Origin of the sequence: Leisingera aquaemixtae, assembly GCF_001458395.1 — a bacterium.
GTDB lineage: Bacteria > Pseudomonadota > Alphaproteobacteria > Rhodobacterales > Rhodobacteraceae > Leisingera > Leisingera aquaemixtae.
In genome coordinates, this window is record NZ_CYSR01000021.1 from 383694 (window position 1) to 483976 (window position 100283).

The window sequence follows — 100283 nt, forward strand, 5'->3', positions numbered from 1 at the left end:
GCCCGGCACCATGTCCATCTTGGCGCGGAACTCGGGCACGTAGAAATTGTGCAAGACGTCGATGGAGCGCAGCAGCAGTTTGACCGGCTGATCCACCGGCAGATAGACCTCGCCGCCCTCGATGATGAGGTCATCCTTGCCGAAGCGGTCATGCGGGTTGACGCCCAGGGGGTTTTCGCCGCTCACCCATTCCGCGTCCGCTGTGCCCAGCACGCCGTCGGCGCCGGGCAGCCGGTAGGCCCAGTTCCACTGCTGGCCGAAGACTTCCAGCTCGCTGGCGTTCGCGGGCACGGTGACGAACTGCTTCCACACGAACAGCCCCGGCACCAGCATCGCAGCCACGCCAACGGCGGTCACTGCTGTCAGCCACCACTCAAGCCGCTTGTTTTCCGGATCGAACTCAGCCTTGTGGCCCGGCCGGTGCCGGAATTTCCAAACGCAATAGGCCGTGAACAGCACCACCGCGGCGAACACCGCACCAGTGATCCAGAAGGTTATTACCAGCGTGTTGTCGATATAGTCCCAGTTCGACGCGATCGGCGTCCACCACCACGGGCTGTACAGATGGAACGCAACGGACCCCGCCACGATCAGCACAAGCACGACCGCAATCAGCATCCCGCCCCCTTTCCCCCGCTCCCCGGACACATCCAAGGCCGAAAAGGCAGGTTCAATCGGTAAGAGAAGGCAGTATACGCCGGTTTCACAAATTAATCCAGAAACGGAAGATTTTGCGCCCCTGACGCTAAAAACTTTCCGTTTTCACGCAATTCGCCAAACGAACCGGACGCGGCCGCCTCCGGAGGACGGCGCCGCTGCTGTCAGATGTCCGGAAACAGTAAGGGGCCGGAGGGAATGTTCCCCCCGGCCCCGGCACCGCCCGCAAGGACGGCTGGCGTGCTTATTCGGCAGGCGCGCGTTCTGCGGCCTTTTCGCGCTGACCATCGCGGAACAGCGCCTTGGCCAGTGAGATGCACATCAGGCCCATCACCATGGTGAACGGCAGCGCACCGATGATCATCGCGCTTTTCAGCGCTTCCATCGGATCCGCTCCGCCGTTCTGCTTGCCTGCAAACAGCAGGGTGCCGATCACGGCGGTCAGGATCAGGCCCCAGACGATCTTGTGCTTGTTGCCGATGTTCTGGTCGCCGCCGGACATGATGGTGTTCATCACCAGAATGCCGGAGTCCGCCGAGGTGACCAGGAAGGTCATGATCAGCACCACGCACATGATGGTGATGCCGGACAGCAGGCCGCCGTCGATCATGCTTTGCAGGGTTACGAACAGCTTGGCGGTGTTCGAGGCGCCGATGATCGCACCTTCGGCCGCGCCGTTCAGTTCCAGGTCGATGGCGGTGCCGCCCAGGATGGTCATCCAGGCAAAGCAGACCAGCGCAGGGGCGAGCACGCAGCCGACGATGAATTCACGCACCGAGCGGCCGCGGGAAATGCGCGCCAGGAACAGGCCCACGAAGGGCGAGAACGCGATCCACCAGGCCCAGTAGAAGGTGGTCCAGCCGGCCTGCCAGCCGAACTGGCGCTGCGGCTCGCCCGCGGCATAGGCCGCCGACAGCACGTCGTCGGACAGAGCAGCGGCTTCGCCCTCCAGACCGGACTTGAAGCCTTCGAAGGAGCCCCAGGCGTTGGTGGCACCGCCGCGCAGCGCATCGGCATAGGGGGCGGCCTCAGCCGGCAGCGCCGCCGAGAACTCAGCCGCGGATTGCGGGCCGAAAGCGCCGAAGCTCAGCGCCGTGAAGTTCAGGATGTAGTCCACAATGGCCGAGGCGTAGGTGCTCATGGCGAACACGAAGGAGCCGAAGACCACGAAGACCAGCAGCAGGATGATCGACAGGACCAGGTTCAGGTTCGACAGATACTTCACGCCGCGGCCGACGCCGGACACCGCCGAGATGATCGACAGCCCCATGATCGCGAACAGGCCGGCCAGCAGGCCAACGGTGCCCGGTGCAGGCGCGTCGCCGCTCATGTCCATCATCCATTCCATGCCGGTGATCGCGTAAAGGCCGTCCACGAACTGCGACACGCCGAAGCCGATGGTCACGGACACGCCCAGGATGGTGGCGACAACGCCCAGCACGTCAACGACGTGGCCCAGGAAGCCGTTCATCAGCTTGCCGAACAGCGGCGTCAGCGCGGTGCGGATGGTCAGCGGCATCCCGCGGGTATAGGCGTAGTAGGCCAGCGACAGGCCGGTCACCACGTAGATCGCCCAGGCATGGAAGCCGTAATGCAGGAAGGTGTAGCGGAAGCCGGACTGAATGGCCTCCTCGCTGTTCGCTGCGACCTCCTGCGACAGCACCACCGGGTTGGACCCCCACAGGCCCAGCGGCTCTGCGGTGGCGAACACCATCAGGCCGACGCCCAGACCGGCGCCGAACATCATCGAGAACCAGGAAAAGTCCGAGAACTCCTTCGGCTCGCCCGGGGCCCCCATGATCCGCTTACCGGTTTGCGGCAGCGCGGCGACCACAAACAGGAAAAAGGCGAAGAAGCCGACGATGATGATGTAAAAGGCGTTGAAGTCCTCCAGAATACGCCAGTTCAGGCTGCCGAGCACGCCGGTGGCGTTTGCCGGCCAGACCAGGGCCCAGAGCACCAGCGCGACCATGATCCCCTTGCTGAGCAAGGCAATCTCGACGCTGTGCCCCTCGTAGAAGCCGCCGTTGGAGGTCTTGATCTCCAAATCGGTAAAAGGTTGCTTAATTGACATGCGTTTCCTCCCGTTTCGCACGTGCCGCACCGGGGTGCGGAATGTCCGGCGGGGTGCGGCCCCGCCGGGGATTGGCGTCAGCCCAACAGAGCTTTGATCCTGTCCAGCGTTGCCACGCTGACCGCGACGCCTTGGTCCCGGGCCTTGATCCGCTTGCCGCGGCGCCCGTCGCCTGGCAGATGTGCGCCAGGCTGTGCCCGCACCGCGCCCACGATTCCGACCATTCCGGCACGAAATGTGTCATTCGAGGTTGCTGAGGGGTCGATTGCGATGAACATCTGGCCGGTTTTCGGCGGACCGCCTGCGGTGCCGGAGAACGGCGAGGCATTGATGCCCAGCGTGGCACCGGTCAGCGCGGCGGCCATGATCTCGGTCAGCAGCGCCACCCCGACGCCCTTGTAGCCGCCCGAAGGCGCCATCGAGCCCTTGAGGCCCGCGTCCGGGTCTGTGGTCGGGTTGCCGTCTGCATCCAGCGCCCAGCCCAGCGGAATCTCCTTGCCCTCGCGGGCGTGTTTCATCACCTCGCTCTTGGCGATGGTGCTGGCGCTTTGGTCGATCAGCAGCTCCGGCTCGCCGTCCTCGCCCGGCACCGCAACCGAGAACGGGTTGGTGCCGACCACCGGCTTCTTGCCGCCCGATGGCGCAATTGAGGCGGGCGCATTGGTGAAGCCCAAGCCCACCAGCCCGGCGCGGGCCAGGCGGGCGGTGTGGTAGCCCAGCACGCCGCAGTTGTAGCTGTTGCGGATGGCCAGAACTGCGATGCCCTGCTCGCGGGCTGCCGGGATCAGCGCTTCAAAGCCTGCGTCGATGGCCGGATGGGCGAAGCCGGTGGCGGCGTCCACCGCGACGACGCCGGGGCGCGGGCGGGACAGAACCGGCACCGCCTGCCCGTCCACCTTGCCGCATTGCACATGCTCCGCATAGATCGGGATGTAGGCGAGGCCATGGCTGGCCACCCCATCCGCCTCGGTCGCGGCGGTGGCAACTGCCAAGGGCCGCGCATTCGCCTCTGACGTGCCTGCCGCCACCAGGGCGCGGAACGACAGGTCCTCGATCTCGGCAAGGGTCAGGGTTCGGGTCTCGGTCATCTCGGTGCCTTCTCAGTCGTTGTCGGACAGCCCGGCGCCGGCGCCCAGCAGGCGCGACTCCTCGGTGGCCGGAGCGTAGGATTTATGGGCAAAGCGGTTGAGCGCGGCCCAGGCCGCCTCCGCCGGTTCGGCGCGGGTGCGGCCGGGGTTCGGGTCTGGCAGGCTGCCCGCGGCGCCGATGGTCAGGCGGGCGGCCGCGTCCGGCAGGGTGCCTTCGCAGTGCAGGGCGGCGCCGTCGGTGACAGCCTGGAAGCCCTCGCCCGCAACCGTGACGCAGGCGCCAAGCTGCCGTGCGGCCGTTGCGGCAAAGGGCAGGATCATCGCAGGCTGGGCAACTGGGCCGATGGCCATTGGCATGTCCCGCAGCCGCGCCGCGCAGTCGGACAGCGCCGCGCCGGTTGCCAGCGGACAGAGCGGCGCGTCTGCCAGCCAGTCACCCTCGATGCCTTGCGGGGCGTGAGCCTGCAGCTCAGCTGCAAAGCCGGCCTCCAGCAGCCGGGCCAGCACCGCCGCGCCGTCCAGCCCCTGCGCGCACAGCCAGCGGGTGGCCTTGGCGGCTTCCTCGGCCAGCCCCCAGTCATACCCCGCCCCGCGGGCGGCGCGTTTTGCGGTGGCTTCCACTTCGTTCAGCGCATAGCTCATTGGTCTGCCTCCGGGTATACCCACAGGTCGGCGTTGGCGGTGGTCAGGTCTTCAGGGTAAGGCGCGCCCGCATACATGCAGATCCGCACCCAGCGGTCGGAGCGCGGGTCAAAATGGGTAGCGCCGAAGAACGACAGTTTCGCCCGCAGCATGTCGACCGGCAGCACCCGGTCGCTGATGGTGTTGCTGCGGATTTCACCGTAGGGGGCGGCTTGGCTCATCTGCGCCCGGCGCACGGTGTGGCGGTGTTCCGGGTGGCGCAGCAGGAAGGCCGCGACGGGCGCCTCGGCGTCCCAACCGGCCAGCGCGGCATGGGCCAAGGCTGCGTCACGGGCCGGCGCCAGCGGCTGTTCGTAATTGGCGATGGGCTCGTCGAAGCGTTCGCCCATGCGCGGCTCCAGCTTCTCTTCCGAGACATACCAGGCGCGGGCGCAGTTTTCGCGGGCCCCCCAGTCCAGATCCAGTGCCCAGCCAAAGCTGTCTTGCAGCAGGCTGCGGACCTGCGAAACCGGCATTGCGCCATTGATGATGAAGGCGTCTTTGTTGGCGTCGGCCATGCAGTCGGACAGACCGTCCACCAGCTCCGCATAGGGTTCGAGGATCAGCGAGGCCGCCAGTTCCTGCCCTTCCAGGCTCAGCGCTGTCCCGCTCCAGCGGATCAGCCGGTCCCAGGGGCGGTCATTGCGCAGATCATCTGATGCCACCCAGGCCGCCAAGGCCTCAAGATCCTTGCGAAGGCTCGCCAGCTTTTCGATCTGCACCGGGTGCTCCGAATGCCAGCGCGCCGCCGACAATTCGCTTCGCCGCAGCATCCGGCGGAAGCAGGCGGCTTCTTCCGCGGTGGCGGTCTCGACGGAACGCACCCGGGCAATCGCCTCTTCCCGCGCCATGATCCAGTTGTTGAACAGCACCGGGTGGTTGACGATGTAGGGCGCCATGCCAAGGCCGGTGGAGTTGCCGATCCCCAGCCGCTGCGCGGTTTCGGGCGCCAGCGGCACGGCGTTCTCGCCGCCCTTGGCACGGGCCATATGCTCCACCAGATCACGGACGAAGACACGGGTCAGGTAAACCGACAGCATCTCTGCCTGGAACGGCGCGCTGAGTTCGGGGCGGTCCGCGATGGCCTCCCGGTCGGCAGCGCCCAGCTTGCCGGAGCCGTAGACGGCGGTGGTGCGCATCAGGTAGCCGACGGCATCCGCCTGCGCCGAGTCCGGCTGCCGGCCCTGCGACAGCGCATCGACGAAATGCGCCCACAGGCGCACTGAACGGTTGGCGCGGGAAACAGACAGGGATTTCTCGTTGACCCGGCCCGCCTCCTGATACGGCACGTTCTTCGACAGACGCTCAATATCCGCATCCGTTGGCACCCCGTCGAACAGGGTGAAGGTCGCATCCCAGGCGGTGGCGATCACCCGGTCGGAGCGCATTTCCGGCGGCAGGTCGTGGGCGAAGGCAATCAGGGAATAGGTCCGCGCGGGGCCGGTCGCGGTATAGACCGCCACACCGACACCCTTGGCATCAATATCAAACTTCGGGCGCGCAAAGCTCCAGTTTTCCCGGGCCATGCGCCGTGTCAGCACCCGCATGAAGCTGAGGCGGCACTGGTGCAGGGAGCCGAGACGGCTGAGGCGCATGACCTGCGCCGGGTTCCGTCGTGATATCGTTGTCTGCGCGGTTGGTTCCATGACCTATCCCTTTGGGCCAAAGTTTTCGGCGAAGAACCGGTACCAGTTCCCGCCCATGATGCCGCTGACCTCGTCGTCGTTCATGCCCGTCGCGCGAAGGCCGTCTTCGATGTTTCCAAAGTCGCGGTTGTCCTTGAACCAGCCGGGCATTGCCGGGAAGCCCGGCGCGGCGGCTGATCCTTCGCCGTAGTCGATTTCCTTCGTCCAGCGGCCGACCCGCATCCATTCAACGATGCTGTCGGGCTGGTCCTGGCAAAGATCGGTGCCGATGCCGAGGTGCTGCGCGCCGTATTTGTCGGCAGTGCGGGCAATCATTTCGCAAAAGCTTTGCAGGGTGCAGTTGGACTTGTCCTTCAGGTGGTGCGGATAGACCGAGAAGCCCAGCATGCCGCCATGGCCGGTCACCGCGCGGATCACATCGTCCTTCTTGTTGCGCAGGGCCGGCGACCATTCATGCGGGTTGGCATGGGTGATGGCGATCGGGCGGGTGGAAATTTCCGCCGCTTCGATGGTGGAGCGGTCGGCGGAGTGGCTCATGTCCACGACCAGGCCGACCCGGTTCATCTCCTTGATCACCTGACGCCCCATGCGGGTGATGCCGGTGTCCTCGGCCTCGTAACAGCCGGTCGCCAGCAGCGACTGGTTGTTGTAGGTGAGCTGCATGAAACGGGCGCCCAGCGTGTGCAGGATCTCGACCAGGCCGATGTCGTCCTCCATCGGCGAGGGGTTCTGGAAACCGAAGAACACCGCGGTGCGGCCGGTTTCGCGGGCCCTGTCAATGTCGGAGGCCCACTGCCCCTTCATGATCAGGTCCGGATACTGTTCGAACCAGCGGTTCCACTTTTCGAAGTTCAGAACCGTCTCGCGGAAGTTCTCATGATAGGCAATCGTGACATGGATCGCGTCCACGCCGCCCTCGCGCAGCTGGCGGAAGATTTTTTCCGACCAGTTGGCATATTGCAGGCAGTCGATACGGTAGCCGGTCATTCAGGCACCTCGTTTATTGATGGTCAGCGCCCGTCCCAAGTGAATGCGGGGGGCAGGACGGGCGCTGCATCCGGCGTGTCGCCGGATAAGTTCAGGCCGAGCGAATGGCGGGCATCAGACCGGCTGGCCGGCGCTGATGTAGGCGGTCTTCACCGTGGTGTAGAACTCCGCCGCTGCCTTACCCTGCTCGCGCGGGCCATAAGAACTGTCGCCGCGGCCGCCGAACGGCACGTGGTAGTCGGTGCCTGCGGTCGGCAGGTTGACGGTGACCACACCGGTGCGCGCGTTGCGGCGGAAATGGGTGGCGCGGGCCAGCGATTGGGTCACGATGCCGGAGGTCAGGCCGAAGTTGGTGTCGTTAACCACCGCCAGCGCCTCGTCATAGCTGCCCACCTTGATCACGCTGGTCAGCGGCGCGAACATCTCCTCGCGGTTGATGTGCATATCGTTTGTGGTGTTCAGGAAGACGCCCGGGGACATGTAGAAGCCCTCGTGCGGCATTTCCAAACGCTGGCCGCCGCAGGCCAGTTCGGCGCCTTCGGATGTGCCGATATCGACATAAGCCAGGTTCTCGTTCAGTTGCTGCTCGCTGACCACCGGCCCCAGCTGCACGCCCGCTTCCAGCGCGTGGCCCACTTTCATGGCCTGTGCCCCGGCGACAAGCTTGTCAACAAAGGCATCATGAACAGCCGCGTGGACCACGAGCCGGGAGGAAGCGGTGCATTTCTGGCCGGTGCCGCCAAAGGCGCCGCCCAGCGCCAGGGTGACGGCCAGATCCAGGTCGGCGTCGTCCATCACCGCCAGCGCGTTCTTGGAGCCCATCTCCATCTGCACCTTGGTCAGGTTCTGGATGGCGGCGGCGGCAATGCCCTTGCCCACCGGCACCGATCCGGTGAAGGAGATCGCGTTCACCTTGGGGCTTTCGACCAGGCGCTGGCCGATGGAGCGGCCGGAGCCCATGACCAGCGAGAACAGGCCTTTGGGAATGTCCTGGCGCGCGATGATCTCGGTCAGGGCAACCGCCGATGCCGGGGTGATGTTCGCAGGCTTCCACACCACGGCGTTGCCGTAGCACAGCGCCGGCGCGATTTTCCACGAAGCGGTGGCGGTCGGGAAGTTCCAGGGAGAGATGATGGCGACCACACCCACCGCCTCGCGGCGCACGTCCACCTCGATGTCCGGGCGCACGGAGTCGGCGTTTTCCCCGATCTGGCGCAGGCATTCGGCGGCGTAATAGGTGAAGAACTGGCCAGCCCGGTAGACTTCGCCCTTGCCCTCAGCCAGCGGCTTGCCTTCTTCGCGCGACAAGAGCGTGCCCAGTTCCTCGGCGCGGGCCATCAGCTCATTGCCGATGTTCATCAGCACCGCCTGCTTGCGCTCCAGCCCGTAGGCGGCCCATTCGCGCTGCGCGGTCTGCGCCTGATCCAGAGTGGCGTCCAGCTGATCGGCGCTGGCCTGGGCAAACATGCCGACCAGATCGCTCAGATCCGAAGGGTTGCGGTTTTCGATTTCGCTTTCGCCAGCCAGCCATTCGCCGGCAATCAGGTTCAGTTTGGTCACGGAGAAGCCCCAGATGCTGAATTTCAGGTTTGCAGCAGGATGGACTTCCGCCCTAGCATCAGTCAAACTCAATAAACTGAACGCAATTTCAAGAATTCTGAAGTCATGGCCTTGAAGATCGAAATGCTGCGCGCCTTTTGCACCGTGGCGCAGACCGGGAACCTGTCGGAGGCCGCAAACCGGCTGGGCCGGACCCAATCAGCGGTTTCCATGACCCTCAAGCAGATGGAGGACCATCTGGGCAAGAAGCTGTTTGAGGGCGAGCGCAAGAACCAGCTGTCGCCGCTGGGCGAACAAGTCTTTGAACTGGCTCAGAAACAGGTGCGCCACTTCGACCAGACGGTGCAGAGCATCGAGATGGCAGCCGAGGCGACCCACGGCCTGATCCGCATCGTGTCGGTGCCATCGGTGGCGGCGCTGGTGTTCCCGGCGGTGCTGGAGCATATGACCGCCCGCTTCCCGGGCCTGAAGGTAGAGCTGCGCGACACCGACACCCAGCAGGTTCTGGACGCATTGGCCGAGGGCAAGGCGGATATCGGCATCGCCTCCGGCTATCATCCGCTCAACGGGGTCAAGGCGGTGCCGCTGTTCGAGGATAGGTTTGGCCTGGTCTGCTCCGCCGATCACCCGCTGCTGCTGCAGGAACGGCCGCCGGCGATTGCCGACGTTACCGGACCCGGCTTTGTCCGCAACGCCCTGTGCGGCCTGATCCGCAACGAGCGCTTTGTCGAGGCCAGCAGCGCGGCCGATGTGACGATCCACAACACCCATTCGCTGATTACCATGGTGCGGACGGGCAAATGGGTGACCGTGCTGCCGCAGACCGTGGCCCGCTTCATGCCGGAAACCACCGCCTTCCGCGCCATAGCTGACTTGCCGGACAAGCGGGAGGTCTACCTCTACCAGCGCGAACGCTCGCGGTTTGCGGCCCTGACCGAGGAATGCAGCAGGTTTATCCAGTCCTGCGACCTGTCACCGGATCAGCCGGAGTAACCGCGCGCCGGCGCCCGCCGCCGTTCAGGCAAGGTGAAAGGACAGATGCGGCGCGCCGCCGCCGGCATCCCGGACCTGCCGGGCCGTGATCCCGAACACCTCCGACACCGTGTCCGGCGTCAAGGCCTGTTGCGGCGTGCCCGATGCCACCAGGCGCCCGCCCGACAGCACCGCCACCCGGTCGCAGGTCAGCGCCTGGTTCAGATCGTGCAGCGCCACCACGGCGGTCACCTTCAGGTTCCGGACGCAGTTCAGGATCGACAGCTGGTGGTGGATGTCCAGATGGTTGGTCGGCTCGTCCAGCAGCAGCAGCCCCGGCTGCTGGGCCAGCGCCCGCGCGATATGCAGCCGCTGCCGCTCGCCGCCCGACAGGGTGGCCCATTCGCGCTGGGCAAACGCCTCCATTTCGACCGTTCGCAGAGCTTTGTCCACCTGCCGGGTGTCTTCGCCGCTCCAGGGCCGCAAGGCTGACAGCCAGGGGGTGCGTCCCAGCTCTACCACCGAGCGCGCGGTGATGCGCTCCGCGGTGTCGGCCTGCTGCTCGACGATGGCGATCCGCTGGGCGATTTCCCGGCGCGACAGCCGGGCCAGCGGCTGCTCCGCCAGCAGCACGTCGCCCTGCGAGGGCCGGGCCAGCCCCGCCAGCAGCCGCATCAGCGTCGATTTGCCGGAGCCATTGGGGCCGACCAGCGCCAGCGTTTCCCCCGGTTGCGCCGACAGCGACACATCCGACAGCAACGCCTTGCCGCGCACCGAGAAGGACAGGCTGCGGGCTTCGATCCTCATCGCGCCGTCCTCTGCCCGCGCACCAGAATGATGGCAAAGGCCGGCGCTCCGATCAGTGCAGTGACGACGCCGATGGGCAGCACCTGGCCGGGGATGATGATACGGGACACGATGTCGGCGCCGATCAGGAACACCGCGCCGGTCAGGGCGGCGGCGGGCATCAGGCGGCGATGGCCGGGGCCAACCAGGAACCGCGCCGCGTGCGGGATCACCAGGCCGACAAAGCCGATGGAGCCGACGATCGACACCATCACCGCGGTCATCAGCGCGGTGGCAAAGATCAGCACCACCTGCACCCGCCGCACCGGGATGCCCAGCGCCGCAGCGGAATCGGTGCCAAAGGTGAAGGCATCGAGCGCCCGGGCGTGGAAGCGGCAGACCATCCAGCCCGCCAGCGCAAGCGGCACCGCCAGCCACACGTCCGGCCAGCGCACGCCGCTGAGGTTGCCCATCAGCCAGAACATGATGCCGCGCGCCTGATCCGCATTGGCGGACTTGGCGATGATGAAAGCTGTAAGGGCGTTGAACAGCTGCGAGCCGGCAATGCCCGCCAGCACGATCTGCGCCGCCGCCGCCCGGCTGCTGCCCGCCCCGGCGGCGCGGGCCAGAATGGCGACAAAGCCAAAGGCCAATAACGCGCCGTTGAAGGCGCCAAAGGACAGCGACAGCGCGCCGCCGCCCAGCCCCGCAATGGTGACCGCCACCGCCCCGGTCGAGGCACCGGCGGAAATGCCAAGGATGTAGGGATCCGCCAGTGCGTTGCGCAGCAGCGCCTGCAGCACCACGCCTGTCACCGCCAGCGCCGCGCCGCACGCCCCCGCCACCAGCGCCCGCGGCAGCCGGTAGCTCCAGATGATGCCCTGGTCCACCGGGTCCACCGGCAAGCCTGCCCCGGCCAGCTTGTTGACCAGAACGGACAGGACAAGGTCAGGCGCAAGCGAGGTTTCCCCGATCATTGCGCCTGCCAGAACCGCCGCAGCCAGCACCGGCAGAGCCAGGCAAGCGCCCCTGACGCCCTGCCAGGCCAGTGCGGCGGCTGCGCTCATGCGCCGTTGCCGATCGCGCTGAGTTCAGCCGCCAGATCCTCCAGCGCCGGGATCGCGCGGATGGTGGCGTCCATGGCTTGGGCATCCATCACCACGATGCGGCCGTTCTTCACAGCGTCCATCTGGCTGGCGACCGGATCGGTGCGCAGAAACTCCAGCTTCTTTTCGTAGTCATCGGCGGCAAAGCGGCGGCGGTCCATGCGGGCGATCACGATCACCGTCGGATTGGCCTTGGCGATGGTTTCCCAGCCGACGGTCGGCCATTCCTCGTCAGTTTCGATGACGTTCTCAAGGCCCAGCTGCTGCATCATGTAGCCCGGCGCGCCCTTCTGGCCGGCGACAAACGGGTCGCTTTCCATCTCAGGCGAGGAGAACCAGAACACGGCCGAGGCGTCTTCCAGCGCAACCTCTTGTGCCTTGGCAACTGCCGCGGCTTCGCGGGCCTTGTAGTCGGCGACCAGCTCTGCGCCCTTTTCGGCCTCGCCAAAGATCGCCGCAAGCTCTTCGATGCCCTGATACAGGCTCTCGGTGGTGAACATTTCTGTCCGGGTGCCGTCGCCGCCGGTAGTGTTGTCCTTGCCGGCGCAATCGGCGGGCAGCACATAGGTCGGGATGCCGAGGTCATGGAACTGCTCGCGCTTGGCGACGATGCCTTCGGGGCCGACGTGCCATTCGTACTGCGCCGCCACCAGGCCGGGGCGTTTGGCAACCACGCTTTCAAAGCTCGGGTCGTTGTCGGCCAGACGCTCGACCTTGGCGTTCACCTCGGCATATTCCGGCAGCACGTTGTTGAACCAGACTGAGGTGCCCAGCACCTTGTCCCCCAGCCCCAGCGCATAGAGCACTTCGGTGGCCGCCTGGCCGACGGTTACGGAGGACGCCGCCGGCGCCTCGAAGGTGAGGGACTGGCCGCAGTTTTCGATGGTCAGCGGAAACGTTTCATCAGCAGCCGCGGCATGTGCAGCAAGGGTGAAAGACAGGCCAATCAGGCCGGAACGCAGGAACATTATAGTCGATCTCCATGTGTCAATGACCGGAGAACGGGTGAAAGGGCATTGACCGGCGGGGCAGAAGGTCTGAGCCCTTCCTCTGCGGCGCCTGATCGCGGCGGCGCATCCTGTCGGCAACCTCCCCGGACAACCCCGCCCGGTGTGCTTCGGTTTTTACCGGCAGGTCTCCTGACTGGCGGGTCATCGTCTGGGCCGTCTTCCCGGACCGCTGGGGTCCAGTGACGCGATGGCACAGCACTCGCCGCCTACAGTTGCGGGGGCAGTTCCGGTTGGCGCCCGGCAGGCACCGCGGATTCCCTCTTAGCCCTTGCGGGACCGGTTAAGCGCGCGTAGCGCATCGCCCTGCTTGCGGCAAGAAAAAGTTGCCGCTGGCAGGGAAAACCTGCGCGGGAGGCGCCCCCCCCTGCCGGGGCGGGTTACAGGATCTCATCCTCGTCAAACATCGGATCATCCTCCAGCTGGGCGCTGATATCCTCGACCGAATCCTCTGCCTTTGTGACGGAGGGGACCCTTCCCAGATGGAACACTGCATCGCCCTCGTTCACGACGGGCATTACCGCGCGGCCGACAATCAGCCCGTCGAAGGGGGCCAGGATTTCCTCGTCCTGCTCGCCGAAAGGGTCCGATACCGATCCCATCAGCTCCCCTTGCCGGACCAGTTCCCCGTCGTTCCTGTAGACCCTCAGAAGCCCGCCCATCGGCGCCCGCAGCCATTTGCTGGAAGCGCAGAACTGCGGCTGCGATTTGGGTTTGGAAATGCCCTTGGCCGGGACCATCCCCATGTGCCGCAGCACCCGCAGGATGCCGGCCAGCCCGGCCCGGATCGACAGCTCGTCAAAGCGCAGCCCCTCGCCCGCCTCAAACAGTAGGATGTCCTTGCCGATCTCCTTGGCCGCACCGCGCAAAGAGCCGTCGCGCAGCGGCGACTGCATCACAATGGGCGCGCCGAATACCCCGGCAAGCTCCCGGGTTTTCGGGTTGTCGGGCGAGATGCGGATCTGCGGGTAATTGGTCCGGTGGACCGCCGCCGAATGCAAGTCGATCCCCAGATCCGAGCGGGCGACCACCTCTGCCATGAACAGATGCGCCAGGCGCGAGGCCAGCGAGCCGTGCTCGCTGCCGGGAAACGCCCGGTTCAGGTCGCGCCTGTCGGGCAGGTAGCGGGAGTGGTTGATGAAGCCGAAGGCATTGACGATCGGCACCGCAATCAGCGTGCCCTTGAGCGTCGTCAGGTTCGGCGCCCGCAGCAGCCGCCGGATGATCTCCACCCCGATCACCTCGTCGCCATGCACGCCGCCGCTGACAAAGACCGTCGGCCCGTCCTGGCGGCCATGCACCACATGCGCCGACATGGTGACCGGCGTGTGATCGGACAGGACGCTGACCGGCAGGTCAACCGTCAGCCGCGAGCCCGGCGCCACCCTGGCATGGCCGATGGCAAAATGCTGCCGCCCCTTCATGCCGTCATCCCTTGCCCTTGGTTTTGGTGGCACCTGCCTTGGCGTTCTTTTCCAGGAATTCGATCATCTTGCCGGCGATATCCAGGCCGGTGGCCTTTTCCACCCCTTCCAGGCCGGGGGAGGAGTTCACTTCCATCACCACCGCGCCATGGTTGGCCCGCAGCATGTCAACGCCGCAGGCGTTCAGGCCCATGGTCTTTGCAGCGCGCACGGCGGTGGCGCGTTCTTCCGGCGTCAGTTTCACAACCTGAGCCGACCCGCCGCGGTGCAGGTTGGAGCGGAAATCGCCCTCGGCCCCGGTGCGCTTCATCGCGGCCACGACCTTGCCGCCAATCACGATCGCGCGGATGTCGGTGCCGCCGGCCTCCTTGATGAACTCCTGCATCAGGATATTGACGCCGGCGCCGCGGAACGCCTCGACGACCGACTTGGCCGACCGGTCGGTGTCGGCCAGAACCACGCCGATGCCCTGGGTGCCTTCCAGCAGCTTGATCACGATCGGCGCGCCGCCGGCGAGTTTCAGCACTTCTTCAGTCTGCTTGGGGTCATGGGCAAAGGTGGTGACCGGCAGGCCGACACCGTCGCGCGCCAGCAGCTGCATCGAGCGCAGCTTGTCCCGCGACCGCCCGATGGCGACGCTTTCGTTCAGCGGGTAGACCCCCATCATTTCGAACTGCCGCAGCACTGCCGTGCCATAGAAGGTGACCGAGGCGCCGATCCGCGGGATCACGGCGTCATACCCCTTCAGCTGCTCGCCGTTGTAAAAGATTTCCGGGCGGCGGGTCGCGATATTCATGTAGCAGCGCAGCGTGTCGATGATGTCGAGCTGATGCCCGCGCTCCTCTGCTGCGGCCTTGAGGCGCTTGTGGGTGTACAGGTTGGCATTGCGGGCAAGCATGGCAATTTTCACGTGGTGTCCTTTTCAGGTTGCCGCGCAGCAGCGGCGCGGCTGGCGCAGGCGGCGGTTGAATGGGTTTCGCCCCTGCACCGCAGGGATTTTCTGACAAGTTCTGCTGACCCGTCCGCCGGTATTGGTGTCCGGCGGACGGGCCTCATCGCCAATGGGGATCGATTATCTGCTTTGAGCCTATAAGGTGCCGTATCTGTTTTCAAATGTCCTGCTGCCGGGCCGCCGGGCGCGGCTGGGTTGCCGCCCCAGTACAGCCAGGCTAGTGTCTTGCCTATAGGTAAAAAAAATCATTGGACCCTGCAGATGGTCACCTTGGCCTGCGCCGCCGTCATCCTGGCCGGGCTTCGCGGGCGTGCTTGCGGCGGCAAGACCTGCGGACGCTGCAGGCTCCCGCGCAAGCTGCGGCCGGCGCAGGCGGTGCAAGGATGCAATTAAAAATTCCTGCGCGCATTTCCAGGAAAAGAGGCAAGTTTTGATTGTTGCGGACGGTTCCTTTGTGGTTATGAATGCCAACGCCTTCGTTAGCTGCCGGCGGGCAAGGAGATACCGGCGCAGCAGGCTGCGGCAGACTGAGTGCCGCGCTGCGGCCGGCGGCTTGAACGGACAAGGATAACATGGACCCGGAACAGCTGATCGCCTGCCCTGCCTGTGACGTGCTGCACCGCGACCAGGAGGTGGCCAAGCACACCGTCGCCAGGTGCGCCCGCTGCGGCACGGTGCTGGCGGCGCCCAAATCGGGGGCGATGACCCGGATTGCGATGCTGTCCCTGACGGCGCTGATCCTGCTGGCGGCTGCGGCCGGCTTCCCGTTTCTGGAACTGCAGGCCCAGGGGCTGTCGCACCGGGCCTCGGTGCTGGATGCGGTGCTGGCGTTTTCCCGCGGACCGATGGCGCCGCTATCGCTGGCCACAGGCCTGCTGATCGTGCTGCTGCCCGCTGCCCGCTATGGCGCCCTGGTCTATACCCTGGCACCGATGGCCCTGGGCTGGCACCCTGCCCCGCATGCGGCCGCCGTCTACCGCTGGGCAGAGCGGCTGAAGCCCTGGGCGATGGCTGAGATCTTCATCATCGGCGTCGCGGTCGCCCTGGTCAAAGTGTCCGGCCTCGCCCGGGTCGGGCTGGGGCCTGCCTTCTGGGCCTTCGCGGCGCTTTTGGTGGTGACCATCCTGACCGACAGTTCCATTTGCAGGCTGACCGTATGGAAAACCCTGAAGACCCGCCGCGGTTCCTGACCGCAGCCGAGGCCGGGCTGACCGGCTGCCGCACCTGCGGCGCCGTCAACCCAGGCGGCGCGCAGACCTGTTACAGCTGCCGCAGCGCGCTGACCCCGCCCTCCGCTTACAGCCTGCAGCGGGTCTGGGCCTGGCTGGCGGCGGGGCTGATTGCCTATGTCCCCGCCAATATCTACCCGATGCTGCGCACCACCACGTTTGGCCGCGCTTCCGAGAATACGCTGGTCGGCGGCATTGCGGAGTTGTTCAGCCATGGCTCCTATGGGGTCGCCTTCATCGTATTCTTTGCCAGCATCGTGATCCCGGTCGCCAAGTTCCTGGCCATCGGCTATCTGGCAGTCTCGGTCCGCAGGCCCGCAACCCTTGGCAGCCACGACCGGCTGGTGCTTTATGAGGTTGTTGAATTTATCGGCCGCTGGTCGATGATTGATGTTTTTGTCGTGGCGATCCTGACCGCCCTGGTTCAGCTGGATTTTGCCGCTGCCGTCACCCCGGGGATTGCCGCGGTCAGTTTTGCATTGTCGGTTGCCTTCACCATGCTGGCAGCCCAAAGTTTTGATCCGCGGCTGATCTGGAACGCGGAAAAGCGAGAGTATGAATGAGCACGCCTGAACCCGCCACGATGAAAGTCTCCGCGCAGCGCCCGTCGCCGTGGCGCAACCTCTCGCTGGTCTGGCTGGTGCCGCTGGCGGCGCTGGCGGTGTCGCTGGGCGTTGCGTGGCAGGCATACTCCAGCCGGGGAGTTCTGATCCGCATCACTTTCGAGAACGCCTCCGGCGTTGTGGCCAACGAGACCGCGGTGCGCTACCGCGATGTGGCGATCGGTCAGGTGGAGGAGCTCGGCTTTACCGAAGACCTGAGCAAGGTCACCGTCTGGGCCCGCATCGACAAGAAGATTGCCCCCTACTTGGATCAGGACGCCGCCTTTTGGGTGGTCCGCCCGGAGGTCAGCACGCGCGGCATTTCCGGCCTCAGCACCGTGCTCTCCGGTGTCTATATCGAAGGCACCTGGGATCAGGAACCCGGCGTGGCCGCCACACGCTTTGAGGGCGCCGACGGGCCGCCGCTGGTGCAGCCGGGCCGGGACGGGCGGCGCATCACCCTGCGCACCCCTAGTGGCAGCATGATCTCGGAAGGCGCGCCGGTGCTGTTTCGCGGCGTCGAGGTCGGCCGGCTGGAGCAGCCGCGCCTGACGTCCAGCGGCGACAGCGTTGTTGTCGATGCTTTCATCGACGCCCCGCATGACCGCCGCATCAACTCCGCCACCCGGTTCTGGGACACCTCTGGCTTTTCAGTCTCCTTCGGTGCCAGCGGGCTGTCGCTGGACGTGGACAGCATCGCCTCGCTGGTGGCCGGCGGCATCGAATTCGACACCGTTTTCGACGGCGGCAAACCCGTGGGCAAGGACACGGTGTTCGACATTCACGAGGACGAGGCCGCCGCCCGCCGCACCGCTTTTGCGCGCTCGCAGTCGGAAGGCGTATCGGTGGCTGTCGCCTTTGACGAGTCGGTGGCCGGGCTTGCCAGCGGCGCCGCGGTCAGGCTGGGCGGCGTCAAGGTCGGCGAAGTCAGCACCCTGAACGCCGCCATCCAGAACCAGAGCGACGAACCCGAGGTGCGGCTGATTGCCAAACTGCTTCTTCAGCCTTCGCTGATGGGGCTTCCCCCCGGCGCCGGAGAAACTGAGGTCCTGGATTTCCTGGAACAGGCGGTCGAAGGCGGGTTGCGGGCCCGGCTGGCCGCGGCCGGGCTGCTGAGTTCGGAACTGATTGTTGAACTGGTCACCCTGGATGAAGCCGCTCCGGCGCGGTTCGACCGCAGCGCAGAACCCTTCCCCGAGCTGCCCAGCGCGCCCTCCGACCTGCCCGATTTCACCGCCACGGCGGAAGGCGCGATGGAGCGCATCAGCGAACTGCCCGTTGAGGAGCTGATGGCCCAGGCCATCGCCACCCTGGCCAGCATCGAAGACCTGGCCTCTGCCGACAGCACCCGCGAGGTTCCCGCCGCCGCGGTGGCGCTGCTGGAAGACACCCGCGCGCTGGTCGCGGCCCCCGGCACCCGCGCCCTGCCGGCTGAGCTGAACGCCGCCGTGGCGGAGCTGCGCGCCATCCTGACGGAGGTGCAGCAGGGCAATGCGGTCGCCAATCTGAGCGCCGCACTGGAGCAAGGCAGCCAGGCCGCCGCCAGTTTCGCTGCCGCATCGGATGAGCTTCCTGCCCTGGTCAGCGACTTCCGCGCCCTGGCGGCCAAGGCCAATTCCCTGGAAGCCGAAGAGCTGATCCGCTCCGCCAGCCGGCTGATGAACAGCGCCGATGCACTGATCGGCACCGAGGAGGCCCGCGATCTGCCCCCTGCCCTGACCGGCGCACTGGATGAGGTGCGCCGCACCCTGGAGGCGCTGCGCCAGGGCGGGCTGGTGGACAATGCCAATGCCACCATGGCCTCGGCCCGCGGCGCCGCCGATGCGGTGGCCGCTGCCGCCGAAGGCCTGCCGGCCCTGTCTGCCCGGCTGGAGCGGCTGGTCGCCCAGTCCGAGGCGCTGATCGCCTCCTACGGCGCCCGCTCCAGCTTCAACTCCGAGACGCTGGACGCCCTGCGCGAGGTCAAGACAGCCGCCCGCGCGGTCTCGCAGCTGGCCCGCAAGATTGAACGCGATCCGAATTCCCTGCTGTTTGGAAAATAAAATGTTGAAAGCCCTGACTTTGATGGCCCCCCTTGCCCTGCTTGCGGCCTGCGGCCCCTCCAACGAGGCCCGCTACCTGATCTCCGCAGCGCCGGGCGAAAAAGTGGCGAACCTGCGCTCCCGTACGATCGAGGTGCGGCTGGTCTCGCTGCCCTCCTATGCCGCGGCGTCGGAAATCGTTGCCGAGGGCGACGGCGGCGCGCTGTTTGCCCTTGGCGGGGCGCAATGGGCGGATGACCCTGCCCGCGGCATGACCGCAGCCCTGGCGCGCGGGCTGAACCAGCGCACCGGCGCCGCCGCCGCGATGGAGCCCTGGCCGCTGAACACCGGCCCGGACGTGCGGCTGGATGTGCGGGTCGATCAGGCCTATGCGCGCGCCGACGGGGTATTCGCGCTGACCGGCCAGTTTGCGGTCTCCTCGCCCGAAGGCACCGTGCGCGAATTCGTCAAACCGTTCGATATTCTGGCGCCCGTCAATGGCACCGGCCCCGCAGCCGCCGCAGACGCCCTGTCGCGCGCGCTGGCGGAGCTTGCGCGGCAGGTGTCGCAAGCGATGTAACGGACCCCGGCCGGACGAAGGCGCGCGCCGGCCAGGCAGGCGGCGCATCGGCGGTCCCGTCAGGCGGGCTGCGCGCCCGGCCCGGCCAGCGGCAGCCCCTGCAGCATGCCCGAGCGGTAGGTTTCGGTGATCAGCATGCAGGAGGTGTTTTCGATTTCCAGGACATACGTCCTGGCCGCCTCCGGATCGGGCACGCCGCAGCGCTGCCACAGCCGGGACAGCACCCCCTCCGGGCACGGCACCGGCCGTTTGCGGGTCAGCTTGATGTCAAAGATATACCCGATCGGCGACAGCCCCTGTTCCAAATGCCGCTGCACCTCCGGGTCGAGCTGCTCCAGCGCGACATAGGTCAGGTTGTCCATCATCACCTCGCCGCGGTGCGACATGCAGACCTGGCGTTCGATAAAGGACGTGCCCGGCAAATGCGCCCTGACCCCGGCGGGAACGTCCGCGGTGACCTTCTGGTGCAGAACATCCAGCTGCACCGGCCCGTCCGCAAGCGTCTCGCAAATCAGCGTGGCGGAGCCGTCCTGCACCAGCAGCATCTTTTTCCAGACCGCGGCCCATTTCGCAAACGGGCTGCCGGCGGCCAGGCCATCGTCAAACCGCCTGCGCAGCAGCGGCGCCTGTGGCCCGTTCGGGCCGGCGGGCGGCGTGCCCGCGCTCTGGTGCTGACTGCCGGTGCTCATGTGCTGTTACTTTCATTGCCGGATCCGGCGAAACCAATAGCAGCACCGTCGCCGGGGTCAAACGGCTATGCCCCGGTGCGGGCCCCGGCTGCCGCCCTGTGCCCCGCCGCCAGCGGCCGGAACCGCCGTTCAAGTGAAAAATTTCCGTCACCGCGCGTCCATTTGGAACAGTTCGGGCAGATGCAGCCGCTTGCCGTGCCCTTCTTCGCGGCACCGAGCGCTCCGCCGCTGCCCCAAGCGAGCATGCGTTGCAGTCTCACCACGCCCGCTCCCGCCCAGAACCGCCGCGTGCCGCAGCGGCTGCGGGGACCGCTGCCGGCCTTGACGGCTGTAAGGGCCGCGGCACATCAGTGCAGAAGCGACGCCGCTTCGGCCAGGTGGTCCGGTGACAAGGGTTTGCACAGGAATTTCTTGACCAGGGGAAACTTGGCCGCACGCTCCAGATCCGCCGGATTGACCGTGGTGCTGACAATCACCACCACAGGCACCGGGTCCATGGCCTGGATCTGATCGGCGTATCTTTCCAGAAACTCGAAGCCGCTGATCGGCGGCATGTTGATGTCCAGGAAAATGAGTTCCGGCGGCCGCCCGCCGTCTTGGATGAATTGCATTGCCGCCAAAGGCCCGTCGAACAGCTCCAGATTTTCGAACATCTGCGATCTGTTGATGATGCGTTCCGCAAACTTCCGGTCCATCCTGTCATCATCAATGACGTAAACGACTTTATCACGGCTACTCATCCTGTTTCTCCTCCAAATCCAGATCGACGCTGAAAGCCGCGCCTTTCCCGGCCTGCGAAACGACCTGAAGCACCGTGCCGTGGGCCTCTGCCACACGCTTGCACAGGGCCAGCCCGATTCCCGACCCGGGGCATTGCTCATAGCGGTGCAGGCGCTTGAACAGCTCAAAAATCCTGTCTTGCATGTCCTCAGGTATGCCAGGCCCGCTGTCGGACACAGACAACCGCACCTTGCCCGCCGTCTCAGCCGGCACACACACGATCCGGACCTCTGCCCGCGGCCCTTCGCTCCCGTATGTCAGGGCATTTGACAGAAGGTTGGCCAGCAAAACCCGTATCTGGAACGGGCTGCCCATTACTGCGGGCAACGCCCCCACATGGATCTCCGCCTGCGCGCTGGCGGCCAAAGCGTCCATGTCCTTGAGGATCTGCTGCACCATCTGCTGCAGGTCCACGCGCTCCGGCGTGAACTGGTGACCGACAACGTTGGAGTAATCCAGCACGTCATCGACAAGCTGCCGCATCCGCTGGGCAGTGCCGATCAGATCCGTGATCAGCTCCTGCGCCTCGGGCTTCAAATCCGCCTGAAAATCCTCCAGCAGAACGCCCAGAAAACAGTAAAGCGTGTTGATCGGTGTCTTGAGATCATGGGACAGCGCATAGGTGAAATTCGACTGGTCCTGGTTGGCCTGCACCAGCTGCCGGTTCTTGCTTTCCAGCTCTTGCGCGCGCAGGCGGATCTCATTCGTGCGCTTGCGGACTTCCCGGTCCAGCTCGTCCCGCTGGCGGGCCAGTTCGAAGGTGATGTCGCGCAATTCCTCCTCGACGCGGCGGCGCTCTGCGATTTCTTTTCTCAGGGCGGCCATGCCGCTGACATAGCCGCGCAGCGCCATGTCATAGACTGCCACGCCCTCCAGGAAAAAATCTTCTGCCCGCTCAAGGCATGCGCCGCTGCTGCCCGAGGGCAGCAGGCTGTCGCGCAGCCCCGCAAAATGCATCAGCCCGAAGTCGGGCAAGGGCACTCCCGCCTCCAAGGCAAGCCGCGCCGTCTCATACGCCTCTGCCAGAAGCTCAGCTTCTCCGCTTTGGAGATAGGCGGCCAAGGCTGTCTGGTACCGCTGCGCCACCAGCGTCAAAGTCTCTTTCGCCGGGTGCCAGTCCACACCGGTCATGGGCTCCTCCGCTGATGGGAAAGGGCCAGAACCGTGCGGTCATCATGGTCTTTGCCGTACGTGGCAAGACAGGAGGCGACCCACTCCTGCGGGGGGATGCGGGCGGTGGGGAGAGCGTCGCGGAACCGCCGCGAAACCCCATCCGAGGCAAGGACCAGGACATGGTTGGGCGGGAACGGCTGGATTTGGGGCAGCACCCCGGGGAACTGCACTCCCAGGGTTCCGCCCTTTTGCAGGATTGCCGAGCTGCCTTCACTATCCGGTGGAAGTGCGCAGATGACACCCTCGACATCCCCGACCGCGGCCCACTCGACGGCGGCGAGTTCAGGGTCTATCAGCGCCACGGCAAGCGCTGCGCCGCGGGTGCCCAGGACACGTTCATGCGCGGTTTCAAACACCTCCGCAATTGAATTGGCGGAGACGGTCGCAAGCGCCTCCAGGCAGGCGTTTGCTGCGGCCTGGGCGCCCTGTCCGCTGCCGACGCCATCCGCCAAAGCCACCATCAGCCTGCTGCCGGCACGCCGCAGCAAATAACCGTCGCCGCAAACAGAGCCCGCCATCTTCGGCGCCTGCGCCGCAGCCCAGTCAATCCGGGTGCCGCCTGTCTCAAAGGCGATGCTGCCGCTGTCTGCGCTTACCGCCATTTTATCACCGTCACGACAAGGCCCTGGCCGGGGTCCGAGCAGATATCGAACTCATCAACGATACGTCGCGTTCCCGGCAGCCCGAGGCCCAGGCTGTTGCCGGTGGAATAGCCGTCCTGCAAGGCAAGCTCCACATTGGCCAGTCCAGGCCCCCGGTCCCGGGCCGTGACCTTGATACCGGTCTTTGCACCGGCCCTGGCCGTGCAGATCTCGATTTCTCCCTCCTTGGCATAATTCACGATGTTCCGGGCCAGCTCCGATACGGCAGTTGCAATCAGGGCCTGGTCCGGCCTGCTGAACTCCAGCTCATCCGCGAGCCGGCGCGCCAGCTGTCGTGCCGCCACCACGTCGCTGTCACAGGAGACCCGCTGCAGCATCACAGCGGGATCCGCTGCGGGCGCGTTCATGAACCGTCTCGCAGAATGGCGATGCCGTGATCCAAATTCAACGCTGTGGGTATGTTTTCCAGCTTGAGGCCAAGCAGCACCATTGCCATCGCGATTTCCGGGCGGATGCCCACTATCGCAATCTTTGCGCCGCGCAGCGAGACCGACGCCGCGATATCGCTCAGCATCCTGGTGCCGAAGCTGTCGATCACATCCAGCAGGCTGACATCCAGGATGACCTTGGTTGCCGACAGGCGCGCAACCTCAAGCAGGATGTGGTTCTGCATCTCCTGGATGTCGCTATCCGACAGCTCCTCCTGCACCGCTGCTATCAGCAGGTCGCCCTGGCTTACGATGGGGACACGCCGGCCCACCCTAGCGCTCCAGAAGCTTGCGCGCGGTTTCAACACCCCGCTCAAGATCTCCCGCAGGGTTCAGCGCCTCGCCGGTCACGCCGATTTTTACCAGGGATTGCGCCACCTCGGCGCTGATGCCGGTCAGCACTGAGTGCGCGCCCATCAGGCGGGTTGCCGTCATTGTCTGTATCAGGTGATTGGCAACCATGCTGTCGACCGCAGCAACCCCGGTAATGTCAAGCACCACCGCCCGGGCATTCTGCTCCCGGATTGCATCAAGGATCTGCATTGTCAGAAGCCGCGACCGGTGGCTGTCAAGCACGCCGACCACAGGCACCAGCAGCAGCCCCGCCTGCAGGCGCAGCACCGGCGTCGGCAGCTCGCTCAGCTGGCGTTCGCGCTGTTCGATCGCATCGGTCCGGGCGGCCGAGAAGGCTTCGATCGTCATGGCCTGATGGCACGCCGCCGCCTTGCGCAGCGCTTTCTCGGTCTCCAGGGCGCCGGCTTCGTCTTCGGCCTCCTGCCGCAGCAGATCGCAGATCCGGTTGATGGCAAAGGTATAGAGGCCAAGATAGAAGCTTGGTGAGATGCCATAGTTTTCATTGAACAGCCCGGCGCGCACGCGGTCCTGGAAGGATTTCTGGTCGAGGCCTGCCTCAAAAAGCTCCAGCAGATGCCGCCGCTGCTCGTCGCGGACGTCCTGCATGCCGTGCGGAGGGCCATCGCCGCCGGGACGGTCGTACCCGCCCTCCCGGCTGTAGAATTCCTCCAAAATCGCCTCGATATTCTGTTCGGCCAAAGGCAGCAGGCCGGACACCCGGACCCGGTCGTCCTGGCTGACATCGAACCAGCCCCATACCTCCCGCAGCCCCTTGGACGGGGATTGGAGTGTGGAAGAAATGACCTCGTTCATGGCGCCCTCGCAACGATGGATATGCCCCACGAGAGTCCGGTGATATGCTTAACGAAGGCCTAAGAGGCCAAGGAGCGGCCAATAATTCGCCGTAAAACCAGTGCGTTGAAACTGGTTGCGGACGGCCCAAGGTTTGCCCCGCCCCGCGGGCCCAGCTGACGCCCGGGTTCAGAGCCCGTCAACGTCTCTAAACGCCGCGCCTGCCGCGTGCTGGGACAACACCGATCCACTCTGCGGCGTATCCCGCAAGGCCGCGCAGACGCGGATAGATTGGTGGCTGACATGATCGAACTGGCCCGGCAGTACGGCCGATATGGCTGCCGCAGGATCGCAGCGCTGCTGCGAGAGGCCGGTTGGTCTGTCAGTGACGGACGTATCGAGCGGGCGTGGCGGCGAGAGGGGCTAAAGGTTCCGGAAAAATAACCGAAGAAGGGACGGCTCTGGCTGAATGACGGATCAAGGTGACCTCAGCACTCCAGGCGGTCACGGCAGCGAAGGCTGTATTACTTAGTCCTATTGTCCGCCAGCCCGCTATTGTGATGACAATGCGATGCTCGGATTCTGAATTGTTGGTGATACTGCTTGCGGGCTATGCATCCGCGAAGACCCCCGCGAAATCACTCAGGACCTTTCACGGTTCGTGCCGCATGTGATTTCGGTGTAAATTCCGCCCGATTGAGGTCAACGCGAAAGTACTTGGGCAAGTGCTACTGTCAAAGGAAGTATGATGTGTAAAACTTCAGACTTGATCTGACGGACACCTCAGCTTTCCGTGCTGAATACGGTCTGGCGGCTGTCCGATGGTTCGGAAGCTGGAGGATTGGCAGCAGCACTGCAACGAGGACAGACCACGCAGCGCGATCGGATATAACATCCCGATCGCCAGGCATTATCCCGATGGCGTCGCCAGCCCGTCATCGTGAAACAGCCGGGAAACTCCAGCGCCCCGCGGTAAAGCACTGGGACTCAGAGCACAGCCCTCAGACTCCCGCTGAGAACGAGGGACAGGCGCGGCGCAGGTCGCGGGCAGCTCGCTCGCGGCCCTCCCTTGTCAAATTACCCAGCACTGTCCGCTCTGCACGGACGCGAGTTACTCAGACATTTCAAACCCGCCGGGAAGGTTTTTGTTACAACCCCAGCTTCGAACGGGCTCCCAAAACATTGGATTGAAATTTGTACCCCTTTTTCATCCCGGAGTACTTTTTAATTCCGGAATTCTTTCCGGCCAGCGGCCACCATTCCGGATCATTGGGCCAGCTGCGCCAAACGGTTCCCCAGCGGTCAACGACATGGGAAATACACGTCTGTTCGCCAAGGCTTTTGCCTGCCTGATCGCCGTTCGGCCAGTACCAGGACAGCTGATGGCAGACGCGGCCCTGAGGGTCGATTGTCCATTCCCCGGCGCCCAGGCTTTCACTGTTTTCGCCGCACCAGGCGCGGGCTTGCTGGTTGGGGGCATAGTAAATGCCGCCGCCGCACCCTTCGGCCCAGATGTCAGTCTTTCCGGCATAGATCCCCGCAATGCGTTGCGGAGAGGCGGGCTTGGCGCTGCGAGGTTTCGGATCCGCGAGAACAAGCGACGGAAGGGCGCCCAGAAGGACAGTTGCGGCGAGTTTCGCAGCCAATTTCATGTAAAATCTCCTACGGTTAACAGCAGGCGGTCAACAAAGGCCGCCCTGGAATTTTGCGTGTTTCGTGCCTGGCCCCTGATGGCTGGTTTGCCTGAAGCCGTTGCCTTGGAAGCCAAGGCCGCTGCCGGGACACGGTCTCTTCAGAACAGAAAGCTGGACCCGTCGTCGAGCTGTTCGACGGTCGTGTTCTGCACCGTTATTGTGACATTTCCGAAGTAGACGAACACATCCTCGCCCTGCTGGTCAAAATCCACACCATTCATGCCGGACGCTCCGCTTTTCACATGAATTTTGTCAATGCCGATTTCGAAGTCGGTAATGACGTCTGTGTGATCGTTCCGTCTGAACACAAAGACATCAGCGCCAGCCCCGCCGGTAAGCAGGTCATCGCTTTGCCCGCCTGTCAGGGTGTCTTGCCCGCCGCCGCCGCGCAGGGTGTCATTGCCGGCACCGCCAGATAACCTGTCGTTTCCCTTGTTCCCAATCAGCGTGTCGTCCCCGGAACCGCCGGCAAGTTTGTCACGCCCGCGTCCGGCGATGAGTTGATCACTGCCGTCTCCGCCTTGCAGCAGATCCCGTCCGCCGCCGCCCAGCAGCCGGTCATCGCCGCCCCCGCCTGTCAGCGTGTCGTTGCCTGCTCCGCCCCATGCGGTGTCGTTGCCAGTGCCAAGACGGAGAGCATCACTTCCGCCCAGCGACCGGATTTCGAGACCGGTGCCAAGGTTCAGGGAAATGTCGTCATCTCCGGAAAACAGTCTCCGCATCAGTTGCGGAGCGCTCATCGCCTCATACTCCGCATAAGGGAGTGCGAAACCCGAAATCGAGACGAGCGACGTGTCACCGTCGGAATAGGACAGTGAATAGATTTCCCAGTCACTTTGGAGTGTGCTGGTGAAGTTACCTGTCAGCGTCAGAACAGAGCCATCAAGGGCAGTCATCTCGATTGAGAAGCTGTCGATTTCAGTGCTCGCGGTCTCATCGAAATTCTCGAATGCCAGGAGTCTGATCAGAGTCGGCGCGCCATTTAAACCGCCGATAAATGCGTTAGCCATGGCATGTGTCTTTCTGCTGTGTAAACTTCATCGTGCTTATACCGGTAGAACAGCACCGGGGAAAAACAATCGATTTTCAATAAATCCTACCTGAAGGCCGGATTTGAATAGATTTTCGAGGCCAAAGCGGCCTGACGGGCAAAACTGTTTCCAACTTCTGAACTGTTCTGTGTGCAAACCGCAAGCGGAGACCCTGCGGCCTGAGAATCGTGCCGCGTTTTGCCTGGCGGCCGGCCTGCGTTTTGACCGTACAAAGCCCCGGATTTCCTCGGCTTCTTCGATTCTCAGCAGCCATTCAGCAGCTGCGCGCATTAGCGGGTCCGGGCGGAACGCTAAGCACGAGAGCGGCTCGTTGGATCAGGTTTTCTCAACAATTCCCCGCGGGCCGCGGGATTGTTATCCCATAAGCGGCACCCCCAAGGGAAATTCAGGAAAAATTTGAAGAAATTTTGACAAAGCCGGTTTCAAGCAGGACATTGGCCGCCATGTAGCCTGCTCTGCTTTTTTTTTCGCGCGGAACCGCTGTGGGGACAGTTTTCGCGCACATCAGACAGCAGTGCTGGCCTGCTTGGGGGTCGGGGGACCGTGGCAAACGAACGTGTTGTTTTGTGCTTAGCAGGTGTGTGCCTGCCAGCTCTCGAAATGCAGTGCCGCTGCATTCGGAGGGCGCTTGAGTGAAACGGTTTTCCTTTCATCAGGATAGGCTGGAAACAGTCGTGTCGTCCCGCAAAGTGTTCGACGACCCGAAACGAATCCGGGCGCGCCGGGCCAGGGCTGTGGTCATCGCCCTGGTAACGGCTGTCCTATGCTGGGCGATCCTGTTCCTTGACGGCTCGTTCTCCTTGCAGTCCGCGCTGCGTGAACTGAACCCCTTTCACCGGGACAACCGCAGTCATGTTCATCCAGCCGGGGACAGCAACGGTCAGCACGAGCTGACCCATCTGGTGTCGGCGTCACCGGTCCCTCAGGCTGCGCCCGCCTGCGAAACAGGACACAAACAGCCCGTGTTTTCGGCGATGGCAGACCCAGGGGACCCGCGGGTCTTCGGCCACGTGCCCGTGTCGTCTGAAGGGGCATTTTTGTCGCTGGAAGACAGCTGCGGCCAACTGGGCGTGGTTGTGCCGGAATGGATCAGCATCGTCGAAGAACAGGACCGCCCTGCAGTGTCCCTGATCAGCAAGGACACCCGGATTTCTGTTGAAGAATACATGTCCGGCGCCGCTGTGCGTCCGCAGCTTCTGCCGGCAGTCCTGCTGGGAGAGAAGAGGAAAGAAGAGGCTTTTCTGGACAGTATCGCTGATGCGGCACAAGCACCGGCCCTTGCCGAAGGCATGGCCGGCGCTGTGGCCGCCTTGAACGCCCAGGGGGCGTGCCTGGATTTCACCGGATTGGACCCCGACGCCTTCCAGCGCCTTAGGCCGCTGATGTCGCGCTTTTCTGATACCTTCCGCTCTCGCGGGCTGACAGCCTGCACCATTCTTGCAGGCAGCCAGGCTGAGTGGAAGGACGCGGAACTGACCGGTCTGTTTGATCAGGTTATCCTGAAGCTCTTCCAGGAGCCCTGGGCGGAATCCGTGCCTGGCCCGCTTGCCCCGTACAACTGGATTGAGGATGTGGCAGCTGAGGCGGTGCAAGCCATCGGTGCAAAAAAGCTGGTTGTCGCGATCGGAAATTTCGCCGTTGAGTGGACCTCCGGGTCATCGAAACCGGAGCTGCTGTCTTATTCGGAAGCGATGCAGAGAATGAGCGCCGCCGGAGCGGACCTGCGCTTCAGCGCAAAATCCTCCAACAGCTTCAGCCGCTACCGTGACGCACAGGGGCAGCAGCGCAGGATCTGGATGCTGGATGCCGCATCCGCGCACAACCAGCTGCTCCGCCTGAAAGAGCTCGGCATTGCAAATGTCGCTGTCTGGTCGCTCGGCCAGGAGGACCCCGGCATCTGGAAAGTTCTGCAGCATCAGAATGCTGCCAAGGATGTTCTGGAAGCTGAACTTGCCGTTGCCGAGCTCAACAACTTTGTCGATTACAAGGGTCAGGGCGCCTTCATCCGCATCGACCAGCGCGCATCGGCCGGTGTCCGTCAGGTGACCTTCGAGGCCGAGACCGGGCTGGTCACGGACCAGAGCTACAGCCGGCTGCCCAAGCCGTATTCGATCGAGCTTTACGGCAAGCCCGAACGGCGCAAGCTCGTGCTGACCTTCGATGACGGCCCGCACGAAAGGTTCACCAAGGAGATCCTGGACATCCTGCAGGAAGAGCAGGTGCCCGGCGCCTTCTTCGTCGTTGGCACCAGTGTCATGAATTCTCCCGACCTGGTCGCCCGGATGGTTGATGAGGGGCACGAGATTGGCGCGCACAGCTTTTCCCATCCGAGAATGGACCAGATCTCCCAGACCCGTGTCGATCTGGAATTTGCGCTTCTGGACAAGATCCTGGCTGGATCAGCCGGCCGGAAAACCATGCTCTACCGCGAGCCGTTTCAGCGCCGCGGCGGACCGATCAGCGCAGAACGTGCCGCCTCGCTGGAGGCTGCCGAAGCCCGCGGGTTCACCATTGCAGGTATGGAAATTGTCCCCAAAGACTGGGAAGGCTGGGACAGCGGGAAGATCGCGAACTATGTGATCGGCGAGGTGGAGCAGGGAAACGGCAATGTCATCCTTCTGCACGATGGCGGCCAGGACCGCACCGCGACCGTGGAAGCCGTCCGCCCGATTATCCGGTCGCTCCGGGCAAAAGGCTATGAGTTCACGACGCTCGCGGATCTTCTGGGCACCAACCGCGCGGCCTTGATGCCCGTGGCCCAGGGCGGCTCTCCGGCCTTCGACCGGGTGTCTTTCTCCTTGGTCTGGATGGCGCAACAGGCGGTCGTGGTTGTTTTCTGGGTGGTGCTAGCAATCGGCCTTCTCCGCTCGGTCGGCATTCTGATCCTGGCGCTTTTGAACCGCCGCGAACGGTTTACGCCGTTGCAGAGGCAGCCGAAGGTTGCCGTGGTTATCCCTGCCCATAACGAAGCAAAGGTGATTGCCCAATGCGTCGAAAGCGTCCGGGCGAGCGGTTACAAAAACCTGGAAATCATCGTGGTGGACGACGGCTCGACCGATGACACGCTGCTTGAGGTCCTGAAGTTCGGCCACAAAAGCGAGGTGCGCCTCATCTCGCAGCCGAACCAGGGAAAATGGAGCGCGCTGAACAGGGCCATCCAAAGCACCGACGCAGAATTTGCGGTTTGCATCGATGCGGACACGCAGGTCTGCAAAGACGCGATCACCCATCTGGTCAGGCATTTCGCAGACCCGAAAACCGGCGCGGTGGCAGGCAAGATCATCGCAGGCAACCGCGTGAACCTGCTGACCCGCCTGCAAGCTTTTGAATATGCGACCTCCCAGAACGTCGAACGGAAGGCCTTCGACCTGATCAACGGTATCCTGGTGGTCCCCGGCGCCATTGGCGCCTGGCGGGTCGAAGCTTTGAAGAAGGCGGGCTTGTTCAGTGAGGAAACCCTGACCGAAGACACCGACCTCACAATTCAGGTGAACCGGGCGGGCTATACTGTGGTGTTCGAGCCCAAAGCCAAGGCCTACACCGAGGTGCCGGAGAATGTGGGCCAGCTCCTGAAGCAGCGGCTCCGCTGGTCCCTGGGCATGTTCCAAAGCGCCTGGAAGCATAAACGGGCGATCCTCGAGGGGCGTCCGATCGGCCTGGTGTCCATTTCGGACATGTTCGTGTTCGGCTATGTCTTCCCGCTGCTGGCCCCCATCGCTGACCTGTTTGTGATCTTTATGATGTACAACCTCATGGCAGGCGGCTGGACGGGCGATGTTGGCAGCACCCAGCAAGTGCAAACGATGCAATACCTCTGGGCCTTTCTGGCGCTGCCGGCCTTGGAGCTGCTGATCGCCGCCATTGCGATCACCACCGACAAGGACGAAAGCAACTGGTCCCTGCTGCTGTTCCCGCTGCAAAGGCTGGTGTACCGCCCGCTCCTGTATTTTTCGGTCATCCGCTCGATCCTGCGTGCCGTAACCGGACGTTTAGCCAACTGGGGTAGCGTCAAACGTCACGGGCGCGATTACGGTTTGGTGGCCGGCAACACATGAAACGCAGATCATTTCTGAAATCGGCGGCGGCCGGTCTGGCGCTGCTGCCGGGCAAGGGAGCTGCGTCCACGCTGTGGCAGCTGCCGGCGCAGGCGTTTCCGGTTGTTACAAACATCACCGAAGACGTCTCGATCCCGCATCTTATTACGTTGATAGATGCGTTTCTCGACCGCAACATGCCGCTGGCCTGCCTCGTCAATCCATTTGACAAGCACGGCCAGCCCTACCCTGCGCAAAGCAAGCTGGCACAGGTGCTGAACGGGTATATGCTCGGCAGGAACGGTTTGGATGTTGTGCCCTACATTCCGGAGCTGTCCTCGCTTTCTGAGCATTTTCAGGCCCGGGCAGCCCATGAGGCCCGCTCTGCCCTGCAAACCATGCTGCTGCCGGCGGTGTCCGCCCGAAACACGCGCCGCCTCATGCAGACAATCGCTTGTGCGGATCAGGATGCCCCCGCTGCTCCGCGGGGGGTGCGTTCCGCTGGCTTCCTCAATCTCCTGTCGGTTCCGGCGCAGTCGGCTCCGGTTCGCTCGGAAACTTGGGAAAACGGTGTTGTACGGCTTTTTGGCGGCACGGTGCAGTCCCTAACGGATTTCCACGGCGATGCGGCTGCTGCCGGCATTTCGGCCAGCCAGAACATTCTCTACCTTTCAGCCCAGGACATCTCCGGGATCGATCTGAACCAGCTGGAGACAGCTGCGGAGCGGTACGCCAGCGCGCTTTCGAAACAAGAGCTGGATGGGGATGTGTCTCTGCTGCCGGTGACGGACATCCAGCTGCGCGACAGCTACGGGTTCAAGCGTGTGGTGTGCCTGCATGTGCTGCAGCCGCAGGCGGATGATCGCGATCAGGCATCCGCGTATTCGGCCTTTACGGAATTCCTGAAGGCAGCGGGCATCCCCTATTCGACCGGGGCGGGAGACGCGCAACGGGCCGGCAGCGGTTTTTGGGTTCGGACCGATTTTCAGAATGAAGACGCCAAGGCTGACGCCGGGCAGCCCGGCATGTTCCCCATTGATATCGAAGACCCGAGCGCCGCCAAGATCCGGACGGCCCGGCCGCTGGGGCCAGGCATCGGCGTGACTTTTCCCGCGAACGCGGCCGGACCGCAGGGACTGGGGCCCGCGGGTTTCCTGCAATTCCCGCGCCGCGTCATCAGCGGCAGCGGCAGCGGCGTGGTGGAGGCATTTCAATCTGCAACGTCCGGAACTGAAGATGCAGTGGTTTTCCTAAAGCCGGACGCGATTGCATTCCCGCCGGAGCGGCGCGCACTGGAAGGCCTTCTGCAAGACATGGCGGCCGATGAAGGGACGCAGTTTCTCCTGCTCGAAACGTTTGCCCGGACTGTTGCGCCCGCGGGACCGCTGCCCGCCCGCTACCGAAAGACGGCTGCCACTGCGCCAGAGCTAATAAAAACACGCCCCCGCCTGGGCGATGCCGGGCGGGAGGAGCTGCTTGAAGATGCCCGCGTGGCTTGGCGGTATTTCGAGAAATTCACTGACCCTGGCACCGGGCTGTGCCCTGCAACCGTGGATTTCGCGCCAGGCGGGCGGTATCACGAGGCCGTTACGATGTGGGATGTCGGCAGCCACATCAACGGGCTATTGGCAGCCAGGCAAATCGGCTTGATCAGCCAGGAGGGATTTGCTGCCGCAATCCGCAAGATCCTGCCGAATATCGCGGGCCGGACGTCGCAGGGCCGCCACTTGCCGCAGGGGTGGATACGGACCGACCGCCGCAAGTGGGGCAACAAGAACTTTGACGGCTCCGACGCGGGCCGGTTGCTTGCCGCCTTGGACAACCTGCGCCGCAACAGCAATTTCGGCGAACAGCTGGAGGCGCTTGTCGGCTCCTGGGATCTTCAGCAGGTGATCATTGACGGCGAAATCCACTCTGTCACAGACGGTGAATTGAAGACCTCATACGTGTCCCACAGCGCCCATTATTCGGCATTAGCCTTCCGGCGGTGGGGGGTGTCCGCAAAGTCCCCGTATGAGGTCTTTGCCAACCGGTCGGAAGCCGATGGGCAGATGGCCCTGCTTGAAGCTGCGGCCAGGATCGGGCCGATTGGGGCAGAGCCCCTGTTGCTTGAGGCGATGGAATTGGGGATGTCGCAGGAAAGCGCCTATCTGGCTGACGTTCTGTTTGCTGCGCAACTGGAGGATTTCCGCGAAACAGGCCGGCTCATCTGCGTCTCGGAAGGGCCAATCGACAAGGCGCCCTGGTTTCTCTACCAGGGTTTGCAGCTGGATGCGGCGGAGCGCACGTGGGCCTTTGACACCGTCGGGCAGGAGCCGGAGTACCGGACGCCCGAATTCCGCAATGAGAACCTGGCTCTCAGCAGCAAGGCCGCCTTTCTCTGGTCGGCCTATCAGCCGCATGACTACTCCGAAAAACTGGTCAGCTTCACCAGAAATATTGCCCGGACCAAGAATGGTTTTTCGTCGAGTATCTACTTGAAAACCGGGCGGCCGACCGAGGCCTACACGGATCTGAACACAAACGGTGTTATCCTGCAGGCAATTGCGCATCGTCTTGCCGGTTCAGGCTGACTGGCCCGAACAGGCAAGACGCGGAATGGGAACCGTCTGCACAACAGCTTTGCTTCAAAACGTGGCGCATCCGCTGGCAGCAATCTCTCCCGGCGACACCGGGTAACCTGGCCTTGGGTTCAGAATAACCGGCTGAATGCCAGTGATGCGGTTCATGCAGCCGTCAACCCAGCTTTCATTGATGCCCTTGCCGCCCACGTAGATATCCAGCCAGTCATGGCCCTGATAGCCGCTGTGGCACGGTCCTGCCTGCGGTTTTGGCCCATCACCGCACAGATCCTCGACAATTGCGTATCTTTGCAGGTTCTTGATGTAGAACTTGGTGCCTGCCGGGTAGTCCATGTAGCTGCGGCCGTTCCGTTTCACATGTCCGACTGCAAGCGTCACCGGGTCTTCGTAAGTGCCGGTCCCGCCTGCCTGCCGGTGGATCACCGGGCGGGCAATCTGTGCCGAGCCGCGCGGGGTATTGTCCCAATAGCTGTAGCCCGTTAAAAATGCGTTCATGGTTTGTTCCACCCCATACGCAGCGCTGCCGCTCACTCCTGCGGCCACACTTTCGTCAACCAGAAGCCGGGTGCTGTGCATTCCGTTCAGGCTGTCATTTGCTCTGTCCTGAACACTGCAGCCTGCTGCAGCAAGCAATGTCCCGGCGAAAAGCGCAATTCTGGAAACTTTGTAAGTCATACTGTCATCCTGTTTAACTGAGTACCCAGGAAGCTGCAGAGCAGTTTGAAATCGCAGCTGCCAACAGCTGCAATATGCACAGGATAGGGTAATAAGAGGTTAAAAACAAAGGGAAAATTTTAACAAAGCCGGAAGGTCAAGGGCGGAAGTCCCTGCTGGAGGGCATGTTCCGTTTTAAAACACCGGGTTATTGGCAGGTACGTTTTTCCCGCAAGGCGCGAAATACGGGGGGGGGGGCGACACATGCGGCTGCCGCATTTTCCGCCAGAAAGGAAAGCAGCCGCCGCATGGCCGGCGGCTGCTCCAGTCACAGCTCAGGCCCGGGAGAAATCCGTGGCCCTGTGTTTGTCAGCCCGAAGGCTTACAGAACAGCCCGCGCAATGCGGAGCATCTGCAGGAGTTCGTATTCCGACTCGTTCAGCTTCACCAGCTGCCCGTTCAGCACGGCGTAACTCTCATTGACCCCCGGCTGCGGAAGACGGTACAGGCTGATCAGTTCCTCCTGCGTCAGGGCTGCCGTCGGGGCGATCGGCACCCCGGCCTCCAGCTCTGCCACCTGTGCCATCTGGTTCACCAGAAGCAGCGAAGTGTAATCCTCCTCGTCAAGCAGGACCGGCATACCGTCGATCAGGGCATACCGCTGGCCATCAGGCGCGGGATCAAGACCGAAGAGCGTCGCAACCTGGTCCGACTGCAGCAGCAGAAGCCCGGGGTCTGGATCGCCATAGGATTCAGCGCTGAGCCATGCGTCGCGGCGCTTCACCCAAATCTCGTCATATCCATCGTGGCCGTAGGAGGCCCATTCGTCAAAGGTCACGCCTTTCTTGGCCAGGCCGGGCGGCACGCAAGGCGGATCCTTCTTTGCAAGGCCCGGCGGGCAATTGCTGTAGACGATCAGCTCATCGTCCGGGATGCCGGACGCCAGCAGCTGCGGCGTTGCCAGGGCGAGCGCTGCCGCACCCGCGACGCGCAGCATGTCGCGGCCCGCGGGGGCCGGTGCCGAGACGATGCGGCTGAAGGCGTCTTCACGCTCCGCCGCGGTGAAGGCCCGGCGGCCCTTGCCGCCATCGCCGTTCCCTTCGGGGGCGTTCTTGGCACCGGCGCCGCTCTGCTTGGGCTTGGGTCCGCCCGCATGTTTGGGCTTACCTTTGCCGGCGTGATCATTTCCCTGGCCCGGCTTGGCATGCCCATTGCCGGCATTGGCGTTCCCGTTGCCGGGGTTGCCATTGCCCTTCTCGGAGCGCTTCATGCTGCCGTGCCCGTTGCCATTGCCGTTGTTGCCCTTGGCGAGCCAGATCTGCTCGCTGTTCGCCGTGCCGAAGCCTGCGATGCCGCCATGCGCATGGACCGGGGCAGCGGACAGGGATGTCGAAGTCAGAGCGAGCGCCACGGCGCTGCCGATAAAGAACTTATTCATGCCAATCTCCTTTCGTCTCGGACCTCAACGCGGCAATCCAGCGCCGCGTTCCCCCGCTCCGGACGTCGGGTGGAGCCTGCCGCCGCATGAAGTCGCTTTTGCGAAACAGGGTGGGAAATTTTTCGCGCGTCAATTACTATGGCGGAAGCCTTTCTGGCAGGGTCGCATTGACCTTGCCAGACCCAGTGCAGACAAAGCGGGCCCCTTCATGGATGACAAAAAGATACGGAACATGGAGGAATTCGCGGCGGTCAGCGGCATTTCCCGTCCGACGCTGTCGAAATTCTTCAACGACCCGTCCAGCGTAAGGGCCTCGACCAGGCAGCGCATCGAGGCTGCGCTCGACCGCTATGACTACCGGCCCAACCTCTATGCAATCAATCAGAACCGCCGTCTGACCAAGAACATCGGCATCATCGTTCCCTATCTGGCTGACCCCTTCTTTGCGGAAATCGCCCGAAATATTGAAGAGCACATTCTGAGCACCGGGTACCGGCCGGTCCTGCTGGGCTCCCACGGCAGCCCAGATCAGGAGATCGAAAACCTCGAGAATCTGCGGCTGCTCAAACCGGCTGGTGTTCTGCTGGCTCCCTTGGGGCGGGCATCGGATCAGGCGCGCATTGCCGCCTTTTGCGAAGAAGTTCCGACGGTGTTGTTTGACGCCAATGTCGGCTCCGCGGGTCTGGCATTTGTAGGTTCAAACAACAATCAAAGCATTGACCTTATTGTAGATTACCTGTGCAGGACAGGCGAACCACCGGCATTCTTTGAGATGAAGGAGCCCTCGAACCCTAACGCCTACAAACGGCGCCACGCCTATCTCGCCGCCATGGAACGGCTGAACCATACACCGCATTTGATCCAGGCCGCCGGTGAAGGCTGGGAATTTGAAGAGATCGGCTTTCGGGAAGGAACTCGGGTGGTCCGTGACAGGAACCTGCCAACCGATACGATCCTGTGCAGCAATGACCGCCTTGCTATCGGCTTCCTGTCGGCGGCCTATGAGGCTGGGATACGGGTTGGTCTGGGCACAGACTGCACCATGCGGGTAGCCGGGCATGATGACCACCCGTTCTCCCGCTACACTTGCCCGACATTGACGACGGTCTCGCAGGATTATGAAGCAATCGCCCGGAAAAGTGCTGAGAAACTAATGAACCTTATTGAGGCGGAAAAACCGGCTGATTCGCGGGAGGAAACCCTGTTTGATGGCCGGCTGGTCATGCGGGGGTCCGCCTAAGCTGCTGATTTTTCGGGCAAGCACCACAAACTTTACGCGCGTAAAAAATAAATTGACGCCAGCACACCGACGCCGGTAATCTTGGAGGCGACATCTCAACAGGGAGGTAGAGGATGTTTGCTAAGTACGCATTGGGTGCGGCAACGGCCATTTCACTGATCGCAGCAGGCAGTGCCTCTGCCGAGACCATCACCATCGCCACCGTAAACAACGGCGACATGATCCGGATGCAGGGCCTGACAGACGATTTCACCGCCAAGACCGGCCACGACGTCGAATGGGTGACGCTGGAGGAAAACGTGCTGCGCCAGCGTGTGACCACCGACATCACCACCAAGGGCGGCCAGTTCGACATCATGACCATCGGCATGTACGAAACCCCGATCTGGGGCAAGAACGGCTGGCTGGTGCCGCTGGATGACTTGCCTGCCGAATATGACGCCGATGATATCCTGCCGGCCATGCGCGGCGGCCTGAGCGTCGATGGCACGCTTTACGCCGCGCCGTTTTATGGCGAAAGCTCCATGATCATGTACCGGACCGACCTGATGGAGAAGGCGGGCCTTGAGATGCCAGACGCCCCGACCTGGGAGTTCGTTGCCGAGGCCGCCCGCGCCATGACTGACAAGGACAACGGGATCTATGGCATCTGCCTGCGCGGCAAGGCCGGCTGGGGCGAGAACATGGCCTTTTTGACCGCCACCGCCAACGCCTTTGGTGCGCGCTGGTTCGACGAGAACTGGCAAGCCCAGTTTGATCAGCCGGAGTGGAAGGAAACACTGGAATTCTATGTGAACCTGATGAACGACGCCGGCCCTCCGGGCGCGTCGAACAACGGCTTCAACGAGAACCTGTCCCTGTTCCAGCAAGGCAAATGCGGCATGTGGATCGACGCCACCGTGGCGGCGTCCTTCGTGACCAACCCCAACGACTCGACAGTCGCCGACAAGGTCGGTTTTGCGCTGGCGCCGGACACCGGCAAGGGCAAACGCGGCAACTGGCTCTGGGCCTGGGCGTTGGGTATCCCTGCAGGCACCCAGAAAACGGATGCTGCCAAGGAGTTCATCCAGTGGGCCACTTCCAAGGAGTACATTGAGCTGGTGGCCGCGAAAGAAGGCTGGGCCAACGTGCCGCCAGGTGCGCGCACCTCTCTGTATGAAGACCCCAACTACAAGGACGTGCCATTTGCCCGGATGACGCTGGAAAGCATCCTGTCGGCCGATCCCACCAATCCGACGGTAGACCCGGTTCCCTATGTCGGCATCCAGTTCGCAGCGATCCCCGAATTCGCCGGCATCGCAGGCCAGGTCGGCCAGGAATTTGCAGCTGCGCTGGCTGGTCAGCAAAGCGTCGATGAAGCTCTGGCCAAGGCTCAGGCACTGACAACCGACGAGATGGAAGCCGCAGGCTACTGATCTCCCGCACGGACACCCGGGGGCGGCCAAGCCGCCGCCCTCTGGCCCCAGCGATCCCCCAGAGCGCATAATCGTCCAAGGCGGCACGCGTGCCGTCAACGGAGGAGGTACACCAAATGGCAACGCAACACTCCCAACCCGCGGACCGGCTGACGATGGCCCCGCCCGCGCCCAAGCCGGCAAGCCAGCCCGCTGCGGCGGACCACCAGAGCGGTACGAAACACGCCCGCACAGCCGCCCGGCTGATGATGGCGCCGGCCGTGATCCTGCTTCTGGGCTGGATGCTCGTGCCACTGACGATGACGCTCTATTTCTCGTTCAAGAAGTTCCTGCCGCTGCGGGGCGGCGATCTGGGCTGGGTCGGCTTTGACAACTACGTCCGCTTCGTTTCCTCCAGCGCCTTCTGGCCCAGCGTACAGGCGACACTGGTGATCGTAGGCGGTGTTCTGGCGATTACCGTGGTCCTGGGCGTTCTGCTGGCGATCCTGCTGAACCAGCCGATGTGGGGCCGCGGCGTCGTCCGCATCCTGGTGATCGCGCCCTTCTTCGTGATGCCCACCGTATCGGCGCTGGTCTGGAAGAACATGTTCATGGACCCGGTCAACGGTCTGCTGGCGCATGTATGGCGGGCCTTCGGCGCCGAGCCGCTGGTCTGGCTGACCGAGGCGTCGACGCAGTCGATCATCCTGATCGTCAGCTGGCAATGGCTGCCGTTCGCAATGCTGATCCTGCTGACCGCCATCCAGTCGCTGGACAGCGAACAGCTGGAGGCCGCGGAAATGGATGGTGCGCCGCCGGTGAAGCGCTTTGCCTACATCACCCTGCCGCACCTGTCGCGCGCCATCACCGTGGTGGTGCTGATCCAGACGATCTTCCTGCTTTCGATCTTCGCAGAAATCTTTGTCACCACCCAGGGCGCCTTTGGCACCAAGACCCTGACCTACCTGATCTTCCAGCGCGTGCTGGAGAGCCAGAACATCGGGCTCGGCTCGGCCGGCGGTGTCTACGCCATCATCCTCGCCAACATCGTTGCCATCTTCCTGATGCGCATCGTCGGCAAGAACCTGGACGCGTAAGGAGGCCCTCATGGCACGTGCAATCACATCGCAACGCAAAGCCCTGAATACTGCCCTGGCATGGGGTGTGGGCCTCTTGATCTTCTTCCCGATCCTGTGGACCATCCTGACCAGCTTCAAGACCGAAGCCCAGGCTATCAGCGACCCGCCGGTCTTCCTGTTCTTTGACTGGACGCTGGAAAACTATTCGGTGGTGCAGGAACGCTCCAACTACGGCCGGTTCCTGTGGAATTCGATCATCATCGCCGGCGGCTCCACCATCCTGGGTATCATCATCGCGGTGCCCGCCGCCTGGTCGATGGCCTTTGTGCCCTCGAAGCGGACCAAAGACATCCTGTTGTGGATGCTGTCCACCAAAATGCTGCCAGCAGTTGGCGTTCTCTATCCGATCTACCTGCTGTTCATCAAACTGGGCTTGCTGGACACCAAGATTGGCCTCGTGATCGTGCTGATGCTCATCAACCTGCCGATCATCGTTTGGATGCTCTACACCTACTTCAAGGAAATCCCCGGGGAGATCCTCGAAGCGGCCCGGATGGATGGTGCCACCCTGCGCGAAGAGGTGCTGTATATCCTGACGCCAATGGCCATTCCCGGCATCGCCTCGACGCTGCTGCTGAATGTGATCCTGGCCTGGAACGAAGCCTTCTGGACGCTCAACCTGACTGCGGCCAAGGCTGCACCGCTCACCGCCTTCATCGCCAGCTACTCCAGCCCTGAGGGCCTGTTCTACGCCAAGCTGAGCGCGGCCTCCACCATGGCCATTGCCCCGATCCTGATCCTCGGCTGGTTCAGCCAGAAGCAACTTGTCAGCGGCCTGACCTTCGGCGCTGTGAAATAAGGAGACGAAATCATGGGACGCATTACTCTGGACAAAGTCTCCAAAAGCTTTGGCGACGTGCAAGTCATCCCACCCCTGGACCTGACCATCGACGACGGCGAATTCACGGTCTTCGTTGGCCCTTCCGGATGCGGCAAGTCCACCCTGCTGCGGCTGATCGCCGGTTTGGAGGACGTATCCTCCGGCCAGATCCGCATCGACAAGCAGGACGCCACCCATGTTCCACCCGCCAAGCGCGGCCTGGCGATGGTGTTTCAGTCCTACGCGCTCTATCCGCATATGTCGGTGCGCAAGAACATCGCTTTCCCGATGAAGATGGCCAAAGTCCCGGTCGAGGAACAGAACCGCCGCATCGAAGCCGCCGCCACTGCGCTGAACCTCACCGATTACCTGGACCGCCGTCCCGGCCAGCTGTCTGGCGGGCAGCGCCAGCGGGTGGCCATCGGGCGCGCCATCGTGAGGGAACCTTCGGCCTTTCTCTTCGACGAGCCGCTGTCGAACCTTGATGCGGCCCTGCGCGTGGGAATGCGGCTGGAGATCTCCGAACTGCATGAACGGCTGGAAACCACGATGATCTACGTGACCCATGACCAGGTCGAAGCCATGACCATGGCCGACAAGATCGTGGTGCTGCAGGCCGGTGTGATCGAACAGGTCGGCTCGCCGCTCGAACTCTATCACACACCCCGCAACAAGTTCGTGGCCGGCTTCATCGGCTCGCCCAAGATGAACTTCATCGAGGGCGAAGAAGCTTCCAAACACGGCGCCCATACCATTGGCATCCGTCCCGAGCATATCGAGGTGTCCGGCGAGGCAGGCACCTGGTCGGGGGTGGTCAGCGTCTCAGAACATCTGGGCTCGGACACATTCTTTCACGTCCACGGCACCGGCCTGGCAGAAACCATCACCGTGCGCGCCGGCGGCGAAGTCGGGTTCCGCCACGGCGACCGCATCTTCATGACTCCGCGCGCCGATGTGATCCACAAATTCGACGCTGAAGGGCTGCGGATCACATGAAACGGCTGGCAGGCAAAACAGCGCTGATCACCGGCAGCGCCCGGGGGATCGGCCGCGCCTTCGCAGAGGCCTATGTCCGCGAAGGCGCCCGTGTGGCCATTGCTGATATTGATTTCACAGGCGCGCAGACAGCGGCTGAGGAACTGGGCGGCGGATCGATTGCCGTCCGGCTGGATGTCACCGACCAGACCAGCATCGAACAGGCCGTTGCCCAAACGGTCTTGGAACTGGGCCGGATCGACATCCTGATCAACAACGCGGCCGTCTTCACCGCTGCTCCGGTGGCGGAAATCACCCGCGGCGATTTCGATCGCGCCTTTTCGGTCAATGTCGCCGGAACTTTGTTCACTCTGCAGGCGGTGGCCCGGCACATGATTGAACGCGGCGGGGGCGGCACGATCATCAACATGGCCAGTCAGGCCGGCCGGCGCGGGGAACCGCTGGTTGCCGTCTACTGCGCCACCAAGGCTGCCGTCATCAGCCTGACTCAGTCTGCCGGGCTCAATCTGATCCGGCACGGAATCAACGTGAACGCCATCTCCCCCGGTGTGGTGGAGGGTGAGCATTGGGACGGCGTCGATGCGCTTTTTGCGAAATACGAGGGCAAGGCGCCGGGCCAGAAGAAGCAAGAGGTGGCGCAGGCGGTGCCTTATGGGCGCATGGGGCGGGCGGACGACCTGACCGGCATGGCCGTCTTTCTGGCTTCTGACGAGGCCAGCTACGTCGTCGCCCAAACCTACAATGTGGACGGCGGACAATGGATGAGCTGATGGAACGCGAAACAGCACAAAATACGCCGGTTAAACTGAGCCAGAAGGCGCTGAAGGATCTGCCCGAAGGTATTGCAGGCCCCGGATACGACCGCGCCTCACTGAAGCCGGGGATCATCCACATCGGCCTCGGCAATTTCCACCGCGCCCACCAGGCCTGGTATCTGCACCGGCTAATGCAGCAGGGCCTGGCAAAGGATTGGGCCATCATCGGCGCCGGGGTACGCCCGTATGATGCCGCGATGCGGCAGAAATTGCTGGCGCAGGATTGTCTGACCACCCTGATTGAACTGGCGCCCGGCAGCGTCTCGGCCGAGATCACTGGATCGATGATCGATTACCTGCCGATAGAAGATGGGAACGGCGCGCTGATCCGCGCCATGGCCGATCCCGCAATTCGTATCGTGTCGCTCACCGTGACCGAGGGCGGTTACTTCGTGGATCCGGCTACCGGAGGTTTGGATGCGCGGCACCCCGACATTCGTCATGACCTGGAGAATCCAACCCGTCCCTACACTGTTTTCGGAGCCATTGCAGCTGCGCTGAAAACCAGGCGCGATGCCGGAGCCGGCCCCTTTACCGTTCAAAGCTGCGACAACCTGCGCGGCAATGGCAACGCCACCCGGCAGGCGGTGGTCTCGCTGGCACGGCTCACCGACCCGAAGCTGGCGGATTGGATCGATCAGACCTGCAGTTTCCCGAATTCGATGGTCGACTGCATTGTGCCCGCAACCGGTCCCGTCGAAATTGCCCTTGCCCGTGAACTGGGCATCGAAGATGCCGCCCCCGTCACCCATGAAAACTACCGCCAATGGGTGATCGAGGATGACTTCTGCGCGGGCCGGCCCGACTGGGATAAGGCCGGGGCAGTGTTCACACCTTCCGTGCATGACTACGAGGTGATGAAAATCCGCATTTTGAATGCGGGCCACCAGGTATTGGCCAATGCCGGAGAGATGCTGTCGGTGGAGACCATCGCCGATTGCATGGATCATCCGCTGATTGCCGCGCTGTTCCAAAAGGTCCAGCAAGAGGAGATTGCCCCTTACGTTGCAGCTGTTCCGGGAATGAACCCTCAAGACTATGCCAAACTGATCGAGCGGCGGTTTTCCAACGCCGCCATCCGCGACACGGTACGGCGGGTAGCCTTTGACGGCTCCTCCCGGCACCCGGGATTTGTCCATCCCATTCTGCGGGATGCGCTGGCAGCAGGCGGCCCGATCGCAGGCCTGAGCCTCGTCGAGGCGCTTTGGGCGCGCATGTGTGCAGGCACCCGGGAGGACAGCACCGGGATTGAGGCCAACGACCCCCATTGGGACGCGCTGGCTGAGGCTGCAATGGCCGCAAGGCTGCGTCCGCAAGCCTGGCTCGAACAGCATGATATCTACGGTGATCTGGCCAGCAACCAATGGTTCGCTGTGGAGTTTTCGCGCTGGCTCAACCTGATCTGGTCGGAAGGATGCGAAGCTGCCTTGCGCGTCTATTCCGGTCATGAGCAGGCCAAGGGGGGCTTGGAAACATGATCCTTTGTAGCGGAGAAGCCCTGATTGACATGATCCCCGCGCCAACTGCGGACGGACCGGACGGGTTTGTGCCTCATCCCGGAGGGGCGGTGTTCAATACAGCAATTGCGTTGGGGCGGCTTGGGGTGCGGGCAGGGATGCTGACCGGCCTGTCTACCGACATGTTCGGGCGGCAGCTGGCCGAGTCGCTGAAGGCCAGTCATGTTGACACTTCGCTGGTGATCCAGTCCGGCCGCGCCACCACACTGGCCTTTGTACGTCTGGTGGATGGCCATGCCACCTATTGCTTCTTCGACGAGAACTCAGCCGGGCGCATGCTGATGCCTGGGGATATGCCCAAGCTTCCTGAGGAGGTCTCGGCTCTGTTTTTCGGCGGGATCAGTTTGGCCTCTGAGCCTTGCGCCGATGCCTATGCCGCGCTGCTGGACCGCGAAGCCACGGATCGCGCAGTGATGATTGACCCGAACATCCGCCCCAGGTTTATCAAGGACATCGCCAGGTACCGCGCACGGCTGGACCGCATGGTGGCGCAGTCGGATATCGTGAAGGTTTCTGACGAAGACCTGAACTGGCTGCTGCCGGACCCGCTGTCGCTGAGCGAGAAAGTCTCCATCCTTCTGGAACGGGGGCCATCCGCTCTGATCCTTACCCGCGGCGGCGAAGGGGCGGCCGGGTATCTTGCGAACGGCGGCGAAGTGCGTGTGCCTGCTGTTCGGGCCAAAATATCCGACACCGTCGGGGCCGGCGACACCTTCAATGCGGGCGTTCTTGCCAAACTGTCCGAGCTTGGCCGGCTGACGAAACCGGAGCTGACTGCTTTGCCGCCTGACGTTCTGCAGCAGGCAATGGAGCATGGTGCGAAAGTGGCGGCGATTACCGTGTCTCGCGCCGGCGCCAACCCGCCCTGGGCCGGAGAGCTGTAAATGCACACTTTCTTGTCCTCTTTTCCGCTTAAAAATGTTAGCGCTACCGCAGAAGTTTCAAACTATGGCCCGCAGCAAGGCCGTGAGGAGAAAACGCCATGACCATCCAGTTCGACTTCATTGGCCAGAAGATGCGGGCTGGCGCGCCCCTCAAGCTGGCAGGCTAAGCTGATGGTGTCCCGCGTCATCCCCGTCGATCCCTTTGATCTTGTCCTGTTCGGTGCCACCGGCGATCTTGCACGCCGCAAAATCCTGCCTGGCCTATTTCACCGGTTTGCGGTGGGGCAGATGCCGGAGGGGGCACGCATCATCGGCACTGCCCGCTCAGCGATGAACCGGGCGGAGTTCACCGAGGCGGTGCATGCCAGCCTGCTGGAATTTGCGCCGCAGGCGGCCAAACAGTCAGCCCTGCTGGAAAAGTTCCTTGCCAGCCTGGAGTACGTTCGTGTCGATGCCGGAGGCGAGGACGGTTGGGACACCCTTGCCGAGGCGATCAGGCCGGGTGTGGTGCAGGCGTTCTATCTCTCGGTCTCGCCTGCGCTGTTCGGCTCCATCGCGTCCAATCTGAAAAGCCGGGGCATCGCATCGGCGAACAGCCGGGTTGTGGTGGAAAAGCCCTTCGGTCACGATCTGGCGTCGGCGCAGGATTTGAATGCGGATCTCCGCCGCAACTTCGACGAGCATCAGATCTACCGGATCGACCACTATCTGGGCAAAGAAACCGTGCAGAACCTGATGGCGCTGCGCTTTGCCAACGCCCTGTGGGAGCCTTTGTGGAACTCCACCCATGTGGACCATGTGCAAATCACCGTGGCCGAAAGCCTCGGCGTCGAGGGGCGCGGCGAATATTACGACCGCTCCGGTGCGATGCGGGACATGGTGCAAAACCACCTGATGCAACTCTTGTGCCTGACCGCGATGGAGCCGCCGTCGCGCTTTACCTCCGACGCGGTGCGCGATGAGAAGGTCAAGGTGATCGAGGCGCTGGAACCGGTGGCGCCATCGGACATCGTGCGCGGCCAGTACCGCGCCCAAGGCAGCGCGGGCAGCTACCGCGACCATGCCGGCAACCCGCACAGCAGCACCGAAAGCTTCATCGCCATGAAAGTGAATATCGGCAACTGGCGGTGGGCGGGCACGCCGTTCCACCTGCGCACGGGCAAAAAGCTGCGGGCGCGCTGTTCTGAAATTGCGGTGGTGTTCCGCGACCCGCCGCACATGATTTTTCCGGACATGGCCGGGCGGCGCAGCAACGCGATGATTATTCGCCTGCAGCCGGATGAAGGCATCACCCTGCGCAACACGATCAAGGAGCCGGGTCCGGGCGGTTTCCGCCTCGCGGAAGTGTCCCTGGACATGACCTTTGCCGAGGCGCTGGGGGGACGCGCTGAACCCCAAGATGCCTATGAACGTCTGATCATGGACGTGATCCGCGGCGACCAGACCCTGTTCATGCGCGGCGATGAGGTCGAGGCAGCCTGGGCCTGGGCGGATCCCATCATTGCTGCCTGGGAGGACGCCGGGCCTGCCCCGTCTCCGTACGATCCGGGAGGGTCTGGCCCCGAGGACGCCCTGATGCTGCTGCACCGCGAGGGCCGGCGGTGGCGCGAGATCGGGGGCTGAGCAATGCATCAGGATTGCACGAGCCCCGCCCCGGCCAAACCTCACCTCTTCTGTAATGTCCCGCCAATCCATTTTCCCAAGGGAGCGCACCAATGAGCCAGCTCAATGACACTCTTCTGCGCGTGACCGATCGGATCATTGCCCGTAGCGAAACCACCCGGGCCGCCTATCTGGACCGAATGCACCGGGCCGCGGAAAAGGGCCCGGCCCGCGCCCATCTGTCCTGCAGCGGCCAGGCTCATGCCTATGCCGCCTCCGGTGGCGACAAGGCGCAACTGGTCGAGCGCAAAGCAGGCGACCTCGGCATCGTCACCGCCTATAACGACATGCTGTCCGCCCATCAGCCCTTTGAGCATTATCCGGCCCTGATCAGGCAGGCAGCCCGCGAGGCTGGCGGCACCGCGCAGGTGGCCGGCGGGGTGCCAGCCATGTGCGATGGCGTCACCCAGGGTGAGGCGGGCATGGAGCTGAGCCTGTTTTCCCGCGATGTGATTGCGCTGGCCGCCTCAGTTGCGCTCAGCCACGCGACATTCGACGCTGCGGTCTATCTGGGGGTTTGCGACAAGATCGTGCCCGGGCTGGTCATTGCCGCCCAGGCCTTCGGCCATCTTCCCACTGTCTTCCTGCCTGCAGGCCCCATGGCCAGCGGATTGGCCAATGACGAAAAGGCCAAAGTCCGCCAGCAGTTTGCAGCGGGTGAAATTGACCGGGATACGCTGCTGGCTGCTGAGATGGCCGCCTATCACGGGCCGGGCACCTGCACCTTTTACGGCACAGCCAACACCAACCAAATGCTGATGGAATTCATGGGGCTGCACCTGCCAGGCGCCAGCTTCGTGCCGCCAGACACCGCGCTGCGCGATGCCCTGACCCAGGAAGGCGCCAAACGCGCCTTGTCGCTCAGTGCGCTTGGCAATCACTACACGCCAGTCTGCAGCATTCTTGATGAAAGGGCCTTTGTGAACGGCATCGTCGGGCTGAATGCCACTGGCGGTTCGACCAACCTGCTAATCCACCTGGTTGCCATGGCACGTGCGGGCGGGATCGTGCTCGACTGGCAAGATTTCTCGGATCTCTCCGAAGTCACCCCGCTAATGGCGCGAGTCTATCCCAACGGGCTTGCGGATGTGAACCATTTCCATGCCGCAGGCGGCCTTGGTTACATGATCGGCCGCTTGCTGGAAGCCGGGCAGCTGCATCCGGACACCATGACCGTGGCAGGCGAGGGGCTGGAGAATTACACTCAGGAGCCTGTGCTGGACGATAGCGTTCTGGCCTGGCGCAAGGGTGCGGGCCGCAGTCTGAACGAGGCCATCCTGCGCCCGCCACACGATCCGTTCCAGCCGACCGGCGGCCTGAAGCGTTTGGCCGGCAATCTTGGCACCGCGGTCATGAAGGTTTCTGCCGTGGCGCCTGAACATCAGGTAGTCGAGGCGCCGGTGCGCGTCTTCGCCGATCAGAACGAAGTCAAAGCCGCTTTCAAAGCCGGTGAATTCACCGGGGATGTGATAGTGGTCGTGCGCTTCCAGGGGCCAAAGGCCAACGGCATGCCTGAGCTGCACAGCCTGACGCCGCTGCTGGCGATCCTGCAGGGCCGCGGCCAGAAGGTTGCACTGGTCACCGATGGCCGCATGTCCGGCGCCTCAGGAAAGGTGCCCGCCGCGATCCATGTCAGCCCTGAAGCCGTCGACGGCGGCGCAATTGCCCGCCTGCAGGACGGCGACCTCCTGCGTGTGGATGCCACAGCCGGAACACTCGATATCCTGACCGAAGGTGTCTGCGAGCGCCCGGCGGCGGTTGCGGACCTGACCGCCAATCAGTCCGGGACCGGCCGCGATCTGTTCGCAGCCTTCAGAAACTCTGTCAGCGCCGCAACGGACGGCGCCTCCATTTTCGGAGCCTGATCCATGACTCTGTCCCCCAAAGAAGCCAGCCGGCTGACCCGCGAAATCTGCGGCCTTGCCCCGATTGTTCCGGTGCTGGTTATTGAAGATGTCTCCACAGCCCGCCCGCTGGCCGAAGTGCTGGTCGCGGGAGGGCTCCCCGCCCTGGAAGTCACCCTGCGCACCCCGGACGCGCTGGAGGCGATCCGCGCCATGTCCGGGGTTCCGGGCGGCCATGTCGGCGCCGGCACGCTGATCACGCCGGAGGATGTCCGCGCCGCCAAGGCCGCCGGAGCAGCTTTCGGGGTTTCACCCGGTGCGACCGATGAGCTTCTGGCTGCCTGCGACGCGGAACAGCTGCCGCTGCTGCCGGGCGCTGCAACCGCGACCGAGGCCATGCGGTTGCTGGCGCGGGGCTACGGAATGCTCAAGTTTTTTCCTGCGGAGGCGTCAGGCGGCGCCCCGGCTTTGAAGGCCATCGGCGCACCGCTGCCGCAAATCACCTTTTGCCCCACCGGCGGCATCAGTCCCGCAAACGCTGAAAATTATCTGTCCCTCAGCAACGTGCTGTGTGCGGGGGGCAGCTGGGTTGCGCCAAAGGATCTGATTGCGGCCGGGAACTGGGACGGAATTGAATTGCTTGCCAGACAGGCCGCGCAACTGGGGGGAAGCACATGATGGATATCTGGACCAAGCTGCAGGAGAACCACAGCGCGGCAGAAGGGCGGACGATCATTTCCTTGTTCGACGACCCGCAGCGCTTTGACAGGTTTTCGGTTGAAGCAGACGGGCTGCTGCTGGACTTCTCAAAGACCAGCATCGACGGTGCGGCACTTGATCTGCTGCTGGAACTGGCCGAGATGCGGGACGTTGCCGGCCAGCGCGATGCCATGTTCCGCGGCGAGCGGATCAACCGGTCCGAAGACCGGGCGGTGCTTCATACTGCCCTGCGCGCCGGAGATGGTGAGCCGCTGGTGGTTGATGGCGAGGACGTGCGTCCGGGGATAAGGAAAACCCTGCAAGCGATGGAGGATTTTGCCGACGGCATCCGCTCGGGCCGCATCGCAACCGAAGGGGGCGGGGCATTCACCGATGTCGTGAATATCGGCATCGGCGGCTCCGACCTCGGGCCAGTCATGGCCGTCCGGGCGCTGAGCCCCTATCACAGCGGACCGCGCTGCCACTTCGTTTCGAACGTCGACGGCGCCCAGATCTCGGACACGCTGCGCAAGCTCGATCCCCGCTCGACGCTGGTCATCATCGCGTCAAAGACCTTCACCACGATTGAGACGATGACCAATGCCGAAACGGCGATCAGCTGGCTGAAGAATGCGCTGGGGGACGCAGCCGTTTCTCATCTGGCCGCCGTATCCACTGCGCTGGACAAGACCGCCGGCATGGGTGTCAGCCCAGAGCGTGTTTTTGGCTTTTCCGATTGGGTTGGCGGCCGCTACTCGCTTTGGGGGCCAGTGGGAGTTCCGATCATGCTGGCCATCGGGCCAGCGGAGTTTCGCAACTTTCTGGCGGGTGCCCGGGCGATGGATACACATTTCGTGACCGCTCCCGCGCGGGAAAACATGCCCTTGCTTATGGGGCTCGTAGGGATTTGGCACCGCAACATCTGCCGCTATCCGACACGTGCAATCCTGCCTTACGACCAGCGTCTGGCCAAATTGCCCGCCTACCTTCAGCAGCTTGACATGGAGAGCAACGGCAAGCGTGTTTCAAACGGCGGGGACCAGTTGGTACGCGGCTCTGGACCCGTTGTTTGGGGCGAAGCCGGAACCAACGGACAGCATGCGTTTTATCAGCTTTTGCACCAGGGAACCGAAATCATCCCCGCTGAGTTTCTGGTGGCTTCGCGCAGTCATGAACCCAGTCTGCGGGAACATCATGATTTGCTGAAGGCGAATTGCCTGGCCCAATCCGAAGCCCTGATGCTTGGCCGCTCCTTGGAGCAGGCCTTGGAGATTGCTGCAGCGCTTGGGTATACCGGTGACGAGCAGCGCGTCCAAGCGGCATACCGGACCTTTCCAGGCAACCGCCCTTCGATGACGCTGGCCTATCCGCTGCTGACGCCGTACTCCCTCGGCCAGATCATCGCGCTGTACGAACACCGGGTGTTCGTTGAAGGCGCCATTTGGGGGATCAATTCCTTTGATCAATGGGGAGTGGAATTGGGCAAGGAACTGGCCAGCGCCCTGGTGCCAATGATCAAGGGCGCCTCATCTGAGGGCAAGGACCCGTCAACAATTGCTCTGATCCGGAAACTGTCTGCGTGAATGACCCCTTGGATCACCCAGTTGTCGACGAACGCCGCCAATACCAAGGTGCGGGACATTCACAAACGGGCGTTGCGCACATTTTCCGCAATCTGGACATTCATGTTTGGCGCAGCGAACGGCTGCTTCCCGCCCTGTTTACACGAGTTCCGCGAACGGCCCTTTGCCATTTCCCAAATCAAGCTTTCGCTTGTGGCCATGCAGCTGCCCCAAATCAACCTTTCCCGTGACAGTTACCGGAGCAGCCTCTATTTTGGGCGCAGGGAGACCCGGATGACACGTTTCGAAGTTTTGCAGGAGTAGCGCAGGCAACTGCATCTGAAGGCGGCAAAAGCCGCCTGGCAGACGATTCATTCGGAATTGGCACGCAAAGGGATCGCACATGAGCTTTTCGGATCCCTCGCTAAGGGGGATTTCCGAGAGCACTCGGACATTGACCTAATGATCCTGGGCAAGCTGTCTTGCGGGGAGCGCGCAATGGTCCGCAGGTTCGCGGAAGACACCGCTTCAAACGCCCGGGTCAAACTGGACCTGCACTTTGCGGAAGACCTCACTGAAAGGACGCTGTCGGCCCTTCTTGAGCATTGAACTTCAGGCTAGGTCGCGTTGACAACAGGAGGTCATACTGGGTTGAGCGGCAAACAATATTGGGCTCAAGGAATTGCAAATGACCGCTGAAAGCAATCCAGTTTCGCATGTACCCACCCAGAAAGCGAGGAAGGCGGAGCACTAGCTCCGCCTTCTTTGATTGGTGAGGTACTTTGCCGCCCAAACGGACAGTTCTACAGCGCCGTAGAAGCCTAGATCAAAAACCCGTTTTTTGTCGCAAAGACGCAGTTCCGCTGTCGGACGTCATACACTGACTCTTACACCGCTTCCCCTCACCCGCACTTCGAGTGGCCGCAACTGCGGCAGGTCATGCAGCCTTCGACCATCTGCATGTCGTACTGGCCGCAGCTTGGGCACGCCTTGCCGCGGGGCTGGTTAAGGTTCACCACTTGCGCCTGCGGGTCGGACTTCAGGCCCATGCCCTCGCCCTCCAGGAAACCGGTCTTGACCAGATGCGTCTCGATCACGCCGCCGATCGCGGCCAGGATCGAGGGGATGTACTTGCCCTGCACCCAGGCGCCGCCGCGCGGGTCGAACACCGCTTTCAGCTCCTCGACCACAAAAGACACGTCGCCGCCGCGGCGGAACACCGCCGAGATCATCCGGGTCAGCGCCAGGGTCCAGGCGTAATGCTCCATGTTCTTGGAATTGATGAAGACCTCGAACGGGCGGCGGTGGCCGTTGATGATGATGTCGTTGATGGTCAGGTAGATCGCGTGCTCAGAATCCGGCCACTTCAGCTTGTAGGTATGGCCCTCCAGCGACTGCGGGCGGTCCAGAGGCTCGGACATGTAGACGACCTCGGCCCCGTTCTCGTCGAAATCGCTCTCATGCGGCGCCTTGGCGGTCTCGCCCGGCGCGGTATCTGCGCTCTCGCTCACCGTCAGGACCGATCCGGTCACGTCATTCGGGCGGTAGGTGGTGCAGCCCTTGCAGCCCTGGTCCCAGGCCTGCATGTAGACGTCCTTGAAGTCGTCGAAAGAGATGTCTTCCGGGCAGTTGATGGTCTTGGAGATCGAGCTGTCGATCCATTTCTGTGCCGCCGCCTGCATCTTGACGTGGGCCGCGGGCGAAAGCGTCTGGGCGTTGACGAAGTATTCGGGCAGCTTGGCGTCCGCGCCGAACTTCTCGCGGAACATCTGAACCGCGTAGTCGACCACTTCCTCCTCGGTGCGGCTGCCGTCCTTCTGCAGAACCTTGCGGGTATAGGCATAGGCAAACACCGGCTCGATACCTGAGGACACGTTGCCTGCATAAAGCGAAATGGTGCCGGTCGGCGCGATCGAGGTCAGCAGCGCGTTGCGGATACCGTGCTCGCGGATGGCGTCGCGCACGTCCTCGTCCATGTTCAGCATGTTGCCGGAGTTCAGGTACTTCTCGGCATCAAACAGCGGGAAGGCGCCTTTTTCCTTGGCCAATTCCACCGACGCCAGATAGGCGGCGCGGGCGATCGCGTGCAGCCATTCGTCGGTCTGACGCGCCGCCTCGTCGGAGCCGTATTCCAGCCCCAGCATCAAGAGCGCATCGGCGAGGCCGGTGACACCCAGGCCGATCCGGCGCTTGTTCCGGGCCTCCTCCGCCTGTGCGTCCAGCGGGAACTTGGACACGTCGACCACATTGTCCATCATGCGTACCGCGGTGGCGACCAACTCCTGCATCGCGTCCTGGTCCAGATGCGCGTCTTTTTCAAACGGGCTGGCCACCAGCCGCGCCATGTTGATCGAGCCGAGCAGGCAGGCGCCATAGGGCGGCAGCGGCTGCTCGCCGCAGGGGTTGGTGGCGCAGATGGTCTCAATATAGTTGAGGTTGTTGGCCTTGTTGATGCGGTCGATGAAGATCACACCCGGTTCGGCATAATCATAGGTCGCCTGCATGATCTTGTTCCACAGGTCGCGCGCCTCGACGGTGTGATAGACCTTGCCGTCGAACTGCAGCTCCCACGAGCCGTCGGCCTTCACCGCTTCCATGAAGGCATCGGTGACCAGCACCGACATGTTGAACATGCGCAGGCGCGCGGCGTCGGATTTGGCGGTGATGAACTGCTCGATATCCGGGTGGTCGCAGCGCATGGTCGCCATCATCGCACCGCGGCGCGAGCCGGCGGACATGATGGTGCGGCACATCGCGTCCCACACATCCATGAAGCTGAGCGGGCCGGAGGCATCCGCCGCCACGCCCTTCACATCGGCGCCGCGCGGCCGGATGGTCGAGAAGTCATAGCCGATGCCGCCGCCCTGCTGCATCGTCAGCGCCGCCTCTTTCAGCATGTCGAAGATGCCCGACATGCTGTCCGGGATGGTGCCCATCACAAAGCAGTTGAACAGGGTCACCTGACGCGCGGTGCCTGCCCCCGCGGTGATCCGGCCCGCGGGCAGGTATTTGAAATCCTCCAGCGCGGCATAGAATTTCTCTTCCCACGCGTCCGGCTTTTTCTCCGCCCGCGCCAGATCCCGCGCGATCCGCCGCCAGGTGTCTTCGACGGTCACGTCGATCGGCGCGCCATCGGCCTGCTTGAAACGGTACTTCATATCCCAGATCTGCTCGGCGATGGGGGCGGCAAAGCGGCTCATGTGTCGGTCCTTTGAGTCGTACTTGTGTCGTGTTGGCGTCCAAGCGCCGGAAAAGCGGCTCCGGCACCGGGGATTTCCCCCGGCAGCGAATCCGCAAATTGTTAATGCTTTCTTGCAGCAAAAGCGTGGAGGAACACAATACCTTGAAGCCAGCGATCAGTAAACTACTATATACTGTCAGAACTCTGGACGACTCTGTGGGGAACCTGTGGATAAACGCGTGAATCTTGTGAAGCTTTCGGTGGGCACCGAAAGCGTCGAAAGCCTGATGGCCTGGCAAGCGATGCGCCGCAAAGACCTGCCCGGCGGCCTGCCCCGCCATGTCACCCGCATGTGGCCCAAGCGCGAGGCCGAAATCCTGAACGGCGGCTCGATCTACTGGGTGATCAAGGGGCTGATCCAATGCCGCCAGCGCATCCTGCGGCTGGATGAGGTGACGGGCGAGGACGGCATCCGCCGCTGCGCCATCGTGCTGGATCCGGAGATCCACCGCACCCATACGGCGCAAAAACGCCCGTTCCAGGGCTGGCGCTACCTGAAGCCCGAAGAATCGCCGGCTGACCTGCCTGCAGGCAAAAGCCAGGAAGAGCCGCTGCCGCCGGAGCTGTCGCAGGCGCTGGCCGAAATCGGCGTGATCTGAGCCCCCTGCCCCGGTCCCGGCGGCAGCCGCCGGGGCAGGTGGCGCCCCGCCTGCCCCGCAGCGCCGGCCGGGACTATTTCAGCAAGGCCAGCAGTTCCTTGGCGGCCGCTTCCGAGGAGGCCGGATTCTGGCCGGTGACCAGCTTGCCGTCGACTTCGACGTAAGAGGCCCAGTCATCGCCCTTGCGGTAATCGGCGCCTTTGTCCTTCAGCATGTCTTCGACCAGGAAGGGCACCACATCCGTCAGGCCCACACCCTCTTCCTCGCCATTGGTGAAGCCGGTCACGCGGCGGCCCTTGACCAGCGGTTCGCCATCGGCGCCTTTGACGTGGCGGAAAACACCCGGCGCGTGGCAGACGGCCCCGATAGGCCGGTCCGCGGCGGCAAAGCTTTCCAGCAGCTTGCGGCTGTCCGCACTCTCAGCCAAATCCCACAGCGGGCCGTGGCCGCCGGGATAAAAGACCGCATCAAACTGACCCGCATCGACGCTGGACAGTTTCACCGTATTGGCAAGCGCCTCTTGGGCGGCATCATCCTGCTTGAACCGCCGGGTGGCATCGGTCTGGGCGTCCTCAGAGTCCGATTTCGGGTCCAGCGGCGGCTGGCCGCCTGCGGGCGAGGCCAGGGTGACCTCGGCGCCGGCATCGCGCAGCACGTAATAGGGCGCGGCGAATTCCTCCAGCCAGAAACCGGTTTTCTCCCCGGTGTCCCCCAGCTGATCGTGCGACGTCAAAACCATTAGTATCTTCATAGCCTGTCCTTTCAGTTGGAGTGTACCCCACCCCAGCTAAGGCCGGCGCCGCGGATTTAAACCCGGGCGCCGGAGAAAGGCATCACGCGATGATCACGGTTTCTTGAGCGTGCGTCACTGGCGGTGAAGTCAGGCCGCCGCGCTCAGACGCGCTTTTCCAGGAAATCCAGCAGCGTATTCAGAGCCGCCTTGTCCGCTGCCGTGTATTTCGCCACCCGGCTGCGCCACAGGGTCGCCTGCGACTTCAGCACCAAGCCGTCGCTCAGCAGCTTCAGGTGGTTGGCCCTCAGCGTCTCGCCGGTGGAGGTGATATCGGCCACCATCTCGGCGGTTTCGTTCTTCACCGTGCCCTCGGTTGCGCCCTGGCTGTCGACCAGCTGGTAATCCGCCACCCCGGCATCGGTCAGGAACTCCCGCACCAGCCGGTGGTACTTGGTGGCGATCCGCAGCCGGTGGCCATGCTGCGCCCGGAACGCGGAGGCAACCGCGTCCAGATCATCCAGCGTGTCCACGTCGATCCAGAACTGCGGCACCGCCAGCACCAGGTCGGCATGGCCGAACCCCAGCTCCGCCAGCTCCTCGACCTGCTGTTCGAACCGCGGCAGCTTCTCCTGCACCAGATCGGTGCCGGTAACGCCCAGGTGAATGCGCCCCGCCGCCAGCTCGCGCGGGATCTCCCCCGCCGACAGCAGCACCAGCTCCATGTTCGACACGCCTTCGACCGCGCCGGCATATTCCCGGTCGGAGCCGGTGCGCGACAGCGTCACGCCGCGCTTGGCAAACCAGTCGAACGTCTTTTCCATCAGCCGCCCCTTGGACGGCACCCCCAGCTTCAAGGTCATGCGCGGAACTCCTCCAGCTGCAGCATCAGGTCCGGGCGCAGAACGCCGCCCACTGCCGGGATTTCCGCGCCATCCCCCAGCTGCCGGGTCAGCGCGTCATAGCGCCCGCCGCTGGCCACCGGCGGCAGATCCGGCCGCGCCTCGGCGTAGAAGCCAAAGACAAACCCGTCGTAATACTCCATCGAGGTGCGCCCGTAGGAGGCCTCGAAGTCCAGGTTCTCCACATCCACGCCGCGCGCCTTCATCGCTGCGGTGCGCGCATCCAGCCGGTCCAGCGCCTGGCTGATCTGCGGCAGGTCCACGGCAATGTCGTGCATCTGCTCCAGCGCATAAGGCACCGTTTCCCGCACCGCCATCAGCGCCTCCAGCGCCAGCAGCTCATGCTCGGCAATCGGCGGCGCCTTGGCATCCTCGCGCAGCGCCTCGACCCGCGCCTGCACTTCCGCCGCGCGGCGCTTGCCCAGCTCCATCGCAGAGCCGGTCAGATCGCCCTCGGTCGACAGCAGTTTCCTGCGGCTTTCCGGCACCGGGGCACGGCCCGCAAACCGGTCCAGCAAGGAGCGGAACCGGCGCGGCCGCCAGATGTGCCGCATCAGCGCCGCCTTGCGCTTCTCCGTGGTGTTGAGGCCCTGCACGGCGGCCATCAGAATGCCGATGTCGCCGGTCGCCGCGCGCAGCGGCAGCCCGCGCACCTGCAGCGCAAACAGCGAAAACACCTCGGCATCCGCCGCCGCCGCATCATTGCGCTCGAACACCTCATAGCCGACCTGCAGATACTCGTTGGGCCGGTCCGGAAAATGCTCCTGACGGCGGAACACCTCACCCGAATAGGTATAGCGCGCAGGCTCGGCGCCGTGGCGCATATGCGCCTCCACCACCGGCACGGTGAAGTCCGGTCGCAGCATCTGCTCGCCGCGCAGCGCGTCGGTGGTCACATAGGCGCGGGCACGGATGTCCTCGCCATAAAGATCCAGCAAAGTGCCGGCGGGCTGCAGTAATGGCGTGTCCACCACCTGCGCGCCAGCAGCCTCGAAGCGGACCCGCAGCTGGGCCGCGCGGGCCTGAATGTCAGAGCGGAGCGTCATGATCAGCCCTGCCCGTCCAGGATTTCACGCACCTTTGCCACCAGTTCGCTGCGCGGCACCTCAAACTGGCTCGGGCGTTCCTTCCACTCTTCCAGGGTGGCGCTTTCGGCGATCTTGGCCCCCAGGATCAGGTCCTTGATCTGCACCACGCCATTGGCTTTCTCGTCGCCGCCTTCGATCACCGCGACCGGCGAGTTCCGCTTGTCCGCATATTTCAACTGGTTGCCGAAGTTCTTGGGGTTGCCCAGATAGACCTCGGCGCGGATGCCCGCGTTGCGCAGCTCCGCTACCATGGCCTGGTAATCCGCCATCCGGTCCCGGTCCATCACGGTCACAACCACCGGGCCGGTGGCCTCGGCGCTCAGCCGCCCCTTGGCATGCAGCGCCGCCAGCAGCCGGTCGACGCCGACCGAGACCCCCACCGCAGGCACTTCCTGCCCGGTGAAGCGCTTGACCAGCCCGTCATAACGGCCGCCGCCCGAGACTGAGCCGAACTGCCGCTTGCGGCCCTTCTCGTCGAGGATCTCGAAGGTCAGCTCCGCCTCGAACACCGGGCCGGTGTAATAGCCCAGCCCGCGCACCACCGAGGGGTCGATCTCGATCCGGTCCTTGCCGTAACCGCCCGCGGCCAGCAGCTCGCCGATCTGCTCCAGCTCGGCAATGCCCTCCTGGCCGATCTTGCTGTCGCCCACCGCCGCGCGCAGGTTGGCGATGGTGCCCGCCGCCTCCGCCGCCTTGGAGGTCAGGAACGCCAGCACCGGCGCCGCCTGATCGTCCGATAGGCCAACGCCGTCGATGAAGGCACCGGAGGCATCCAGGCGGCCCTTGGTCAGCAGTTCGCGCACGCCCGCTTCGCCCACCTTGTCGAACTTGTCGATGGTCCGCAGCACGTCGTCGCGCTTGGCATCACCGTCGCCCAGGCCCATCGCCTCCAGCACGCCGTTCAGAACCTTGCGGTTGTTGACCCGCACCAGGTAATCGCCACGCGGAATACCGACGGTCTCCAGCGTGTCGGACAGCATCGCGCAGATCTCCGCGTCGGCAGCCATCGAGGCGCTGCCCACAGTATCCGCATCACACTGATAAAACTGGCGGAACCGGCCCGGCCCCGGCTTCTCGTTGCGCCAGACCGGCCCCATCGCATAGCGGCGGTAGGGCGTCGGCAGGTCGTTGCGGTGCTGCGCGTAAACCCGCGCCAAGGGCGCCGTCAGGTCATAGCGCAGCGCCATCCAATCACCGTTGCCGTCGTCCTCGGTCTCCTGCCAGGCAAAGACACCCTCATTCGGGCGGTCCACATCGGGCAGGAATTTGCCCAGCGCCTCAACGGTTTCCACCGCCGAGGACTCCAGCGCCTCGAACCCGTAATGATGATACACACCCGCGATGGCCCGCAGCATCTCGCTGCGCTGGGTCACCTCCGCACCGAAATAGTCACGGAACCCCTTCGGCGTCTGCGCCTTGGGGCGGGGCTGTTTCTTCACTTTGGCCATCTGAGGCCTCCTCACGGGTAGCGGTTTCACTCGCCCGGCGGTCTAGCGGAAGCGGGCCGCAACAGCAAGACGAAGGCGGCGGAGGCAACGCCGCAGTTCATCATTGAGACATAAGGGCTGCGCCACCCCGTGGGGGGGCGGGTCATGCCGGAGGCATGCTTTCAGCATGACGCAGCCCGGCCTCCCGGCGGGGCGGTCCTTTGCTTTTCAACTCCGCTCCTTTAAGAGCAGCTGCAGAACCCAGGAGACACCTCATGCAGCATCTGGAAGAGCAAATCGCCCACCTGACCCGCAGCGTGGAGGAGATGAGCGATGTGATCGCCCGCCAGCAGCAGGAGATCGAGGTGCTGACCCGCCGCGTCGCCATGCTGATGCAGCGCGAGGCCGAACGCCAGCAGGACGGCGGCGGCGGCGTGGTCTTCGCCGACGAACGCCCGCCGCATTACTGACGCCTGCAGCAAACGGCGGAAGCATTTTCTAATAAGATCGCTGCCCGGAGCGCCTGGCCTGCCCAGGCCTAGGCCAAGCCAAAGCCCTGTGCCGTCAGGCGCGTGGCAAGCTGCACGTTCTCGGCCTGGCTCTCCCCTTCGGCTAGGGCCGACAGCGGAACGTCCAGCTCATAGATCAGCTTGCCGCCCTCCACCGTCCGGCTGGCCTCCCCCTGCAGCATGGATGGCACGATCTGGGTCAGCAGCCGGGTGCCGAACCCGGTTCTTCCGGTGCCGTTCACCGGCATGCCCGGTTCATGGCAAAGATCCTCTTCCCACCGCAGCCGCAGGCGGTTCTGCGCGCCGTCCTCCCCGCGGACAGACCAGGACACGCGGATCCGCGCGTCTTCGCCATCAGCCGAACCGTATTTCTGCGCATTGGTCGCCAGTTCGTGCAGCGCCAGGCTGATCTGCTGCGCCGCTTCCGAACCGGTCTTCACCTCGGGACCGCTGACCGTCATCCTGTCGCCGAAGCTCAGCAGCACCGGCTCCAGCTGCGCCCGGACCACGCTTCCCAGATCCGCCGAAGCGCCGGAGGGCTCCTGCATGACGGTCTGGGTGGCAGAGGCCAGCGCGTTCAGGCGCCCGGTGAAGGTGCTGACGAAGTCGGTCACGTCCGAGACGCCGCGCGCGCTTTGCCGCGCCATCGACGAGACCACCGCAATCATGTTGTGGCTCCGGTGCACCGCTTCCCGCGCCGTCACCGCCAGTTTGGCATTGACGTCCCGCAGTTCGGCGGTGCGTTTCTCGACCAGGACTTCCAGCTCATCCCGGGCCTGCCGCAGCACGTCCAGGGTCTCCTCATGCGCGGCCACTTCCTCCAGCAGCCTGCCGTTGACATGCTCCAGTTCGCGGCGGCTCGGTATCGCGACAAGCACCGGAACCAGCTTGAACAACACCACCGCGGTGGTTGCCGAGACCAGCGCGGTGGCCAGCTTCAACAGGCCTTGCGCCGGATAGGCCGGCCACCAAAGCGTCAGGATGGACACCGCATGGGTCAGGCCGCACAGAAGAATGAAGGAGGCAAACAGCAGCACCAGCCCGCGGTGTTTCAAGTCCTTGCGCTGGCGCAAAACCTTGAACAGGGCCAAGGGGATGGCAAAATAGGCGAGGAAGATCAGAAGGTCAGAGCCGGCCCAAAGGATCAGCAGCCAGGGTTCCCAAAGCAGGCACATGCCGTGCGGCATGTACTCCCCGAAATCCAACAATGTTTGCACTGCGGCACTCTCCAGTCCTATGGCGGAACCGATGTCGGCCTGAACCATCTGAATATGCAACGCGGTCAGCGCGGCATAAGTTGCTAATTTTATTTCACGCGCAAGGCCGCACGGCAGCCGCAGCCCTCCCGCCGGAGGCGCCGGGCGCCTCGCGCAGCCTCAAATCTCCTCTACATCCATCACGCCGTCCAGCGATTTCAGCGCCCCCTTGATCTGCGGATTGATCGGGAACGCCTGGCCCAGATCCATCTCCACATCACCGGGCAGGCCGGGGTCCTGCAGGTACATGTAGACCTCGCCGCGCGATGCGTTGCGGGCCGCCGCCTTGGCATCCTCCAGCACCTGCGCCACGGTTCCGACGGCGCCGGCATCGCTCAGATACACCCGCAGCGAACTGCGCCCGGCATCTGCTATGGCGCTGTCCACCGGCCCGACCGATCGCACCAGCAGTTTCAGCTGGTCGCTCTCCATCGTCGCCTCGGCGGTGATCACCACCTTGGCGCCGGTCTCCAGGAACTCGCGGGACTTCTCCAGCACCTCGGAAAACAGCGTCACCTCATAGGCGCCCGAAGGGTCGCTGAGCTGGGCAAACGCAAAGCGGTTGCCGCGGGCTGACTTCCGCTCCTGCCGCCCGGCCACCACGCCCGCCATCTTGGCCATGAAGGGCCCGCGCTCGGCCTTGGCGGTGACCTCGTCCAGCGTCATCACCTTCTTGCGTTTCAGCGCCGGCATGTAGTCGTCCAGCGGATGTCCCGACAGGTAAAAGCCGATCGCCTTGAATTCCTCGCTCAGCCGCTCGGCAGGCAGCCAGTCCGGCACATTGGGCAGCCGCGGCTCCGGCAGGTCCTCGCCCGCCTCGCCGAACAGCGACACCTGGCTGGAGTTGCGCTGATCATGCACGGCGGCGGAATAGTCCACCAGCGCGCCCAGGCTCTCAAACACCCGGCGGCGGTTGGAGTCCAGCTGGTCAAAGGCCCCCGCCCGCGCCAGCATTTCCAAGGGCCGCTTGCCGACCTTTTTCAGGTTCACCCGACGGGCAAAGTCGAAGACATTGACAAAGGGTTTTTCCCGCCCGTCCTCGTTGCGCGCCTCGGCAACCAGCCGCATCACGTCCAGACCGACGTTCTTCAGCGCGCCCAGCGCATAGACCAGCTCGCCGTTCACCACGTTGAAGGTCGCCAGCGAGCGGTTGACGCAGGGCGGCACGTATTTCAGCCCCAGCCCCTTCTTCACTTCCTCGAAGTAGATCGCCAGCTTGTCAGTCAGGTGAATATCGCAGTTCATGACGCCGGCCATGAATTCGACCGGGTGGTTCGCCTTCAGCCAGCCGGTCTGATAGCTCACCACCGCATAGGCCGCCGCGTGCGATTTGTTGAAGCCGTAGTTGGCGAATTTCTCCAGAAGGTCGAACACCTCCGAGGCCTTCTTGGCGGGAACCCCGTTCTCCGCCGCGCCCTTTTCGAACTTCGGGCGTTCGGCGTCCATCGCCTCCTTGATCTTCTTACCCATCGCCCGGCGCAGAAGGTCAGCACCGCCCAGCGTATAGTTCGCCATCACCTGGGCGATCTGCATCACCTGTTCCTGATAGACGATGATGCCCTGGGTTTCCTCCAGGATGTGGTCGATCAGCGGGTGGACAGAGGTGATCTCGCGCTGGCCGTTCTTCACCTCGCAATAGACCGGGATGTTTTCCATCGGGCCGGGACGGTACAGCGCCACCAGCGCCACGATGTCCTCGATACAGGTGGGCTTCATGCGCTTCAGCGCATCCATCATGCCGGTGGATTCCACCTGGAACACCGCCACCGTCTTGGCGCGGGAATACAGGTCGTAGGTGACCTTGTCATCCAGCGGAATGGCGTTGATCTGGTTCTCCGCCCCCTCCGGCGGATCATAAAGCTTGGTCCCGTCGGCGGCGATATGCAGGTCGCGCCCTGACTGGAAGATCAGATCCATCGCGTTCTGAATCACGGTCAGGGTCTTGAGGCCGAGGAAGTCGAACTTCACCAGCCCCGCCTGCTCCACCCATTTCATGTTGAACTGGGTCGCGGGCATGTCGGACCGCGGATCGCGGTAAAGCGGCACCAGCGCATCCAGCGGCCGGTCGCCGATCACCACGCCCGCCGCGTGAGTACCGGCAGAGCGCAACAGCCCCTCGACCTGCTGGCCATAGGTCAGCAGCCGGTCCACCACCGGCTCATTGCGGGCTTCCTCGCTCAGCCGCGGCTCTTCCTTCAGCGCGTCGGCGATGGACATCGGCTTCACGCCCTCGACCGGGATCAGCTTCGACAGCCGGTCTACCTGGCCATAGGGCATCTGCAGAACCCGCCCCATGTCGCGCACCGCCGCCTTGGACAGAAGCGCGCCAAAGGTGATGATCTGCCCGACTTTATCCCTGCCGTATTTCTCCTGCACGTATTTGATCACCTCTTCCCGGCGGTCCATGCAGAAGTCGATGTCGAAGTCGGGCATCGACACCCGCTCCGGGTTCAGGAAGCGTTCGAACAGCAGCGAGTAGCGCAGCGGGTCAAGGTCGGTGATGGTCAGCGCATAGGCCACCAGCGAGCCCGCACCGGACCCCCGCCCCGGCCCCACCGGAATGTCGTGGTCCTTGGCCCACTGGATAAAGTCGGCAACGATCAGGAAGTAACCCGGGAACCCCATGCCCTCGATGATGCCCAGCTCGAAGTCGAGCCGCGCCTGGTATTCCTCGACGCTCACCGCGTGCGGGATCACCGCCAGACGCTGCTGCAGGCCCTCGTTGGCGATGCGGCGCAGCTCGGCCACCTCGTCATCAGCGAACTTCGGCAGGATCGGGTCGCGCCTATAGGCCATGAAGGCGCAGCGCTTGGCGATCTCCACGGTGTTCTCAATCGCCTCGGGCAGGTCGGCAAACAGCGCAACCATTTCCTCCTGGCTTTTGAAGTAATGCTGCGCGGTCAGGCGCCTGCGCGGCTCCGCCTGATCGACATAGGCGCCCTCGGCGATGCAGATCATCGCGTCATGCGCCTCGAACATCTCCGTGCTGGGGAAATAGACGTCATTGGTGGCGACCAGCGGCAGGCCCATGGCATAGGCCATTTCCACATGGCCGCGCTCTGTCTGTTTCTCCGCCTCCGGCTGGCCGTGCTCGCCCGGATGGCGCTGCAGCTCGACGTACAGCCGGTCCGGAAAGATCGCCTTCAGCCGCTGCATCAGCGCTTCCGCCGCCGGGCGCTGGCCCATCTGCAACAGCCGCCCAACCGGCCCGTCCGGCCCGCCGCTCAGGCAGATCACGCCTTCGGAATGGCTCTCCAGCTCCTCCAGCGTCACATACGGCAGCTCGCCCCCCTGCCGCAGATACAGGCAAGAGTTCAGCTTCATCAGATGCTCATACCCGGCCTCGCTCTGGGCCAGCAGCACCAGCGGCGCGGGCGGCTTGGGCCTTTCGCCGGGCGCCGGCTCGGTGAACCGCAGATCGACCTGGCAGCCGATGATCGGCTGCACCCCGGCGCCGCTCGCCGACACCGAAAACTCCAGCGCCGAGAACAGGTTGTTGGTATCGGTCACCGCAATCGCGGGCATGCCGTGCGTCTTGCACAGGTCCGGCAGCTTCTTCAGCCGCACGGCCCCCTCCAGCAGAGAGTATTCGGTATGGGTGCGCAGATGAATGAATCGGGGAGAGCTTGTCATGCCGCCACGCTATCGTATTGCCGCAGCGGGGTGAACGGGCGAACTGCACGGCCCGTCTCCCGGAATAGTGGAACGGTCCGCGGATATTTTCAGGATTTTTTTGAAGCTGTTTCGCGCCCCAGCCGCGGCAACCGCAAAGATACGGCTAAAAGGCATAAAAAATAACGGCATAGCCTCAAATTGCGCAACTTTATTGCGCCGCAGAATACTGCAGTGCGGCGGCGGTTTTCCTTGCTTTGACAAGGGGATGCTCCCTAGGCTGGTACCGCAAGCAATAAACAGCCCGCCGCGCCTTCTACGCCGCATCGAAGGGTGGCACATCGGGTCAACGGGGTAACGCGGCGGGTCTCGGGAAGATGGCACTCACCTTTCGTCTGAACGGTGAAACGGTCCGCATCACGGACGCACGCCCAACAGTCACGCTGCTGGACTGGCTGCGCGAGGAACAGGGCCTCACCGGCACCAAGGAGGGCTGCAACGAAGGCGATTGCGGCGCCTGCACTGTCATGGTCACCGATTCACGCGGATCGAAGGCCCTGAACGCCTGCATCCTGTTCCTGCCGCAGCTGCAGGGCAAGTCGGTGCGCACCGTCGAGGGCGCCTCAGGCCCGGACGGCAGCCTGCACCCCGTGCAGCAGGCGATGGTCGATCACCACGGCAGCCAATGCGGCTTCTGCACCCCCGGCTTCATCATGTCGATGGTCACCGCCCACGCCAACGGCGCCACGGATTTCGACGACCAGCTCGCAGGCAACCTCTGCCGCTGCACCGGCTACGCCCCGATCATCCGCGCCGCCGAGACCGCCAAGGATGCCCCGGTCCCGGACTGGATCGCACAGGAAGGGTCCTTCATCTGGCCGGAAATATCCCGGGGGGAGGCCGCAGGCCGGGGGGCAGCGCCCCCTATGCTGCCGGGTTCCGCCGATGAACTGGCTGACCTTTTTGAACGCCGCCCCGACGCCACCCTGGTCGCAGGCGCCACCGACGTGGGCCTCTGGGTCACCAAGCAGCTCCGCCATCTGCCGCAGATGATCTTCCTCGGCGGCTGCGACGACCTGAAGGGCATTGAGGTCGCGGACAGCGCCGTGCGCATCGGCGCCATGGCCGACATGAACGCCCTGCGCGCCGCGATGGAGCCGCTGCACCCGTCCTTTGCCGAAATGCTGCGCCGCTTTGCCTCCCAGCAGATCCGCGCTGCCGCCTCCGTCGGCGGCAATATCGCCAACGGCTCCCCCATCGGCGACACCCCGCCCGCGCTGATCGCCCTCGGCACCACCCTGCACCTGCGCAAGGGGGACAGCCGCCGCGAATTGCCGCTGGAGGACTTCTTCCTCGACTACGGCAAGCAGGACCGTGGCCCGGGTGAGTTCGTCGAGGCGGTCAGCTTCCCGCGCCAGCCCGATGCGCTCAAGGTCTACAAGCTGTCGAAACGCTTCGACCAGGACATCTCAGCCGTGCTCGGCGCCTTCAACGTGACCGTGATGAACGGCAATATCTCCGCCGCCCGCATCGCCTTTGGCGGCATGGCGGGCATCCCGAAACGCGCCGCCCGCGTCGAGGCCGCCCTCACCGGCCAGCCCTGGGATCAGGCCACGATCCAGACCGCCGCGGCCGCTTTCGACCAGGACTTCACCCCGATGAGCGACATGCGTGCCTCCGCCGCCTACCGGCTGGAGGCCGCCCGCAACATGCTGACCCGGTATTTCGCCGAACAGAATGGCGCGGCGGTCTCGGTGCTGGAGGTGAGGCCATGAGCGTCAGCAAACCCCTCCCCCATGATTCCGCCTGGCTGCATGTGACCGGCGCCGCGCGCTATGTCGATGACATCCCCGCGCCGCGCGGCACGCTGCATCTGGCCTTCGGCCTCTCGCCCATTGCCCGCGGCCATGTCGCGGCCATGGACCTCAGCGGCGTGCAGCAAAGCCCCGGCGTCGTGGCAGTGCTGACCGCCAAGGGGCTGCCCTTTGCCAATGACGTCTCCCCCTCGATCCACGACGAGCCGCTGCTGGCGGCCGGCACCGTCAATTATGTCGGCCAGCCGGTGTTCCTGGTGGTGGCCGACAGCCACCTCAATGCCCGCATCGCCGCCCGCAAGGGCAAGGTGGATTACAAGGAAGAACCTGCCCTCCTGACCCTCGACGCCGCACTCGCCGCCGACAGCCGGTTCGAGGAAGGCCCGCGCATCTATCACAAAGGCGACGCCGCCAAAGCCATTGATGCCGCCCCGCACAGGGTTGAGGGCACGTTCGAGCTGGGCGGCCAGGAGCATTTCTACCTCGAAGGCCAGGCGGCCATGGCGCTGCCGCAGGAGGATGGCGGCATGCACGTCCACTCCTCCACCCAGCACCCGACCGAGATCCAGCACAAGGTCGCCGACGCCATCGGCCTGCCGATGCATGCCGTCCGGGTCGAGACCCGCCGCATGGGCGGCGGCTTTGGCGGCAAGGAAAGCCAGGGCAACGCTTTGGCGGTGGCCTGCGCCGTCGCGGCCCGGCTGACCGGCAAGCCCTGCAAGATGCGCTATGACCGCGACGACGACATGGTGATCACCGGCAAGCGCCACGCCTTCCGCATGTCCTACCGCGCCGGGTTTGATGATGATGGCCGCCTGCAAGGCGTCGAGTTCCTGCATCTGGTGGACTGCGGCTGGGCGCAGGACCTGTCGCTGCCGGTCGCCGACCGCGCCATGCTGCACGCCGACAATGCCTATCTGATCCCGAATGTCCGCATCGAAAGCCATCGCCTGCGCACCAACCGGCAAAGCGCCACCGCCTACCGCGGCTTTGGCGGCCCGCAGGGGATGGTGGGGATCGAACGGGTGATGGACCACATCGCCCATGATCTGGGGCTGGACCCGGCAGAACTGCGGCAGCGCAATTACTACGCGCCGATGCAAACCCCGGAAGCCCCCGCCGGCGAAGCGCAGGACACCTCCGGCCAGCCGCTGGACCCGGACGCCGACCTCGCCTCCCGCGGCGCACCGGTGCAGCCCGCCAAAACCAGCCCGCCGCCCAAGGACGTGCAAACCACGCCCTACCACATGCCGGTCGAGGACTTCATCCTGCACGATCTGACCGCGCAGCTGCTGAAATCCTCGGATTACGCAGCGCGCAAGGCGGCGATTGCCAAGTGGAACCAGGGCCAGACCCACCTGAAACGCGGTATTGCCTTCTCGCCGGTGAAGTTCGGGATTTCCTTCACCCTCACCCATCTCAACCAGGCGGGCGCGCTGGTGCATGTCTACCAGGACGGCTCGGTGCATCTGAACCATGGCGGCACCGAGATGGGCCAGGGGCTGTTCCAGAAGGTGGCGCAGGTCGCCGCCAGCCGGTTCGGCATCCCGCTGGACAAGGTGAAGATCACCGCCAGCGACACCGCCAAGGTGCCCAACACCTCAGCCACCGCGGCCTCCTCCGGCTCCGACCTCAATGGGATGGCGGTGAAGGCCGCCTGCGACACCTTGCGCGCCCGCATGGCCGAACACCTGGCGCTGCAGCATCAGGCCAGCCCCGCCGATGTGGTGTTTGAAAACGGCATGGTGCGGATCGGCCAGGACGAGATGACATTCGAGAAGGCCGCGATGGCCTGCTACCAGGGCCGCGTCAGCCTGTCCGCCACCGGTTTCTATAAGACCCCCAAGGTCGAATGGGACCGGATCAAGGGCCAGGGCCGCCCGTTCTACTACTTCGCCTATGGGGCCGCGGTGACAGAAGTGGCGGTGGATGCGCTCACCGGCGAAAACCGCATCCTGCGCTGCGATATCCTGCATGACGCCGGCGCCTCGCTGAACCCGGGCATCGACATCGGCCAGATCGAGGGCGGATACGTCCAGGGCGCAGGCTGGCTGACCACCGAGGAGCTGGTCTGGGACGATGCCGGCCGCCTGCGAACCCATGCGCCCTCCACCTACAAGATCCCCGCCTGTTCCGATCGGCCCGGCGTGTTCAACGTGAATCTATTCGACGGCCAGAACCGGGAAGACACCATCTACCGATCCAAGGCGGTGGGGGAGCCGCCCTTTATGCTCGGCATCTCCGCCTGGCTGGCCCTCAGCGATGCGGTCGCGGCCTTTGGCACCGCCTACCCGGCGCTGAACGCCCCCGCCACGGCAGAGGAAGTCTGGCGCGCGGTCCGGAGAGTGCGCGATGGGATTTGACGTTGAGGAGCTGCGCCGGGCGGTTGCCGCGCATGGCCGCGTGGTGCGGGTGGTGATCGCCGCCATCCGCGGCTCCTCCCCGCGCGAGGCGGGCACCGCGATGCTGGTCTGGGAGACCGGCCAGTCCGGCACCATCGGCGGCGGCACCCTGGAATATGAGGCAGCAGAGGCGGCCCGCCGGCAAGCGGCCCCGAAACAGATCAGCACCCACGCGCTGGGGCCGGATCTGGGTCAGTGCTGCGGTGGTGCGGTCACGCTCTTCAGCGAGGTTTACGAGGCCGCAGACCTGAACACGCTGGACAGCCACGTCATCGCCCGCCCGGCCAGCCCGGCGCTGATGCCGGTCGCAGTGAAGCGCCTGCTTGCCGCCGCCCGCAGCCAGGGGCTTCCGCCGCAGCCGCAGCTGGTGGACGGCTGGATGATCGAACCGGTGCACAAGCCCAGCCAGCCGGTCTGGATCTGGGGCGCGGGCCATGTCGGGCGGGCGCTGGTCAATGTGCTGGCGCCGCTGCCGGATTTGCAGATCACCTGGGCGGACACCGCCGCCGCGCGGTTCCCGGCAGAGATCCCCGCCGGCGTCACCGCGATTCCGGCAGCTGACGTTGCGCTCCTGGTTCGCCATGCGCCTGAAAACGCTGCGCATTTGGTGCTGACCTATTCCCATGCGCTGGATCTGGCGCTATGCCACGCGCTGTTGAGTCATGGCTTTGCCTTTGCCGGGCTGATCGGCTCCAAAACCAAATGGGCGCGGTTCCGCTCGCGTCTTGCCGCCTTGGGGCACGCCCCCGGGGCAATCGCAAGGATCACCTGCCCGATCGGCGATCCGGAACTTGGAAAACATCCGCAGATGATTGCGGTCGGTGTTGCGGCGCAGCTGCTGCGGCATGGAAAAGAAGACGAACAGAGAGAGGACCGGCGCGCGTGAGTGTACCACTGTTGAGCCTGCAAGGCCTGACCAAGGCCTACCCCGGGGTTGTGGCCAATGACACCGTTTCCTTTGACATCGGCGAGGGCGAGGTGCATGCCCTGCTCGGCGAAAACGGCGCCGGCAAGTCGACGCTGGTCAAGATGATCTACGGGCTGGTAAAACCCGACAGCGGCAAGATGCTGTTGCGCGGCCAGCCCTATGAGCCCGCCGAGCCGCGCCAGGCGCGCGCCGACGGCATCGCCATGGTGTTCCAGCACTTCTCGCTGTTTGACGCGCTGAACGTGGCCGAAAACATCGCGCTTGGCATGGAAAACCCGCCGGAAATGCGCGATCTGGCCGCCCGCATCCGCGAAGTGTCGGAAACCTACGGCCTGCCGCTCGACCCCTACCGCACCGTCGGCGACCTGTCCGCGGGCGAGCGCCAGCGGGTCGAGATCATCCGCTGCCTGCTGCAGGACCCGAAACTGCTGATCATGGATGAGCCGACCTCGGTCCTCACCCCGCAGGAAGTGGAGATCCTGTTCAAGACCCTGCAAAAGCTGCAGTCCGAGGGCACTTCGATCCTCTATATCTCGCACAAGCTGGAGGAAATCCGCACCCTGTGCGACCACGCCACCATCCTGCGGCTGGGCAAGAACGTGGGCGAATGCACCCCGTCCGAGACCTCGGCGCGCGACATGGCGGAATTGATGGTCGGCAGTTCGCTTCAGACGCCCCAGCGCGGGGCGCGCGATTTTGGCGAGGTGGCGATGGACATCACCGGCCTGTCGGTGCCGGCCCCCTCGGCCTTTGGCACCGCGCTCAAGAACGTGCATCTGACTGTGCGCAAAGGCGAAATCCTCGGCATCGGCGGCGTTGCCGGCAACGGCCAGGACGAACTGCTGGGCGTGCTGTCGGGCGAGACCCTGACCGAAGCGGATGCGGTGAAGCTGCATGGGCAGCCGATCGGCAAGCTGGGCCCCACGGCGCGGCGCAAGCTGGGCGTGCTGGCCGCCCCCGAAGAACGCCTCGGCCACGCTGCCGCGCCGGATATGAGCCTGACGGAAAACGCCATGCTCACCGGGTCGGTGCGCGAAGGGCTGGAGAAGAACGGCTTCCTCGACTGGGGCAAGACCAAGGAGTTCGCCGAGCGCATCATCAAGGCGTTTGACGTGCGCACCCCCGGTCCCGGCAATGCGGCGCGGTCGCTTTCTGGCGGCAACCTGCAGAAGTTCGTGATCGGGCGGGAGGTGCTGCAGGACCCGGACGTGCTGGTGGTGAACCAGCCGACCTGGGGCGTCGACGCCGCCGCTGCCGCGGCCATCCGCCAGTCGCTGCTGGATCTGGCCGCCAAGGGCGCCGCGGTGATCTGCATCAGCCAGGACCTGGATGAGCTGATGGAAATCTCCGACAGCTTTGCCGCCCTCAACGAAGGCCGCCTCAGCGCCCCGCGCGAGGCCGCAGGGCTGACGGTGGACGAAATCGGCCTGATGATGGGCGGCGCCCATGGCATGGAGGTGGCGCATGTCTGATCTTCGTTCATTCCACAAGGGGCAGCGCCCGGCCCGGCGGGGTGGGAGCGAAGCGCCCGCCCCGTGGGGGGCGGGACGGGCGCTGCCCGGCCTAACGGCCGGGCGGAACACCGCAACCGTAAGCATGACAACAACAAAAGAAGAAACAGGGAGCCGCTTGAATGATCCGGCTTGAGAAACGGCCGCAGCCGTCGCGCGCCTGGTCGATGGCGACGCCGCTGGTGGCGGTGCTGGCGACAATGATTTTCGGCGGGCTCTTGTTTGCCGCGCTTGGCAAACCGCCGGTGGAGGCGATCCGCACCATTTTCTGGGAGCCGCTGTTTGGCGAGTTCTCCTTTTACTACCGCCCGCAGCTTTTGGTGAAGGGCGCGCCGCTGGTGCTGATCGCCATCGGCCTGTCGCTGGGCTTCCGCGCGGGCATCTGGAACATCGGCGCCGAGGGCCAGTATATCATGGGCGCCATCTGCGGCGCGGGCGCCGGCCTTGCCTTTTACCCTGCAGAGTCGTTCCTGATCTTCCCGCTGATGGTGGTGGCCGGCGCGCTTGGCGGCTGGGCCTGGGCGATGATCCCGGCGGTGCTGAAAACCCGCTTCGGCACCAATGAGATCCTGGTCTCCCTGATGCTGGTCTATGTGGCCGAGCAGTTCCTGGCGTCGGTCTCCTTGGGCCTATTGAAAAACCCGGAAGGCTTCGGCTTCCCCGGCTCCCGCAACCTGCAGGCCTGGGACAGCGCCCACAACGCCGAGCTGATTGCCGGCACCGGCATGCATTGGGGCGTGGTGGCGGCGCTGATCGCGGTGATCTTTGCCTATGTGCTCTTGAACCGCCATATGACCGGCTACCACATCCGCCTGACCGGCGAGGCGCCGCGGGCCGCGCGCTTTGCCGGGGTGAACCCCACCCGGCTGGTGCTGTTCTGCCTTGGCACCTCCGGTGCGCTGGCGGGACTGGCCGGACTGTTCGAGGTTTCCGGCCCCTCCGGCCAAGTCAGCATCGACTTCAACGTGGGCTATGGCTTCACTGCGATCATCGTCGCCTTCCTGGGCCGCCTGCACCCCGTGGGCATCCTGCTGGCAGGCGGACTGATGGCGCTGACTTACATCGGCGGCGATATCGCGCAATCGAACTTGCAGCTGCCCGCCGCGGCTATCCAGGTGTTCCAGGGGATGCTTCTGTTCTTCCTCCTGGCCTTCGACCTCTTGACCAATTTCCGCATCGCAATCGGCAAGCCGGAGGTGGCGTAACATGGATCTTTCTGCAATCAACCCGGTCCTGCTCATCGCCTCGCTGATGGTGGCGGCAACCCCGCTGCTGCTGGCGGCCATCGGTGAACTGGTGGTCGAAAAGGCCGGCGTCCTGAACCTCGGGGTCGAGGGGATGATGATCGTTGGCGCCATCGCCGGTTTTGCCACCGCGGTGGAAAGCGGCTCGCCCTTCCTTGGCTTCATTGCCGCCGCCATTGCAGGCGCGGCGCTGTCGATCCTGTTTGCGATCCTCACCCAGTTTGCCCAGGCCAACCAGGTCGCCTCCGGCCTGTCGCTGACGCTGTTCGGCCTGGGCCTGTCGGCGCTGATGGGGCAGTCCTATGTCGGGGTAAAACCGCCGCGCATGGGCGACATCCACATCCCGGGCTTGAGCGACCTGCCGGTGATCGGCCCGATCCTGTTCGGCCATGACATCATCCTCTACTTCGGCATCATCCTGACCGCCGCGGTCTGGTGGATGCTGAAATACTCCCGCATCGGCCTGGTGCTGCGCGCGGTGGGGGAAAACCACGACGCCGCCCATGCGCTGGGATACAAGGTGCTGAAGATCCGCCTGGCTGCGATCATGTTCGGCGGCGCCTGCGCGGGCCTTGGCGGCGCCTACATCAGCCTCATTCGCGTTCCGCAATGGACCGAGGGCATGACCGCCGGCATCGGCTGGATTGCCCTGGCGCTGGTGGTGTTTGCCAGCTGGAAACCCTGGCGCGCGCTCTTGGGTGCCTATCTGTTTGGCGGTGTGACCGTGGTGCAGCTCAATCTGCAGGCGGCAGGCGTTGCCATCCCGGTCGAGTATCTGGCAATGTCGCCCTATCTGATTACCATCCTGGTGCTTGTTATCCTTTCCGCGGACAAAAGCAGCGCACCTGCTGCGCTTGGCCGCAATTTCCACGCCTCCCGCTGACGCGGGGGGACATATTGACCGCCCCGGCTGCCGGGGCCAACCAAAACCAACTGGGGAGTCCCTTTGATGAAACTGACCAACCTCCTGACCAGCGCCACTGTGGCGCTTGGCCTGGCCGCGGGCGCGGCCTGGGCGCAAGACAAGACCAAAGTGGGCTTTGTCTATGTCGGCCCCGTCGGCGATGGCGGCTGGACCTACGAGCACGACCAGGGCCGCAAGGCGGTTGAGGCCGAATTCGGCGATCAGGTCGAAACCGTCTACGTCGAAAACGTGGCCGAAGGCCCGGATGCCGAGCGGGTGATGACCCAGATGGCGCTGGAAGGCGCCGACCTGATCTTCACCACCTCCTTTGGCTACATGGATCCGACCATCAACGTCGCCAAGAAGTTCCCGAACGTGAAGTTCGAGCACGCCACCGGCTACAAGCGCGCTGACAACGTCTCCACCTATTCCGCCCGCTTCTATGAAGGCCGCGCGGTGCAGGGCACCATCGCGGGCCACATGACCGAGAGCAACATCATCGGCTACATCGGCTCCTACCCGATCCCCGAAGTGATCCGCGGCATCAACTCTGCCTATATCCACGCCAAGAAGGTGAACCCCGACGTCCAGTTCAAGATCGTCTGGGCCTTCACCTGGTTCGACCCGGCGAAAGAGGCCGACGCCGCCAAGGTGCTGATCGAACAGGGCGCGGACGTGATCCTGCAGCACACCGATTCCACCGCGCCGCAGGCTGCTGCCCAGAACGCAGGCAACGTGATCACCTTCGGCCAAGCCTCCGACATGGCGGAGTATGCGCCGAAGCCGCGCGTCTCCTCGATCATTGATGACTGGGCACCTTACTACATTGCCCGCACCAAGGCCGTGATGGACGGCACCTGGGAGTCGGTTGACACCTGGGACGGCATCGGCGCAGGCATGGTGGGTATCGGCGAAATCTCTGACGCCGTTCCGGCGGACGTGAAAGAGGCTGCACTGGCCATCAAGGACTCGATTGCGGACGGCTCCTACCATCCCTTCACCGGCCCGCTGAAAAAGCAGGACGGCAGCGACTGGCTGGCAGAGGGTGAGACCGCCGACGACGGCACCCTGGCCGGCATGAACTTCTATGTCGAAGGACTCGAAGGCGACATCCCGCAGTAAGCGGCCCCGTTCCGAAACAAACAAAGGCCCGCCATCCGGCGGGCCTTTTGCGTTGCGGGCAGAAGCCTGAATTCAGCGCAGCCTGCTGACACGCCCTGTCACTGCCCTGGTGTACACCCGGCTCCGGACAGCCGGACGCCAGCGAACCTGGCCCGGCCGCCCGGGAAACCGTGAAGCATATTGGAGACTGCCTTTGAAACTGAATTACGCCGTTGTCGGCACCAACGACATGGACGCGTCGGTCAAATTCTACGACGCCCTGTTTGAGCACTCGGGCCTTACCCAAGTCCGCCCCAGCGAACGGATGACCTACTGGCTGCAGGACGATTTCGCCTTTGCCGCCGCCCTGCCCTTCGACGGCGAACCGGCCACCAATGGCAACGGCACCATGGTGGGGTTCAGCCTTGGCTCCGCCGCCGAAGTCACCAGGCTGCACCGCAAGGCGATTGAACTGGGCGGCACATGCGAGGGCGAGCCCAGGCAGCGCGGGCCGCGGTTTTCCGCATATGTGCGGGATTTGGACAGAAACAAAATCTGTTTCGCTGATTAGGACCAGAGACAGGCCACCGGCAGCGCAAGCCTTTCCGCGCTGCCGCTGGCGCGCTGGCCCAGCGCCGGGCCGGATTATGGCACCGCGGCAGGGGAGCGGGAGGGGGTGCGGCAGGCGCGCGGAAACCGCCTTTCCCTGCCTGCCCCCCTGTGCCAAGCTCCGCGCCATGACCCAGACCGCACGCAAGATTCTGACCGCCCCGGACGGCACCCCGGCCAGCCGTTTTGCCTTTGGCACCATGCAGTTCGGCGGCCGCGCCGATGAGGCGCAATCGGCAGACATGCACGCCGCCTGCCGCGCCGCCGGGATCAACCACTTCGACACCGCCTGGCTTTATACCGATGGCCGCTCGGAGCAGATCCTGGGCCGCCTGATCAAGGATGAGCGCGAGCAGCTGCTGATCGCCACCAAGGCGGGCTATACCGGCGGCGCGGGTGCTGCAAACCTGCGCGCCCAGCTGGACGAGAGCCGCCGCCGGCTGGGGCTGGATACGGTCGACGTGTTCTATCTGCACCGGTTTGACCCGGACACCGACCTGCGCGAGACCATGGACTGTTTCGCCGCGCTCAAGGACGAAGGCGCGATCCGCTACACCGGTCTTTCGAACTTTGCCGCCTGGCAGGTGATGAAAGCACAGATGGCGGGGCTGGCCTCCGGCATTGGCGTGGACATCCTGCAGCCGATGTATTCGCTGGTGAAACGCCAGGCCGAGGTGGAGATCCTGCCGATGTGCGCCGATCAGGGCATCGCCGCAGCCCCCTACTCCCCGCTGGGCGGCGGCCTGCTGACCGGCAAATACGCCCGCGGCGGCAGCGGCCGCATCACGGAGGACGACGGCTACCGCACCCGCTATGGCCCGGCCTTCATGCATGAGGCCGCCCAGCGCCTGGCGGCCCTCGCGGCGGAGCGCGGCACCGACCCGGCCACCCTGGCGGTGGCCTGGGCCGCGGCGCATCCCGCTGCCCCCATGCCGATCATCTCCGCCCGCACCGCGCAGCAGCTGCAGCCCTCGCTGGCAGCGCTGGATTTCGGCATGGACACAGAGCTTTACAGCGCAATCGAAGCCCTCAGCCCGCGGCCTGCGCCTGCGACTGACCGGCTGGAAGAACAGGATTAGACCCATGCAGGATTTCATCGTCATCGGCGGCGGCATGGCGGGCACCAGCGCCGCCGCGCGGCTTGCGGACCTCGGCAGCGTCACCCTCCTGGAGATGGAGGACGCGCTTGGCTACCATTCCTCCGGCCGCTCCGCCGCGCTGTTCGAGGAGAATTACGGCCACGGCGCCACCGTCGCCCTGAACCGCGCCAGCGCCGCCTATTTGCGCGACGGCGGCTACCTGTCGCCGCGCGGGCTGATGCTGGTGGGGGCCAAGGGGGATGCGGACGGGTTTGCCCGTGACGTGGATGCGCTGCGCATGGCCACGCTGGAGCTGGACGAGGCCCGCGCCATGGTGCCCATTTTGAACCCGGACACCGTGGGCTTTGCCGCCATCAGCGGCGCGGCGGAGGATATCGACACCGACCGGATGCTGCAGGGTTTCGCCAAGGCCCTGCGCGCCGCGGGCGGGCAGATTGCGGCTAAGGCGCCGGTGAGCGCCATCACCCGGACCGCCAGCGGCTGGGAGGTCGCCGCCGGCGGCCGGACTTATCAGGGCCGCACTCTGGTCAATGCGGCGGGGGCCTGGGCCGATCAGGTCGCGGTGCTGGCCGGGGTGGCGGCGATCGGCCTGCAGCCCAAGCGCCGCTCGATGGCACGGCTGCCGGCGCCAGGCGGCCTTGATGTCAGCGGCTGGCCGATGCTGCTGGGCGTCGGCGAAACCTGGTACGCCAAGCCCGATGCGGGCAAGCTCCTGGTCTCCCCCGCCGACGCCGACCCGGTGGAGCCGCATGACGCCTTTGCCGACGACATGGTGCTGGCCGAGGGGCTGGCGCGCTATGAGGAGATGGTGACAGAGCCGGTCACTCGGGTCGAAAGCAATTTTGCCGGCCTGCGCAGCTTTGTCCGCGACGGCACCCTGGTGCTGGGGCCGGACCCGGACCAGCCGGATTTCATCTGGTGCGCCGGTCAGGGCGGTTACGGCATCATGACCGCGCCGGCAGCCTCGCAGCTGATTGCCGACCTTGCGGCAGGCCGCCAGCCCGTGCTGGATGCGGATACGGTGGCGGCGCTGTCGCCCGCCCGGCTGCGCTGATGCCGGTGCGCCCGGTTCCCGGCTCGGCTTCGGTGGCGGCACCGGACGATGGCAAGCTATTTGCCCCCGCCGCCGCCCGCAACAGCGGTGTGCTGTGCGATCTGCTGGCAGAGGTGGCCCCCGCCGAGGGCCGCGCGCTGGAACTGGCCAGCGGCACCGGCCAGCACGCTGCGGCCTATGCCGCCCGCCTCCCCGGCCTGATGTGGCAGCCAAGCGAGGTGGAGGACGTCCGCCTGGCAAGCATCCGGACCTATGCCGAAGAGAGCGGCCTCAAGAACATCCTCCCGCCGGTTCAGCTCGACGCAACCGCGCCCGGCTGGGGCGCAGCGCATCCCGGCCAGGACCTGATCGTTCTGGTGAACCTCTTGCACCTGATCAGCGAAGGCGAGGCCCGCACCCTGATCCGCGAGGCCGCCGCCGCCCTCGCCCCCGGCGGGAGGCTTGTGATCTACGGCCCCTTCCTGCGCGGCGGTGAGCTGACCAGCGACGGCGACCGGGCCTTCCACGCAGCGCTCAGCGCTCATGACCCGGAGATGGGCTACAAGGACGATTTCGACGTGATTGACTGGCTGCACGGCGCCGGGCTGGAGCTGCTGCAGGCGGTGGAGATGCCTGCCAACAACCTCGCCCTGGTGGCGGAAAAACCGGCCATCTGACCTGGATCAAAGCCGCGCAGAAGTGCCGCCCATACACCTTCAATAATCGGAATGTATTATCGAGGGAACAGCAGATGGACTGGCACGAGAAACTGGACGGCACCCGCAAGGGCCTGCGCAATCTGAACGGGGCGATCCCGGAAACCGCCCAGGCGTTCGGCGCGCTTGGCAAGGCGGTGAAACAGGGCGGCGTGCTGGAGTTCAAGCAGAAGGAATTCGTGGCCCTGGGCATAGCGGTGGCGCTGCGCTGCGAGGATTGCATCGGCCTGCATGTGGAGGCGCTGGTCAAGGCAGGCGCCAGCCGTGCCGAAGTGGGCGATGTGCTGGCGATGTCGATCCAGATGGGCGGCGGCCCTGCGATGATGTATGCGGCCAAGGCGATAGAGTGTTTCGATCAGCTGACACGCTGAATTCCGGCGCGGAATTCATCCCGAAAGACACGTGCTTTCCGTGGAAAATTCCGCGCCGCAGTTTTCTTCCCTAAGCACTGCCGCGTATCTCTTGCAGGCCCCGCACCACCTGGCGGATATGCTCCAGCGCCGGGTTGTCCGGCAAATAGAGCGCGCGGCAGCTGAGGCTGATCTCCGGCGCGCCCTCAACCGCGTGCAGCGTCCCCGCCGCCAGCGCCTCCGCCGCCATATAGGCCGGGAAATACCCCATGCCGCCGCGCTTTTGCAGATAGCGCAGCCCCATCAGCGCGTTGCCCAGCACGATGTGCTGGCGGCTGCGGCGGGGCAGAACCTCGCGCAGATGGGCGTCGTATTCGCTGCCGAATTCCAGGTTGATGAACAGGGGCAGCGCCCCCCCCCCCAGCCTCAGGGGCCGGTCCGCCACCAGCACCAGCCGTTCCGGCGGCAGCTCCTCCACCGCCAGGCCGGTGCCCGCGGGCACCTCGTTGACGATCGCCAGATCCAGCAGCCGCCGCGCCACCGCCTCGCCCATGTTCATCGCGTGGTCGTAGTTCAGCGTGAACGGCACCGTGCCCTGCTCCGCCTCCAGCCAGACCGCCACATCCACCAGCACGGGATCCCAGACCGACAGCTGCGCCCCCAGCCGCAGCGGCACCCGCCCCGCCAGGCTCGCCTTCAGATCGCCGGAGACGAACTCCCACGTTCGCATCATCTGCTCCGCATAGGGCTGGAACTGCCGCCCCGCCTCGCTCAGCCTTGTGCCGCCCGGCCCGCGGTCGAACAGCGGCGTGCCCAGCGCCTCCTCCAGCGCCTTGATCCGGGCGCTGACGGCGGTCTGGGTGATATTCAGCACCCGCGCCGCACCGTGAAAGCTGCCGGTGGCCTCAATCGCCAGAAAGGTCTCAAAAGAATTGATCTGCATGGTGATCAATATTTCCAATCAGACTGAGCAAATCAATTCGTTTTCCTGCTCAATCGGGACCGGCTAGGCTGCCAGCAGATCAACCAAAGGACCGCGCCAATGCTGGACAAAAGCCACAAGCCGACCTGGACCAGTTTCACCGAAGCCACGCCCCAGGACTGGGCGGCAGTGGAGAAATACGAGGAGGCCTACAACGCCGCCTTGCCTGACCGGATCCTCGCCGCGATCCGCTCGCTGGACGAGGACTGGACCCCCTACCCGGTGAACCGCTACCAGCACAGCCTGCAGGCCGCGACCCGCGCCTGGGAGGATGGCGCCGAGGATGAGATCATCGTGGCCGCGCTGGTGCATGACACCGGCGATATCCTGTCGCCCTACAATCACGGAGAGCTGTCGGCGGCGATGATGAAGCCTTATGTCAGCGAAAAGACCTACTGGATCCTGAAGCATCACTGCGTGTTCCAGGGCTTCTACTACAACCACCATTTCGGCGGCGACCGCAACGCCCGCGACAAGTACCGCGACAGCCCCTATTGGGAGGACTGCCGGTACTTCTGCGAGAAATACGACCAATGCGCCTTTGACCCGGCGTATCCGGCCAAACCCTTGGAGTTCTTCGAGCCGATCCTGCGCAAGGTGCTGTCGCGCGGCTGGGGCCATTTGGAGCTGGCGGAAACGGCAGAAGACTGAAGCCCGAAATCAGGTTTTGCGCCGGGCTGCGCCCGCCGCCACGGGCCAGGCAGGCCCTTCGGATTTCACATCCGAACGGGGACGGGCGGGAGATCTTCGGGCGCCCTGACCGCCGCCTGCTGCAAGGGGCAGAGGTTCATTCCGCGGCGGTTCATTCCGCGGCGCGGACACCCGAGCCCATCAAAATCGGCATCGCCTGGCCGCCGGCGTCCATCGTGAAGGCGTGCTCAACCCGGATGGATTCAAAGCCCGCATCCCGCAGCGCGTCTCTCACCTGCTGCTCCGTCAGCCCGGAGCCGCCCTGCTCCGACGCCAGCCAATCCCACTGCACTAACAGTCCGCCGCTGTTCAGCCGCCCCGCCAGCGCCGCCACGGCGCTTTTGTAGTCCGGCAGGAACCCGCAAACGGAGGAGGCGCAGATCAGGTCAAAGCCGCTCAGGTCCTCCCCGGCCCCCTGTCCGCTGCTGTCCAGAATATCCAAATGCAGCGCCCGCACGTTGGGCAGCGCCTTCTCCTGCAGCACCGCGATCATCCGGTCCGAGGTATCCACGGCCGCCACGTCCCGCACATGCGGCGCCAGTTTTTCACTCAACAGCCCGGTTCCGCAGCCGAAATCAAGCACCCGCTTGTCCTGCCAGCCGCCGCCGGTGATGCCGGCATAGGCGTCCAGCGCGGCAAAGGCGCGGGCGGCATAGGTCCGGACATCGCTGTTGCCGTCCCAGCCGTCGGCGTAATCGTTCCAGTCGTCGCTCATTCGTCTGCATGCCCCAGTTTGGTGTCTTGGACCCGGGACAGTGAAGCGGCGGGCAAGCGGCGTCAACAGCGGCTGCAGGCGCACACCTTAATTTCGCCCGTAACCAAGGCGAAGCCGCCGGGCGGGCGCCCGGTTAGAGGAACAGTATGAGTGGATGTCCAGAAAGGTTCCGGCTCAGCCTTCCGCACGGGGCTTTCCGGCAAGCCAGTCTATTTCTTCCGTTGCTCCAAACCCTTCTTCACTGAGACGGATAACCGCCGTCCTTACTAGGTCCGCGTCGAGGTCCTGCGCTGCTCTGGCGTTTGCGACGGTCTCAAAATCCGCTGGATCGCAGACGAATGAGCTGAGTCTCTGAATTTCGTCCGAATACTCAGTGAACCCCGAGCGGTGCAGCACCTCGGCAGCCAATTGCAGCGGCCCAACACACAAATTGTCGAAGACCCTCACGCGGCCTTTTTCCAGATGACGCACTTCCCGGTAGTGCAACTGGTGAATGCAGCGGGCGATGGCCAGCAGCCTGCCCCTATGCGTGTTGACGGGCCGCGGGAGCCAGGTGTAGGGCGACACATAGTTTTTCCTTTTAGGGAACTTGGTTAATTGATTTTAAAGGGAAATATTTTCGGCCGACGCAGCAAACTTACCTTTAGCGACTCATAGATTTTCCTTCGGCTGAAGCAGACATTCATGCCGCGCGCGGCGAAATCGGGCTTTGAGCCCATACTGTGAATCTGGTTTTCATGCTGCGCGCGCTCGCAGCGCGCGGATCCGCTGCACTGCCGAATTTCTTTCTCTGCATGGCAGAGGAGAATGCAGCCATTCCGGCAAGCCGCGGCAAATTTGAAACCTCGAATTCACGGGTTGCGGGACGGAGCAGTCATTCGCCGCAGGTGCAGCCTGGTCAGCCGCCATGGTCAGCTTCGCTGCAGGTTTCTCGGACGCCACGCGCGACGTTTGAATGATGCGCGGTATTGCCTGGCGTCGTAGAAGCGCGCAAGCGGGAAATCGCGGTGTTCGAATTGGGTAGACCAGCTGGCTCTATGGGGATTTGAAGCGGTTGATGGCCTTGGTTTTTTTCCTGCAGGTTGGGCCAACTGCGCTCGTTGCAGGCAGCTTCGGCACGGATTTTGTGAGCTTTGAGGGGCATGCGCCGCGTCTCGCGGTGCTCGGCAACCTTCGCACCACTACTATCCGGGTTGCACGCATGCCGGATTGGCCGCAAGCGGTATCGCGAGCAGCGGCGATTGGACTTCCGGTCTTTGGCGTGCATGTCATGCGGCGGCCCTCCCTGTTCCTGGCGGCGCCCTGGGGCATCGTTCTGGCGCGATGGTTTCGGCGATGATCAGGTGCCCGCCGCAGCAGGGGCATGGCAGCGCGAGGACGCGGGCAAGTGCATCAGCGTCATCGGCTGTGCCGTCGTGCGGGTAACCCTGATCAGATGTTTCGACCCCAAGCACTTCCCTGATCCTGGCGGTATTGGCGGCACGGTTGCCATTCCCGAAGAAGCCGTAGTGGCGGATGCGATGCTGTCCCTTGGGCAGTACATGGATCAGGAAGCGGCGGATGAACTCGCCGGTCTTGAGGGTCATGATGGTATGCCGCCCCGGACCGTTGACGCGGTAATCCTTGACGCGGAAGGTGACGCTCCGGCTGTCCATGCGGATCAGGCGGCTGTTGGAGATTGCAACACGGTGGGTGTAGCGCGACAGGTATGCCAGCACGGCCTTGGGTCCGGCGAACGGCTCCTTGGCATAAACGACCCAATCGATCTTGCGCAGCGGTTGCAGAAACGCGCCAAAGGCCGCGCGATCCGCAAGCCCGGCATGACCGCCGAAGAAGTGCAGCTTCCCGGCTTTGTGCAGCCCGGCCAGCCCGTCCAGGATGAGGCGCCGGTAGAGGCGGGACAGCACCCGGACGGAGAGGAAGAAGTTCCTGCGGCAGGCGATCCACCGCGCACCGTCCGCAGACAGGCCGCCGCCGGGCACGATCATGTGGACATGCGGGTGGTGCGTCATCGCCGAACCCCAGGTGTGCAGGACGGATGTGATACCGGCCCGGGCGCCAAGTTGCTTGGGATCGGCGGCGATCCGGATCACCGTGTCCGCGCTCGCCCGCATCAGCAGTTTGTAGATCTCTCGTTTGTTATGGCGGGCGATGTCGGCGACCGGTTTTGGCAGCGTGAAGACCAGGTGGAAATACCGTACGGGCAGCAGTTCCGCCTCGCGCGCCGCCAGCCAGGCCTTGGCCGCACCCGCCTGACACTTGGGGCAATCCTTGCCCGGCAGTCGATTGCAAGGCAATCGATGAGAGGGGCGATTGCGGCAAGAGTTGTAGGCAATGTGTTCATGCCCGCAGTCTTCACACCGCGCGGCATGGCCGCCGAGCGCTGCCGTGCGGCAGCGCCTGATGGCGTTCATCACCTTCAACTGGTCGAGGCTGATATGGCCCGCATTGGCCGCCCGCCAGGCAGAACCATGGACCCGGAAGATATCCGCAACCTCCAGCTTCGGCCGGGACAACGCAGTCTATGAGGCGCCTTTCCTGCGCTTCGCCGCGGTCAGGCCGTCCAGCGGGCTCTCCACCGCCGAGATCATGCCGGTGGCAACGCTGGCATAGTGCGCCGTCGTGGTGAGTTTGGCATGCCCGAGCAGCGCCTGAATGATCCGGATATCCACGCCGCGTTCCAGCAGGTGCGTCGCGAAGCTGTGACGCAAGGTGTGCAGAGTGACCGGCTTGGTGATCCCGGCGGCCAGCACTGCCTGCTTGAACAGCCGCGAGATCTGTCTGGCCGAAAGATGCCGCCCGCAATAGCCGGGAAAGAGCGCGCGATCAGGCCCGGACACCCCCCTGTCGTTGACGGTCGGGCGTTCGGTCCACCAGACCCGCAACAGGCTCAGAATATCAACGGGCAGCATCACGTTGCGGTCCTTGCGTCCCTTCGACTGCACAATGCGGATAATGTTCTGTTCCCCGTCGATGTCGCCGACCTTCAGCCGGACGACCTCGCTTGCCCGCAGGCCGCATCCATAGGCGAGTGACAGCATAACACGCGCTTTCAGGCCGGGGGCCATGGCGAGAATGCGCCTGACCTCGTTGCGGCTCAGCACGAGGGGAACCTTCACGGGCTTTTTGAGGTGGAACACTTCGGCCGCCAGGTCATGCCGGCGCAGGGTGATCCGGAACAGGAACTTCAGCCCGGTCATGGTCTGGTTGCGGGTGCAGATGCTCGTCCCGCTCTCGATCAGATGCAGCTGGAAATGCTTCACGTCATCCGGTGAAGCTGTCTCCGGAGATCGCCCGAGCCAAGAGGCAAACCGCTTGCAGGCCCGCAGGTGGCTGGTCTGCGACGCAGGTCCCAGATTGCGTGCGGACATATCCGCAATCATGCGCGCCCGAAGGGGTGTCGCCGGTGCAGGGTGCTGATTGGTCATGGGAAAACCCTCTATCAACCGAGGCAAAATCACCTCGGCCAACAGCACACACCCGACCTCCTAAACCGCGAAACAAATACCGCTTCAGCCCTACGCCTGCCACGCAAAGCCCCTATCGCGGAGCGATTTAGTGTAAGCTGCAGAATACTGACTTTGCAAAGATTGACGAACGGCCGAAGGACGAAGCCGCTCCGCGGCATTGGCGCGGGTGGCTGGTGTTCAGCGATGATCTGACAGTGGTGCATTTGGGGAACGGCATTTCTGCCTGACGATTGAGGCCTTCTCAATCGAAAGACAGGATGTTCCCATGACAGGGGAGAGATCGGCCCCGCTTCGAGAGCGGATGATCGAGGACATGCGCATCCGCGGGATGGGCGACAAGGCGCAGAAAGCGCATATCCGGGCGGTCAAGGATTTTGCCATTTTCCTCGGGCACCCGCCGGATACCGCCACACCGGAGGATCTCCGCGCCTATCAACTGCACATGACGGATACAGGGGTAACGCCGGCGACTTTCAATACCCGGATCGTAGCGCTCAGGTTCTTCTTCGGCATGACCTGCGGGCGCGAGGAGATGAAACGCTACATGCAGTTCCGCACCCAGCCCAGGAAGTTGCCTGTAGTCTTCAGCGTGGAAGAGGTATCGGACATCCTGATGGCGGCACCGGGGCCCGGGCTCAAATACCGGGCCGCGCTCAGCATTTCCTACGGCGCGGGGCTGCGGGCCGCCGAGGTATGCAACCTCAAGATCGGCGATATCGACAGCGACCGGATGCTGATCCATGTCGAACAGGGCAAAGGGCGGAAGGACCGGAAGGTGATGCTGTCACCCGGGCTTCTGAGCTTGCTGCGCGACTACTGGCGCGAAGCGCGGCCGGAGGGCTGGCTGTTCCCGGGCAAGCCGAAGATCAACCCGATCTCGCCGCGGCAGCTGAACCGCGCCTTCACGTCAGCGAAGAACATGGCCGGCATCAAGAAGGCCGCCACGCTGCATACCCTGCGGCACAGCTTCGCGACGCATCTGCTGGAGGCCAACACCCCCTCTCGGCAGCATCCTGCGGATGCGCCTGCCGGGCAGCGGATGTCCGGGTCATCCAGGTGCTGCTCGGCCATGCCAAGCTGAGCACGACGGCCCAATACACCCATGTCGCCACCAAGACGATCCGTGACACGGTCAGCCCCTACGAGATGCTGGCGCAGTTGCAGGATCAGACAATCAAGCGAAGCCTGAAGTGACGGGGCACCGGGGTGTCCCGCCCGGGGGCTGGAGATAGCTGATATATTCCGTGCTCATGGTCCCGGGTGGCGGCGGGCCAATGCGGGGCATGTCAGCCTGGCCCAGCTCAAGGTGATGTCGGCAATCGAAGCCTGCCGGACCGAAGCGCTCGGCGGGCACGTGGCCGGGTGCGCCGAATGCGGCCACCGCCACATCGCCTGCAATTCCTGCAAGAAACCAGTGCCCGGCAGGCGATTTGGCAAAGCCAAATCTGCCGGGAGGGGGGCACTGCCCGAAGTGCCAAGGGCCAGCGGCGCGCGACTGGATGGAAGCCCGCGCCGAGGATCTGCTGCCCGTGGAGTATTTCCACGTGGTCTTCACCCTGCCGGCAGAGATCGCCCAGATCGCCTCCTGGAACAAGCGGGCGGTCTACGGTCTGCTGTTCCGGGCGCCGGCACAAACGGTCATGACCATCGCAGCGGACCCCAAGCGCCTTGGCGCACGGGTGGGCATGACCAGCGTGCTGCATACCTGGGGATCGGCGTCGTGCTGAAAGCACGCCTCCGGCGTGCCCCCATCACCCCCACATCCATATGATCGTGCCCGGTGGCGGCCTGTCTCTGGACGGCGCGAGATGGATTGCCTGCCGGCCTGGGTTCTTCCTGCATGTGCGGGTCCTGTCGCGCTTGTTCCGGCGGCTGTTTCTGGAGGGGCTGACGGCGCTTCACCGCGCCGGGGAACTGGCCTTCTTCAGCGGCCTGGAACCGCTGGCGCAGGCCGATGCCTTCGCAGACTGGCTGGCTCCTTTGCGCAAGTCCGAATGGGTGGTCATCGTGCCGGAGGCGCGTCTTCGACACGACGCCAAACCGCCCTTCGGAGGCCCGAAAGCCGTGCTCGCCTATATCAGCCGGTACACCCACAGGGTGGCCATCTCGAACCGCCGTCTCATCAGCGCCGACGCGGGCACCGTGGCATTCCGTTGGAAGGATTACAGGATTAAGCGCGGCGACAGGCAGAAGGTCATGCGTTTGGCCACGCCCGAGTTCATCCGCCGCTTCCTGATCCACTTCCTGCCCCCTCTCGGCGGATTTGGCTCTGCCAAATCGCCTGCCGGGCAATGGACGGCTTTCATCGCATCCGGCACTACGGCTTTCTCGCCTCAGCGCAGCGCAAGGCCAATATCGCCCGGTGCCGTGCCCTGCTCAGGGCAATGAGCCCGGCTCAAGAACCGCCAAAAGCCGCCGAGGTTCTCCCGCTCACCCTGCGTGAGCCATGCCCGTGCTGTGGCGGAACAATGCATATCATCGAGATCTTCCGGCGCGGGCAAAAACCGCGGTCGCGCGCGCCACCGCGGAAGGAGGCGGCATGACGAAACGCCCGTCATTCCGGTACTGTGAACACCGGGCATCCGCAGCGGCCCGGCTGTCTCCTTTTACGCCTGTACTCTCCTGCAAGCTCAGAACCGCGCCGAAACGCCGCTTTCGCCGCAGCAATTGTCCGGCGGCGCCTGGTAAAGGCATCCTAACCAGCATCGGAATGCTTCCGGCATGGCCGCTGGCTCCAACCGCAGCCACCGCCGTCAGCGCTCTTTCCCCACAGACAGCCCCAAGAGCCCCGCGGCTTCCACCTTGGGAGGTTTTCCAACGCGGGCCGATGCCGCGCCAAGCCGCACCATCGGGCTCTATCCGGATACCGACTGCATCGGCATCCGTTCGGAACCTGGACAGCTCAAACTCCCTGCGACCCAGGAGTGGTGGAACGCGTCTCGTTCCGAGCCACTTTCCACCGCGGCCACAAGTCGTTTGAACTACCCAGTTTCCGCCTCAGAAGGTAACGATCCCTTTTGCGAGAGCAGGACTTAACTGTCTGGCCGGGGCAACTGCGCCTTCTGTAAGAGACAGTAGAAATCCGCGCGGGGCGCGCGGATTGCATATCCCAGGAGTCGTGGCAGGGCTTCGACGGGCTGCGCCCGCTCCCCCTGCCCCGGCATTTTCCGTTTGACTGGTCCGCCTGCCATCCGGCCGGAAATCTGAACAGGGGTTCTGATGTGGCTTGCGCGTCAGCCTCCACGGAGAAACCCGGTTCCTCCCGCGCCAGGCGCGGGCCCTCCCGATTTCACCGCTCCGGCGCATCCTATCATTTCGCGGGTGTCAGATCACCGCCCGGCCGCAGTCCGGGCTGCGCCCGCCCTGCTTTGCCCTCCGGAAGACACGAGGTCTTCCGAAGTGAAAATCAGGGAAGGCTTCGCCACTGGCGGAACAGGAGGCGCGAGCGGGGATGTTGGAGACACGAAAAAGGAAAGGTTCTGTCGCAAATGGCAAAACTATGCGTCGCCCGACACCAGGGGGGATAATCCATGCATGAATGGTGACGGCATTCTAACGCTCTGTTCAAGACAAAGTCCGCGCTCCAGCCCCCAAACAAAAAAGCCCCGGCACATTGGCCGGGGCTTCCTCATCTCTTCCGTCAGACATCACCCGTTCTGACGGATGGTCTCGTTCTTCGGATCATAGGGGCTGTCGCAGGTCACGACCGCGTCCCACAGCTTGTCCTGGATCTTGACCTGCAGCTTGGTGCCTTCCACCGCGTAGTCAGGCTTCACGTAGCCCATGCCGATGGATTTCTCGAAAGCCACCGAGTAGCCGCCGGAGGTCAGGCGGCCCACACGGGTGCCGTCTTCGGCATAGAGCGCCTCGCGACCCCAGGGATCGGCATCGGCGGGGCCGTCGATCAGCAGGGTGCAGCACTTCACGCGGACACCGGTCTCAACCAGCTTGTCCTTGCCGTGGAAGTCCTTCTCCAGGTCGACAAAGCGCGGCAGGTCGGCTTCCAGCGGGGTCGCGTCGCGGCCCAGTTCGTTGCCGAAGGCACGGTAGGATTTCTCCTGGCGCAGCCAGTTCTGGGCGCGGGCCCCCACCAGTTTCATGCCGTGCTTCTCGCCCGCTTTCTCCAGCAGGTCGAACAGGTAGTTCTGCATCTCGATCGGGTGATGCAGCTCCCAGCCCAACTCGCCGGTGTAGGCCACGCGGATCGCGTTCACCGGGCACATGCCCAGTTCGATCTGCTTGGCCGACAGCCAGGGGAAGCGCTTGTTGGAGAGCGCGGTTTCCGGATCGGCGTCGACGATCACCTCTTTCAGCACATCGCGCGACTTGGGGCCTGCGATGGCGAAGACGCCCCACTGGGTGGTCACGTCCTGGATCTCGATGTAGCCGAACTCCTCCATCTTGTCCTCGGCCGCCTTGCGCAGGAAGTCGGCGTCATACTCGGACCAGGCGCCGGCAGAGACCAGATAGTAGTTGTTCTCGCCGTTGCGGACGATGGTGTATTCGGTGCGGGTGGTGCCGAACGCGGTCAGCGCATAGGTCAGGTTGATGCGGCCGACCTTCGGCAGCTTGTTGCAGGTGAACCAGTCCAGGAACTGGGTCGCACCGGGCCCTTTGACGACATGCTTGGTAAAGGCGGTCGCGTCGATCAGGCCAACGCCTTCACGCACGGCTTTCGCCTCTTCCACGGCATATTGCCACCAGCCGCCGCGGCGGAAGGAGCGGGCGTCGTGGTCGAAGTTTGCCGGTGCATCGACGGGGCCGTAGTAGTTCGGGCGTTCCCAGCCGTTGACCCAGCCGAACTGTGCGCCGCGGGCTTTCTGGCGGTCATAGGCCGGTGCGGTGCGCAGCGGACGGCAGGCTTCGCGCTCTTCGTCCGGGTGGTGCAGGATGTAGACGTGCTCATAGCACTCTTCGTTCTTGCGGGCCGCGAACTCGGTGGTCATCCAGTTGGAGGAGTAGCGTTTCGGGTCGAGCGACGCCATGTCGATCTCGGCCTCGCCGTCCACCATCATCTGCGCGAGGTAGTAGCCGGTGCCGCCTGCGGCAGTGATGCCGAAGGAGAAACCTTCCGCCAGCCACATGTTGCGCAGGCCCGGGGCCGGGCCGACCAGCGGGTTGCCGTCGGGGGTGTAGCAGATCGGGCCGTTGAAGTCGTCCTTGAGGCCGGATTCGGCGCAGGACGGCACACGTTCCGCCATCGCCATGTACTGCTCTGCGATCCGGTCCAGGTCCAGCGGGAACAGGTCGGCGCGGAAGCTGTCCGGCACGCCATGTTCGAACTGAGCCGGGGCGCCGCGCTCGTAGATGCCCAGGATCCAGCCGCCGCGTTCTTCGCGGGCATAGGATTCGTTGTCGGCATCGCGCACAACGGGGTGCTCGGGGTTGCCCGCTTCACGCCATTTGACCAGCTCGGGGTCCTTGTCCATGACGATGAAGGTGTGCTCGACCGGGATTGCCGGCATCTTGATGCCCAGCATCTTGGCGGTGCGCTGCGCGTGGTTGCCCGATGCGGTCACGACGTGCTCGGCGGTGATCACCACCTGCTCGTCTGAGGGCACCAGGTTGCCGCCCTTCTCGACCATCTTGGTGCAGGTGACTTCCCAGTGGGTGCCGGTCCAGTGGAAGGCATCGGCCTGCAGCTTGCGGACGATCTCAACGCCGCGCTGACGGGCGCCCTTGGCCATCGCCTGGGTCACGTCTGCCGGGTTAATGTAGCCGTCTTCGGTGTGGTAGATCGCACCTTTCAAGTCGCCGGTCTCGATCAGCGGCCAGCGCTCCTTGATCTGGTCCGGGGTCAGCCATTCATAGTCCACATCGCAGGTCTCTGCGGTGGAGGCATAGAGCATGTATTCGTCCATGCGCTCCTGGGTCTGCGCCATGCGCAGGTTGCCCACCACGGCGAAACCTGCGTTCAGGCCGGTTTCCTCTTCCAGGGTCTTGTAGAAATCGACCGAGTACTTGTGGATGTGGGTGGTCGCATAGGACATGTTGAACAGCGGCAGCAGGCCCGCTGCGTGCCAGGTCGAGCCGGAGGTCAGCTCGTCACGCTCGATCAGCATGACGTCTTCCCAGCCGGCTTTGGCCAGGTGATAGGCAATCGAGGTGCCGACGGCGCCGCCGCCAACAACAAGTGCTTTGACTTGGGTTTTCATTCTCCCGCTCTCCAGCTTTGTGAGATTCTTGGCGACGGTTATGCCTGTGCATTGAAATCCGCGCAAAATCAGGCCGACGCAAAAACAGCCAAAACCGACCTTGCGCGCCACAGCATACCGGATTCTGGCCGCAGCACTGCCGGAAATCGCGCCTTCCCGCGCAGCAAAAAGGGGGCTGGCGCCCCCTGATGGTCCTTGATCAGGCTGTCCTGGCGCCTGTCAGCAGTCCGCAACATTGCCGCGGCGGATGCAGACGGGCGGCGGCGCCTCGTGTTCGCCCTGCGCTTCCGCGACCTGTTCGCCGCCTGAAAGCAGGCGCTTGCCATAGCTGGCGGCCTCCCCCCAGACCGACGACACCTCCCCGCCCTGCTGCGCAGCCAGAAGGGCAGTGTCCCGGGTCCGGGCGCGGGCAAAACGCTCCTGCACGATGGTGCCGTAATCGGTGGCGCTGAGATCGCCCCAGCTGAGGCCCGCATCGCAGGTCTGGATGTGGTAGTCATAGCCGATGACCGCCTGGGTGCTGAACACCAGGATGCCCATTGCTTTCTTCAGTGCCATGCCGCTCTCCGGTTCCGCAGGAATGCCTTGCTGCCATCCCAGATCAGGACCTGGCGCAGAATTGCGGCAGCTTTCCGGCTTTTCGGGGGAGAGTGCGGAGCAACCGCTTCAGTCCGGCCAGGGCCCTTCTGCCCTGCCGGCTGCTGCGTTCTGCCTGTTCTGATCATCCTGTGCTGATCATCCCGTGCTGATCTTGAAGGGCGCAAGGGTAAGGATGGCGGCGCCGCCAAGGGGGCGGAGGCGGGACGGGAGGGAACTCCCGCACGCTGAACGTCGTTTTTGCGTGCCCGTGCCAAAGGGCCCTGTTCCATGGTGCCGGGGGTGTCAGGCCCGGCAGTGACCGCGATCAGGGGGCAGTATGGCACCCGGGGTTTAAGATGCGGTGACACGGGCGTGCGCCGGAGGCGCAACCCCCAACGCGGCACGTGCGCCGCTGCCGCTGCGCAGTGAGTACTTTTGGAAAGATGAAGGCGCAGGGCCAGTGTTTTCATCTTTCCCCAAATACTCAAATCGCGCCGCCGGCCCAGCCCGGGCCGCTGGCGGATGGCTGCGGCTCAGATCTCCAGGATCTTGCCCGGGTTCATGATGTTCTCCGGATCCAGCGCCGCCTTGACCGCCGCCATATAGCGGATTGCCGGGCCCAGTTCCTTTTGCAGATAGGGGCGCTTGCCCTGGCCGATGCCATGTTCGCCGGTGCAGGTGCCGTCCATGGAAATCGCCAGATCGTTGAGCCAGCCGACAAACTCATCCGCCTTCTGACGCTCGGTACTGCTGTCCATGTCGATGAGCAGCAGCGCGTGGAAGTTGCCGTCGCCTACATGGCCGACGATCGGCGCCATCAGCCCCATGCCCTCAGCCTTGTCCCGCGCAGCGCCGACGCATTCCGCCAGCTTGGAGATCGGCACGCAGACATCGGTGGAGATCCCCTTGGCGCCGGGGCGCAGCTGCAGGCTGGCCCAGTACATGTCATGGCGCGCCTGCCACAGCTTGTTGCGCTCCTCCGGCGTCGAGGTGGCGGCAATGTCAAAGCCGCCGAACTCTTCGGCGATGGAGGCAAACATGTCCGACTGCTCCACCACGCCCGCGTCAGAGCCGTGGAATTCCAAGAGCAGCAGGGGCGTTTCCGGCAGGTCCAGCCCGGAATAGGCATTGGCGGCGCGCACGCTGAGCGCATCCAGAAGCTCGATCCGGGCGACGGGAATGCCGTACTGGATGGTCATCATCACCGCGCGGCAGGCGTCGTCCACGGTGCGGAACGAACAGCGGGCCGAGCGGACCGCCTCAGGGATGCCCTGCAGCTTCAGCGTCAGTTCGGTGATCAGGCCCAGGGTGCCCTCGCTGCCGACCAGAAGCCGGGTGAGGTCATAGCCGGCCGAGGATTTCTTGGCCCGTTGAGCGGTGCGGATCACGCCGCCGTCGGCCATCACCGCCTCCAGGCTGAGCACATTGTCCTTCATGGTGCCATAGCGCACCGCGTTGGTGCCGGAGGCCCGCGTCGCCGCCATGCCGCCGAGCGAGGCATTGGCGCCGGGATCGATCGGAAAGAACAGGCCCTGGTCGCGCAGGTAGGTGTTGAGCTGCTCGCGGGTGACGCCGGGCTGCACCACCACGTCCAGATCCTCGGCATGGACCGCGAGGATCTTGTCCATCCGCATCATGTCGATGCAGATGCCGCCGGCGGGCGCGTTGACATGGCCCTCCAGCGAGGTGCCGGTGCCGAAGGGGATGACCGGCACGCCGTATTCGGCGCAGACCGCGACGATGTCCGAAACCTCTTCGGTGGAGGTGGGGAATACCACCGCGTCGGGCGCCTGATTGACGATCCAGGTCGTGGTGTGGCCGTGCTGTTCGCATATGGCCTGCCCGGTCTGCATCCGGCTTCCGAAACGCTCTTTCAGTGTTTCGATTGCGGCCTCGATACCGGCCTCGTTGCGCGGCAGTGAGGTGGCTTGCACCATGATCGGTCTCCCCCAGAAAAATTCACCTGTTAACCTACGCGCCGCTGCCGGAGTTCAGCAATACCCAGAACCCCGTAGGCCCGGCGCGGCCGCCGGGCGGAACACCCTCAGCCGCCCAGGGCAATCCCCTCGCGGCGCGGGTCGGCGGCGCCTTTCAGCCCCTCGCCGATCTCAATCGCATGCAGGCCGGAGGTCAGGTCGCGGGCGTTCACCTCAAAGCCCAGCTCCGTCAGCGCCTCCGACAGGTCCTCAGCGCTGGTGCCGGCCTCCAGGTCATAGGTGCCGAACCGGTTGACCAGATGCGGCAGCGCCAGCGCCTCCTGGATGTTCAGGCCCCAATCGGCCCAGGCGATGATGGATTTTGCCACATAACCGATGATGCGGCTGCCGCCGGGGGAGCCGATGGCCAGCACCGGCTTGCCCTCGCGCAGCACAATCGCCGGCGCCATCGAAGAGCGCGGCCGCTTGCCGGGCGCCAGCCGGTTGGCAATCGGCACGCCATTGGCATGGGTCCGGAACGAGAAATCCGTCAGCTCGTTGTTCAGCAGGAAGCCCGCCGCCATCAGCCGCGCGCCAAAGGCGTTTTCAATCGTCGTGGTCATCGACAGCACGTTGCCATAGCTGTCCACGATGGAGATATGCGAGGTCGAGGGCAGCTCGATCGACTCGTCATCGGCCAGCTCCGGCACCAGGCCCGCATGGTCGAACTCGGGCGATCCCGGCGCCGTTTCCGGCAGCGCATCATCGCCCTGCAGCAGCTCTGCCCGGGACGCCAGGTAATCCGCCGCCACCAGCCCGTGGGTGGGCACCGGCACAAAATCGCTGTCGGCCATGTAGCGGCCCCGGTCGGCAAAGGCGAGGCGGGAGGCATCGCCGATCAGCCGCCAGGCCTCGGCGCTGTCCGCCCCCAGCGCGGCCAGGTCATAGGCGTTCAGCATCCCCAGGATCTGCCCCACGGTCAGCGCGCCGGAGGACGGCGGGCCCATGCCGCAGGCCTCGAAATCGCGGTAGGCGACACAGACCGCCGGGCGCTCCTTGACATGGTAGAGCGCAAGATCGGTGGCCGACAGCACCCCCGGGTTGCCCTCGGCCGTGGTGACGGCGTGAACGATCTCTGCGGCGATCGGTCCGGAGTAAAACGCCCCGGCCCCCTCCCGTGCCAGCGCCCGCAGGGTTGCGGCATACGCGGGGTTCAGCAGCGTGGCCCCGTCCTGCACCGGCTCGCCCTCCGGCAGGAAGTAGGCGGCGGTGGCCGGGAACCGCGCCAGCCGCTCGGCATCGCGCTCCACCAGGCCGGCCAGGCGCGGCGAGACGGCAAAGCCCTCCTCCGCCAGCCGGATCGCCGGTTCAAACAGCGACGGCCAGTTGGCCTGCCCCCAGCGGCGGTGCGCCGCCTCCAGCAATGCGGGCGTGCCCGGCGTGCCGACAGAGCGGCCGCCGACAACCGCGTCAAAAAACTCCAGCGGCTCGCCGTCTTCATCCTGGAACAGCGTCGGCACTGCAGCCAGCGGTGCGGTCTCGCGCCCGTCCAGCGTCGTCACCTCGCCAGTGGCGGCATCGTACCAGACCAGAAACGCGCCGCCGCCAAGGCCCGAGGATTGCGGCTCGACCAGACCCAGCACGGTCTGCACCGCCACCATCGCATCCGCGGCGGTGCCGCCCGCGCGCAGAACCGTGGCGCCGGCCTCCGCCGCATGCGGGTTGGCGGCGGCAACCATCCAGTTTTCCGCCTCCACCGGGCGGCCTGCGGCCTTGGCCTCCAGCGCGGCGGCCACCTCCGGCGAAATCGTCTCGAACGTGCCGGCGGTGGCGCCTTCGGGTGCGACCGCATCGGCGGCCTCCTGCGCGGCGGCGGATCCGGCGGCAAGCGCGGCAGTGGCCAGAATCAGATACTTCATGAAAGTTCTCCCCTAAATTTCCGGCCAGCTGCCCCGGACGCTTACAGCATCGACGGCACCACCTGATCCGGCGGCCGGTGGCCGTCCTCGAACGTCTTGATGTTCAGCAGCACCTTCTCGCCCATCTCGATCCGCCCCTCGATGGTGGCCGACCCCATATGCGGCAGCAGCACCACATTGGGCAGCTCGCGCAGCCGCGGGTTGATGTCGGTGCCGTGCTCATAGACGTCAAGGCCCGCGCCCGCGATCTCGCCGGCGCGCAGCATCCGGGTCAGCGCCATCTCGTCGATCACCTCGCCGCGCGAGGTGTTCACGATCACCGCCGAGGGCTTCATCAGCTTCAAGCGCCGCGCGTTCATCAAATGGAAGGTCGAGGGCGTCGACGGGCAGTTGACCGAGATCACATCCATCCGCGCCACCATCTGATCGAGGCTGTCCCAATAGGTGGCCTCCAGCTTCTCCTCCACCTCGGGGCGCAGGCGGCGGCGGTTGTGGTAATGGATCTGCATGCCAAAGGCCGCGGCGCGTTTGGCCACCGCCTGGCCGATCCGGCCCATCCCCAGGATGCCCAGACGGCGCCCGGCAATACGCCCGCCCAGAAACGCGGTCGGCGCCCAGCCCTGCCAGTCGCCCTTCTGCATCACCGTCAGCCCTTCGGGCATCCGGCGCACCACCGCCATGACCAGCGCCATCGCCATATCGGCGGTGTCATCGGTCAGCACGCCGGGCGTGTTGGACACCAGGATGCCGCGCTGGCGGGCGGTGGCGACATCAATGTGATCCACCCCCGCACCGTAATTGGCAATCAGTTTCAGCCGGTCACCCGCCTGGCCCAGCAGCCCCGCATCAATGGTATCAGTGACAGTAGGCACCAGCACATCGGCATCCTTCACCGCCGCGGCCAGCTCGGTCCGGGTCATCGGCGTGTCATCCTCACGCAGGCGCACATCAAACAGCTCGCTCAGCCGGGTCTCCACAGGTTCCGGCAACCGTCGCGTAACGACAACACTCAGTCGGTCTCTTGGCACTTGTGCTCTCCCTTGGGCTTTTCAATCCGCACGCCTCCATGGCATCGTGGCGCAGGACGCGGGAAGGCACAAGAACCCAAGCGCATTCCCTCGCCCGCAGGCCGGTATTTTACCGCCGCGGCCGGGGGCAACAGAAGACGGGCAGAAGACCGGAACAACAGGCTGGGCCCAGCCTGGCCGGGCAAGAAGAGGCGATCAGGCAGTGAGACAAGCGGCAATGGCCATCCGCCATCTGGCGGCAGCAGCGGTATCCCTGGCGCTGGCAGGCGCCGCCTGTGCCGCCGAATCCCGCGGGCCTGTCACCAACCTCCCCCTGCCCCGCTATGTCTCGATGAAGGCGGCCACCGGCAATGTGCGCCGCGGGCCGTCGCTCACCCACAAGATCGACTGGGTGTTCAAACGCCGCGGCATGCCGCTGGAGATCACGGCTGAGTACGGCCACTGGCGCCGGGTGCAGGACCGCGACGGCGCTGGCGGCTGGGTGCATTACGCGCTGCTCTCTGGCGTGCGCACCGTGCTGGTGGAGGAAGACATGCTGACAGTCCACGCCCGCCCCGACACCCGCGCGCCGGTGACGGCCGCCTTTGAACTGGGCGTGGTTGCCCGCCTTGGCGAATGCGAGACCAACTGGTGCGAGATCTCGGCCGGCGGCTACAGCGGCTGGGCGCCCAAGAAAAAGCTTTGGGGCGTCGCCCCGGACGAGCTGCGCGAATAACGCCTCCCGCCGTTTTCATTTTTCCCCAAATACTCCGGGGTGAATTGGGCCCAAGGCCCAAGAGGGGCAGCGCCCCTCCCTTCTGCCGCGGCAATCCGCGCGGGCGGCTGGTGCGCCAGACCATTGCACCCGCAGCAAGGGTGTTCTACATGAGGGCCGTACCTATGGCTGCCAAAGCCGGTTCCGGCCCGGTTTCCCGGGCCCCGCTTCGGCAGCACCGGAATACCCAAACCGGCGCGGCCCTGCTGCGCTGAAGACATCAAAGCCTCCGAGATCGCTGAAAGGTTGTGGAACATGGCAGAAAATCAAACCCCGGACATATTGTATACCATTGTAGACGAAGCGCCCGAACTGGCCTCGGCATCTTTCCTGCCGATCATCCGCAAGTTCGCCGCCGCCGCCGGTGTCTCTGTCGGCACCAAGGATATTTCGCTGGCGGGCCGCATCCTCGCCGCCTTCCCGGAAAACCTGACCGAAGAGCAGCGCCAGAGCGACGACCTGGCAGAGCTGGGCGAGCTGGTGAAAACCCCGGACGCCAACGTGATCAAACTGCCCAACATCTCCGCTTCGGTGCCGCAGCTGGTGGCCGCCGTCACCGAGCTGCAGGGCCAGGGCTATGACCTCCCGAACTACCCGGAAGAGCCGAAGACCGCAGAAGAAAAGTCCATCCGCGCCCGCTATGATGCCATCAAGGGCTCGGCGGTGAACCCGGTTCTGCGCGAAGGCAACTCCGACCGCCGCGCCGCCAAGGCAGTCAAGAACTTCGCCCAGAAGAACCCGCATTCGATGGGCGAATGGTCCGCGGACAGCAAGACCAAAGTAACGTCGATGCCGGGCAACGACTTCTATGCAAACGAGAAATCCGCGACCATCACCGCCGCGCAGGCGGGTGACGCGAAGATTGAGTTTGTTGGCAAGGACGGCTCCGTCTCCGTGCTGAAGGACAGCTGGCCGCTGGCAGAGGGCACCGTGGCCGACGCCACCTTCATGTCCGCCAAGGCGCTGTCGGCGTTCCTGAAGGACGCCATCGAGGACACCAAGGCAGACGGCACCATGTTCTCGCTGCACCTCAAAGCCACCATGATGAAGGTCTCCGACCCGATCATCTTCGGCCACGCGGTCAAGGCCTGGCTGGCACCGGTGTTCGAGCAGTTCGGCCCGCAGTTGGAGGCCCTGGGCGTTGACCCGAACTCCGGCCTTGGCGACCTCTTGAACCGGGTCAAGGGCAACCCGGAAATCATGGCCGCCATCGACGCGGTGCGCGCCGAGCGCCCCTCCATGTACATGGTCGACAGCGACAAGGGCATCACCAACCTGCACGTGCCGTCTGACGTGATTATCGACGCCTCGATGCCTGCGGTGATCCGGGCCGGCGGCAAGGGCTGGGACGAGAACGGCACCAAGGGCGACACCAACTGCGTGATCCCCGACAACTGCTATGCGCCGGTCTATGACGAGAGCATCAAGTTCTTCAAGGAAAACGGCGCGCTGAACCCGGCCACCGCCGGCGCCGTCGCCAACGTCGGCCTGATGGCGCAGAAGGCTGAGGAATACGGCTCCCACCCCACCACCTTCGAGGCGCCTGCCGATGGCACCATCCGGGTGGTTCTGGCCAATGGCGAGACGCTGCACAGCCACGAGGTTGAAGCGGGCGACATCTGGCGCTCCTGCACCGTCAAGAAAGCGCCGATCGAGAACTGGATCCAGCTGGCGCTGGACCGTCAGCGGCTGACCGGCTCCGAGGCGATCTTCTGGCTGGACGCAAACCGCGCCCATGACGCCGAGCTGATCAAATACGTGCAGCCGGCGCTGGAAGCCGCGGGCGTTGCGGACAAGTTCCTGATCCTGGCGCCGCGCGAAGCCACCCGCCAGAGCCTCGAAACCATCACCAAGGGCGAGGACAGCATCGCCATCACCGGCAACGTGCTGCGCGACTATCTGACCGACCTGTTCCCGATCCTGGAGCTGGGCACCTCGGCCAAGATGCTGTCGATCGTCAAGCTGATGAACGGCGGCGGCCTGTTCGAGACCGGCGCCGGCGGCTCTGCCCCGAAACACGTGCAGCAGCTGGTCGAGGAAAACCACCTGCGCTGGGATTCGATGGGTGAATTCTGCGCGCTGGGGGAATCGCTGAACTTCCTCGCCGACAGCAAGGGCAACAAGAAGGCCGGCGTGCTGGGCGCCGCGGCTGAGGACGCCACTCAGGGCATCCTTGACAACAACCGCTCGCCCTCGCGCAAGGTGGGTGAGCCGGACAACCGCGACAGCCACTACTGGTTTGCCCGCTACTGGGCCGAAGCACTGGCGGCGCAGACCGAGGACGCAGAGCTGGCGGCGCATTTCGCCCCCATTGCAGAGGAACTCGGCGCCAAGGAAGAGCAGATCATCAGCGAACTGGCCGCGGCCCAGGGCGGCGCCGTTGACATCGGCGGCTACTACAACCCAAGCGCTGAGCTGAAAGCCAAAGTGATGCGCCCCTCGCAGACGCTGAACGCGATCATCGGCTGATCCGCCAGGACCGTACCAAACAGAAATCGCCCGGGGTCATCCCCCGGGCGTTTTTCATTTCAGGCCATGAGGTTGGATCAGAAATCCTGCCACAGGTCCCTGGCGGCATTGCCTTCCGCCATTGCGGTGGGCTGCGGCGTGGCCTCCATATCCCAGTCGCTCGGCCCATGCGCGGTCGGCGCGGGCGCCGCGGCAGGCCGGGCCGGGACAGCCGCGGCCCGTGCCGGAGCGGCCGCGCGGGTGCCGGGGATCTTGAAGTGGGCAACCAGTCCGGTCAGCCTGGTGGCATCCTCCTTCAGCAGCTGACCGGCGGCAGTGGATTGCTCCACCATGGCAGCGTTCTGCTGGGTCACCTGGTCCAGCTGGGTGACACCGGTGTTGATTTCGGCCAGACCGGTCGACTGTTCCGCCGCCCCTTCGGCGATGCCGGACACCAGCTCCGAGATGTGGTTGACCTGCGACACGATGCTTTGCAGTGCCTCGCCCGCCTTGCCAACCAGCTCCACGCCGCGCTCCACCTGGCCGGAGCTGTTGCTGATCAGGGTCTTGATCTCCATCGCGGCGTCCGAGGACCGCTGTGCCAGTGCCCGAACCTCCGAGGCCACCACCGCAAACCCGCGGCCCGCTTCCCCGGCTCTTGCCGCCTCGACCCCGGCATTCAGCGCCAGCAGGTTGGTTTGGAACGCAATATCGTCGATCACGCCGATGATCTGGGAAATCTGGTTGGAGGACTGCTCGATCTCGGTCATTGCCGACACCGCGCTTTGCACCACCTCACCGCTGGTTTCGGCTTCGCGCTTGGCCTCCTCCATCGTCGCCTCGACGCTGCGGGCGCCCTCGGCGGCGGATTTGACCGACGCGGTCAGCTCATCCAGCGCCGCCGCGGTCTGTTCCAGGGTCGCAGCCTGGCTCTCGGTGCGGTGCGACAGATCATCCGACGCCTGGCTGATCTCGCCCGCGCCGCTGCGGATGCTGTCGGCGGCAGCAATCACCTGCTCCACGGTCTGGCTGAGGGTCTGCGCGGTGCTGTTGAAGTCACGGCGCAGCTGCTCGTATTCGGCCGGGAAGGTTTCGGTGATCTGAGCGGTCAGATCGCCATGCGACAGGTCGGACAGCTTGCTGCTGAGCGCCTCCACTACGCCGCTGCGGGTGGCCTCAAGCGCTTGCTGCTCCTGCTCCATGTCCTTCTGGCGGATCAGCGCCTCGCGGAACACATCCACGGCCCGGGCGATTTCCCCCAGTTCGCTGCGCACGCCGGCGGACGGGATTTCGCTTTCGGTGTCGCCTTCGGCCAGGCTGGTCATCCGGCTTTTCAGACCGTTCAGCGGCGCGGTCACGCTGCGGGTGATGAAATAGGCCGCCACAGCAAGCAGCAGCAGACCGCCTCCGAGAACCGCCAGCGACTTGTTGCGCATGACAGCCACATCCGCCTCGATATCGGAGACATAGGCGCCGGTGCCGACAATCCAGCCGAACGGCTCAAAGGCCTGAACATAGCCGATCTTGGCCTCGATCACCTCGGAGTTGGGCTTCTTGAAGTAATAGGTCAGCTCCCCCGCCCCTTTGGCAGCCGCGATCTTTTCCAGCTCCTGGAAGACCTTGATGCCGGTCACATCCTCGTAACCGCCCTGGTTGGTGCCGACCCAGTCCGGCACCGTGGGATGCGCCTGAACCACCAGGTCGTGGTCAAAGACAAACACATAGCCGGAGTCGCCAAAGCGCAGCGCGGTCAGCCGCTCGCGGCCGATATCGCGGGCCTGTTCCGGGGTGAACCGCCCGGTGCGGGTCCCTTCATCCAGATCCCGCAGCAGGCTGACCGCCGCATCGGTGACATTGTGCAGTTCCTTGTAGCGCATCTCATAAGCGTTGTTCACAGCCTGGTTCAGCATCAGGAACGTGAGCAGGGCAGTCAATCCAAGCGCAAGCACGGCCAGCGAATAGATGCGGACGGGCAGACGGTAGAGAAAAGCGGGAAGTCGGGGCATGTTTGCAGAGCCTTCGTTGCAGGTCTATTGCCAACCTGTTTTAGGAGGCAGTCTCTAACAAACATTTACTCCGAAGGCCCCTGAAGGGGGTTTGCCGCCGTTTCCCGCGAGGTTTTTGCCGCATTTTGAGTGGAATACCGGAAAAGCTGAGACCTGCCCCCGGTTCTGCGGCCCCGGCGCCCCGGTTCGGCTCTGTCCGGGCTTCGTTCGGGCTGGTGTTTTCCGGTTTTTGGAACGCAAAACCGCCGCTGGCGGTGTGCGCAGCGGCG

Annotated in this window: 79 protein-coding genes, 4 pseudogenes and 1 riboswitch (1 of these 84 only partly in view); of the genes and pseudogenes, 42 read left to right on the top strand and 41 right to left on the bottom strand. The window is 64.3% G+C overall.

What is annotated here, in order from left to right; translation table 11 throughout:
- From PHA8399_RS10385 to PHA8399_RS10415, 7 genes are all read right to left on the bottom strand, one after another.
- Positions 1-618, bottom strand: the 5' portion of a protein-coding gene (locus tag PHA8399_RS10385; RefSeq protein WP_058286069.1) for a cytochrome c oxidase subunit II. Its footprint begins 210 nt before the window's first position; the window shows 618 of its 828 coding nt (coding positions 1-618); it begins with the start codon at positions 616-618; its stop codon lies beyond the left edge, outside the window.
- A gap of 283 nt (positions 619-901) precedes the next feature.
- Complete coding sequence (locus tag PHA8399_RS10390) at positions 902-2731, bottom strand: BCCT family transporter (protein WP_058286070.1); 1830 nt, start codon at positions 2729-2731, stop codon at positions 902-904.
- Positions 2732-2808: 77 nt separating this feature from the next.
- A complete protein-coding gene (locus tag PHA8399_RS10395) occupies positions 2809-3819 on the bottom strand; it encodes an Ldh family oxidoreductase (protein WP_058286071.1) in 1011 nt (336 codons plus the stop codon).
- Positions 3820-3831: 12 nt separating this feature from the next.
- Positions 3832-4461, bottom strand: coding sequence for a DUF3726 domain-containing protein (locus PHA8399_RS10400; protein WP_058286072.1), 630 nt, complete (start codon positions 4459-4461; stop codon positions 3832-3834).
- Entirely contained in the window at positions 4458-6146 is a 1689-nt protein-coding gene (locus PHA8399_RS10405; RefSeq protein WP_058286073.1) for a hypothetical protein, read from the bottom strand. The genes PHA8399_RS10400 and PHA8399_RS10405 overlap by 4 nt, the downstream gene beginning before the upstream one ends.
- Positions 6147-6149: 3 nt before the next feature.
- Positions 6150-7133 carry a membrane dipeptidase gene (locus PHA8399_RS10410; protein ID WP_058286074.1) on the bottom strand — a complete coding sequence of 328 codons (984 nt, stop codon included), beginning with the start codon at positions 7131-7133 and terminating at the stop codon, positions 6150-6152.
- A 114-nt stretch (positions 7134-7247) separates the two neighbouring features.
- Positions 7248-8693: an aldehyde dehydrogenase family protein gene (locus PHA8399_RS10415; protein WP_058286161.1), complete on the bottom strand. Its 1446-nt coding sequence runs from the start codon at positions 8691-8693 to the stop codon at positions 7248-7250.
- A 105-nt stretch (positions 8694-8798) separates the two neighbouring features.
- Here PHA8399_RS10415 and PHA8399_RS10420 point away from each other — a divergent pair, with 105 nt between their 5' ends.
- Entirely contained in the window at positions 8799-9686 is an 888-nt protein-coding gene (locus PHA8399_RS10420; RefSeq protein ID WP_058286075.1) for a LysR family transcriptional regulator, read from the top strand.
- 275 nt (positions 9687-9961) lie between these two features.
- Here the strand turns inward: PHA8399_RS10420 and PHA8399_RS10425 are convergent.
- The 5 genes and pseudogenes from PHA8399_RS10425 to rimK form a co-directional block, all read right to left on the bottom strand.
- Positions 9962-10472, bottom strand: a pseudogene (locus PHA8399_RS10425) (ABC transporter ATP-binding protein); the annotation flags it as partial.
- Positions 10469-11518: a FecCD family ABC transporter permease gene (locus PHA8399_RS10430; RefSeq protein WP_058286077.1), complete on the bottom strand. Its 1050-nt coding sequence runs from the start codon at positions 11516-11518 to the stop codon at positions 10469-10471. The gene PHA8399_RS10430 and the pseudogene PHA8399_RS10425, both read right to left, overlap by 4 nt.
- Positions 11515-12525: an ABC transporter substrate-binding protein gene (locus tag PHA8399_RS10435; RefSeq protein ID WP_058286078.1), complete on the bottom strand. Its 1011-nt coding sequence runs from the start codon at positions 12523-12525 to the stop codon at positions 11515-11517. The genes PHA8399_RS10430 and PHA8399_RS10435 overlap by 4 nt, the downstream gene beginning before the upstream one ends.
- 144 nt (positions 12526-12669) lie before the next feature.
- A riboswitch (cobalamin riboswitch) is annotated at positions 12670-12863 on the bottom strand.
- An 81-nt stretch (positions 12864-12944) separates the two neighbouring features.
- Positions 12945-13988 carry a succinylglutamate desuccinylase/aspartoacylase family protein gene (locus tag PHA8399_RS10440; protein ID WP_058286079.1) on the bottom strand — a complete coding sequence of 348 codons (1044 nt, stop codon included), beginning with the start codon at positions 13986-13988 and terminating at the stop codon, positions 12945-12947.
- A gap of 4 nt (positions 13989-13992) precedes the next feature.
- The gene (gene rimK / locus PHA8399_RS10445) at positions 13993-14898 is read right to left on the bottom strand and encodes a 30S ribosomal protein S6--L-glutamate ligase (RefSeq protein WP_058286080.1); all 906 of its coding nucleotides are present in this window, start codon (positions 14896-14898) and stop codon (positions 13993-13995) included.
- 614 nt (positions 14899-15512) lie between these two features.
- Here rimK and PHA8399_RS10450 point away from each other — a divergent pair.
- Genes PHA8399_RS10450 through PHA8399_RS10465 form a run of 4 tightly spaced genes read left to right on the top strand, consistent with a single transcriptional unit; the run spans position 15513 to position 19372 of the window.
- Positions 15513-16130 carry a paraquat-inducible protein A gene (locus PHA8399_RS10450; protein WP_027244487.1) on the top strand — a complete coding sequence of 206 codons (618 nt, stop codon included), beginning with the start codon at positions 15513-15515 and terminating at the stop codon, positions 16128-16130.
- Positions 16097-16732: a paraquat-inducible protein A gene (locus PHA8399_RS10455; RefSeq protein WP_208856287.1), complete on the top strand. Its 636-nt coding sequence runs from the start codon at positions 16097-16099 to the stop codon at positions 16730-16732. Before PHA8399_RS10450 ends, PHA8399_RS10455 begins: the two co-directional genes overlap by 34 nt.
- Entirely contained in the window at positions 16729-18813 is a 2085-nt protein-coding gene (locus PHA8399_RS10460; protein WP_058286081.1) for an MlaD family protein, read from the top strand. Before PHA8399_RS10455 ends, PHA8399_RS10460 begins: the two co-directional genes overlap by 4 nt.
- A gap of 22 nt (positions 18814-18835) precedes the next feature.
- The gene (locus PHA8399_RS10465) at positions 18836-19372 is read left to right on the top strand and encodes a PqiC family protein (RefSeq protein ID WP_244270191.1); all 537 of its coding nucleotides are present in this window, start codon (positions 18836-18838) and stop codon (positions 19370-19372) included.
- A 59-nt stretch (positions 19373-19431) separates the two neighbouring features.
- On the opposite strand, the gene PHA8399_RS10470 is transcribed toward PHA8399_RS10465, so the two are convergent.
- The 7 genes from PHA8399_RS10470 to PHA8399_RS10500 all read right to left on the bottom strand — a co-directional run bounded on the left by PHA8399_RS10470 (position 19432) and on the right by PHA8399_RS10500 (position 24271).
- Positions 19432-20061: a chorismate--pyruvate lyase family protein gene (locus tag PHA8399_RS10470; protein WP_058286083.1), complete on the bottom strand. Its 630-nt coding sequence runs from the start codon at positions 20059-20061 to the stop codon at positions 19432-19434.
- 347 nt (positions 20062-20408) lie between these two features.
- Entirely contained in the window at positions 20409-20801 is a 393-nt protein-coding gene (locus tag PHA8399_RS10475; protein ID WP_082649515.1) for a response regulator, read from the bottom strand.
- On the bottom strand, positions 20794-21972 hold the full coding sequence (locus PHA8399_RS10480) for a sensor histidine kinase (protein ID WP_058286085.1): 1179 nt from the start codon (positions 21970-21972) through the stop codon (positions 20794-20796). The genes PHA8399_RS10475 and PHA8399_RS10480 overlap by 8 nt, the downstream gene beginning before the upstream one ends.
- Positions 21969-22616 (bottom strand): SpoIIE family protein phosphatase, encoded by a 648-nt coding sequence (locus PHA8399_RS10485; RefSeq protein ID WP_058286086.1) that lies wholly within the window; start codon positions 22614-22616, stop codon positions 21969-21971. Before PHA8399_RS10485 ends, PHA8399_RS10480 begins: the two co-directional genes overlap by 4 nt.
- Positions 22607-23023, bottom strand: a complete 417-nt coding sequence (locus PHA8399_RS10490; RefSeq protein WP_082649516.1) for an anti-sigma regulatory factor — start codon at positions 23021-23023, stop codon at positions 22607-22609. Before PHA8399_RS10490 ends, PHA8399_RS10485 begins: the two co-directional genes overlap by 10 nt.
- Positions 23020-23376: an STAS domain-containing protein gene (locus PHA8399_RS10495; protein ID WP_058286087.1), complete on the bottom strand. Its 357-nt coding sequence runs from the start codon at positions 23374-23376 to the stop codon at positions 23020-23022. The genes PHA8399_RS10490 and PHA8399_RS10495 overlap by 4 nt, the downstream gene beginning before the upstream one ends.
- Position 23377: 1 nt before the next feature.
- Positions 23378-24271 (bottom strand): STAS domain-containing protein, encoded by an 894-nt coding sequence (locus PHA8399_RS10500; RefSeq protein WP_058286088.1) that lies wholly within the window; start codon positions 24269-24271, stop codon positions 23378-23380.
- Positions 24272-24451: 180 nt separating this feature from the next.
- Between PHA8399_RS10500 and PHA8399_RS21965 the strand changes: the two are divergent.
- Together PHA8399_RS21965 and PHA8399_RS22790 are read left to right on the top strand one after the other, a co-directional pair.
- Positions 24452-24691, top strand: a pseudogene (locus PHA8399_RS21965) (IS3 family transposase); the annotation flags it as partial.
- Between the two features lie 145 nt (positions 24692-24836).
- A complete protein-coding gene (locus PHA8399_RS22790) occupies positions 24837-24935 on the top strand; it encodes a glutathionylspermidine synthase family protein (protein ID WP_280137379.1) in 99 nt (32 codons plus the stop codon).
- A 463-nt stretch (positions 24936-25398) separates the two neighbouring features.
- Here the strand turns inward: PHA8399_RS22790 and PHA8399_RS10505 are convergent, their stop codons facing one another.
- On the bottom strand, positions 25399-25902 hold the full coding sequence (locus tag PHA8399_RS10505; protein ID WP_058286089.1) for a DUF995 domain-containing protein: 504 nt from the start codon (positions 25900-25902) through the stop codon (positions 25399-25401).
- A gap of 140 nt (positions 25903-26042) precedes the next feature.
- Positions 26043-26954, bottom strand: a complete 912-nt coding sequence (locus PHA8399_RS10510; protein ID WP_058286090.1) for a calcium-binding protein — start codon at positions 26952-26954, stop codon at positions 26043-26045.
- Between the two features lie 716 nt (positions 26955-27670).
- On the opposite strand from PHA8399_RS10510, the gene PHA8399_RS10515 reads away from it, so the two are divergent.
- Positions 27671-31051: a trifunctional glycoside hydrolase family 18/polysaccharide deacetylase/glycosyltransferase family 2 protein gene (locus PHA8399_RS10515; protein ID WP_244270192.1), complete on the top strand. Its 3381-nt coding sequence runs from the start codon at positions 27671-27673 to the stop codon at positions 31049-31051.
- 176 nt (positions 31052-31227) lie between these two features.
- Positions 31228-33603 (top strand): DUF3131 domain-containing protein, encoded by a 2376-nt coding sequence (locus PHA8399_RS10520; protein ID WP_244270193.1) that lies wholly within the window; start codon positions 31228-31230, stop codon positions 33601-33603.
- A gap of 54 nt (positions 33604-33657) precedes the next feature.
- On the opposite strand, the gene PHA8399_RS10525 is transcribed toward PHA8399_RS10520, so the two are convergent.
- A complete protein-coding gene (locus PHA8399_RS10525; protein WP_082649522.1) occupies positions 33658-34107 on the bottom strand; it encodes a hypothetical protein in 450 nt (149 codons plus the stop codon).
- A gap of 541 nt (positions 34108-34648) precedes the next feature.
- Positions 34649-35704, bottom strand: coding sequence for a hypothetical protein (locus PHA8399_RS10530; RefSeq protein ID WP_058286094.1), 1056 nt, complete (start codon positions 35702-35704; stop codon positions 34649-34651).
- 208 nt (positions 35705-35912) lie between these two features.
- Here PHA8399_RS10530 and PHA8399_RS10535 point away from each other — a divergent pair, with 208 nt between their 5' ends.
- From PHA8399_RS10535 to PHA8399_RS10600, 14 genes are all read left to right on the top strand, one after another.
- The gene (locus PHA8399_RS10535; protein WP_058286095.1) at positions 35913-36944 is read left to right on the top strand and encodes a LacI family DNA-binding transcriptional regulator; all 1032 of its coding nucleotides are present in this window, start codon (positions 35913-35915) and stop codon (positions 36942-36944) included.
- A gap of 113 nt (positions 36945-37057) precedes the next feature.
- Positions 37058-38359 carry an ABC transporter substrate-binding protein gene (locus tag PHA8399_RS10540; protein ID WP_058286096.1) on the top strand — a complete coding sequence of 434 codons (1302 nt, stop codon included), beginning with the start codon at positions 37058-37060 and terminating at the stop codon, positions 38357-38359.
- A gap of 245 nt (positions 38360-38604) precedes the next feature.
- Positions 38605-39435 (top strand): carbohydrate ABC transporter permease, encoded by an 831-nt coding sequence (locus PHA8399_RS10545; protein ID WP_058286164.1) that lies wholly within the window; start codon positions 38605-38607, stop codon positions 39433-39435.
- Between the two features lie 10 nt (positions 39436-39445).
- Positions 39446-40276 carry a carbohydrate ABC transporter permease gene (locus PHA8399_RS10550; protein ID WP_058286097.1) on the top strand — a complete coding sequence of 277 codons (831 nt, stop codon included), beginning with the start codon at positions 39446-39448 and terminating at the stop codon, positions 40274-40276.
- A 12-nt stretch (positions 40277-40288) separates the two neighbouring features.
- Positions 40289-41293 carry an ABC transporter ATP-binding protein gene (locus tag PHA8399_RS10555; RefSeq protein WP_058286098.1) on the top strand — a complete coding sequence of 335 codons (1005 nt, stop codon included), beginning with the start codon at positions 40289-40291 and terminating at the stop codon, positions 41291-41293.
- The gene (locus tag PHA8399_RS10560; protein ID WP_058286099.1) at positions 41290-42063 is read left to right on the top strand and encodes an L-iditol 2-dehydrogenase; all 774 of its coding nucleotides are present in this window, start codon (positions 41290-41292) and stop codon (positions 42061-42063) included. The genes PHA8399_RS10555 and PHA8399_RS10560 overlap by 4 nt, the downstream gene beginning before the upstream one ends.
- Complete coding sequence (locus tag PHA8399_RS10565; protein WP_058286100.1) at positions 42051-43586, top strand: mannitol dehydrogenase family protein; 1536 nt, start codon at positions 42051-42053, stop codon at positions 43584-43586. The genes PHA8399_RS10560 and PHA8399_RS10565 overlap by 13 nt, the downstream gene beginning before the upstream one ends.
- A complete protein-coding gene (locus PHA8399_RS10570; protein WP_058286101.1) occupies positions 43583-44509 on the top strand; it encodes a carbohydrate kinase family protein in 927 nt (308 codons plus the stop codon). Before PHA8399_RS10565 ends, PHA8399_RS10570 begins: the two co-directional genes overlap by 4 nt.
- Positions 44510-44680: 171 nt before the next feature.
- Positions 44681-46132 (top strand): glucose-6-phosphate dehydrogenase, encoded by a 1452-nt coding sequence (zwf, locus tag PHA8399_RS10575; protein WP_058286102.1) that lies wholly within the window; start codon positions 44681-44683, stop codon positions 46130-46132.
- Positions 46133-46224: 92 nt separating this feature from the next.
- A complete protein-coding gene (gene edd, locus PHA8399_RS10580) occupies positions 46225-48036 on the top strand; it encodes a phosphogluconate dehydratase (protein WP_058286103.1) in 1812 nt (603 codons plus the stop codon).
- 3 nt (positions 48037-48039) lie between these two features.
- Positions 48040-48693 carry a bifunctional 4-hydroxy-2-oxoglutarate aldolase/2-dehydro-3-deoxy-phosphogluconate aldolase gene (gene eda, locus PHA8399_RS10585; protein WP_058286104.1) on the top strand — a complete coding sequence of 218 codons (654 nt, stop codon included), beginning with the start codon at positions 48040-48042 and terminating at the stop codon, positions 48691-48693.
- Positions 48690-50297 carry a glucose-6-phosphate isomerase gene (pgi, locus tag PHA8399_RS10590; RefSeq protein WP_058286105.1) on the top strand — a complete coding sequence of 536 codons (1608 nt, stop codon included), beginning with the start codon at positions 48690-48692 and terminating at the stop codon, positions 50295-50297. The genes eda and pgi overlap by 4 nt, the downstream gene beginning before the upstream one ends.
- On the top strand, positions 50298-50600 hold the full coding sequence (locus PHA8399_RS10595) for a hypothetical protein (RefSeq protein ID WP_058286106.1): 303 nt from the start codon (positions 50298-50300) through the stop codon (positions 50598-50600). It begins immediately after the preceding gene.
- A gap of 57 nt (positions 50601-50657) precedes the next feature.
- Positions 50658-50885 (top strand): nucleotidyltransferase domain-containing protein, encoded by a 228-nt coding sequence (locus PHA8399_RS10600; RefSeq protein WP_058286107.1) that lies wholly within the window; start codon positions 50658-50660, stop codon positions 50883-50885.
- Between the two features lie 293 nt (positions 50886-51178).
- On the opposite strand, the gene PHA8399_RS10605 is transcribed toward PHA8399_RS10600, so the two are convergent.
- The gene (locus PHA8399_RS10605; protein ID WP_058286108.1) at positions 51179-53476 is read right to left on the bottom strand and encodes an adenosylcobalamin-dependent ribonucleoside-diphosphate reductase; all 2298 of its coding nucleotides are present in this window, start codon (positions 53474-53476) and stop codon (positions 51179-51181) included.
- A gap of 208 nt (positions 53477-53684) precedes the next feature.
- On the opposite strand from PHA8399_RS10605, the gene PHA8399_RS10610 reads away from it, so the two are divergent.
- A complete protein-coding gene (locus PHA8399_RS10610; protein WP_058286109.1) occupies positions 53685-54116 on the top strand; it encodes a DUF1489 family protein in 432 nt (143 codons plus the stop codon).
- Positions 54117-54189: 73 nt separating this feature from the next.
- Here PHA8399_RS10610 and PHA8399_RS10615 read toward each other — a convergent pair whose 3' ends face one another.
- The 4 genes from PHA8399_RS10615 to hisS all read right to left on the bottom strand — a co-directional run bounded on the left by PHA8399_RS10615 (position 54190) and on the right by hisS (position 58284).
- A complete protein-coding gene (locus PHA8399_RS10615; RefSeq protein WP_058286110.1) occupies positions 54190-54867 on the bottom strand; it encodes a type 1 glutamine amidotransferase domain-containing protein in 678 nt (225 codons plus the stop codon).
- Between the two features lie 143 nt (positions 54868-55010).
- On the bottom strand, positions 55011-55709 hold the full coding sequence (hisG, locus tag PHA8399_RS10620) for an ATP phosphoribosyltransferase (protein WP_058286111.1): 699 nt from the start codon (positions 55707-55709) through the stop codon (positions 55011-55013).
- A complete protein-coding gene (locus tag PHA8399_RS10625; RefSeq protein WP_058286112.1) occupies positions 55706-56794 on the bottom strand; it encodes an ATP phosphoribosyltransferase regulatory subunit in 1089 nt (362 codons plus the stop codon). Before PHA8399_RS10625 ends, hisG begins: the two co-directional genes overlap by 4 nt.
- 2 nt (positions 56795-56796) lie before the next feature.
- Positions 56797-58284, bottom strand: coding sequence for a histidine--tRNA ligase (gene hisS / locus PHA8399_RS10630; protein ID WP_058286113.1), 1488 nt, complete (start codon positions 58282-58284; stop codon positions 56797-56799).
- A 254-nt stretch (positions 58285-58538) separates the two neighbouring features.
- On the opposite strand from hisS, the gene PHA8399_RS10635 reads away from it, so the two are divergent.
- Complete coding sequence (locus PHA8399_RS10635; RefSeq protein WP_058286114.1) at positions 58539-58733, top strand: SlyX family protein; 195 nt, start codon at positions 58539-58541, stop codon at positions 58731-58733.
- A 68-nt stretch (positions 58734-58801) separates the two neighbouring features.
- Here PHA8399_RS10635 and PHA8399_RS10640 read toward each other — a convergent pair whose 3' ends face one another.
- The gene (locus PHA8399_RS10640; protein ID WP_158509260.1) at positions 58802-59989 is read right to left on the bottom strand and encodes a sensor histidine kinase; all 1188 of its coding nucleotides are present in this window, start codon (positions 59987-59989) and stop codon (positions 58802-58804) included.
- Between the two features lie 159 nt (positions 59990-60148).
- Entirely contained in the window at positions 60149-63661 is a 3513-nt protein-coding gene (gene dnaE / locus PHA8399_RS10645) for a DNA polymerase III subunit alpha (protein WP_058286116.1), read from the bottom strand.
- Positions 63662-64017: 356 nt separating this feature from the next.
- Here dnaE and xdhA point away from each other — a divergent pair, with 356 nt between their 5' ends.
- The 12 genes from xdhA to PHA8399_RS10705 all read left to right on the top strand — a co-directional run bounded on the left by xdhA (position 64018) and on the right by PHA8399_RS10705 (position 77373).
- Positions 64018-65415, top strand: a complete 1398-nt coding sequence (gene xdhA / locus PHA8399_RS10650; protein ID WP_058286117.1) for a xanthine dehydrogenase small subunit — start codon at positions 64018-64020, stop codon at positions 65413-65415.
- Positions 65412-67817, top strand: coding sequence for a xanthine dehydrogenase molybdopterin binding subunit (gene xdhB, locus PHA8399_RS10655; protein WP_058286118.1), 2406 nt, complete (start codon positions 65412-65414; stop codon positions 67815-67817). The genes xdhA and xdhB overlap by 4 nt, the downstream gene beginning before the upstream one ends.
- Positions 67807-68742 carry a xanthine dehydrogenase accessory protein XdhC gene (xdhC, locus tag PHA8399_RS10660; RefSeq protein WP_058286119.1) on the top strand — a complete coding sequence of 312 codons (936 nt, stop codon included), beginning with the start codon at positions 67807-67809 and terminating at the stop codon, positions 68740-68742. Before xdhB ends, xdhC begins: the two co-directional genes overlap by 11 nt.
- Entirely contained in the window at positions 68739-70256 is a 1518-nt protein-coding gene (locus PHA8399_RS10665; RefSeq protein ID WP_058286120.1) for an ABC transporter ATP-binding protein, read from the top strand. The genes xdhC and PHA8399_RS10665 overlap by 4 nt, the downstream gene beginning before the upstream one ends.
- Before the next feature lie 161 nt (positions 70257-70417).
- Positions 70418-71500 (top strand): ABC transporter permease, encoded by a 1083-nt coding sequence (locus tag PHA8399_RS10670; RefSeq protein ID WP_058286121.1) that lies wholly within the window; start codon positions 70418-70420, stop codon positions 71498-71500.
- Between the two features lies 1 nt (position 71501).
- A complete protein-coding gene (locus PHA8399_RS10675; protein WP_058286122.1) occupies positions 71502-72422 on the top strand; it encodes an ABC transporter permease in 921 nt (306 codons plus the stop codon).
- A 66-nt stretch (positions 72423-72488) separates the two neighbouring features.
- On the top strand, positions 72489-73565 hold the full coding sequence (locus PHA8399_RS10680) for a BMP family ABC transporter substrate-binding protein (protein WP_058286123.1): 1077 nt from the start codon (positions 72489-72491) through the stop codon (positions 73563-73565).
- Between the two features lie 193 nt (positions 73566-73758).
- Positions 73759-74115, top strand: coding sequence for a VOC family protein (locus PHA8399_RS10685; RefSeq protein WP_058286124.1), 357 nt, complete (start codon positions 73759-73761; stop codon positions 74113-74115).
- A 166-nt stretch (positions 74116-74281) separates the two neighbouring features.
- Complete coding sequence (locus tag PHA8399_RS10690; RefSeq protein ID WP_058286125.1) at positions 74282-75232, top strand: aldo/keto reductase; 951 nt, start codon at positions 74282-74284, stop codon at positions 75230-75232.
- A 4-nt stretch (positions 75233-75236) separates the two neighbouring features.
- Positions 75237-76307 carry an NAD(P)/FAD-dependent oxidoreductase gene (locus PHA8399_RS10695; RefSeq protein ID WP_058286126.1) on the top strand — a complete coding sequence of 357 codons (1071 nt, stop codon included), beginning with the start codon at positions 75237-75239 and terminating at the stop codon, positions 76305-76307.
- The gene (locus tag PHA8399_RS10700) at positions 76307-76963 is read left to right on the top strand and encodes a DUF938 domain-containing protein (protein ID WP_058286127.1); all 657 of its coding nucleotides are present in this window, start codon (positions 76307-76309) and stop codon (positions 76961-76963) included. The genes PHA8399_RS10695 and PHA8399_RS10700 overlap by 1 nt, the downstream gene beginning before the upstream one ends.
- 74 nt (positions 76964-77037) lie before the next feature.
- Positions 77038-77373, top strand: a complete 336-nt coding sequence (locus PHA8399_RS10705; RefSeq protein ID WP_058286128.1) for a carboxymuconolactone decarboxylase family protein — start codon at positions 77038-77040, stop codon at positions 77371-77373.
- Between the two features lie 70 nt (positions 77374-77443).
- Here PHA8399_RS10705 and PHA8399_RS10710 read toward each other — a convergent pair whose 3' ends face one another.
- Positions 77444-78295 (bottom strand): LysR family transcriptional regulator, encoded by an 852-nt coding sequence (locus PHA8399_RS10710; RefSeq protein WP_244270194.1) that lies wholly within the window; start codon positions 78293-78295, stop codon positions 77444-77446.
- A gap of 99 nt (positions 78296-78394) precedes the next feature.
- Between PHA8399_RS10710 and PHA8399_RS10715 the strand changes: the two genes are divergently transcribed.
- Positions 78395-78985, top strand: a complete 591-nt coding sequence (locus PHA8399_RS10715; protein WP_058286130.1) for an HD domain-containing protein — start codon at positions 78395-78397, stop codon at positions 78983-78985.
- Positions 78986-79136: 151 nt separating this feature from the next.
- Here the strand turns inward: PHA8399_RS10715 and PHA8399_RS10720 are convergent, their stop codons facing one another.
- The 4 genes from PHA8399_RS10720 to PHA8399_RS10735 form a co-directional block, all read right to left on the bottom strand.
- Positions 79137-79739 carry a class I SAM-dependent DNA methyltransferase gene (locus PHA8399_RS10720; protein WP_058286131.1) on the bottom strand — a complete coding sequence of 201 codons (603 nt, stop codon included), beginning with the start codon at positions 79737-79739 and terminating at the stop codon, positions 79137-79139.
- A gap of 174 nt (positions 79740-79913) precedes the next feature.
- Positions 79914-80306 carry a hypothetical protein gene (locus PHA8399_RS10725; RefSeq protein ID WP_058286132.1) on the bottom strand — a complete coding sequence of 131 codons (393 nt, stop codon included), beginning with the start codon at positions 80304-80306 and terminating at the stop codon, positions 79914-79916.
- A gap of 701 nt (positions 80307-81007) precedes the next feature.
- A complete protein-coding gene (locus PHA8399_RS10730) occupies positions 81008-82255 on the bottom strand; it encodes an IS91 family transposase (RefSeq protein ID WP_058286133.1) in 1248 nt (415 codons plus the stop codon).
- 6 nt (positions 82256-82261) lie between these two features.
- Entirely contained in the window at positions 82262-83167 is a 906-nt protein-coding gene (locus tag PHA8399_RS10735) for a tyrosine-type recombinase/integrase (RefSeq protein ID WP_058286134.1), read from the bottom strand.
- A 307-nt stretch (positions 83168-83474) separates the two neighbouring features.
- On the opposite strand from PHA8399_RS10735, the pseudogene PHA8399_RS10740 reads away from it, so the two are divergent.
- Together PHA8399_RS10740 and PHA8399_RS22880 are read left to right on the top strand one after the other, a co-directional pair.
- Positions 83475-84403: pseudogene (locus tag PHA8399_RS10740) on the top strand (tyrosine-type recombinase/integrase).
- 28 nt (positions 84404-84431) lie between these two features.
- Positions 84432-85752, top strand: a pseudogene (locus PHA8399_RS22880) (IS91 family transposase).
- A 1104-nt stretch (positions 85753-86856) separates the two neighbouring features.
- Here the strand turns inward: PHA8399_RS22880 and PHA8399_RS10750 are convergent.
- The 5 genes from PHA8399_RS10750 to PHA8399_RS10770 all read right to left on the bottom strand — a co-directional run bounded on the left by PHA8399_RS10750 (position 86857) and on the right by PHA8399_RS10770 (position 94806).
- Positions 86857-89364 carry a GcvT family protein gene (locus tag PHA8399_RS10750; RefSeq protein ID WP_058286135.1) on the bottom strand — a complete coding sequence of 836 codons (2508 nt, stop codon included), beginning with the start codon at positions 89362-89364 and terminating at the stop codon, positions 86857-86859.
- Positions 89365-89583: 219 nt separating this feature from the next.
- On the bottom strand, positions 89584-89922 hold the full coding sequence (locus PHA8399_RS10755) for a hypothetical protein (RefSeq protein WP_058286136.1): 339 nt from the start codon (positions 89920-89922) through the stop codon (positions 89584-89586).
- A gap of 554 nt (positions 89923-90476) precedes the next feature.
- Positions 90477-91880 (bottom strand): FAD-binding oxidoreductase, encoded by a 1404-nt coding sequence (locus PHA8399_RS10760; protein ID WP_058286137.1) that lies wholly within the window; start codon positions 91878-91880, stop codon positions 90477-90479.
- 107 nt (positions 91881-91987) lie between these two features.
- Entirely contained in the window at positions 91988-93778 is a 1791-nt protein-coding gene (ggt, locus tag PHA8399_RS10765; RefSeq protein WP_058286138.1) for a gamma-glutamyltransferase, read from the bottom strand.
- Positions 93779-93819: 41 nt separating this feature from the next.
- Positions 93820-94806: a 2-hydroxyacid dehydrogenase gene (locus PHA8399_RS10770; protein ID WP_058286139.1), complete on the bottom strand. Its 987-nt coding sequence runs from the start codon at positions 94804-94806 to the stop codon at positions 93820-93822.
- A 217-nt stretch (positions 94807-95023) separates the two neighbouring features.
- Here PHA8399_RS10770 and PHA8399_RS10775 point away from each other — a divergent pair, with 217 nt between their 5' ends.
- Entirely contained in the window at positions 95024-95521 is a 498-nt protein-coding gene (locus PHA8399_RS10775; RefSeq protein ID WP_058286140.1) for an SH3 domain-containing protein, read from the top strand.
- A 294-nt stretch (positions 95522-95815) separates the two neighbouring features.
- Positions 95816-98029, top strand: a complete 2214-nt coding sequence (locus tag PHA8399_RS10780) for an NADP-dependent isocitrate dehydrogenase (protein ID WP_058286141.1) — start codon at positions 95816-95818, stop codon at positions 98027-98029.
- A gap of 77 nt (positions 98030-98106) precedes the next feature.
- Here the strand turns inward: PHA8399_RS10780 and PHA8399_RS10785 are convergent, their stop codons facing one another.
- Positions 98107-100014: a methyl-accepting chemotaxis protein gene (locus PHA8399_RS10785; protein ID WP_058286142.1), complete on the bottom strand. Its 1908-nt coding sequence runs from the start codon at positions 100012-100014 to the stop codon at positions 98107-98109.
- Positions 100015-100283 lie beyond the last annotated feature (269 nt).

Excerpts from the sequence above, each read along its gene's own strand:
- PHA8399_RS10390 (WP_058286070.1), bottom strand. The coding sequence starts at position 2,731 with ATGTCAATTAAGCAACCTTTTACCGATTTGGAGATCAAGACCTCCAAC.
- PHA8399_RS10395 (WP_058286071.1), bottom strand. The coding sequence starts at position 3,819 with ATGACCGAGACCCGAACCCTGACCCTTGCCGAGATCGAGGACCTGTCG.
- PHA8399_RS10400 (WP_058286072.1), bottom strand. The coding sequence starts at position 4,461 with ATGAGCTATGCGCTGAACGAAGTGGAAGCCACCGCAAAACGCGCCGCC.
- PHA8399_RS10405 (WP_058286073.1), bottom strand. The coding sequence starts at position 6,146 with ATGGAACCAACCGCGCAGACAACGATATCACGACGGAACCCGGCGCAG.
- PHA8399_RS10410 (WP_058286074.1), bottom strand. The coding sequence starts at position 7,133 with ATGACCGGCTACCGTATCGACTGCCTGCAATATGCCAACTGGTCGGAA.
- PHA8399_RS10420 (WP_058286075.1), top strand. The coding sequence starts at position 8,799 with ATGGCCTTGAAGATCGAAATGCTGCGCGCCTTTTGCACCGTGGCGCAG.
- PHA8399_RS10430 (WP_058286077.1), bottom strand. The coding sequence starts at position 11,518 with ATGAGCGCAGCCGCCGCACTGGCCTGGCAGGGCGTCAGGGGCGCTTGC.
- PHA8399_RS10435 (WP_058286078.1), bottom strand. The coding sequence starts at position 12,525 with ATGTTCCTGCGTTCCGGCCTGATTGGCCTGTCTTTCACCCTTGCTGCA.
- PHA8399_RS10440 (WP_058286079.1), bottom strand. The coding sequence starts at position 13,988 with ATGAAGGGGCGGCAGCATTTTGCCATCGGCCATGCCAGGGTGGCGCCG.
- PHA8399_RS10450 (WP_027244487.1), top strand. The coding sequence starts at position 15,513 with ATGGACCCGGAACAGCTGATCGCCTGCCCTGCCTGTGACGTGCTGCAC.
- PHA8399_RS10455 (WP_208856287.1), top strand. The coding sequence starts at position 16,097 with ATGGAAAACCCTGAAGACCCGCCGCGGTTCCTGACCGCAGCCGAGGCC.
- PHA8399_RS10460 (WP_058286081.1), top strand. The coding sequence starts at position 16,729 with ATGAGCACGCCTGAACCCGCCACGATGAAAGTCTCCGCGCAGCGCCCG.
- PHA8399_RS10465 (WP_244270191.1), top strand. The coding sequence starts at position 18,836 with ATGGCCCCCCTTGCCCTGCTTGCGGCCTGCGGCCCCTCCAACGAGGCC.
- PHA8399_RS10470 (WP_058286083.1), bottom strand. The coding sequence starts at position 20,061 with ATGAGCACCGGCAGTCAGCACCAGAGCGCGGGCACGCCGCCCGCCGGC.
- PHA8399_RS10475 (WP_082649515.1), bottom strand. The coding sequence starts at position 20,801 with ATGAGTAGCCGTGATAAAGTCGTTTACGTCATTGATGATGACAGGATG.
- PHA8399_RS10480 (WP_058286085.1), bottom strand. The coding sequence starts at position 21,972 with ATGACCGGTGTGGACTGGCACCCGGCGAAAGAGACTTTGACGCTGGTG.
- PHA8399_RS10485 (WP_058286086.1), bottom strand. The coding sequence starts at position 22,616 with ATGGCGGTAAGCGCAGACAGCGGCAGCATCGCCTTTGAGACAGGCGGC.
- PHA8399_RS10490 (WP_082649516.1), bottom strand. The coding sequence starts at position 23,023 with ATGAACGCGCCCGCAGCGGATCCCGCTGTGATGCTGCAGCGGGTCTCC.
- PHA8399_RS10500 (WP_058286088.1), bottom strand. The coding sequence starts at position 24,271 with ATGAACGAGGTCATTTCTTCCACACTCCAATCCCCGTCCAAGGGGCTG.
- PHA8399_RS10505 (WP_058286089.1), bottom strand. The coding sequence starts at position 25,902 with ATGAAATTGGCTGCGAAACTCGCCGCAACTGTCCTTCTGGGCGCCCTT.
- PHA8399_RS10510 (WP_058286090.1), bottom strand. The coding sequence starts at position 26,954 with ATGGCTAACGCATTTATCGGCGGTTTAAATGGCGCGCCGACTCTGATC.
- PHA8399_RS10520 (WP_244270193.1), top strand. The coding sequence starts at position 31,228 with ATGCCGCTGGCCTGCCTCGTCAATCCATTTGACAAGCACGGCCAGCCC.
- PHA8399_RS10525 (WP_082649522.1), bottom strand. The coding sequence starts at position 34,107 with ATGAACGCATTTTTAACGGGCTACAGCTATTGGGACAATACCCCGCGC.
- PHA8399_RS10530 (WP_058286094.1), bottom strand. The coding sequence starts at position 35,704 with ATGAATAAGTTCTTTATCGGCAGCGCCGTGGCGCTCGCTCTGACTTCG.
- PHA8399_RS10535 (WP_058286095.1), top strand. The coding sequence starts at position 35,913 with ATGGATGACAAAAAGATACGGAACATGGAGGAATTCGCGGCGGTCAGC.
- PHA8399_RS10540 (WP_058286096.1), top strand. The coding sequence starts at position 37,058 with ATGTTTGCTAAGTACGCATTGGGTGCGGCAACGGCCATTTCACTGATC.
- PHA8399_RS10545 (WP_058286164.1), top strand. The coding sequence starts at position 38,605 with ATGATGGCGCCGGCCGTGATCCTGCTTCTGGGCTGGATGCTCGTGCCA.
- PHA8399_RS10550 (WP_058286097.1), top strand. The coding sequence starts at position 39,446 with ATGGCACGTGCAATCACATCGCAACGCAAAGCCCTGAATACTGCCCTG.
- PHA8399_RS10555 (WP_058286098.1), top strand. The coding sequence starts at position 40,289 with ATGGGACGCATTACTCTGGACAAAGTCTCCAAAAGCTTTGGCGACGTG.
- PHA8399_RS10560 (WP_058286099.1), top strand. The coding sequence starts at position 41,290 with ATGAAACGGCTGGCAGGCAAAACAGCGCTGATCACCGGCAGCGCCCGG.
- PHA8399_RS10565 (WP_058286100.1), top strand. The coding sequence starts at position 42,051 with ATGGATGAGCTGATGGAACGCGAAACAGCACAAAATACGCCGGTTAAA.
- PHA8399_RS10570 (WP_058286101.1), top strand. The coding sequence starts at position 43,583 with ATGATCCTTTGTAGCGGAGAAGCCCTGATTGACATGATCCCCGCGCCA.
- zwf (WP_058286102.1), top strand. The coding sequence starts at position 44,681 with ATGGTGTCCCGCGTCATCCCCGTCGATCCCTTTGATCTTGTCCTGTTC.
- edd (WP_058286103.1), top strand. The coding sequence starts at position 46,225 with ATGAGCCAGCTCAATGACACTCTTCTGCGCGTGACCGATCGGATCATT.
- eda (WP_058286104.1), top strand. The coding sequence starts at position 48,040 with ATGACTCTGTCCCCCAAAGAAGCCAGCCGGCTGACCCGCGAAATCTGC.
- pgi (WP_058286105.1), top strand. The coding sequence starts at position 48,690 with ATGATGGATATCTGGACCAAGCTGCAGGAGAACCACAGCGCGGCAGAA.
- PHA8399_RS10595 (WP_058286106.1), top strand. The coding sequence starts at position 50,298 with ATGACCCCTTGGATCACCCAGTTGTCGACGAACGCCGCCAATACCAAG.
- PHA8399_RS10605 (WP_058286108.1), bottom strand. The coding sequence starts at position 53,476 with ATGAGCCGCTTTGCCGCCCCCATCGCCGAGCAGATCTGGGATATGAAG.
- PHA8399_RS10615 (WP_058286110.1), bottom strand. The coding sequence starts at position 54,867 with ATGAAGATACTAATGGTTTTGACGTCGCACGATCAGCTGGGGGACACC.
- hisG (WP_058286111.1), bottom strand. The coding sequence starts at position 55,709 with ATGACCTTGAAGCTGGGGGTGCCGTCCAAGGGGCGGCTGATGGAAAAG.
- PHA8399_RS10625 (WP_058286112.1), bottom strand. The coding sequence starts at position 56,794 with ATGACGCTCCGCTCTGACATTCAGGCCCGCGCGGCCCAGCTGCGGGTC.
- hisS (WP_058286113.1), bottom strand. The coding sequence starts at position 58,284 with ATGGCCAAAGTGAAGAAACAGCCCCGCCCCAAGGCGCAGACGCCGAAG.
- PHA8399_RS10635 (WP_058286114.1), top strand. The coding sequence starts at position 58,539 with ATGCAGCATCTGGAAGAGCAAATCGCCCACCTGACCCGCAGCGTGGAG.
- dnaE (WP_058286116.1), bottom strand. The coding sequence starts at position 63,661 with ATGACAAGCTCTCCCCGATTCATTCATCTGCGCACCCATACCGAATAC.
- xdhA (WP_058286117.1), top strand. The coding sequence starts at position 64,018 with ATGGCACTCACCTTTCGTCTGAACGGTGAAACGGTCCGCATCACGGAC.
- xdhB (WP_058286118.1), top strand. The coding sequence starts at position 65,412 with ATGAGCGTCAGCAAACCCCTCCCCCATGATTCCGCCTGGCTGCATGTG.
- xdhC (WP_058286119.1), top strand. The coding sequence starts at position 67,807 with ATGGGATTTGACGTTGAGGAGCTGCGCCGGGCGGTTGCCGCGCATGGC.
- PHA8399_RS10670 (WP_058286121.1), top strand. The coding sequence starts at position 70,418 with ATGATCCGGCTTGAGAAACGGCCGCAGCCGTCGCGCGCCTGGTCGATG.
- PHA8399_RS10675 (WP_058286122.1), top strand. The coding sequence starts at position 71,502 with ATGGATCTTTCTGCAATCAACCCGGTCCTGCTCATCGCCTCGCTGATG.
- PHA8399_RS10680 (WP_058286123.1), top strand. The coding sequence starts at position 72,489 with ATGAAACTGACCAACCTCCTGACCAGCGCCACTGTGGCGCTTGGCCTG.
- PHA8399_RS10690 (WP_058286125.1), top strand. The coding sequence starts at position 74,282 with ATGACCCAGACCGCACGCAAGATTCTGACCGCCCCGGACGGCACCCCG.
- PHA8399_RS10695 (WP_058286126.1), top strand. The coding sequence starts at position 75,237 with ATGCAGGATTTCATCGTCATCGGCGGCGGCATGGCGGGCACCAGCGCC.
- PHA8399_RS10700 (WP_058286127.1), top strand. The coding sequence starts at position 76,307 with ATGCCGGTGCGCCCGGTTCCCGGCTCGGCTTCGGTGGCGGCACCGGAC.
- PHA8399_RS10705 (WP_058286128.1), top strand. The coding sequence starts at position 77,038 with ATGGACTGGCACGAGAAACTGGACGGCACCCGCAAGGGCCTGCGCAAT.
- PHA8399_RS10710 (WP_244270194.1), bottom strand. The coding sequence starts at position 78,295 with ATGCAGATCAATTCTTTTGAGACCTTTCTGGCGATTGAGGCCACCGGC.
- PHA8399_RS10715 (WP_058286130.1), top strand. The coding sequence starts at position 78,395 with ATGCTGGACAAAAGCCACAAGCCGACCTGGACCAGTTTCACCGAAGCC.
- PHA8399_RS10720 (WP_058286131.1), bottom strand. The coding sequence starts at position 79,739 with ATGAGCGACGACTGGAACGATTACGCCGACGGCTGGGACGGCAACAGC.
- PHA8399_RS10735 (WP_058286134.1), bottom strand. The coding sequence starts at position 83,167 with ATGACCAATCAGCACCCTGCACCGGCGACACCCCTTCGGGCGCGCATG.
- PHA8399_RS10750 (WP_058286135.1), bottom strand. The coding sequence starts at position 89,364 with ATGAAAACCCAAGTCAAAGCACTTGTTGTTGGCGGCGGCGCCGTCGGC.
- PHA8399_RS10755 (WP_058286136.1), bottom strand. The coding sequence starts at position 89,922 with ATGGCACTGAAGAAAGCAATGGGCATCCTGGTGTTCAGCACCCAGGCG.
- PHA8399_RS10760 (WP_058286137.1), bottom strand. The coding sequence starts at position 91,880 with ATGGTGCAAGCCACCTCACTGCCGCGCAACGAGGCCGGTATCGAGGCC.
- ggt (WP_058286138.1), bottom strand. The coding sequence starts at position 93,778 with ATGAAGTATCTGATTCTGGCCACTGCCGCGCTTGCCGCCGGATCCGCC.
- PHA8399_RS10775 (WP_058286140.1), top strand. The coding sequence starts at position 95,024 with ATGGCCATCCGCCATCTGGCGGCAGCAGCGGTATCCCTGGCGCTGGCA.
- PHA8399_RS10780 (WP_058286141.1), top strand. The coding sequence starts at position 95,816 with ATGGCAGAAAATCAAACCCCGGACATATTGTATACCATTGTAGACGAA.
- PHA8399_RS10785 (WP_058286142.1), bottom strand. The coding sequence starts at position 100,014 with ATGCCCCGACTTCCCGCTTTTCTCTACCGTCTGCCCGTCCGCATCTAT.